102 protein-coding genes and 1 pseudogene are annotated in these 115,343 nt (G+C 51.2%); 52 read left to right on the plus strand and 51 right to left on the minus strand.

What is annotated here, in order from left to right:
* Positions 1 to 133 precede the first annotated feature (133 nt).
* The 5 genes from BD_RS14860 to BD_RS14880 all read left to right on the plus strand — a co-directional run bounded on the left by BD_RS14860 (position 134) and on the right by BD_RS14880 (position 7,098).
* Positions 134 to 1,066: a signal peptidase II gene (locus BD_RS14860; RefSeq protein ID WP_011165599.1), complete on the plus strand. Its 933-nt coding sequence runs from the start codon at positions 134 to 136 to the stop codon at positions 1,064 to 1,066.
* 67 nt (positions 1,067 to 1,133) lie between these two features.
* A complete protein-coding gene (locus tag BD_RS14865) occupies positions 1,134 to 2,402 on the plus strand; it encodes a C1 family peptidase (protein ID WP_011165600.1) in 1,269 nt (422 codons plus the stop codon).
* Entirely contained in the window at positions 2,392 to 2,790 is a 399-nt protein-coding gene (locus tag BD_RS14870; protein ID WP_038448398.1) for a hypothetical protein, read from the plus strand. Before BD_RS14865 ends, BD_RS14870 begins: the two co-directional genes overlap by 11 nt.
* Before the next feature lie 183 nt (positions 2,791 to 2,973).
* Positions 2,974 to 4,437, plus strand: a complete 1,464-nt coding sequence (hflX, locus tag BD_RS14875; protein WP_011165602.1) for a GTPase HflX — start codon at positions 2,974 to 2,976, stop codon at positions 4,435 to 4,437.
* A gap of 156 nt (positions 4,438 to 4,593) precedes the next feature.
* Positions 4,594 to 7,098, plus strand: coding sequence for a delta-60 repeat domain-containing protein (locus BD_RS14880; RefSeq protein WP_011165603.1), 2,505 nt, complete (start codon positions 4,594 to 4,596; stop codon positions 7,096 to 7,098).
* Positions 7,099 to 7,102: 4 nt separating this feature from the next.
* Here BD_RS14880 and BD_RS14885 read toward each other — a convergent pair whose 3' ends face one another.
* Positions 7,103 to 7,933 carry an exonuclease domain-containing protein gene (locus tag BD_RS14885; protein WP_011165604.1) on the minus strand — a complete coding sequence of 277 codons (831 nt, stop codon included), beginning with the start codon at positions 7,931 to 7,933 and terminating at the stop codon, positions 7,103 to 7,105.
* Between the two features lie 109 nt (positions 7,934 to 8,042).
* On the opposite strand from BD_RS14885, the gene BD_RS14890 reads away from it, so the two are divergent.
* Entirely contained in the window at positions 8,043 to 8,726 is a 684-nt protein-coding gene (locus BD_RS14890) for a TorF family putative porin (RefSeq protein WP_011165605.1), read from the plus strand.
* Here BD_RS14890 and BD_RS14895 read toward each other — a convergent pair.
* Both BD_RS14895 and motA read right to left on the minus strand, forming a co-directional pair.
* On the minus strand, positions 8,698 to 9,654 hold the full coding sequence (locus BD_RS14895) for a flagellar motor protein MotB (RefSeq protein WP_011165606.1): 957 nt from the start codon (positions 9,652 to 9,654) through the stop codon (positions 8,698 to 8,700). The genes BD_RS14890 and BD_RS14895 overlap by 29 nt on opposite strands.
* Before the next feature lie 2 nt (positions 9,655 to 9,656).
* Complete coding sequence (gene motA / locus BD_RS14900) at positions 9,657 to 10,523, minus strand: flagellar motor stator protein MotA (RefSeq protein ID WP_038451640.1); 867 nt, start codon at positions 10,521 to 10,523, stop codon at positions 9,657 to 9,659.
* 103 nt (positions 10,524 to 10,626) lie between these two features.
* Between motA and BD_RS14905 the strand changes: the two genes are divergently transcribed.
* Positions 10,627 to 12,429 carry a protein-disulfide reductase DsbD family protein gene (locus BD_RS14905; protein ID WP_041583622.1) on the plus strand — a complete coding sequence of 601 codons (1,803 nt, stop codon included), beginning with the start codon at positions 10,627 to 10,629 and terminating at the stop codon, positions 12,427 to 12,429.
* Positions 12,430 to 12,433: 4 nt separating this feature from the next.
* On the opposite strand, the gene BD_RS14910 is transcribed toward BD_RS14905, so the two are convergent.
* The 3 genes from BD_RS14910 to BD_RS14920 form a co-directional block, all read right to left on the minus strand.
* Entirely contained in the window at positions 12,434 to 13,891 is a 1,458-nt protein-coding gene (locus BD_RS14910) for a methyl-accepting chemotaxis protein (RefSeq protein ID WP_144313795.1), read from the minus strand.
* A gap of 12 nt (positions 13,892 to 13,903) precedes the next feature.
* Complete coding sequence (locus BD_RS14915) at positions 13,904 to 14,647, minus strand: DUF5020 family protein (protein WP_038448405.1); 744 nt, start codon at positions 14,645 to 14,647, stop codon at positions 13,904 to 13,906.
* A gap of 68 nt (positions 14,648 to 14,715) precedes the next feature.
* Complete coding sequence (locus BD_RS14920) at positions 14,716 to 15,798, minus strand: hemoblobin-interacting domain-containing protein (protein ID WP_038448406.1); 1,083 nt, start codon at positions 15,796 to 15,798, stop codon at positions 14,716 to 14,718.
* A 295-nt stretch (positions 15,799 to 16,093) separates the two neighbouring features.
* Here BD_RS14920 and BD_RS14925 point away from each other — a divergent pair, with 295 nt between their 5' ends.
* Positions 16,094 to 16,306, plus strand: coding sequence for a YgaP family membrane protein (locus tag BD_RS14925; RefSeq protein ID WP_011165612.1), 213 nt, complete (start codon positions 16,094 to 16,096; stop codon positions 16,304 to 16,306).
* Between the two features lie 50 nt (positions 16,307 to 16,356).
* Here BD_RS14925 and BD_RS14930 read toward each other — a convergent pair whose 3' ends face one another.
* The gene (locus BD_RS14930; protein ID WP_226988042.1) at positions 16,357 to 16,860 is read right to left on the minus strand and encodes a hypothetical protein; all 504 of its coding nucleotides are present in this window, start codon (positions 16,858 to 16,860) and stop codon (positions 16,357 to 16,359) included.
* 110 nt (positions 16,861 to 16,970) lie between these two features.
* On the opposite strand from BD_RS14930, the gene BD_RS14935 reads away from it, so the two are divergent.
* The 11 genes from BD_RS14935 to rfaE2 all read left to right on the plus strand — a co-directional run bounded on the left by BD_RS14935 (position 16,971) and on the right by rfaE2 (position 33,290).
* Entirely contained in the window at positions 16,971 to 18,020 is a 1,050-nt protein-coding gene (locus tag BD_RS14935) for a hypothetical protein (protein WP_011165614.1), read from the plus strand.
* Complete coding sequence (locus BD_RS14940) at positions 17,975 to 18,859, plus strand: pseudouridine synthase (RefSeq protein WP_038448409.1); 885 nt, start codon at positions 17,975 to 17,977, stop codon at positions 18,857 to 18,859. The genes BD_RS14935 and BD_RS14940 overlap by 46 nt, the downstream gene beginning before the upstream one ends.
* 21 nt (positions 18,860 to 18,880) lie before the next feature.
* Positions 18,881 to 19,768, plus strand: a complete 888-nt coding sequence (locus tag BD_RS14945; protein WP_231839201.1) for an EamA family transporter — start codon at positions 18,881 to 18,883, stop codon at positions 19,766 to 19,768.
* A gap of 166 nt (positions 19,769 to 19,934) precedes the next feature.
* A complete protein-coding gene (locus tag BD_RS14950) occupies positions 19,935 to 24,638 on the plus strand; it encodes a tail fiber domain-containing protein (protein ID WP_011165617.1) in 4,704 nt (1,567 codons plus the stop codon).
* 72 nt (positions 24,639 to 24,710) lie between these two features.
* Positions 24,711 to 29,234: a tail fiber domain-containing protein gene (locus BD_RS14955; RefSeq protein ID WP_011165618.1), complete on the plus strand. Its 4,524-nt coding sequence runs from the start codon at positions 24,711 to 24,713 to the stop codon at positions 29,232 to 29,234.
* Positions 29,235 to 29,307: 73 nt separating this feature from the next.
* Positions 29,308 to 29,547: a hypothetical protein gene (locus BD_RS14960; RefSeq protein WP_048349785.1), complete on the plus strand. Its 240-nt coding sequence runs from the start codon at positions 29,308 to 29,310 to the stop codon at positions 29,545 to 29,547.
* 178 nt (positions 29,548 to 29,725) lie between these two features.
* Positions 29,726 to 30,364: a hypothetical protein gene (locus tag BD_RS14965; protein ID WP_011165620.1), complete on the plus strand. Its 639-nt coding sequence runs from the start codon at positions 29,726 to 29,728 to the stop codon at positions 30,362 to 30,364.
* On the plus strand, positions 30,357 to 31,256 hold the full coding sequence (locus BD_RS14970; protein ID WP_011165621.1) for a 50S ribosomal protein L11 methyltransferase: 900 nt from the start codon (positions 30,357 to 30,359) through the stop codon (positions 31,254 to 31,256). The genes BD_RS14965 and BD_RS14970 overlap by 8 nt, the downstream gene beginning before the upstream one ends.
* Positions 31,253 to 32,014: an RsmE family RNA methyltransferase gene (locus BD_RS14975; protein WP_011165622.1), complete on the plus strand. Its 762-nt coding sequence runs from the start codon at positions 31,253 to 31,255 to the stop codon at positions 32,012 to 32,014. The genes BD_RS14970 and BD_RS14975 overlap by 4 nt, the downstream gene beginning before the upstream one ends.
* Positions 32,015 to 32,028: 14 nt before the next feature.
* Complete coding sequence (locus BD_RS14980; RefSeq protein ID WP_011165623.1) at positions 32,029 to 32,817, plus strand: RDD family protein; 789 nt, start codon at positions 32,029 to 32,031, stop codon at positions 32,815 to 32,817.
* A 5-nt stretch (positions 32,818 to 32,822) separates the two neighbouring features.
* Positions 32,823 to 33,290 (plus strand): D-glycero-beta-D-manno-heptose 1-phosphate adenylyltransferase, encoded by a 468-nt coding sequence (rfaE2, locus tag BD_RS14985; RefSeq protein WP_011165624.1) that lies wholly within the window; start codon positions 32,823 to 32,825, stop codon positions 33,288 to 33,290.
* Between the two features lie 11 nt (positions 33,291 to 33,301).
* Here rfaE2 and BD_RS14990 read toward each other — a convergent pair whose 3' ends face one another.
* The 8 genes from BD_RS14990 to BD_RS15025 all read right to left on the minus strand — a co-directional run bounded on the left by BD_RS14990 (position 33,302) and on the right by BD_RS15025 (position 41,460).
* Positions 33,302 to 34,045: a hypothetical protein gene (locus tag BD_RS14990; RefSeq protein WP_011165625.1), complete on the minus strand. Its 744-nt coding sequence runs from the start codon at positions 34,043 to 34,045 to the stop codon at positions 33,302 to 33,304.
* A 45-nt stretch (positions 34,046 to 34,090) separates the two neighbouring features.
* On the minus strand, positions 34,091 to 35,137 hold the full coding sequence (locus BD_RS14995) for a hypothetical protein (RefSeq protein ID WP_011165626.1): 1,047 nt from the start codon (positions 35,135 to 35,137) through the stop codon (positions 34,091 to 34,093).
* Positions 35,138 to 35,290: 153 nt separating this feature from the next.
* Positions 35,291 to 35,671 carry a YkgJ family cysteine cluster protein gene (locus tag BD_RS15000; protein WP_011165627.1) on the minus strand — a complete coding sequence of 127 codons (381 nt, stop codon included), beginning with the start codon at positions 35,669 to 35,671 and terminating at the stop codon, positions 35,291 to 35,293.
* 9 nt (positions 35,672 to 35,680) lie between these two features.
* Positions 35,681 to 36,826, minus strand: coding sequence for a polysaccharide deacetylase family protein (locus BD_RS15005; RefSeq protein ID WP_041583623.1), 1,146 nt, complete (start codon positions 36,824 to 36,826; stop codon positions 35,681 to 35,683).
* Between the two features lie 6 nt (positions 36,827 to 36,832).
* Entirely contained in the window at positions 36,833 to 38,254 is a 1,422-nt protein-coding gene (locus BD_RS15010; RefSeq protein ID WP_011165629.1) for a GumC domain-containing protein, read from the minus strand.
* A 103-nt stretch (positions 38,255 to 38,357) separates the two neighbouring features.
* Positions 38,358 to 39,626: an MFS transporter gene (locus BD_RS15015; RefSeq protein ID WP_011165630.1), complete on the minus strand. Its 1,269-nt coding sequence runs from the start codon at positions 39,624 to 39,626 to the stop codon at positions 38,358 to 38,360.
* Entirely contained in the window at positions 39,626 to 40,906 is a 1,281-nt protein-coding gene (locus BD_RS15020; RefSeq protein ID WP_011165631.1) for an O-antigen ligase family protein, read from the minus strand. Before BD_RS15020 ends, BD_RS15015 begins: the two co-directional genes overlap by 1 nt.
* Positions 40,906 to 41,460, minus strand: coding sequence for an SLBB domain-containing protein (locus BD_RS15025; RefSeq protein WP_011165632.1), 555 nt, complete (start codon positions 41,458 to 41,460; stop codon positions 40,906 to 40,908). The genes BD_RS15020 and BD_RS15025 overlap by 1 nt, the downstream gene beginning before the upstream one ends.
* 114 nt (positions 41,461 to 41,574) lie before the next feature.
* Between BD_RS15025 and BD_RS15030 the strand changes: the two genes are divergently transcribed.
* Positions 41,575 to 42,585, plus strand: coding sequence for a coiled-coil domain-containing protein (locus BD_RS15030; protein ID WP_231839202.1), 1,011 nt, complete (start codon positions 41,575 to 41,577; stop codon positions 42,583 to 42,585).
* A gap of 34 nt (positions 42,586 to 42,619) precedes the next feature.
* Here BD_RS15030 and BD_RS15035 read toward each other — a convergent pair whose 3' ends face one another.
* Complete coding sequence (locus tag BD_RS15035) at positions 42,620 to 43,753, minus strand: 3D domain-containing protein (protein WP_231839203.1); 1,134 nt, start codon at positions 43,751 to 43,753, stop codon at positions 42,620 to 42,622.
* A 143-nt stretch (positions 43,754 to 43,896) separates the two neighbouring features.
* On the opposite strand from BD_RS15035, the gene BD_RS15040 reads away from it, so the two are divergent.
* Positions 43,897 to 45,186 carry an Hsp70 family protein gene (locus BD_RS15040; protein WP_011165635.1) on the plus strand — a complete coding sequence of 430 codons (1,290 nt, stop codon included), beginning with the start codon at positions 43,897 to 43,899 and terminating at the stop codon, positions 45,184 to 45,186.
* Between the two features lie 7 nt (positions 45,187 to 45,193).
* On the opposite strand, the gene BD_RS15045 is transcribed toward BD_RS15040, so the two are convergent.
* Positions 45,194 to 45,988, minus strand: coding sequence for a hypothetical protein (locus BD_RS15045; protein ID WP_011165636.1), 795 nt, complete (start codon positions 45,986 to 45,988; stop codon positions 45,194 to 45,196).
* A 280-nt stretch (positions 45,989 to 46,268) separates the two neighbouring features.
* Between BD_RS15045 and ygiD the strand changes: the two genes are divergently transcribed.
* From ygiD to BD_RS15060, 3 genes are all read left to right on the plus strand, one after another.
* Positions 46,269 to 47,045 (plus strand): 4,5-DOPA-extradiol-dioxygenase, encoded by a 777-nt coding sequence (gene ygiD, locus BD_RS15050; RefSeq protein WP_173362291.1) that lies wholly within the window; start codon positions 46,269 to 46,271, stop codon positions 47,043 to 47,045.
* A gap of 3 nt (positions 47,046 to 47,048) precedes the next feature.
* Positions 47,049 to 47,711 carry an alpha/beta hydrolase gene (locus BD_RS15055; RefSeq protein WP_011165638.1) on the plus strand — a complete coding sequence of 221 codons (663 nt, stop codon included), beginning with the start codon at positions 47,049 to 47,051 and terminating at the stop codon, positions 47,709 to 47,711.
* Positions 47,712 to 47,789: 78 nt separating this feature from the next.
* Complete coding sequence (locus tag BD_RS15060) at positions 47,790 to 48,077, plus strand: DUF3817 domain-containing protein (RefSeq protein ID WP_011165639.1); 288 nt, start codon at positions 47,790 to 47,792, stop codon at positions 48,075 to 48,077.
* 57 nt (positions 48,078 to 48,134) lie between these two features.
* Here the strand turns inward: BD_RS15060 and BD_RS15065 are convergent, their stop codons facing one another.
* From BD_RS15065 to folD, 5 genes are all read right to left on the minus strand, one after another.
* Positions 48,135 to 49,067 (minus strand): hypothetical protein, encoded by a 933-nt coding sequence (locus BD_RS15065; protein WP_011165640.1) that lies wholly within the window; start codon positions 49,065 to 49,067, stop codon positions 48,135 to 48,137.
* Positions 49,068 to 49,334: 267 nt separating this feature from the next.
* Entirely contained in the window at positions 49,335 to 50,639 is a 1,305-nt protein-coding gene (locus BD_RS15070; protein WP_011165641.1) for a class I SAM-dependent rRNA methyltransferase, read from the minus strand.
* A 3-nt stretch (positions 50,640 to 50,642) separates the two neighbouring features.
* Complete coding sequence (locus tag BD_RS15075) at positions 50,643 to 51,746, minus strand: esterase-like activity of phytase family protein (protein ID WP_011165642.1); 1,104 nt, start codon at positions 51,744 to 51,746, stop codon at positions 50,643 to 50,645.
* Position 51,747: 1 nt separating this feature from the next.
* Positions 51,748 to 52,788 (minus strand): aromatic ring-hydroxylating oxygenase subunit alpha, encoded by a 1,041-nt coding sequence (locus BD_RS15080; protein WP_011165643.1) that lies wholly within the window; start codon positions 52,786 to 52,788, stop codon positions 51,748 to 51,750.
* 13 nt (positions 52,789 to 52,801) lie between these two features.
* Positions 52,802 to 53,668 carry a bifunctional methylenetetrahydrofolate dehydrogenase/methenyltetrahydrofolate cyclohydrolase FolD gene (folD, locus tag BD_RS15085; RefSeq protein ID WP_011165644.1) on the minus strand — a complete coding sequence of 289 codons (867 nt, stop codon included), beginning with the start codon at positions 53,666 to 53,668 and terminating at the stop codon, positions 52,802 to 52,804.
* 188 nt (positions 53,669 to 53,856) lie between these two features.
* Here folD and BD_RS15090 point away from each other — a divergent pair, with 188 nt between their 5' ends.
* From BD_RS15090 to BD_RS15115, 6 genes are all read left to right on the plus strand, one after another.
* Positions 53,857 to 54,144, plus strand: a complete 288-nt coding sequence (locus BD_RS15090) for a hypothetical protein (RefSeq protein WP_011165645.1) — start codon at positions 53,857 to 53,859, stop codon at positions 54,142 to 54,144.
* A gap of 97 nt (positions 54,145 to 54,241) precedes the next feature.
* Complete coding sequence (locus tag BD_RS15095; RefSeq protein WP_011165646.1) at positions 54,242 to 54,511, plus strand: Flp family type IVb pilin; 270 nt, start codon at positions 54,242 to 54,244, stop codon at positions 54,509 to 54,511.
* 2 nt (positions 54,512 to 54,513) lie between these two features.
* Positions 54,514 to 54,858: a hypothetical protein gene (locus BD_RS15100; protein ID WP_048349786.1), complete on the plus strand. Its 345-nt coding sequence runs from the start codon at positions 54,514 to 54,516 to the stop codon at positions 54,856 to 54,858.
* Positions 54,858 to 55,592, plus strand: coding sequence for a hypothetical protein (locus BD_RS15105; protein ID WP_011165648.1), 735 nt, complete (start codon positions 54,858 to 54,860; stop codon positions 55,590 to 55,592). The genes BD_RS15100 and BD_RS15105 overlap by 1 nt, the downstream gene beginning before the upstream one ends.
* Before the next feature lie 96 nt (positions 55,593 to 55,688).
* Positions 55,689 to 56,171 (plus strand): hypothetical protein, encoded by a 483-nt coding sequence (locus BD_RS15110; RefSeq protein WP_050792931.1) that lies wholly within the window; start codon positions 55,689 to 55,691, stop codon positions 56,169 to 56,171.
* A gap of 8 nt (positions 56,172 to 56,179) precedes the next feature.
* Positions 56,180 to 57,055 carry a hypothetical protein gene (locus tag BD_RS15115; RefSeq protein ID WP_011165650.1) on the plus strand — a complete coding sequence of 292 codons (876 nt, stop codon included), beginning with the start codon at positions 56,180 to 56,182 and terminating at the stop codon, positions 57,053 to 57,055.
* Here the strand turns inward: BD_RS15115 and BD_RS15120 are convergent.
* Positions 57,048 to 58,316, minus strand: coding sequence for an amidohydrolase (locus BD_RS15120; protein ID WP_011165651.1), 1,269 nt, complete (start codon positions 58,314 to 58,316; stop codon positions 57,048 to 57,050). The two genes, BD_RS15115 and BD_RS15120, sit on opposite strands and share 8 nt — an antisense overlap.
* 55 nt (positions 58,317 to 58,371) lie before the next feature.
* Positions 58,372 to 60,525 carry a hypothetical protein gene (locus BD_RS15125; protein ID WP_011165652.1) on the minus strand — a complete coding sequence of 718 codons (2,154 nt, stop codon included), beginning with the start codon at positions 60,523 to 60,525 and terminating at the stop codon, positions 58,372 to 58,374.
* Between the two features lie 220 nt (positions 60,526 to 60,745).
* Here BD_RS15125 and BD_RS15130 point away from each other — a divergent pair, with 220 nt between their 5' ends.
* The 3 genes from BD_RS15130 to BD_RS15140 all read left to right on the plus strand — a co-directional run bounded on the left by BD_RS15130 (position 60,746) and on the right by BD_RS15140 (position 64,335).
* Positions 60,746 to 61,852, plus strand: a complete 1,107-nt coding sequence (locus BD_RS15130; protein ID WP_041583624.1) for a hybrid sensor histidine kinase/response regulator — start codon at positions 60,746 to 60,748, stop codon at positions 61,850 to 61,852.
* Positions 61,853 to 61,927: 75 nt separating this feature from the next.
* On the plus strand, positions 61,928 to 63,229 hold the full coding sequence (locus BD_RS15135; RefSeq protein ID WP_011165654.1) for a type II and III secretion system protein family protein: 1,302 nt from the start codon (positions 61,928 to 61,930) through the stop codon (positions 63,227 to 63,229).
* On the plus strand, positions 63,226 to 64,335 hold the full coding sequence (locus BD_RS15140) for a CpaF family protein (RefSeq protein WP_011165655.1): 1,110 nt from the start codon (positions 63,226 to 63,228) through the stop codon (positions 64,333 to 64,335). Before BD_RS15135 ends, BD_RS15140 begins: the two co-directional genes overlap by 4 nt.
* A gap of 40 nt (positions 64,336 to 64,375) precedes the next feature.
* Here BD_RS15140 and BD_RS15145 read toward each other — a convergent pair whose 3' ends face one another.
* Positions 64,376 to 64,822, minus strand: a complete 447-nt coding sequence (locus tag BD_RS15145; protein WP_011165656.1) for a hypothetical protein — start codon at positions 64,820 to 64,822, stop codon at positions 64,376 to 64,378.
* 105 nt (positions 64,823 to 64,927) lie between these two features.
* Positions 64,928 to 65,698 (minus strand): DUF1266 domain-containing protein, encoded by a 771-nt coding sequence (locus BD_RS15150; RefSeq protein ID WP_011165657.1) that lies wholly within the window; start codon positions 65,696 to 65,698, stop codon positions 64,928 to 64,930.
* 74 nt (positions 65,699 to 65,772) lie between these two features.
* Between BD_RS15150 and BD_RS15155 the strand changes: the two genes are divergently transcribed.
* A complete protein-coding gene (locus BD_RS15155) occupies positions 65,773 to 66,435 on the plus strand; it encodes a DUF4097 family beta strand repeat-containing protein (RefSeq protein WP_011165658.1) in 663 nt (220 codons plus the stop codon).
* A gap of 82 nt (positions 66,436 to 66,517) precedes the next feature.
* On the opposite strand, the gene aspS is transcribed toward BD_RS15155, so the two are convergent.
* On the minus strand, positions 66,518 to 68,332 hold the full coding sequence (aspS, locus tag BD_RS15160; protein ID WP_038448450.1) for an aspartate--tRNA ligase: 1,815 nt from the start codon (positions 68,330 to 68,332) through the stop codon (positions 66,518 to 66,520).
* 185 nt (positions 68,333 to 68,517) lie between these two features.
* Here aspS and BD_RS15165 point away from each other — a divergent pair, with 185 nt between their 5' ends.
* On the plus strand, positions 68,518 to 68,823 hold the full coding sequence (locus BD_RS15165; RefSeq protein WP_011165660.1) for a polyhydroxyalkanoic acid system family protein: 306 nt from the start codon (positions 68,518 to 68,520) through the stop codon (positions 68,821 to 68,823).
* A gap of 8 nt (positions 68,824 to 68,831) precedes the next feature.
* Entirely contained in the window at positions 68,832 to 69,953 is a 1,122-nt protein-coding gene (locus tag BD_RS15170) for a sigma-70 family RNA polymerase sigma factor (protein ID WP_011165661.1), read from the plus strand.
* Positions 69,954 to 69,965: 12 nt separating this feature from the next.
* Here BD_RS15170 and BD_RS15175 read toward each other — a convergent pair whose 3' ends face one another.
* The 13 genes and pseudogenes from BD_RS15175 to BD_RS15240 form a co-directional block, all read right to left on the minus strand.
* Complete coding sequence (locus BD_RS15175) at positions 69,966 to 70,397, minus strand: hypothetical protein (RefSeq protein WP_144313796.1); 432 nt, start codon at positions 70,395 to 70,397, stop codon at positions 69,966 to 69,968.
* A 563-nt stretch (positions 70,398 to 70,960) separates the two neighbouring features.
* A complete protein-coding gene (locus tag BD_RS15185) occupies positions 70,961 to 71,746 on the minus strand; it encodes a FliA/WhiG family RNA polymerase sigma factor (RefSeq protein WP_011165664.1) in 786 nt (261 codons plus the stop codon).
* A gap of 79 nt (positions 71,747 to 71,825) precedes the next feature.
* Complete coding sequence (locus BD_RS15190; protein WP_011165665.1) at positions 71,826 to 72,656, minus strand: MinD/ParA family protein; 831 nt, start codon at positions 72,654 to 72,656, stop codon at positions 71,826 to 71,828.
* On the minus strand, positions 72,653 to 74,086 hold the full coding sequence (gene flhF / locus BD_RS15195) for a flagellar biosynthesis protein FlhF (protein WP_038448452.1): 1,434 nt from the start codon (positions 74,084 to 74,086) through the stop codon (positions 72,653 to 72,655). The genes BD_RS15190 and flhF overlap by 4 nt, the downstream gene beginning before the upstream one ends.
* A complete protein-coding gene (flhA, locus tag BD_RS15200; RefSeq protein ID WP_011165667.1) occupies positions 74,076 to 76,175 on the minus strand; it encodes a flagellar biosynthesis protein FlhA in 2,100 nt (699 codons plus the stop codon). The genes flhF and flhA overlap by 11 nt, the downstream gene beginning before the upstream one ends.
* On the minus strand, positions 76,175 to 77,236 hold the full coding sequence (flhB, locus tag BD_RS15205) for a flagellar biosynthesis protein FlhB (RefSeq protein ID WP_011165668.1): 1,062 nt from the start codon (positions 77,234 to 77,236) through the stop codon (positions 76,175 to 76,177). The genes flhA and flhB overlap by 1 nt, the downstream gene beginning before the upstream one ends.
* A 32-nt stretch (positions 77,237 to 77,268) precedes the next feature.
* Positions 77,269 to 78,048, minus strand: coding sequence for a flagellar biosynthetic protein FliR (gene fliR / locus BD_RS15210; RefSeq protein ID WP_011165669.1), 780 nt, complete (start codon positions 78,046 to 78,048; stop codon positions 77,269 to 77,271).
* A complete protein-coding gene (gene fliQ / locus BD_RS15215) occupies positions 78,048 to 78,320 on the minus strand; it encodes a flagellar biosynthesis protein FliQ (RefSeq protein ID WP_011165670.1) in 273 nt (90 codons plus the stop codon). The genes fliR and fliQ overlap by 1 nt, the downstream gene beginning before the upstream one ends.
* 8 nt (positions 78,321 to 78,328) lie before the next feature.
* Positions 78,329 to 79,087, minus strand: coding sequence for a flagellar type III secretion system pore protein FliP (fliP, locus tag BD_RS15220; RefSeq protein ID WP_011165671.1), 759 nt, complete (start codon positions 79,085 to 79,087; stop codon positions 78,329 to 78,331).
* On the minus strand, positions 79,084 to 79,752 hold the full coding sequence (locus BD_RS15225) for a FliO/MopB family protein (protein ID WP_226988045.1): 669 nt from the start codon (positions 79,750 to 79,752) through the stop codon (positions 79,084 to 79,086). Before BD_RS15225 ends, fliP begins: the two co-directional genes overlap by 4 nt.
* Positions 79,753 to 79,763: 11 nt before the next feature.
* Positions 79,764 to 80,015, minus strand: a pseudogene (gene fliN, locus BD_RS15230) (flagellar motor switch protein FliN); the annotation flags it as partial.
* Positions 80,016 to 80,140: 125 nt separating this feature from the next.
* Positions 80,141 to 81,142, minus strand: coding sequence for a flagellar motor switch protein FliM (fliM, locus tag BD_RS15235; RefSeq protein ID WP_011165674.1), 1,002 nt, complete (start codon positions 81,140 to 81,142; stop codon positions 80,141 to 80,143).
* A 9-nt stretch (positions 81,143 to 81,151) separates the two neighbouring features.
* On the minus strand, positions 81,152 to 81,715 hold the full coding sequence (locus BD_RS15240; RefSeq protein ID WP_226988046.1) for a flagellar basal body-associated FliL family protein: 564 nt from the start codon (positions 81,713 to 81,715) through the stop codon (positions 81,152 to 81,154).
* Between the two features lie 224 nt (positions 81,716 to 81,939).
* Between BD_RS15240 and BD_RS15245 the strand changes: the two genes are divergently transcribed.
* The 4 genes from BD_RS15245 (at position 81,940) to BD_RS15260 (ending at position 84,157) form a co-directional block, all read left to right on the plus strand.
* Positions 81,940 to 82,221, plus strand: a complete 282-nt coding sequence (locus tag BD_RS15245; protein ID WP_038448462.1) for a CsbD family protein — start codon at positions 81,940 to 81,942, stop codon at positions 82,219 to 82,221.
* Positions 82,222 to 82,254: 33 nt separating this feature from the next.
* Positions 82,255 to 82,551 (plus strand): hypothetical protein, encoded by a 297-nt coding sequence (locus BD_RS15250; protein ID WP_011165677.1) that lies wholly within the window; start codon positions 82,255 to 82,257, stop codon positions 82,549 to 82,551.
* Positions 82,552 to 82,725: 174 nt separating this feature from the next.
* Positions 82,726 to 83,265 carry a hypothetical protein gene (locus BD_RS15255; protein ID WP_011165678.1) on the plus strand — a complete coding sequence of 180 codons (540 nt, stop codon included), beginning with the start codon at positions 82,726 to 82,728 and terminating at the stop codon, positions 83,263 to 83,265.
* Between the two features lie 106 nt (positions 83,266 to 83,371).
* Entirely contained in the window at positions 83,372 to 84,157 is a 786-nt protein-coding gene (locus tag BD_RS15260) for a murein L,D-transpeptidase catalytic domain family protein (RefSeq protein ID WP_011165679.1), read from the plus strand.
* Here BD_RS15260 and BD_RS15265 read toward each other — a convergent pair.
* Positions 84,154 to 85,005 (minus strand): inositol monophosphatase family protein, encoded by an 852-nt coding sequence (locus tag BD_RS15265; protein ID WP_011165680.1) that lies wholly within the window; start codon positions 85,003 to 85,005, stop codon positions 84,154 to 84,156. The genes BD_RS15260 and BD_RS15265 overlap by 4 nt on opposite strands.
* A gap of 133 nt (positions 85,006 to 85,138) precedes the next feature.
* Between BD_RS15265 and BD_RS15270 the strand changes: the two genes are divergently transcribed.
* On the plus strand, positions 85,139 to 85,948 hold the full coding sequence (locus BD_RS15270) for an SPOR domain-containing protein (protein WP_226988047.1): 810 nt from the start codon (positions 85,139 to 85,141) through the stop codon (positions 85,946 to 85,948).
* 62 nt (positions 85,949 to 86,010) lie between these two features.
* Here BD_RS15270 and BD_RS15275 read toward each other — a convergent pair whose 3' ends face one another.
* Together BD_RS15275 and BD_RS15280 are read right to left on the minus strand one after the other, a co-directional pair.
* Entirely contained in the window at positions 86,011 to 86,610 is a 600-nt protein-coding gene (locus BD_RS15275) for a hypothetical protein (protein ID WP_011165682.1), read from the minus strand.
* A complete protein-coding gene (locus tag BD_RS15280; protein WP_231839206.1) occupies positions 86,611 to 87,948 on the minus strand; it encodes a hypothetical protein in 1,338 nt (445 codons plus the stop codon).
* 173 nt (positions 87,949 to 88,121) lie between these two features.
* Between BD_RS15280 and BD_RS15285 the strand changes: the two genes are divergently transcribed.
* The 3 genes from BD_RS15285 (at position 88,122) to BD_RS15295 (ending at position 92,657) form a co-directional block, all read left to right on the plus strand.
* The gene (locus BD_RS15285) at positions 88,122 to 90,410 is read left to right on the plus strand and encodes an ATP-dependent helicase (protein WP_011165684.1); all 2,289 of its coding nucleotides are present in this window, start codon (positions 88,122 to 88,124) and stop codon (positions 90,408 to 90,410) included.
* A 71-nt stretch (positions 90,411 to 90,481) separates the two neighbouring features.
* Complete coding sequence (locus BD_RS15290) at positions 90,482 to 90,976, plus strand: hypothetical protein (protein ID WP_011165685.1); 495 nt, start codon at positions 90,482 to 90,484, stop codon at positions 90,974 to 90,976.
* Positions 90,977 to 91,211: 235 nt separating this feature from the next.
* Positions 91,212 to 92,657: a methyl-accepting chemotaxis protein gene (locus tag BD_RS15295; protein ID WP_011165686.1), complete on the plus strand. Its 1,446-nt coding sequence runs from the start codon at positions 91,212 to 91,214 to the stop codon at positions 92,655 to 92,657.
* A gap of 48 nt (positions 92,658 to 92,705) precedes the next feature.
* Here the strand turns inward: BD_RS15295 and BD_RS15300 are convergent, their stop codons facing one another.
* Complete coding sequence (locus tag BD_RS15300; protein WP_011165687.1) at positions 92,706 to 93,539, minus strand: flagellin N-terminal helical domain-containing protein; 834 nt, start codon at positions 93,537 to 93,539, stop codon at positions 92,706 to 92,708.
* 270 nt (positions 93,540 to 93,809) lie between these two features.
* On the minus strand, positions 93,810 to 95,009 hold the full coding sequence (locus tag BD_RS15305) for a KamA family radical SAM protein (protein ID WP_038451663.1): 1,200 nt from the start codon (positions 95,007 to 95,009) through the stop codon (positions 93,810 to 93,812).
* Between the two features lie 332 nt (positions 95,010 to 95,341).
* On the opposite strand from BD_RS15305, the gene BD_RS15310 reads away from it, so the two are divergent.
* On the plus strand, positions 95,342 to 96,715 hold the full coding sequence (locus tag BD_RS15310; RefSeq protein ID WP_011165689.1) for a hypothetical protein: 1,374 nt from the start codon (positions 95,342 to 95,344) through the stop codon (positions 96,713 to 96,715).
* 61 nt (positions 96,716 to 96,776) lie between these two features.
* On the opposite strand, the gene BD_RS15315 is transcribed toward BD_RS15310, so the two are convergent.
* The 3 genes from BD_RS15315 to BD_RS18370 form a co-directional block, all read right to left on the minus strand.
* Positions 96,777 to 97,151: a hypothetical protein gene (locus BD_RS15315; protein WP_011165690.1), complete on the minus strand. Its 375-nt coding sequence runs from the start codon at positions 97,149 to 97,151 to the stop codon at positions 96,777 to 96,779.
* 173 nt (positions 97,152 to 97,324) lie between these two features.
* Positions 97,325 to 98,755 (minus strand): hypothetical protein, encoded by a 1,431-nt coding sequence (locus BD_RS15320; RefSeq protein WP_011165691.1) that lies wholly within the window; start codon positions 98,753 to 98,755, stop codon positions 97,325 to 97,327.
* A gap of 10 nt (positions 98,756 to 98,765) precedes the next feature.
* A complete protein-coding gene (locus BD_RS18370) occupies positions 98,766 to 99,119 on the minus strand; it encodes a co-chaperone GroES (protein ID WP_226988049.1) in 354 nt (117 codons plus the stop codon).
* Between BD_RS18370 and BD_RS18375 the strand changes: the two genes are divergently transcribed.
* Genes BD_RS18375 through BD_RS15340 form a run of 3 tightly spaced genes read left to right on the plus strand, consistent with a single transcriptional unit; the run spans position 99,118 to position 102,715 of the window.
* Positions 99,118 to 99,486 (plus strand): hypothetical protein, encoded by a 369-nt coding sequence (locus BD_RS18375; RefSeq protein ID WP_231839207.1) that lies wholly within the window; start codon positions 99,118 to 99,120, stop codon positions 99,484 to 99,486. The two genes, BD_RS18370 and BD_RS18375, sit on opposite strands and share 2 nt — an antisense overlap.
* Positions 99,487 to 99,538: 52 nt before the next feature.
* Positions 99,539 to 101,824, plus strand: coding sequence for a transglycosylase domain-containing protein (locus BD_RS15335; RefSeq protein WP_041583625.1), 2,286 nt, complete (start codon positions 99,539 to 99,541; stop codon positions 101,822 to 101,824).
* Positions 101,825 to 101,878: 54 nt separating this feature from the next.
* Positions 101,879 to 102,715 (plus strand): DUF6279 family lipoprotein, encoded by an 837-nt coding sequence (locus BD_RS15340; protein ID WP_011165694.1) that lies wholly within the window; start codon positions 101,879 to 101,881, stop codon positions 102,713 to 102,715.
* A 14-nt stretch (positions 102,716 to 102,729) separates the two neighbouring features.
* Here the strand turns inward: BD_RS15340 and BD_RS15345 are convergent, their stop codons facing one another.
* Positions 102,730 to 103,632 (minus strand): MBL fold metallo-hydrolase, encoded by a 903-nt coding sequence (locus BD_RS15345; protein ID WP_226988052.1) that lies wholly within the window; start codon positions 103,630 to 103,632, stop codon positions 102,730 to 102,732.
* A 124-nt stretch (positions 103,633 to 103,756) separates the two neighbouring features.
* Positions 103,757 to 104,017, minus strand: a complete 261-nt coding sequence (locus BD_RS15350) for a 2Fe-2S iron-sulfur cluster binding domain-containing protein (RefSeq protein WP_048349790.1) — start codon at positions 104,015 to 104,017, stop codon at positions 103,757 to 103,759.
* A 217-nt stretch (positions 104,018 to 104,234) separates the two neighbouring features.
* On the opposite strand from BD_RS15350, the gene BD_RS15355 reads away from it, so the two are divergent.
* Positions 104,235 to 106,208 (plus strand): hypothetical protein, encoded by a 1,974-nt coding sequence (locus tag BD_RS15355; protein WP_011165696.1) that lies wholly within the window; start codon positions 104,235 to 104,237, stop codon positions 106,206 to 106,208.
* Positions 106,209 to 106,265: 57 nt separating this feature from the next.
* On the opposite strand, the gene BD_RS15360 is transcribed toward BD_RS15355, so the two are convergent.
* A complete protein-coding gene (locus BD_RS15360; RefSeq protein WP_041583775.1) occupies positions 106,266 to 109,985 on the minus strand; it encodes a TolB protein in 3,720 nt (1,239 codons plus the stop codon).
* A gap of 360 nt (positions 109,986 to 110,345) precedes the next feature.
* On the opposite strand from BD_RS15360, the gene BD_RS15365 reads away from it, so the two are divergent.
* The 3 genes from BD_RS15365 to BD_RS15375 all read left to right on the plus strand — a co-directional run bounded on the left by BD_RS15365 (position 110,346) and on the right by BD_RS15375 (position 115,183).
* A complete protein-coding gene (locus BD_RS15365; protein WP_011165698.1) occupies positions 110,346 to 111,629 on the plus strand; it encodes a radical SAM/SPASM domain-containing protein in 1,284 nt (427 codons plus the stop codon).
* Positions 111,630 to 111,861: 232 nt separating this feature from the next.
* Positions 111,862 to 113,667 (plus strand): ATP-binding protein, encoded by a 1,806-nt coding sequence (locus BD_RS15370; protein ID WP_157865724.1) that lies wholly within the window; start codon positions 111,862 to 111,864, stop codon positions 113,665 to 113,667.
* Positions 113,660 to 115,183, plus strand: a complete 1,524-nt coding sequence (locus BD_RS15375; protein WP_038448487.1) for a sigma-54-dependent transcriptional regulator — start codon at positions 113,660 to 113,662, stop codon at positions 115,181 to 115,183. Before BD_RS15370 ends, BD_RS15375 begins: the two co-directional genes overlap by 8 nt.
* The last annotated feature ends 160 nt before the right edge of the window (positions 115,184 to 115,343 follow it).

Raw genomic sequence — 115,343 nt, forward strand, 5'->3', positions numbered from 1 at the left:
CCGTTCCAAATCACCTGCAGAAAACGCAAGTCCAACAACGCAGTCAGATGAGCCTTTTTCACGCGTTCTAGACGATGGTAATGTTGGTGTTTTTCTTTCGCAAGTCCTACGGTCACTTGTTAGACTGAAGTTCATGAAAAAACGTGAATGGCTAATTGTGATTCTGCCACTTCTGGCGACGTGGTCTTTGGACCGCATCACCAAGATCTGGGCCACGGGAATCACGCAGTTGAAATCCTATGGTCCCGTGCACTTCGTTCTTCATCATAACCATGGGGCTATGCTGGGGCTGTTCTCGGATCTGCCGTCTGTGCTGCGTATCGTGTCCCTTTCAACCGGCGGCGCGTTTTTGCTGGCGACTTATGCTTTGATTCAATATCTGCTTCCGATTAAATCCCTCACTTTGCGCTCGGGCCTTTCCATCCTGATTGGCGGAATCATCGGCAATGTCACGGACCGCATCATCTGGGGTTATGTGGTGGATTTCATCGTGGTCGGCACTCCGTCCCTGTCCAGTCCGGCATTCAATATCGCCGATGCCCTGCAGTGGGTGGGATATGGTCTGATCGTCTATGCGATCATCCGCGAGGGTGAATTGCTATGGCCCGAAAACAACGTGCGCAAACAGTACTGGGTGAACATGCCTTTCCAGCTGAAATACTGTTTTATTCTGATGGGTGTGGGTTTAAGTCTGACGCTGATCTGCTCGGTGTTTTCCTATACCTACATGCGTGTGACGATTCAGGAGCTGGTGGGCAACAACGCCTTTTTGCTGAACAAGTTTCTGGTGCCCTTTGTGATCACCTTTATGATCATCTCGGTTGCGTTCTGTGCGATCTTGTTTGCGGTGGGCCGTCTGATTTCCCACCGTATTGCCGGTCCACTTTATGCCTTTGAGCGCTTCCTGAACCAGGCCCTGGAAGGCAAAGCCGAAGCCCATCTCAAGCTCCGCACCGGAGACGAATTCAAACATCTGGAAGAACTGGCTGACGAAATCAACAAACGCCTGCACCAGATTAAAAAAGAGCGTACCGTCAATGTGATCGAATACAAAGAAGAGGGCTAGCCCCTCTTTTGGTCCTGATTTCCGCGTAAATCCACAGGTTTTCCCTCTGAATTCCGATAAACAAACCATGCGCAGTACATTGATCGCAATTCTATTTTTGACGGCCTTCCCTTTGGCAGAAGCTCTTGCCGAGAACTGCAGTATTTCCAGCATCCAAACACAGGCCAAGCAAATCGCTCTAGGCTATCAAAAATACGATATGTCGATGGAGATCGACTCACTGACCAGCCGCATGCAGCGATGCAAGATTCCCAGCCGCAGACTGGGGGTGCCTGACACTTTCTATCCCACCCTGCGCACTCAAACCCTTCGTGCTGAATTCAACCGCATCCAGGTCGATATGGAACAATATGCCAACACCGGTCGCATTAATGAATTTGTCGAAGCCTACACGGCTTATGGTAAAGCCCTGGGTTTTCCTCCGAATATTCTGAAGTCCTTCACGAACGGTCTTAAAGCCAAGGCTGAAAAATCCTATGCCCGCGAAAAGAAATCCTGCAAACCCATGGACGTCAGCAAAGAAATGGGTCCGGTGCGAAATCAGGATTCCATCGGCTGGTGTTATGCATTTGCGGCCGCGGATATACTGTCTTTCAAACTGAAAAAGAAAATCTCTGCGGCGGACATTGCCGTAAACTATAACGACAGCCTGTTCAACACCGGCGCCAAATACGTCGGAGTCAAAGCCGGCAGTCTTGAAGGCGGCTTCCCTTCCAGCGCCCTGGAAGGAGCCATCGAAAAGGGCCTGTGTCTGGAAAAAGATTTTCCAAGCGAAGACAACATCAACGGTGAATACCAGGAGCTGATCACCCAGATTGACAAACTGGGACGGGATGAAATCACGTCGTGGTCCGCCCCCAACTGTGAAAAGGTCTATCAAACCTCCCGCCGTCTGTTCCCGAATGTGAGCACCAAGGACCTGGAACACATCCTGAAAACTTCTTCGCGCGCGGACTTCATCGACCAGATGGCCAACCGCACGTGCAAACAGCGTATCAAGACAAACTTGAAAGTGTCTTCCCCGTGGACCTTCCGTGAAAAATCCTTGGGTGATGAAATTGACGAGCAATTGAGCGCCAAAAATCCGGTAGTCCTTAGCTATGATGCCACTGGCCTTACCGACCGCCGGGACTATTCCGAGCTGGGCATGCATGCCAGTGTGCTGGTCGGTCGCAGATTCAATGAAAAATCCGGACAGTGCGAATATCTTCTAAGAAATTCCTGGGGCCGTAGCTGCGGTTACTATGATCCCTCTTATCAGTGCAAAGAGGGCAATATCTGGATTCCGAAAGCGGACATCGTAAAACGAGGCAAGGGTGCAACTTATGTTAAGTAGTCTGATTCTGTTTCTGACAACGCCTGTGTTTGCCGCGGATCTGACCTGCCAAAAAGGCAGCTTCCGCATGCCGTACAATGCTGAAACCAAAGTCGTTGAAGCGCAGACTTACTGTTTCAATGAAGACCGTACCGAGCTTTACTCCAAAGACTGCCAAAACCGTAAATGCACGGCTTTCACAGTCGATATCGAAGTTAAGACAGCGGACATTCTGGATCAAAAAAGCAATCCGGGCTTCAATCTGTGCCGCAAGCTGGGGGGCAAGCCGGAGTTGTTGGAATTTGAAGCCTCCAAAGAGTGGTTTTCCCTGGATCGCTGTGTCTTCAAGGACGGCTCCTTTGTGAGCACCGGCGAACTGGTGCGCCACTATCTGCGCCCACGCAAATAGTTCGAACCCAAAAGCCCTCAGTTCGGTTTTATCCCTATTTCAGCCAACTGTCCTGAGGCTCACATTCCTTGGCATCGAATCCAGCAGGTATTTGCTACATCCTGAGGCAGCGATCCCCCTGGATTTATAAGGTTTTTTGAAGTCGCACTGGCTTTTGCAACAGCCTGTGCTATACCCTTCGCCATGAACGAAACCACGCCTCTTAAAGCCGTCCTTGTCGGTATCCAACTTCAACGCACTTCAGATCAGGAACTCAAAGGGTCTTTGACGGAACTTTCCCGTCTGGTCACCACTCTGGGGTATGAAGTTGTCGGCCAGATGTCCCAGCGTCGCAGCTCGACCAAAACCGCCACCGTCCTGGGTGATGGCAAACTGAAAGAACTGGCCGAGTGGACCGGCGGCACGGGCAAAATCAGTCCAAACTTCACCAAGAAAAAACACAAGGCCGCTTTGCGCTTTAAAAAAGACGAAGAAGAAGACGATCTTTTCGGTGATGACGTCGAAGAAGTTTTCGAGGTTGAAGAAGGCGCTGAAGACATGGATTCTTCCGGCGACACAACACCTCAGGAAAAAGCCCAGGTTGTGGTTATTGACTGCGATCTTTCCCCGTCCCAGTTGCGCAATCTTGAAAGCGCCACCGGTGCCCAGGTTCTCGACCGCACCGGGGTGATCATTGAAATCTTCAGCCGTCACGCCCGCACGCGTGCAGCCCGTCTGCAAGTTGAAATTGCGCGTTTGACGTATGTGGCTCCACGCATGCGTGAATCCACTGCTGGCGATGACCGTCAGGGTGGTGGCGGTAAAGGGGCCGGTGAAACCAGCATCGAGCTGGATCGTCGTAAGATCCGCGACCGCATCAAGGAACTGAAGCAGGAACTGGCTTCCATTTCCCAGGAGCTGGACACCCGTCGCGCGCGCCGTGAACAGGAACTGACCGTGGCCCTGGTGGGTTACACCAATGCCGGCAAGTCCTCGTTGATGCGGGCATTAACCGGCAGTGATGTGCTGATCGCCGACAAATTGTTTGCAACCCTGGACACCACCGTTCGTATTCTTTATCCGGAAACCAAACCCAAGATTCTGGTTTCAGACACTGTGGGGTTTATCAAAAAACTTCCGCATGATCTGGTGGCGTCTTTCAAATCCACACTGGATGAGGCGGCGAATGCGTCGTTGCTTCTGTACACCGTGGACTGCTCCGATCCGACATTCCGCTCACAACTGGAAGTCACCCGCACCGTCCTGGCAGAGGTCGGCGCGCAGGATATTCCAAGCAAGCTGATCTTCAACAAGCGCGACCGCCTGAGCCCTGAAGAAGAAGCCGAACTGGCAAAAGAATTCCCGGAAGCTCACTTCATGTCGGCGAAAAACGCGGATGATGTGGCGACCCTGCATTCCATGCTGGTAAAACACTTTGAAAACGAGATGGTCGAGGAAGATGTTCTGATCCCCTACACCACTCAGGGTGCCATCGGTGAAATCCGCGGCAAAATGCGTGTACTGAACGAGTCCTATGAAGCCAACGGCGTGGTTCTGAAAATCCGCGCGCACCGCGAAGACCTGCAATCCATGAAAGAGCGCTATGGTCTGATTCCGGGTAAAGGTAAAAAGAAAAACAACCTAAGCTGGAACATCGACGAAGATTAGTTCCTCGGGGTCGGCCCCACCACCGAGGGTGGGGCTCTCAAATTGAGACGAGCAACAGTTTCTTTCAAAACACGACAAGCGTTCTAAACTAGCAATCGCCTTTTACCGAATAGTTCCTGGGAACTGCCTCCTGGAACTCTCGTGTAAAGGCAATAAATGACTTCTTACTTCCGGATTCTATCACTCTGTCTTGTCATTACTGGCTGCTCCATCGATGCCAGCATCCTTTCGTCCGACAGTTCCTCTGTAAGCCCGCCTTCACTCACACCAGACACAGACACATCATTGGTATTTGGCGACAACGGGTTTGTTAGATTTAAGCTGAAAACCGGCGGAATTCCCGGCGAAAACGATTCCAACGCCCTCACGGTTCAGGCCGATGGCAAGATCCTGCTGGCGGGTTATGCCGATGTTATTGACGGAGAAGATTTTGGAATCCTCCGTCTGAACGCTGATGGCACCCTGGACACCAGCTTTGCCGGAGACGGCAGCTGGACTTATGCTCCCGGAATAAACAACTTTGACAACCTAATGGATATCACCACCCAACCCGACGGAAAAATCCTGGGTGTGGGCCTGAGCAATGAAGGCAGTACGTCGTCTATTGCCCTGGTGCGACTCAATTCCGACGGCACTCCGGACGTCGGCTTTGGCACGGTGGGCTTCTCGTATCTTAACCTGCCTTCGGCGACAGAGAGCGAAGGAAAGAAAATACAGCTTTTGGCCAACGGAAAAATTCTGGTCGCTGGAATAGCTTTTGTCTCTCCTTACAACCAGATCTTTGTGGCCCGTTACAATTCAGACGGAAGCCTCGACACCACTTTCAACTCTGGATCGGGTTTCAATATTTTGACAATCGCCGGACGTAACAATGACGTTTACGACCTTAAAACCGACAGTCTGGGAAGAATCATTGTCAGCGGTTATACTTGGCCTACCGGAGACCTGAGCGGTGTGATCGCCCGTTTGAGCAGCGACGGAAGCCTTGATACGGCGTTTGGTGGCACCGGGATTGTCATCACCAACCGCAGCAGTTCGGCGAACGACAGCATCTACAGCATCCATCCTCTAAGCGATGGCAGCATCCTCGTCGCGGGAGCCCTGACCACGGCTGGAAACTCCAATTGTTATCTTTCAAAATACACAGCTGCAGGAGCGGTAGACGCCACCTTCAACGGAACAGGAATTTCTGTTGTGGACTTTGGAGGAAGCGATGTTTGCCGAGGCATGGATGTCATGAGTGATGGCAGCATTATGATGAGCGGGAACAGCGCCAACAACTTTGTTGCAGCGAAACTGACTGCCGCCGGGGCTCTGGATGCCAGCTATGGTGCCAGCGGACTCGTCAGTGTCGACGTCACGGGCAACACAAAGTACGACTACATGGCAGACTCGCACCTGCTCAGCGACGATAAGCTTCTAATTGCAGGTTATACGTTTACCGACAATGAAGAGTACTCCGTGGCCCGACTCAACCCTGACGGCAGCCTGGATACCACACTGAACGGCACTGGAACCGGATACTATGACATTGAAGGGGACCCCTACGATGCCATTGCCTGCATCACACTGCAGCCTGATGGAAAAGTTCTGCTCGGAGGCGCATCACAGAGCAATGACTGGGGCAAAACAGCTGTGGCACGCCTGAATCTTGACGGCACTCTGGACTCTTCATTCGGCAGCAATGGCTCCACCCTGGCTTATCCCTTGCCCAACGAGTACGCTTCCTTCGGCAATGTGCACGTCCTGGCAAACGGAAAAATTCTTGCGTCCGGAGACGTGGATGGAAACTTCCTGCTGGCCCGTTACAACACAGACGGCACCCTCGACACCACATTCGCGAGTGGAGCAGGATTTGTCCTGACAAGCTTGACCGCCGGAACCACTGAGTCTGTTTCCAGCATGCTGGTGCAGCCTGACGGAAAAATTGTGCTTATCGGCAGTGAAGATAACAACATCGCTCTGGCCCGGTACAATCCGGATGGCTCACTGGACGGCAGCTTCGGCACCGGAGGAACTTTGCTTCTGGATCTGGGCGACGTCGACCGGGCCCATGATGGACGATACTTGAGTGACGGGAAGCTGCTGATTACAGGCACAACACAAAACATGTTCATGCTTCTAAGACTGAATTCAAACGGAACTCTGGACACGACCTGGGGCTCTGGCACGGGCTATCTGACAACAAATTTTGGCGGCACAAATCACGTCCACGTAAAAATGGCGATTCTGCCGGACGACCGAGTCATTCTGGCAGGACAAGTGGACTCCCATTTTGGCGTGGCTAGATACAACGCCGACGGCAGCCTGGACCCGAGCTTCGGCACCGCGGGGTCTACTCTTGTGACAGTCGCAGGCAGTACCGCTGAAGACTTCCATGACCTGGGCGTGCAAAGTGATGGGCGAATACTGCTTGTAGGCGGCGCAGTTCACGGAGCCCTTTACAAAGCAATAGTATTAAGACTGAATACAGATGGCAGCATAGACTCCAGCTTCGGCACAGCCGGAGTGGTTTTAGAACAACCTGCCGCCGAAAACTTTGAGTCTGACTTCAGAGCGATTGCGATCAACTCCGATGACAGCTTCTATGTCGCGGGTCTTCAGCACAAACACCGTAACTACAGCATCGTCTATAAGTACGGAAAAAACGGAGTGCGCTAAGTGCCTAGATCCAAATGACCTGGGCATCGCTGATACGATTCAGATAATAGCGTTTTGCCGCCTGATCCTTGTGACAGAACGCCTGGAGGTAATCCCCGTCCGGATTTCTGACAATCCCAATCGGGGTCACACGACGGGTGGAACCTCGGTCTGATCCGCCCTCGTAAACCATATCGACATCTTTTTTGGTCTGAATCGCTTCGATGATGGACTTGAACTGAGGTGCACTGAGTGACGCCAGAGAATAGTCCTTCCACCACAGATTTTTTCCCTGACTTTTGATGGCTCCAGCCAAAGTCATTTCCGGTGGCATCTTGGCAAAACAAGCCAACCCCACGTGCAGACAGGCTTTCGCATCGTCGTAGGCCCGGTGGGCCTGGCCCCCGTCAATGTTCAGATGTCTGACCAGAGTCTGCAACTTGTGGTTTTCCACGCCATGAATCCATTTGCGCGAAAGCAGGCTGGTGCACAATGCCGGTTCCGGCAACAACGGCAGCTGATTCTTTTCAAAATCAATGGCCATGAAACCCAGATCAAAAGGTGCGTGATGAGCCATCACAATCGCCCCTTTGAAGAATTCATGGATCTCGCGGATCTTTTCGGTGATCAACGGGGCGTCGGCGACCATTTCGTTGGTGATGCCGTGAATCCCGATGATGAAGTCAGTCATCGGCTCGCGCGGCTTGAAAAGAAACTGCAAGCGGCCGACTTCTTCGCCCTTGTACCACTTCACAGCGCCAAACTCGACCACGTCATGCCCCACCGGATAAGCTCCGCTGGTTTCAGTATCAAAGGCGACATAAGTGTATTCATTCAGTGGCAAATCAAGATTCATAGCGGGCTAATCTACCTTTCTTGGGGCTGTTGGTCCAGTTCCCCGTACGCAGTAAATGCGAAAACTTTGTTTTTCGCACCGGACTGGGTCACAATAAGACGAACTATCTATGCGAAGATACATTGCTTTTACCATTATTCTAATCAGCACTTTGGGGGCCGCGGCCGCCAAAGCCAGCACGTCTCCAACCTTTGCGCTGTCCGGTGATGTGAGCCTGCTTTCACACTATGTGGAACATGGGCTTTCCCAATCCGACAAGTCTCCGGCATTGCAGGGATCATTCTGGTTCAACTTTGGATCTCAATTCCGTCTGGGAGTCTGGGGTTCGAACACGAATTTTGAGCAAGGTGATGACCACTTCAACCTGCGCATGAATGCGGAAGTGAAAGTGGACTTCTCGCAAAACACAGCTCTGGAAATCGGTTACACCAAAAGTCAGTACTACAATGGCGGTGACCACAACGGCGATCTGCTCAGCCTGCACCTGAACCTGTGGAAGTCACGCATCATGTACGACACCAACTCCAACTGGGAAGCGACCCATGAAAAGTCCGAACGCTTTGCTTTTGGCAACATCATGGATGTTTTTGGCGGCTGGAAATGGAACAACGAAATCGGCTATAACACACCGGACGTTGAAACAATCAATCCGTACTTTGATGCACGGACCGGACTGGGAACAAAATGGGGCGTGATTTTCTTTGAAGGAGCCCTCACCGCGACCAGTGAAAGCTCCCAGTTTGATGGGGCCGGTGACTATTTCTTTATTCTGTCTGCATCGACGGATCTGTAATGCCCGTCTCTTCTTTCAGGTCCTGATCCACTTGCTGTTTCAGGTCCTTCTTTTCCGCCTCTTTGCGGTTGCTGATCTGATTCACGAAGCTGTCATACACCGACATGTCCACACGGGAAGGTCCGAACAAGGTTTCCAGCTTGCGCGGCTTTTGCCCATCGGAAGTGATTTCCTTCTGCGCGATTTTCACACGAATGAAACCCACCAGTTTCGCCGGATCAATTTCACCGCGTTTTTCCTTCACACTGATACCACCAGAAACATTCACGGTGTTGTTTTCAAGTGAAGCCAGGATCTTGGCGCGAACGATATCAAAACGCTCGGAAGCCACTTTGTTGGCAGACATCACACTGCCATCCGGAACCGCCTGAATAAACAGACCCGAAGTCAGCTTGATATCCGCATCTTTCAAACCAGTGGTGATGCCTTTGATCTTGTCCATGACTTTCACAAAGTTGGCATTCGGCGTGGAGGTGCCACGCTCAAACAACATGTAGTCAGGAATATCAAAGTCATATCCATCCGGAGTGACTGTCACGTTCTTTGCCACATCGGTCATCTGATCCGCCAGATAAGCCGCCACCACCTTCGTGGAGCCCATATCCAACAGGTTCGGAGTCTTGTCTGCCGGTTCCATGAAACTCTGGAAGGCCTTCAACGGCTCGTTCAGAATATCCAGGAAAAGTTTTTCCAGGGTGATTTCGGCACCGAAGTTCTGGAAATTGTATTCAATAACAGAAGGTGTGGAGAAGTAATCTGAAACCGCTTTTTTGGTTTCTTCAGATTGCCCCACCAGCCACATAACCAGGAAGAACGCCATCAAGGCCGTCATAAAGTCGGCCAAGGCCACCTTCCAGGAACCCCCGTGGTGACCGCCGCCGGAAACTATGATCTTTTTGATAACGATCGTCTGTTTCTTCTCTGCCATAATTAAGCTGCTTTCTTAATTTCTTTCGTTGCCTTGTCGACTTCCTCAAAGGATGGACGCTCTTCAGGCATGATCGAGCGACGTGCGTACTCGACACACACAATCGGAGGTGCACCTCTTTGCAAAGCCACCATCGCAGCTTTGATACAACCCAGGTAACGACCTTCAGCATCAATATCCGCACCCATTTTCGTCGCCGTCGGACCAATCAGACCGTACGCTCCGAAAACCCCCAGCATCGTTCCAACCAGGGCGCTTGCAACCAAGGCACCGATCTTTTCAACCCCGTCCGTCAAGTGGGCCATCGTTTTAACGATACCCAAAACCGCGGCAACGATCCCCAGACCCGGGAAACCGTCGGCCACTGTCTGCACGGCGTGAACCGCCATGTGCTCTTCGTGGTGAATGGCTTTGATGTCGGCATCCAGCAGATCATCAACATCGTACGGAGACATCTCTGCTGACAGCGTGATTTTCATCGTGTCACAAAGGAAGTGAACCGCATGATGGTTGTGCATGAAACTTGGATAAGCTTTGAAGATGTCACTCTTGTCCGGTTCCTCGATGTGTTTCTCGATACCTTGAGGACCTTCCTTACGGAAAGCCTGGAACAACTGGAACATCATCTGCAACAGTTCGACATAATCCTGCTTCTGAGGACCTTTCGCCGTCATTGCCTTGATACTCATTTTGAATCCGGCTTTGATGACCTTCATCGGATTTGCAATAATGTACGCTCCGAGGGCTGCGCCCCCGATAATCATCAGCTCCAGAGGGGCCGCCTTGATGATCACGGACATGTTACCGCCGGCTATGAGGAAGCCGCCGAACACCATCACGAATACAACTAATATACCTACAAAACCCATAAGATATGACCTCTCAGTTTCTCTATCGGACCGAACTGTGTTAATATTGAGTCAGTCGCAAATAAACTTGCCCATGGTCCGGAGAGATACTAAGAGGAAACTCATGAGAATCAGCCTGCTTTACGTTGTAGCCATCCTGCTTTCCCTGATCACAAGTCCAAGGTCTTGGGCTGCAGATCCCAACGACACCGACCCGTTACTGGCAGAAACCAAAGTCGTGCCTTACGAATGGAGCCCGGGCCAGGGCGGCAATATCGAAATAAAAATGACGCTCCCCGAAGGATATCACGCGTATGAAGACAAATTCAGCGTGGTGATCCTGGAACCAGACGGCTTCAAAGTGGCTCCGTTCAAGATTGAGCCGATCGTTGAGTGGCATGACAAGTTCTCCAAGAAGATGCGCAGCGGGGTTGAAAAAGCTGCGACACTCACGGCACATATTGAAGCGCCTCACCGCTTCCTGAAAAAACACACCAAAATGAAAATGGAGCTCACTTATCAGGCGTGTTCAGATCAGTTCTGTCTGTTCCCGACCACAAAACTGATTGAAGTTCCAATTGTCGTGACCATGGTGGAAGGTGAATCCCAAATTCTGGAAGCCGACGTGCAACCAATGGCTGCACCAACGGATTTCTTTGATACCGCCAACTTCCAGAAGTATCTGGGAAGCAGCATGATCGCCGGTTTGATCTTTGTGTTCTTCGCCGGGATCTTCACCAGCTTCACTCCGTGCATCTTCCCGATGATCCCGATCACCCTGGCAGTTCTGGGAAATCACTCGAATGAAAGAACCCGCCTGCAGAATTTCTTCACCAGCTGTATTTATGTGCTGGGCATTGCAACCACCTATTCCCTGCTGGGCCTGGCTGCGGCTTCCAGCGGAGGTTTGTTCGGCGCCAGTCTGGGGAATCCTTATGTTCTGACCGTGGTCTGTGCGATTTTCCTGGCGATGGCACTTTCGATGTACGGACTGTATGATTTGCAGGTGCCAGCCTTCCTGCGCAACAAACTGGGACGCGGAACCAAAAAGCAAGGTGTCATCGGTGTATATCTGACGGGATTGTTTGCCGGTATCGTGGCAAGCCCTTGTGTCGGACCGGTGCTGGTGGCGATTTTGACTTACGTGGCCTCGACACAGAACAAGATGATGGGCTTCCTGTATCTGTTCGTTTACGCCCTGGGCTTGGGATTGATTTTCATTGTGCTGGGGCTGTTCAATCAACTGGCCAATTCCCTGCCTCGTTCCGGTCCATGGATGAATGCGTTCAAGTTCATTCTGGGAACCCTGATGCTTTCGGCATTCTATTACTATCTGGAATTGCTGCTGCCGGCGCGCTGGTTTGACGGCGCCCTTGCCATCGGTCTGATTGTTCTGGCCAGCATCTATGGCGCCTTCTTGCCAGCCAAAGGCCAAAGCGCCCTTCGCCACATTCAAAAAGGTCTGATGCAGGCTTTGCTGGTTGTCGGCATTGGTTACGCAGTGATCGCCGTGCTGGATCTGCGCCCTTATATCCGCGGGCAGATGATGGGTGGCGCGAGCATCAATCAAATCCAAAAATTGAACTGGCGGCCCTACTCTGATGCCGCCCTGGCCCAAGCCACCAAAGAGCAGAAGCCGGTGATAATCGATTTCTGGGCGGACTGGTGTGCGGCCTGCCTTGAGCTGGAAGAACACACCTTCACCGATCCTCGTGTGCGGGCCATGTCTGAAAATTATGTGTTGTTGAAATTTGATGCGACCAAAGATTCACCGGAACTGCGTGAACTGAAAAAGAAATACCACATTCAGGGTTTACCGACGGTGGTGTTCATCAACCCACACGGAGTGTGGATTGATGCTTTGACTTTGACTCAGTTTGAAAAGGCCCCTGAATTCCTGAAACGAATGGAAAAGGGCCGTCAGTAATCGATCAGGCTCCGAGCACTTCGGAGCTGAGGATCTGAACCTGCTGCTGCAGTTCGTGGGCACGACGTTCGATTTCCCCCGCCGTTGCGGCGATCTCTTCTGAAGACGCCGCATTGCTTTGCGATGCCTGATCCAGCTGGTTCATGGCCTTGCTGATCTGGGAAATGCCTTGTGACTGTTCGCTGCTGGCCTGGGCGATCTCGCGATTTAACACCACAACCTGCTCAACCGAAGACACGATTCTGGACAGAACCTGGCCGGAATTATCCGCCACCACGCTGCCTTTTTCTGTTCGCTCCACACTTTCCTTGATCAGACCGTTGATTTCTTTGGCCGCTGTGGCGGACCGCTGAGCCAGCGCACGCACGGCTTCAGCCACGACGGCGAAGCCTTTCCCCTGTTCACCGGCACGGGCCGCTTCGACCGCGGCATTCAGTGCCAGCAGGTTCGTCTGAAAGGCGATGTCATCGATAACGTGGATGATCTCTTCAATTTTTTTGGAATCGCGGGAAATCTGCGACATGGATTCAATCAGACCGTTGATTTCACGCTCCCCTTCTTTGGCCACAGACGAAGAACCATCCGCCAAAGACGAAGCCTGTTTCGCACTGTCAGAATTTCGCGAAACCATCGAAGTCATTTCTTCCAAGGAAGCCACCGTTTCTTCCAGAGAGGCCGCCGCTTCGGTGGAAGACGTGGACAATGCCTGGCCCGCCACGGACAGCTGGGAAATCGCGCCAGAGACATTCTGACTGATTTCGGTCAGCGCCCCGACAACCCGGCCGACAGAACCGGAAACGCGGTTCGCAATCCACAACATGATCAGGAACAGCACCAAGGAAGACCCCAATGCCACACCCACAATCAAAGACGCCTTTTGGGCGCGTTCTTTTTTCTGCAGTTCATTGTTGGATTTGCTGATGGCCGTATACATCTCATAAATCTTGGTGATTGTGTGATCGATCTGGATTTGCAGCACCTGCCAAGGTCCGCCCTTATCCACAAGGCTGACCACAAATTCAAAGTCCGCCGGAGTTCCGCGCAGCAAAGCTTCGCGCACCTGTTTGGTGTATTCAAGATACTTTGGATAGTTGTCCTTCATCGCACGGAATGCCTCGGCCTCGCCCTGGATGAAATTCTGCTTTTCGTATTCGGCCATCGCCGCCTTGTAAGAATCCACCGAACGATCCAGCAGACCCACAAAGTTTTCGCGGTTTTTCATGTCCTCTTTGTTCGCCAAAGCTGCGAAAGTGAAATAGCCGATATTGGCGCGATTCAGATTCAGCTGGCCCAACAGGCGGATATTTGGCACATACACTTCGTAAGATTCATTCAGCATGGTCCCGATCTGACTGAAACCCTGAAAGCTGATCCACGCTGTCACCGACAGAGCGATCAGCGGCAAGACCGCCACACCCAGAAGTTTTCCACGAAGGCCCTTAAACTGTGCTTTAAAATTCATAGACATACCTTATTAAAAGATCCAAAGAAGCTTGGCTTGTGGCACATTTTCAACCACACCCTGGATGCCGTACTTGTTGTTCCAGTATTTGTATTCAACGCCGATCTTCAACGGCACTTTGTTTTGCGTGCGACGATTGAAGTCGTAAAGGAAACTGGCCTGGGTGTGAATGTTGTCCTTCAACGGACCTTCCTGCCCTGCCCAGTCCACAAAACCGGAAAACTCCAGCGGAAAGACCTCACCACCAAAACGTTTCAACCACACCACAGTCAGCTGACCGGTGTGCCCGTCGACCCCCAAAGCGTCGCGATACAGGAACTGGGTGCCCAGGTAATCAAACCACAGATCTTTCCATTCCAAGGTCACTCCGCCCAGATTCACCCGGCGAGCGGGCCCCTGCGGGATTTCAAAGTTCAATTGCAACAAAACGTCCTTCAACACCCCTTCTGGCGGCGTCAAGACGCCGGTCTTACCCAGACTTAGGGCTGGAGAGAATTCACCGTAGTAAGCAGTGCTGTTTTCGGTGTCGGGGCTGGTGATATCAAAGAAGAAAAAATTGGAGCCGTAGGCCCAGGAACTCAAGTGCTCAAAAGTCACGACGGTGGCTGAATAGCTGTCATCGTTGCCTTTTTTGTATTCGTTCCCATGCAGGAATTGGATGTTGGTTTGTGACCAGTCAGCAGCAGAAGAAGTCGCAGCTACAGTTGTCGTCAAAATGAATGCGAGCACATGAAATAGAATTTTGTTTTTAGTCATTCCACCTAGGTTAGACAACCTAAGTATCTATAAACAACTCGCATTCATATTTCCCTACGAAGTGCTGGCTACTCTGTGTAGGTGACGTCGATGATATAATTTCCCAGCGTTTTGACCAAAGTCGAGTTCAGGGTGACTTTGCCATCAGCAACAGAATAGTCCTGGCCCGGAATCAGTGTCTTACCATTCAGCTGAACCGACAGAACTTTTTTGACGTTTTCACTCTGCAAAGAAAACTCTGTCGTCGCATAATCAACGACTCGTTCAGAAAGCTTGGTAAAGCCGGCACTCCAGTCTGCGGCACACACTTCAAAGGCGGCTCCGGCACTGGCGGTGATCAGTGATCTGTAGACATCACTGGGGCGGGCCCGGCACTTGCTGGTGGCGCTTGCAATAAAGCCAAAGACTTTATAGGAACCGTTCCGGCCGAAAGCACGAATCATACGATCCTGGAATGTCTCGGCCGTGATATAGTCCTCGTCCACCGCAAGATTTTTAATAATACCGACGTAGCCATTCAGGTTTTCAGCATCAAACTGAACTGTGGTGTTGTCGCGTGCCGAAGAGTCATCATCCGTCACAAACACAAAAACCTTCTGCGATTGCGGGCGAAAGAATTCACTCAATGAAGAATAAGCTTTGTCATAGCGACTGTTCGCCTGAATCTTTTTGCAGAAAGCATCCGTTGCGGATTCAGGGCAAGTGGCCGCCGCCGCCACCAACAGCAGATTATAACTATGCACCATAAAATCCACCTGCTGTCCGTTTTTCATGGTCTCGGGCAAAGCCACATGGGTCTTCAGCGAAAAGGCGTCCTTTTTGGAAACCAGGGCCACTCGCAGATCCACTTGGTTTTCCACCAGGTGCGCGAACTTTTCAAAATTTTTGCGAATGATTTCAGCCCCGCTGGTCATGGACGCGGAGTTGTCGATCACCCACACCATATCAATGACTTTTGCTTTTGAAGCCGCGGTGAAGGTTTGTGACTTTAGAACCGGAGCTTCTTCTTCCGGCACCACTTCTTCCTGCATTTCTACCGAAGAAGCCAGTTCGACCGAGTCTTTAAAGGTCACGGCGGAAGGGGCACAGTTTTGAAAAAGAAGCGTGGAAGCCAGAAAGACAACGGTCAGCATGATATAACGTTTCTGCATATTCCCCCCCACCCGCCTTCACTGTCGGTGAAGGTTCTTAAGGCAAGAGTCATTCCAAGGCCGCAGGCCTCGGAATTCGATCTGGCGGGTCCGGCACTGTCTAGGGAAATACCTCCTTACCTGCGTCTCGTTCTGAATTTCCGTCGAGGTTACAAGGACTTCGCGCAACAACAATGTGGCCTTACAAGAATCCTGACACTGACCAAGTTCCATGCACCGAACCCAAGACCATGTCCCAGATCATATTCATCAGGAAAGCATTGGAGTTATAATGGATCTATATCAAGGAGGCTTTATGTCTGTCTTTTCAAAAAATGAGGGCTCTGTGGATCGAACTTTGCGTATCGTGGTGGGCCTGGGCCTGATAAGCCTGGCCTTTGTCGGCCCCGCCAACCCGTGGTTCTTGCTGGGCACAATCCCGTTGGTCACAGGCCTTGTGGGCTGGTGTCCTGCTTATCAGATTTTTGGTCTGTCCACCTGCCAACATAAAAAAGTAATGAAAATGTAAACGCTGGCAAACAAGAAAAAGGCCCTTTTCAGGGCCTTTTTTTTATTCATTTACAGACGCTTCAGTCGCGCGATCTCCATTTTGGCTTCATTCAATGCCGCCTGGCTGGAAATCATCTGCGCTTCTTTTTCGGCCAGAAGTTTTTGCAGGTGGTTCATGCGCACTTCAAAACTTTTTATCACGTTGTTGTGGCGATCGACCATTTCCTGAACTTTCAGATCAAAACTTTTGCGTTCGTTCACACGTTGGGAAAGCTGGGTGATCTTCTGACCAGCCTCAGTGGCAAGGCCATTGTGGCTTTGCTCCAGGCGGTTCAAAAGGTGGTGCTGCTTTTCAAACTTGATGTTGGAGGTCTTGATCAGTTCGTTGACGGTGGCGACGACCTTGTTCAACTGTTCAGCCAGGGCCTGGTTCTGGGCTTTGACTTCAAAAATCTGGCGATCTGTATTCAGGTAGTTGTTCGGGGATGTCCCCACGGCAGAAACGCTGTCCATAGCGGTGTTCTTGGCCACTTTCTTTTCCCCAAACAATTCCGGATTCAATTCTTTATGCATATCGGGCCCCTCCATAGGACTTAAAAAATTCTTCTTTTCCATTATATTTTCTCTGGACTAAAAATTCAAATGTTCATACTTTAGGGCCCGAGGGAAGGAGACAGAAAAAAATGCTTAAAGTCGGACAACTTTTGAAGTTTGTTTCTGATCTGAATCCTCAGAATACACCGACGCGTTTGTCTTTCTTCAATTTCCTGCGTGGTTTCCCTCATCCTGACGACGTTTTGACCCCTGAATTGATCGAAATGTTCTTCAATTACTGCATGGATTACCCGCACTGGGCGTCCAACAAACAGCAATTGGGTCACGAAGTTCAGTTTTTGCTGGAGAATTTCAATAGCTTCTATCAGCAGAAGTTTGACCTGAATCCGATTCGCTTCCCGCAGAACATGCAGCTGATCGAAATCGAGCACTTTGCTGACCTTATTGACGCGGTGAGCTCTTATCTTAAGACTCAGTGCGCCGAAGGCGAGAAGTTCCGCATCCTGCCGGATCAGAACAAAAGAGCCATTGCCATCATCCTGCGCGAAGACAAATCCCTGGAAGTTCGCACTTTCGACCGCAAATTCACCATCCGCGACGGTCTTTTGGAGCCTCTTCGCAAAGATCTGGTTCTTTACTACAACTCCGACCTGGAACTGAGCTCGCAGCACACCCACAAAATCGAGGTGGCTCCGTATATTACTGCCCAGTTCCGCGTGATGGGCGACAAGGTTACTGGATCCCTGTTGCGTGGTTATGTTTTCCAAAAGCTGCTTGAGATGAAAAACGAGCCGCTGCAGGAACAGACCCGCCTGCTTTTCCCGATCAAGCGCCTGGAGCAATTCTTTGTCGACCGTCGAACCGATCCTTACTATCAAGACCTGGTAAGCCAGCTTGAAAGAACCTGCGCCCTGATCCAACAAGGCGATTCTGAGGCCCTGAAATGGTCCTCCATCGTTCTGAGCAAGGCGGAAACCGCGGTGGACAACGTCTTTTTGGGAGACAAACTCATGACTCTGCTGGCTCGCGACCTCCGCCATGCCATCGCCGAGTACAACCGTAAGAATATCTCCTCTTCCGGCCTGAGTGGTGATATATTGATCACTCAACAATTACCCGAGGCCGATGAAGAATGTCTGAAAATAACTCCTCTGAAAGAGTTCGACTTAATAAACTAATTGCTGACAGTGGACTGGCATCCCGTCGTCATGCAGACCGCATGATCGAAGAGGGCCTGGTGACCGTGAACGGTAAACGCGTTTACGAGCTGGGTATCAAAGTTGATCCTCAAAGCGACCGTATTCTTGTTGATGGCAAGCCTCTGCGCAAGCCGCTGACCCAGAAGATCTACGCTATTCTGAATAAACCCACCGGCGTTCTGACCACCATGGATGACCCGCATGACCGCCCAACAGTGGCGGAATACCTGACCGAGCTTCCAGTGCGCGTGTTCCCGGTAGGTCGTCTGGACTGGGACTCTGAAGGCATGCTGCTTTTGACCAACGATGGTGATTTCGCCAACAAGGTCATGCACCCAAAAGCTGAAGTAACCAAAACTTACCTGGTGAAACTGAACGGCAAACCTGAACCATTCCAGTTGGAAAAGCTTAAAAAAGGCGTTTCCATCGTGGGCGGCAAAGTTTCTGCCCGTCACATTGAAAAGATCAAAAAGACCGGCGACAACAAATCTGAAAAGTACGAATGGTACAAAATCGTGATCACTGAGGGTAAAAACCGTCAGATCCGTCAGATGTTCGCAAAAATCGGTTTTGATGTGATGAGACTTCAGCGTGTGGCGATCGGTCGTCTGCGTATGGGGGCGGTAAAAACCGGCGAACTGGTTTATCTGAACGATGCCGCTGTTCAACGTGTCTTCCTGGCGGATGATCCGGAAGAGATCAAAACAAAACGCACTTACAAGGGCCGCGCCACTTCTGAAAAGAAAACGGCGAAACCGGCTTCCAAAGTGAAGACCACCAAGAAACCAAGCAAATACAAAAACGGTAAAAAAGTTTAAAGCCATTTCATTATGAAAAACATGAACCCACGTCTTCGCGGATCTTTGGAAATTTCTGTAGCGAGCGTGGGTTTTGGTTTTTTGGGGATCTTCGGTAAATGGGCTTTCCAGTCGGGACTGTCCGTCGGTGAGCTGCTGTCTTACCGCTTTGCTCTGGCGGCGGTGCTTTTGTGGATCTTCCTGCTTTTGTTCCGGCCTTCCTGGGTGCGACTGAGCGTGCGCCAGATCGTGATCGCGGCTTTGCTGGGGATCTTTGGTTATGCCTTCTTTTCCACCCTTTACTTCACAGCCGTCGATGGCCTGAGCATTACTCTGGCAGCGCTGCTGCTTTACACGTACCCTTTCTGGGTAAATGTCTTTTCCCACTTTTTTACCCAGGACAAAATCTCCGGGAAAGAAGCCCTGTGTTTGGTGGCGGCCTCCTCGGGTCTGGTGATGCTGCTGTGGGGGCATATCGAAGTTAAAAATATCTGGGCCGTGGCCGCGGGGCTGGGCGCCGCCATCAGCTACGCAATTTACGTTTTACTGTCCGGTCGCCTGCAAAAGAATGTGCGCCCTATCACTTCAGCCCTTTATGTGATCACCTTCGGTGCGCTGGCTCTTTCGCTTTTCCATCATCCCCACTATTCCGCGATCAGCAACCTGAGTGATATTCAAGCCACCAGCATCCTGGGGCTGGCCTTTGTCTGCACAATCATCCCACTGACGCTGGAACTGGCCGCTTTGCAAAAACTAAAAAGCACCGAAGTGGCTTTGTTGATGATGATTGAGCCGATCACCGCCGCCCTGATGGGTGCTTTGATCTTCCATGAACGGCTCACGCCCGTGCAACTGCTTGGCGCCCTGGTCATCGGTGCAGCCCTGGTCACGAACACTCTCTATTCACGACCGACCCCGTCTGCCGACTAGTTCCAAAGTCCAAAGTCTTGTGAAAATCTCAAAGACTCTTCAACAACTTCAGTTTCATTGTCTCAATCTGAAACACTTATCCGCGAACAAATCATAATTGTATTAGTTGGCGGCAACAAACTGGACTTGGACTCTCGCAATCTGTTAAGAAGCCGATAAGAATGACATGAGAAACGGAACGTATTCTGTCTTAATTCTCGTGTTCTTTTGGTCTGCGGTGGCCCTGGCTGCACCCAATTCTCTGACATATCAAGGACGTATCGTTAACTCCGACGGCAAGGGCCTGGAATACAACAACGTCAGCTTTCTTTTTGAAATCACAAATCCTTCCGGCACTTGCGTGCTTTATCGTGAACAGAAAAATGGTGTGAATCTTCAGAACTCGGGTGGTGTGTTTGACGTGCCGATTGGCTCGGGCACCAAGATGTTCCCGACGGATCCTCTGTACACTTTGATTGATTCCTTCAACAATGCCCGCTCTCACGACTGTTCCGGTGGCGCCACTTATAGTGCCGTGGCCGGTGATGCGCGTTTGTTGAAAGTGCAATTCCATGATGGTTCGGGCTGGAAGGTGATTTCACCGGCGAATGAAATTCGTTCTGTGCCTTATTCTGCATACTCTTACTCAGCAGAACGTCTGGGCACCAAAACTGAAAGTGACTTCCTTGCCAAAGCGGGACTTCCCACGTGTCCGGCCAACACCTATCTGACCTGGAATGGCACCGCCCTTTCCTGTGCGGGAATCAGTGGTGCCAATGGCGGCACGGTCACTGATGTTACTTCCACGAACTCTTACATCACCATCGCTAATGGAAATTCGACTCCGGCTTTGACCCTGAACGTGGGCACTGCGGCTGGCACCGTGGCTGCGGGTAACGATGCCCGTTTTACTGATGCGCGTGTTCCAACTGGAGCTGCCGCCGGAGACCTGGATGGAACGTATCCCAATCCGTCCGTGGCAAAACTTCAGGGCACGGCGGTTTCCAACGCGGCTCCCGCCAGTGGAAACTTCCTGAAATACAATGGCACGGCGTGGACTCCTTCGACCATCGCCCAAAGTGATGTGACAGGACTTTCTGCGACTTTGAGTTCTTATATGACAGACGCTGAGTTCAGCACCGCCGTTGCCAACGCCGGTTGTGCGGCTCATGAAACCATGTACTGGAATGCGGTGGCGGGTTTTTCCTGTCAGGCAATCAATGTGTCTTTGGCCGGCGATGTCGGCGGGACGATCGGAGCTTCGTCTGTAAATAAAATCAAAGGTGTGACTGTCGATACCACCGGACTGGTGGCGGGTCAGGTTTTAAAGTACGACGGAACCAAGTGGGCGCCAGCGGCGGACAATGACTCCAACTCGGGCGGTACAGTTACGAATATCGCGACGGGCACGGGTCTTTCCGGTGGACCGATCACTTCCACGGGCACTATTTCTTTGGCCAACACTGCGGTGACTGCCGCTTCTTATGGTTCCACGACTCAAGTGGGCACTTTCACTGTTGATGCTCAGGGGCGTTTGACGGCGGCGAGCAATGCTGCCATTGCCTTCCCGGTGACGACGGTTGCAGGCCGCACTGGGGCTGTGACTTTGGATGTGGGCGATGTGGGTAACGGCGCTGGCAAGTACTTTATCTATCGCCCGAACAACACGGCTTGTACTGACGGCCAGGTTCTAAAATGGATCAACGCCAATTCCCGTTGGGAGTGTGCGAACGACACCGACACTTCATCCGGTGGTACGATTACGAACATCGCGACGGGCACGGGTCTTTCCGGTGGACCGATCACTTCCACCGGGACAATTTCTTTGGCAAACACAGCGGTGACTGCCGCTTCTTATGGTTCCACAACTCAAGTGGGCACTTTCACTGTTGATGCTCAGGGGCGTTTGACGGCGGCGAGCAATGCTGCCATCGCCTTCCCGGTGACGACGGTTGCAGGCCGCACTGGGGCTGTGGTTTTGGATGCAGCTGATATCACAAGTGGTGCAGGCAAATATCTGACCTATCGTCCAAACAACACGGCTTGTACTGATGGCCAGGTGTTAAAATGGGTCAATGCCAATTCCCGCTGGGAGTGCGGCACTGACACGGACACTTCTTCTGGCGGTACGGTGACGAACATCGCGACAGGAACCGGCCTGACCGGTGGTCCGATCACTTCTACAGGCACGATTGCATTGGCAAATACAGCGGTGACACCTGGTTCTTACACGCGCGCTTCGATCACGGTGGATGCTCAAGGTCGTTTGACGGCGGCTTCCAGTGGGGCTGCCATCAATCTGACATCTGATGTGACTGGCACCCTGCCGATTGCCAACGGCGGTACTGGAGCAACAACCGCTTTGGCGGCCTTCAATGGTCTTTCTCCTTTAACAACCAAAGGGGATGTTCTGGCTAACGATGGCACGAACGACATCCGCCTGCCTGCGGGCACCAACGGTCAGGTTTTGACGGCGGATTCTGCTCAAGCTTCCGGTTTAAGATGGGCCACGCCAACTGTGGGCACTGTGACAAATGTCACTGGCACAGCTCCCGTTCAGGTTGCGACCGGCACAACCACTCCGGTGATTTCCGTGGACCCGGCAACAACCGGCGCTCGCGGTGTTGTGCAGGTGGGTTCAGGGATCGCAGTTACTTCAGGCACGATCAGTGCGGATCCGGCGAACTTCCCGTCAGCCGTTCCTGTATCTAAAGGTGGTACGGGTGCGACGTCTTTGACGGCCGACCGACTGCTGGTTTCTAACGGCACAGGTTCTGCGGTGATTCCATTTACTTGCGGCACGGCCCAAATGCTGACCTTCAATGCGTCTGGCGTGATGGGATGTACAAACTTTGCTTCGACCGCCTTCTTTGCCAACGGCGGGAACACACTGGCTGGCAATGCCACGCTGGGAACGAACGACGCCTATTCTTTGGCACTGGAAACCAACAACGTCACACGCATGACAATCTCGAATGCGGGTTATGTCGGTATCGGCCAGACACCTGACACCAATGCGGGTCTGGCGGTGATGGCTCCGGCGACAACCAAGTCCGCTTTGATCCTGAATTCCCCGGCTGCTGGTAAAGTTGAAATGGATTTCCTGCGCAATGGAACCTGGCTGGGTACTTTTGGTTACGCTAATGCCGCGACTTCTGATCTTTATGTTTCCAATGGCAGTAACGCACACATCATCTTTGATACGAACAATGTTGAAAAAATGAGAATCACCAACGATGGCAGGGTCGGCATTGATGCTGAAAGCCCTGGCGCCCGCTTCCAGGTGGGTGAATGGAACGCAACTGCCAACTACAACGCCGTGTTTGTGGGCTCTTATCACAACACTCTGGGACAGGCTCAATTCGTGGGTAACTGGAACAGTGCCGGCTATTGGGGTATCGGCCCTGTGGCCAATCCTGCCAACAGCACCGTGGGAATTGGAAATGCCAATGCTCAAGGCGACTGGCGCGCGACTCAGGATTTGAAGCTGTTTGTTCCAGGCGGTTTGGGCCTGGGCGAAGCTCTTTCTCCGGAAAGAATCATTCACGTCAAAGGCACTGGTGGCGGCAATGACGACGTCTACATCCAGAGTATTGGTAATACCGGCGAACCCGCATACATTCTAACCAAAGCGCGTGGCAGCTCGGGCGCTGAAACGGCAGTGCTGGCGGGGGATTCCCTGGGCTTCCTGTCCATGCGTGGTTATGATGGTGCGGCCTACTATAGCGGTGCCAGCATTGCGAGTGTCGCGGAAGCCGATTTTGCCACGACAAAATCCGCCTACATGTCTTTCGCAACTCTGAACAACGGTTCATCTGGTGAAAAAATGCGTATCACTGGTGGTGGATATGTCGGTATTGGCACCAGCCTCCCGTCAGTAAAACTGCATGTTCAAGGTTCAACTTATTCTGCCTCGTCAGTAGCACTGGAAAGAAATGAAGATTCGATTTCAGGTCCGGGCATTCAGTTGATGAAGTCCCGCGGAACCTCCTCGGCCAAAACAGCGGTCGCCTCCGGAGATGTCCTGGGTAACGTTCTGTTCAACGGTTACGGAGACGCCACCACCGTGGGTCTTGGCGGCCAAATTCAAAGCATCGCCTCTGCCACCTGGACATCCACTTCAGTCCCGGCGGACCTGGCCTTCCTGACCCACTCAGGCACTGGAAACGTCAGCATACCAACTGAACGCATGCGTATTTACAGCAACGGTTGGGTCACAATGGGTGCCAGCTCCGGCGCAACGGGTGGGGCTCCGCTTTATCTGAAAAACGCCTCAGCTCCTTACATCGGCTTTGAAGAGGTTGATGCCGCTCAGAAGTTCTTCATGGGACTTGATGGTGGTAACTTCTGGATTCGTCCAGGCCCGACCACAGCCACCCCGGATGCAATCACCGTCACCAATGCCGGCAACGTTTATATTGGTGGCAATACAGGTTCACGCAAGCTGTTCGTCAACGGTACTTCCGGTGGTACGGCAGCCTGGGAAAACTTATCTGATGCCCGGCTGAAGTCAGACATAGAAGTCATCCCTGATTCTCTAAAGAAAATCCTGTCTCTGCGCGGAGTGACCTTCAACTGGCGCCACGATGTCCGACCGGATCTGGATCTTATTGAGAAAAAAGACATGGGTGTGATCGCCCAGGACGTCGAACGTGTGTTCCCTGAAGCCGTCGACAAAGATGAGAAAGGCTTCCGTGCAGTGGCCTACACCAAATTGATCGGCCCGATGATTGAAGCCTTTAAAGAGCTTTATAAGTCCGTATCCGGCGTTAAGGCCGAAGTCCTGGCTCAGAAGCGAGAAATCGCCTCTTTGAAGCAAGAGAACCAGGAGCTTCGTGAAGCGATCTGCGAGGTCAATCCCAAAGCTAAGGTCTGTATCAAAAAGAAATAACCTCCATTAAATCCCTGAAAAAGCTCTGGGATTTGCCTCACGAATTCCTGTTAAAAAGCCGATAAGAACCACATGAGAAACGGAACGTATTTGATCGCAATACTCTCATTGCTCACGGGCATTTTCGCGTTGGCTTCGCCCAACTCGCTGACCTATCAAGGCCGCATTTTGAAATCCGACGGCCACGCTCTCGAGTACAACAACGTCAGCTTTCTCTTTGAAATCACCAGTCCTAACGGCAGTTGTGTAATTTATCGGGAACAAAAAGACGGCGTGAACATGGTGAATTCAGCCGGTGTGTTTGACGTACCAATCGGGTCCGGCACCAAACTTTTCCCGGCCGATCCTCTTTTCACTTTGCTTGAATCTTTCAACAACTCCAAAGTTCACAATTGTTTTGGTGGTTCCACCTATTCCGCACAAGCCGGCGACACACGCCTGCTGAAGGTGCAATTCCACGACGGTTCGGGCTGGAAGATCATCTCCCCTTCCAATGAAATCCGCACAGTTCCTTATGCAGCCTATGCCCTGTCTTCAGAGAAACTCGGAACCAAAACCGAAGAGGACTTCCTGCAGAAAGCCGGCTTGCCGACTTGCGCAGCAGGCACCTTCCTAAGCTGGAATGGCACCGCTTTAAGTTGTTCCGGCGTTTCTGGTGCCAATGGCGGTACTGTGTCCGATGTCACTTCGGCCAATGCTTATATCACTATCACCAATGGCACAACGACCCCACAGCTGACTTTGAATGTAGGCCAAAATGCCAATCAAGTCGCAGCCGGAAATGATCCACGCTTCACTGATGCGCGCGTCCCGTCGGGTGCCGCCGCGGGCGACCTGGGTGGAACTTATCCAAATCCTTCAGTTGCTAAACTCCAGGGCGTAGCGGTTTCTGCCACAGCACCCACAAATGGGCACTTCTTAAAATTCAACGGCACACAGTGGTTGTCGGCACAGATCAGCACTTCAGATGTGAATGGCCTGAACACGACACTGGACAACTACATGACCGAAGCGGATTTTAACACAGCCGTCGCCAACGCCAACTGTGCGGCTCATCAGACAATGTATTGGAATGCTGTCACGGGCTTCAGCTGTCAGTCTATCAACGTCTCTGTTGCGGGTGATGTCAGTGGCACCATTGGTGCCGTGGCCGTGAATAAAATCAAAGGCATCACTGTCGACACAACAGGTTTGGTCGCCGGACAGGTGCTGAAATATGACGGCACCAAGTTCGCACCCGCCGCAGACAATGACGCCAATTCCGGCGGAACTGTGACCAACATCGCAACCGGCACGGGGCTTTCCGGAGGTCCAATCACTTCGACCGGCACGATCTCGCTGGCTAATACAGCGGTGACGGCCGCATCTTATGGTTCCAGCACTCAAGTCGGCACCTTCACCGTCGATGCCCAAGGGCGTCTGACGGCGGCAAACAATGCCGCCATTGCTTTCCCGGTGACGACGGTTGCAGGTCGCACGGGTGCGATTACTTTGGATGCTGCTGACATCGGCAGTGGTGCTGGTAAATATTTGACTTATCGTCCGAACAACACGGCTTGTACTGATGGCCAGGTTTTAAAATGGGTGTCTGCGAACAATCGGTGGGAGTGCGGTACTGATACTGACACTTCTTCCGGCGGTACTGTGACAAACATCGCAACCGGTACCGGTCTGTCTGGTGGTCCGATCACCTCCACCGGGACAATTTCTTTGGCCAACACGACAGTCACTCCGGCTGTTTATGGCTCCAACACACAAGTTGGAACTTTCACAGTTGATGCTCAAGGTCGCCTGACGGCGGCAAGCAACGCTGCCATCGCCTTCCCGGTCACAACCGTTGCTGGCCGCACTGGTTCTGTGACGTTGGATGTGGGTGATGTGGGTAATGGCGCTGGTAAATACTTTGTCTATCGTCCGAACAATACCGCTTGTACTGATGGCCAGGTTTTAAAATGGGTGTCTGCGAACAATCGATGGGAGTGCGGTACTGATACTGACACTTCTTCCGGCGGTACTGTGACCAACATCGCAACGGGCACTGGTTTGACAGGCGGCCCGATCACCTCCACCGGGACGATTGCATTAGCCAATACGACGGTAACGGCGGGATCTTACACTCGCGCTTCCATCACAGTGGATGCTCAAGGTCGTTTGACGGCGGCGTCCAGTGGCGCGGCAATCAATCTGGCTTCAGATATCACCGGCACTTTGCCGATTGCAAATGGCGGCACCGGGACGACAACGGCTTTGGGGGCATTCAATGCGTTGTCTCCTCTGACAACCAAAGGGGACGTTCTGGTTCGCGATGCCACCAACAATATCCGTCTGCCGGTGGGTACAAACGGTCAGGTGCTGACTGCCGACAGTGCTGTTGCCGCGGGTGTAAAATGGGCGACTCCCAACGCGGGAACTGTGACCAATGTCTCTGGTACAGCGCCGGTTCAGGTGGCTACGGGCACTTCAACACCAGTGATTTCCGTTGATGCTGCGACAACGGGAGCTCGCGGTGTGGTTCAGGTGGGCTCGGGTATCGCGGTTTCCTCAGGCACTATCAGTGCTGATCCGGCGAACTTCCCGTCTGCCGTACCGGTATCCAAAGGTGGTACGGGCGCGACGTCTTTGACGGCCGACCGTCTGCTTGTTTCCAACGGCACAGGTTCTGCGGTGATTCCATTTACCTGCGGCACCGCACAGATGCTGACCTTCAATGCGTCGGGTGTGATGGGTTGTACGAGTTATTCTTCTTCGGGGATTTTTGCCAATGGCGGCAATAGCTTTGGTACTGCGGCAGTCCTGGGCACCAACGACGCCCAGTCTTTGACCTTTGAAACAGACGCCAATCCCCGCATGACCATTCTTGCCACAGGCAAAGTCGGCGTGAACGAAACGGCTCCGACAGGGAACCTGCATCTTTCCAACACAGGGGCGGTGGACTTGCGCATTCAGGACAAGTCCGGCACTCCGGTCACCATGCGCATTCTTTCCCAAGGTGGCGCGAACTATATTGAATCCGGTACGGATTTCACCAACACCACTTCAGCGGACCTGCACTTCACCGACATGATGGGTGTGAACAAGTGGATGACCATCAAGGCGGACGGCAAGGTAGGTATCAACACCAATGCACCGGCGACCAACTTCCAGGTCAAAGGTGGCGCGGTGATTGGGGATCTTGCCCCTTTCCCAAGTGCCTTTAGCGCCATCACAACGGAAGCATTGAATGCGACCTTGCGCAATCACACTGAAACAACCGGCAATTATGTGGCGGCAGGTGCCTACCAGCGCTTCAGCCCTACTGCCAATTCCACTTTGTCGACACATTCCCTGGTCAGTATCGTTGTTCCCAACGTACCTTCCGGCGTGACTGTAACAAGTCAGAATGAAGCCTTCCACGCCAATGCCACACGCAACCGCTATGCGGGGAACGTGGATGCGGGAACAGTCTCATACCTGGCTTCCGGACAATTCGTCTATGGACATGAAAACTACGTCGTCGGCAATGCCCCGGCAACCACGGACGCATTTGGTATTCGAATCGTCCCGCATCTGCAGTCCGGCACCGTGACGAACATGTATGACTTGTTCCTGCAGAACCCGTCAACAGGCGGGACCGTCACAAATCGCTACGGAATCTATCAGCAAAGCACGACCGCGAAAAACTATTTCGCCGGAGCCACGGGCTTTAATACAGCCACAAGTCCGCTGGCGAATATACACATCGGAAGCTCGGGCGCTGGCAACACGGCCTACTCGTCTTTCCAGATGGGTAATGACGCCACATCAAGCAACAACTTCCACATCGTCAATGAGTTCGCCACCAACCGCCGCCTGAACTTCTACAAAGGAAACCTGGGTTCCGGCGGTCTGCTAATGTCTTTAAGCGACACCGGCTATTTTACAGTGGGTGAAACCGCTGCCACGGGCGGTGGGGTCCTATCTCTTAAACCTGGTGGAATCGATCACACTTACATCCAGTTCTATGCCCGCACAGCCTCCCCAACTACACGCACGGGATACTTCGGAACTCCGGCATCTGGCAGCACCAACATGAACGTTGCCAACGAGATGGAAGGTGGACAGATCGATTTCCTCACCAAGAGTGGCGGCGCTGTCAGCGCCAAGATGACCTTGTCGGCGGTCGGAAACCTGACCACGGCAGGAACTGTGAACGGCGCTTCTGATATTCGCCTGAAAAAAGAAATCCACGTTCTGGATGGAAGCCTGGATAAAATCCTGCAACTGAAGCCGTCTTCCTATCACTGGAAAGATCCGAATGCAGATCCACGACTGCAGATGGGTTTCATCGCTCAGGAGCTTGAAAAAGTTTATCCAAATGTGGTGGAAGAAAACAAAAAAGGTATCAAAGCTGTTTCCTACATCAACATGATCGCTCCGATCACAAGTGCAGTGCAGGAGCTTTACCATAAATTCAAAGCGATCCTCACCAATCATGACGAGCGTATTTCCAATCTGGAGACGCAGATGACCGCCTTACAAAAGCAAAATGAGCTTCTGCTCAAACAGAATGAAGATCTAATGAAATATATCAAGTCTCAAAATGAGAACACTCAACGTCTGCCGGCTTCCAGCCGATAAGACAGTAACACTGAGGTATTGCGTGAAAAGGTTCGTTATAGCTTCACTACTAATACTCGCCACGGGATGTTCTATGGAAGCATCTCTGGAGCAGCTTGCCGAAATTGCTCCTCCGCCAATCAAATTCCAGGATCCGGCAAAGACCACAGGTTTGGTGTCCGGCTCTACTCAGACCGGTACGGCCACAGGTGGTGGTGTGACCTATCACGTGCAAAGCACGGTGGGGAACTACATGTCCGGTATCGAACAGAAAACTGCTGATGACACCTACAAGGTGTACAGCTCGGTTCAGGGCGCCATCGTTTCCAACTAACCTCGGCCCCCACATTCGATTTAACTTTGAAGCCCCTTGCGACCCAAGGGGCTTTTTGCTGCCTTGTAGCCAGAAAAAACAACCAGGCACCTTTTCCCCGTTCTTTGGTCCAGTGGATTTAAGTTTCAAAATAAGACAGCCGATAAAGGAATCAGACAAACCATGGAAGGGTTTTCTTATGATGTTCTTACTGGCGATACTTTTCGGATTTACGACTCCATCCCACGCGGCTGACATGTCCGTGGTGGATGTCCGCCGCAATATCACGCTGTCGGAAACCGACACCGTCTATAAAGACTTCTACATCAACGCCGGCCCCGGCTCTGGATTGAAAAAGAATCTCGTGGTCACGGCCGTTCGCAAGATCAACATCCGTGACGCCAGTGGCGCCAATGCCGTTGGTGAAATCCTGGTTCCCGTGGGGCAGCTGAAGATCATCGCCATTTACGACCGTGTGGCCGTGGCCCGTGAATTCACCCTGCTTTCCCGTGATGAGCTGCCAATGCTGGAGCAAATCGGCATCATGACCGGCGACCGCATCGACCTGGGTGGGTCCTTTATCGACAACTCCAAACCCAAAGCCAAAAGAAAGGTCGCTGAGGCTGAAACTCCGGCCGCCACCCCGGAAGCTTTGGTCACCGTGACCACGGTTACGACCCCGGCCCAAGCCGCCCAAAACCCTGTAGTTTCTGCAAACCCCTCCCCGGTGGTTCCTGCGGCAAATACAGCTCCGGCGGCCCTGGCTTTGACCCCGGCCCCAACAGCGGAAAGACTTGATAATTCGGTGGTTTCTGATAACACCACTCGGAATGAGTGACACAAATTCCTACTTCCGAATCCGCCTAAGCCAGGTTCCTGCTGAACTTGAAGATATCATCACCACCCACTGCTTTGAATGTGGCGCTTCCGGCGTCACCGAGGCTTTGCCGTTTTCGCAGCCAGATCTGACTTACGATCCCAAAATTCTTCATGTGCGCGCCCACGAAATGGACGTGTTCTTCAACGAACGCCCGGAATGCAATTTCTTCGACGGCTTGCTTGAGCTGAATGAAGGCATCAAATGGCACATCCACGAGGAAGAAACCAAAGACTGGCTGGAAGAATGGAAAAAAGGCTTCAAACCTTTCAAACTGGTCGGCGACTTCTGGGTTGTTCCATCCTGGTTGACCCCTCCAGAAGAATGCAAACACCCGATCTATATTGATCCGGGCATGGCCTTCGGCACCGGCACTCACGCCACCACTCAGATGATGGCGTTCTTCATCCACAAGCTTTCTGAAAAATACAAAGGCGATCTGGCGAACTGGGCAATGCTGGATGTGGGCACGGGCACCGCGATCCTTGCGATGCTGGCACAGATGTCCGGTATGGGATTGGTTGCGGGTATCGAGATTGATCCTGAAGCCCGCCGTGTGGCCCGTGAAAACGTGAAGCTGAACAAGCTGCCACAAATTGAAATTCCAGAAACACAAATCGAAGACATCCGCGATCAGTATGACGTGGTTGTGGCCAACATCATCGATGGTGTTCTGATCAACATCAAAAAAGATCTGCTGCGTGTTCTGAAGCCGGGCGGCCACATGCTGCTGACCGGGATTCTGGAAGAGCGTGACAATCACTTCTTTGAAAAGTTCATGGAAAACTCTGGCCTGACCGTGGTTCGTCGAATTGAAAAAGACGAATGGGTTGGATACTGGGTTCAGTCATGAGACGCTACTGGATCGAAAAAAAGGATCTGTTCCAGGATCAGGTGAATTTCACCGGCGACGTCTTTCATCACATCTTCGATGTCTGCCGTCAGGAGATTGGTTCCAAATTCGAAGTGCTGACTGAAGACAGCAAGGCGTACTTTGTTGAAGTCACTCACGTGTCCAAAAAGAACGCCACGGCCCGCGTGCTGGAAGAACGAATCATCCCCGCGTTGAAAGAGCCGCACCTGCACCTGGTGCTTTCCCTGTCGCGCTTTCCCGTGATGGACGCCATCATGGAAAAAGCGGTTGAAATGGGCGTGACCAGCATTCAACCGTTCTTTTCTGAATTCAGCTTCTTAAGAAAAGGCGAAAAGCTATCTGACAATAAAACCGACCGCTGGGACAAGATCGTCAAATCCGCCACCCAGCAAAGTGGCCGCGGCGACCTGATGAAGGTTCACCCTGCCATCCCATTTGAAAAGATCTCGGATTTGATTAACCGAAATGGGTCCGGCGTGGGTCTATTTGCTTATGAGGGTCCGTCGACTCTAAGCATCAAGGAATACGTCAGCAAGGTCAAAGCCGACCACCCCGCCGGGATCAAAGATGTCTGGATTATCGTGGGCAGCGAAGGGGGATTCTCACACCGTGAGGTCGAAGAATTCCAGAAACTAGGCCTTCATCCAGTCACACTGGGACCCCAAGTTCTACGAGTTGAAACGGCTTGCATGACCTTGGTCTCCGTCCTAAAGTATGACTTTGATCTGATGTGTTGATTTAAGGAGAAGGCATGGATCCTTTTGAGGAATTTGAGTTTAAGCCCCTCACGGATGGTTTGGGTTTTCACAAGAAAAAACAGGCAAATCCAGCGTCCCAAGCTCCGGAAGAAAGCTTCGTAGCCACCCCACGCATCAAGGACCAAGGTCTGGAGCTGATTGAAGAATCCTCCACCGATCCTCTTCGCCCCCCATTGCCACGCAAAAAAGCTGCCACTTCTTTGCCACCGACTCCAGGTGGTTTGACAGAAGTGGGCGGTGACGGCACGTCTTCGGCGGCAGTGGATGAGATCCTGAAAACTCTGCAGAAAAACCGTCGCCTGGATTTCGAAAAATCCACGGCAAAACAAAAGATCACGGGTACAGCTGCCAAAGAAGAATTCAAAAAAACCACCTTCAGCTTCTCGGCCGCTTTGTTGGACGGAATGCTGGTCGTGGCAGCAAGTCTTCTTTGCATGATCATCCTGTTGGTTGTGACGAAAGTGGACCTGATCGGCAATCTGACCAATCCGGACTCTCAAGGCATGATCTATCTGGCGACCTTCAGCCTGTTTGCGGGTGTGTCGTTCATTTATCTGACTGTGAACCGCATCTTTATCGGTTGCACTCCGGGTGAGTGGGCGTTTGATCAACGCATCGGAAAACCTGAAGAGCTGAACAAAGCCGCTTACTCTTTGAAAGTGGTTGCTCGCTCTTTGGTGGTGATCGCAACGGGTTTTGTGATCCTTCCGATTCTGTCAGTTCTGTTTAATAAAGATATCACGGGCTCTATCACTGGGGCTCAGCTGTTCAAAAAGGCATAAGTTCTATGGGTCAGGTCTGTAATCTCGATAACATTGAAACGACTCTGGCCCCTCTTCGTGCTGCCGGCAAAAAAATCGTATTCACCAATGGCTGCTTTGACCTTCTTCACGTGGGTCATGTGCGCTATCTTCAAGAAGCCCAAAAGCTGGGCGATCTGCTGGTGGTGGGCGTGAACTCGGATGCCAGCGTGAAACGCCTGAAAGGCCCTACCCGTCCGGTGCAGATCGAAGCCGATCGGGCCGAGATTCTGGCGGCGCTGAATGCCGTGGACTTCACCGTCATCTTCACTGAAGACACTCCGGAAAATCTGATTCACAAAGTTCGCCCCGACATTCTGGTCAAAGGCGGCGACTGGAAAATTGATTCCATCGTGGGCGCTCCGTTTGTGATGTCCTATGGTGGCCAAGTCATGTCCCTGCAGTTTGTTGATGGCAAGTCCACAACCAAACTGATCGAAAAAGCGCAAAAGTAATTTTCAGCGATCTAGAAACGGAAGCCGATTTTTCCTGAGTATACAGAATCGGCATAGCGGTCGATCTGCATGGCGATGAACATCTTGGAGATGTCGACGTTGATACCGAAGACCGCGTGGTCTTCGACAATATCCTGAGTCACGGTGTTTTGATCTGCGGTGATCCCGTCCGGACCGCCGATGAAGGTGCCAATAGCACGCAGACGCCCACCACCCACATAGATCGCCAGACGATTCATGGTGACAGTCGCAATCAAATCATAACCCATGCTGGACACATTGATCAGATTTGAAAAGTTCGCACCCCCGCCATAAACCATTGCCGTCAAGGTCAGAGGAAAGAAACTGGCTTCATAAAAGCCCCAGCGCAGTTGCGCGCCGAAGTTCTGCATCTTTTCTTCCTGTACGGTCGGAGTAAAGTACACGTGCGCATCGATATTGTAGTATAGACCTTTGCCGATAGTCAGAGTGTAAAAACTGAATTCACCCTTGTCCTGAGTCTTACTGCCCAAGGCGGAAAGATCTTCGGCTGGAATAAACTCCGTGGAAAGCCCCACCTCAATCCCGGTGTAACCACCCAGTGGGTACGGATTATCAAGAATTTTGGAGGCCGATCCAAATCCCAAAATCTGCAAAGTGCGGATCTGATCACCCTGGGTCAGATTGCGGGGCAAATCAGTGGCGGCGTGGGAATAAGAAGTTCCCACCAATGTGATCATTAAAATGAAGCTGCGCCAGAAATTAGAAAAGCCCATAAATATGGGCTTATTCTCATCGAAAAAGACGGGGGCTGTCCAGTTTTAAAGAGACGCAACCGCCGCAGTTTGAATTTGACTCAAGGCTGCAGAAGCCAAGCCTGCAATTTCGCTGTCCTGGCTCTGTGCCAGTTGCTGGAAGATTGGAACAAACTTGCTGTAGCTTTCCACAGAATTTGCCACCACGTCACCGCGGGAACCGCGTGGATCCGACAAGTTCGTGCCTGTTTTAGCTGCTGCATAACCCTGCATCACGACTTGTGTCGCTGCATTCACCACTTCTGCGTTGTTGGTTTGCAAAGCAGACATCAAGTAAGGCAAGCGACCGGAAACCGCGTAAGTCATCATATAGCTTTGTACTTGCGGCTGAACTTCTGGAGCCAGGGAATCATGATACTGAGCTGCCACCGCGAAACTTTTTGCGCTGTAAGCACCCTTCAAGGCCATCAGACCCAGCAGCTGAGTTTCCGATTTATTACCACGAAGAAGATCCGTCACGATTGTATAGAAAGTCTGATCGTCCACTTCTTTGGCTTCATAAGCAGCAACCAGCTTTGCCACGTTTTCTTTTGTAGGCTGAGCCTGCAAAAGAGCGCGCCACTGATCACCGGACAAGTTGGACTTGTTCGGCTCTGCCTGTTTGTTATTTCCGGAAGTGTCTTCAGCGATCTGATTGTTGCCGTTGCCATCCCCTACAGTGATGTCTTCACCCAGATTGGCGCGGGTTTCATCCGCACCCACCACGTTAACCTCAACAGATGGCTTCTTGATTTCAGTTGGAGCTTTGGAGTTTTCTTTCTTTTTAGCTGCAGTTTTAGTCGCCGCTGGCTTTTGACCTGCTGCTTGAGCTTCTGCTTTCTTCGCATCAGCTTTTTTCTTTTCAAACGGGTTCTTGTAATCACGGGAGATTTCGCGGTCACCCAGGTCAAACAACGCCGCCAGAATGGATTTAGGGCGAGGCATTTCGTAAACGACCTCAATCTCTTTGATGGCATTTTGAACAGGCGATTTCAACAGATAGCTCATCCCGCCCACCATCACGATGGCAAAGCCGACGATTGCGATTTCGAGTTTTTTATCTGTGAAGCTCATAGGGGCCTCCTGTTCTTATCTGTATGTAAGAGCAGTGCCTGTGCCACCTATTGGCGAATATAGAGCATTTAGCGCAATTCACTCTGAGACAGAGCCGTACTTGCGCAACCCCCTGTCAGGTTTTTGATCATTTCTCAGACTGAGACAGCGGTATTAGACGTGGCTGGAGCCGGGGCAGAAGCCTGGGCGGGGGCCAATAGAAGGGAACTCGCGGCAGGTGTCCGGGCGTTTTTCATAGACCGTGCACAGGCGGGTTTTCGTGTCCAGGAAGAGGCAATCGCGGTTCGCTTTTTGAGACAGCATGAAGAACTCGGTGCCCGAGCGGTAGGACACGATAATGCCCTCTTTCATCAGACGCTTGGCTAATTTTTTGATGGAGCCCTGGGCCTCGTCTTCGGTGGCGACACCCAGGCGGATCAGGTCGGAGATTTTGATTTCGACCGGCATCGTGCAACAGCCGCCATGGCAGCCATTGCACATTCCAGATTTATAGGGTTTCCACGTCGAAGGACGGTCGATATCAGGCTTTTTCATGAACTTTAACTATGGAAGCTGCTGCTTTCTTTTAACCAGTTTACTGTTGTACTTCGCAGACGGATCTGCGGCAGTCAGCAATACAACACTGTAACCACGGTTGTAAAGCTCGCGCAAAAACTGAGGCATGATTTCAGCGGTTCTTCTTTGAATGTCGTGGAAAAGCACGATACCACGTCCCTGACTCTCGACGTTCGCAAGAACGCGGGCCAGCAACTGTTCATTGCTTTGAGTTCTCCAGTCATCACTTTCGATATTCCAAGCAAACTCGCCTGTGGATTTGGTTTTCAGGAAAGCTTTCAAATCCTTGGAAGTCTCACCATAAGGGAAGCGGAACACAGGGTCCACCCAGCCCAAAACATCAAAGACCGCCTGGTGACCACCGCGAACTTCCGCAGCCGCTTCATCGAACGTCAGGTTGCGATTGCCCATTTGTTTATAGCAGGCAACGCTGGTTCCCAAGCACGCGTGTGTGATCGAGTGACTGCCGATAACATGTCCATCAGCGGCAACACGCTTCAAAGCCTCCGGATTGGTTCGTACAGATTTACCAGTAGCGAAGAACATTGCTTTCGCATTCACTTCCTTCAAAGCACGCAAGATCGCGTCTGTGTACAGGCCGTGAGGACCGTCGTCAAAAGTCAGAACGACTTCCTTGCGAGCCACGTCACCTCTTACCGCCATATATCCATTGGACATATCCCGCTTTTGGGTGTTGTCAGGGAAACGGAAAGAATTCCGTGACTGCACAGCTTTCAGAGCATGCCCTGGTACGGACATAGACTCACGCTGTTCATCGAAGTGCTCATCCACCTGAGCCAGAAGCTCTTCTTTACAACCGCTCACCAAAGCGCGGTTGTTTTCATCGCGGATTTCATTTTCAAACAAAGTCAGATCCTGAGCCGGAAGAGCCTGAAGCTCTTTGCACAGTTCAGTCTTCATGGATTCACGCTTGCTGGAATCAACCATGAATTCATGGCGCCAGTTAGCAAACAATGCTTCCGGGTTGGCTTCAGAGTTTTCCCACTCAACCAGCGTTTGCGCTGATTGGTTGTCAGACACTGCCTGACGAACACTGCTGCCGATCTGGCTTCCACATCCCACCAAGGAAGCCGCAGACACGATTAACATTCCCCCGAAAACAAGCTTCTTCATATACACCTACTGAGAAACGTCAGTTCCCTGACCTACATTAAGAACGTTCCAAGCAATCTTCTGCTGATCGTCCTCGATTTCGTCTTCCTTCTTGGCTTCCGGTTTCTTTAAACTGAATTTGATCTTGGAGTTTTCAATAATCACACGTGGATCCACGGAGTGATTGTCGAAGATAACCAAGTTGCGGGAGGCCTGCGCCGTCACCACATGCGGGTTCCACAGGTATCTGAAATAGATCACCAAAGAACCAATAAACTGACTTAGCAACAATGACAAAAGACCCAGGCTCAACAGACCGATCTGCGGCAGGGTTGTTTCCCAACGGGCTCTTTCCAGAACCTCAAAACGTGTGTCGATGGAAATCTTCATCGCATCCAGCTTTGTCAACGCCGTGCTGAGTTCCTTGTAACGGTTGAACTCCAGCTCGGATTTCTTTTTCAGGTCGTCGACCATCTGGGCGGCGAACGGCAGGTCCTTCACTTCTTTCTTCAGACGTGCGATGGAAGCCTGCACCTGACCCAGCTTGCTGGACAGGATGTTGTTTTCGATTTTCAAAGCCTCAATACGGCCACCCACGCCGTACAGCGCGCTTTCTCTCTGCTTGCCACGACCGGCTTGCAGATAGTCGATCATCTTTTTGTTTTCAGCCATTTTCAGTTTGATCTCGTTGGACCGAACCAAGAGGTCTGAAACGTATTCACCCATTTTGTCTTTGGAAGCCAACGGCAGCAGATTTTCATCTTTGTTCTGCATCTCGGCCAGTTGTTTACCCAAAGACACCAGCTTCTCATCGGCATCGGCCTTTTGTTTCACCATGAAGTCTTCCACGCGGTTGATTTCACTCAGCTCCCGGGTTTTTAACTTCTCTGCCGCCAGTTCAGACACTGTGTTGGAAAGGAACAAGGACATGGACTTGATCGGTGTCACCGCAGAAACGCGGATCTCGAAATCAGAATCCAGATTGATTTTTGTCCAGGTATTCAGAACCTGCAAAAGCTGAACTTTGTTTTCCGGATTGGCTTCCAGGCCGTTCAGGTACTTGTCTTTGAAGATCTCAAAACCTTTGCGCTCTTCCAGAGTGATTTCTTTGCTGTTACCACGGGCCTGAATGCGGTTCAGCAGATCCTCATAGAATTCGCGGGTTTTCAGATACTCGATATGTTTGGAAAGAACACTGCTGCCCTTTTTGGATTCCTGAACCGATTTGGACATACCAAAGAACTGGTTCGAGAACGCCTGCAAAGAGGAGTTCTGAGAATCGTGAATCACAATCGTGGAGTTGGCCACGAACGGAACCTTAACGGCATAAACCAAAGCGCTGATTGCAAAGAGAACTGCGGTAAACAGGGCAAACATCCGCCAGTGCGACAGATATAGTTTGATAATTTCGCCAACTGTTAATTCCGGTTCAATATGTTGATCACTCATATTTCCCCACCTTCTAGTGTCACGAACCTGTAAGCATTGGTTGTGCCACCGAAAAATGGCTTTGGCCTGTGTTATATAAGCAATGAGGATTAAGAGTTTGAAATTACTTCACGGCAGAGCGCCCATTTGACAACTTCCACAGCAGGAGGACCGCCAGAATGAATAGGCTCCCAACCAGCGGACCGAAGGCAAGCCCCAGTCGGAAATGGGTTACTTCGGGCTGCTTAGTCAAGGCCCACGTCAGGATCTGTCCGGTAACAGCCAATGCCACCCCCCGGGAGACTTTTCCGACCATCTTCCAGACTCCGAAGTAAAGCCCCAGCTCATCTTGTCCTGTGCGATCCTCTTCCGCCTTCACTATATCAGTCAGCAGAGACTCTAAAAGCACCGCAGAGCCCACCAGGACACCCCCGACCCCCGAAGCCCATAACAAAGCCCACCCCACCTGCTCTGGCGGCAGCATCGGGTAAATAAAGGAACTGACCATCCCCAAGATAAACACCCCCCACATCAGGGCCTGGCGCTTGGGCACGTACCTGACCAATAAAAGCCAGCCCGGGATGGAGATGGTAAAGGACAGCAAAAACAGCAGCAAAACTGCCGTGATCTCTTTTTCCGAAAACTCAAGAGCTTCCCGATAGAAATACAGAGCCACCGAGGAGTTAAAGGTCAGCCCGATATTCGCCACGAAATAAGCCGCCAACAGCGGCATAAAGCTGTGGTTTTTCAAAGGTTGAAAGAGCGAAAATTTCGCCAGGGCCTGGCCTTGCCGGGCCGGGCGATTGTAGCGAAGGGCCGTGTACCACGATACCAGCGTGCCCACACACAAAAGCAGTACAATCATCCAAGCCGTCAGTGCATAGGGTTTCGATTCGCGTGCAATCAGAAAGTATCCCGGCACCGCAATTCCGAAGATCGCCCCCAGATTGCCGAAAGCCAGACGCCAGCCAATCAACTTGGAGCGCTCGTGGGAATCCACAGCCAGATCCCCCACCAAGGCTGAATATGGCACACTCAAGCAGGTATAGGCCGTATTCACCAGCAGCGAAAACCCCAGCAGATAAAGAAATTTGGCCGTCATGGATTCCATCGGCGGAGGATTCAGCAGCCCCATGATGCTCACACACAAAAACACCAACCCCCAAGGCAGAAAAGAATAACGTTCGCCCCGCTTAAAGCGCACGCGATCGGAATAGTAGCCAATCACCGGATCAATCAGCGCATCCCAAAAGATCGCCAAGCCCAGAGCCAGTCCGGCCATGGAAGAATTTAAACCCACTTCCTGAGTGTAAAAGACGAGCAAATGCAGACGCAGGAAAATCTCAACACAGTTGATTCCCAACTCTGCAAAGCCGTAGCCGAAGCCTTTCATTATTTTCCTGTTCGAGAGACCGACGCAGCAATGAAACCAAAGACCATCCAGTAAAGACGGTCTGCCATGCCTCCTAGAGACAAGTGTATGTGATAAATGACCAGAATTGGAATATGGGACAATAAATAGATCGCCACCTGTCGCTTGGAGATGTCAAAGCTCACAAGGGCTTTGAAAGAACCCACAACCATCAGGATCAACGAAATGCCAGCAAGCACAATCAGCGGCCAACCGCCGATCACCCCGGCCGAGACAAAGATATTATGCGGGTCTTTCATGGCGTTATAGTTGGAAACATCGACCTCATTGCCAGAGGCAAATTTGGAAAGAAGCCCGTGCCCCAACCAGGGCTGCTGCAGGAAGATCTGACTGCCGCGCTCAACCTCTTCCCAGCGGGAGGCAATCCCGTCTTGCGCCTCACGGGTGCCCAAGGCGTTTTGACCTGTGGCCACACCCCGGGCAAAATCATAAACCTGCGAACCGAAGAACAGCGCGAACGTCAGAAGGACCGACAGCGAAGCAAATTTGAAAATGCGCCCCTGATTGGTTTCGGTTTTATGTAAAACCATCGTAACAATAAAAGCCACCACTGCCGCTGCGGCAGAAGACCGCGTGCCGGTCAGAATGATGGCAAAGAAACTTCCAGCCAGCACCAGCGCGCTGAAAACCTTATGTTTCATTTTCTGGTCTTCCAACAAAGTTCCCAGTGAAAATACAAAGGCCACCGTCGCACAGGTCACCATGTGCGGAATGTGCTTAAAGACGCCCACAAAACGACCGCCTTTAAATACCGCGCCACCAGCAACCACCCACAGCACGAGAGAAATCAGCACCAGCACTCCCGACCAGCGCTGAACGAAGTACATGAAATCCTTCACGTCCCACAGGCTGGGAATGATCATGCCGTAAATCACCACCATAAACAGCGACACGGCCAGGGCCCCGACTTGCATGACCGGAGATTCCTCGGTGTTCACAAAGCTGATTTGCAAAAGTGTCTGAACGGTCATGGTCAGGATCAAAGCAAAGACAAAGAGCTTATAGAAGCCACTTAAATGATGCCGGTCGCGCACCTTCAACCACATCAGGCCCAGTGGCAGCCCCAACAGGAAGCACAAAAACACATTCACGAAGGGATGCATGCCCTGCTGAAAAATCAAAAAAGAAAAGCTGTAAGGAACGGGAAGCAAAAAGCTTCCCAAAGAGATCTTGGAAAGGAATAACAGGGCCACCAGGGCTTTGATCAGAAATAGAATTCGACCATCGCGGGCCCGGATCATTATTTATCCCCAGTATTTTTATCGATCAGAACCGCTGTCAGCACGATACCCAAAACGATGGACACGATGGTGATACCGCGGGAAGCCTCGCTGCTGATCCAAGGTGTGCGTGGAGGAACATACACAAAGTCGTCCTGTCCCAACTTGAGGTTTTTGCCGCCGCCGTACTTGATGATCTTTTCGGCATCCACCTCATAGGCGCCTTGATATTCACTCAGCGCTTTCATATTAAGATCTGACCATGATTTCGGCTCGGTTTTACGAACCAAAACTTCAGACAGGTCCCCCCCGTTCGTGGTTCCACCCGCCAAAGTTAAAAGCTTCAGAAGTTCGGTGTTTGCAGGAACGTAATAGATGCCCGGTTTATAAACCGCCCCCAACAATTGAACACTGATCAGGGATTCTTTAGGGGAAGAACGGAAGATATATTCAGAGGCTTGTGCCGGCGGCTTGATGTCGCTTAACAAACCCAACTCTTGGGCATGAACAGCCGGGGTGCAAGCCAACCCGAAAACGAAAGCCACAAAAAGGCGCAGGGACTTTTGGATATTCATTACTCGCTCCTTCTACACTCGTGCATATTCAACACTGGACCTAAATCGAGAGCCTCGACTCTTGTCAATAAATTTCGATGACTTGACTTCCGTCTGTGCTTCACAATGAAGTCTATGACGAACTCTGTTCCTGATCACGAAAAACTTTTTGATGAGATCTGCGGCAAACTCAATGAGCTAAGCACACAACCGGAAGACGGTCCAGTGCCAGCCCCACCAAAGTATGAGCAGATGCAAGTTCAGATGAAAAAATTCCATTCAGAGCTGGTAGGCAGCCAGGAAGAACTTCGCGAGAAGATCAAGTCCCTGGAGAACGTGTCTTACGGTGCTGAAACGTTGGACGCACAACTGCAGGGCCTTGCCAATCAACTGATTGCGGAGCGCTCGAACAACACCAAGCTGAGCGGCGATCTGGCGAAGTCTTTGGAACTGAGCCTGCAACTGCAGCTGGAAATCCAGGGCCTGAAAGCGCGCGCCTTGCAAATGCAAAGTGAAGAAAAGAAATACAGCCAGGCACTGTTTGAAAAGAACAAACAACTGCAAAGAGACCTGGATCTGAATCAGGCGTTGAAAGACGAAACCGCCATGGAACTGATGAAAGCGAAAAGCGCTTTCGCCAAAGAACAGTCTCTATGGGAAGAACAGCGTGACCATTTCGAAAAAGAAATCCACAACCTGAAAGGTGAACGCCAGAACCTTCAGAACAATGTGGAAGAGCTGCAAACCATCATCACTCAGCGTGATGAGACCATCACTTCTCTGAATGAAGAGATCGAAAAGATCTCAACGTCCTTCAGCGAAGTGGAGGCTTCAGCGGCTCAGCAAAATGACGTTTTGAAGAATCTGATGTCCGTTGCAGAAACCAAGATTGTTGAAATGAAGCTGGCTTTGGATAAAAAAGCCCTGGAAGCGCAGGACTACTACAGTCACCTGCAGCAGGCTTTGACTCAGCTGGGTGTTTTGAAACAAGAAAATGGTGCGTTGAAAGAATACGTAGCGAAGCTGAACTACTACCACCAGCAAGCGCAACACGCGCAGATGGCGGTGGCGCAGATGGCTCAGGTTGCTGCCGCTCAGGTTCAGGGAACTCCGGTTCCTCAGCAGCAACAACAGATTTCAACTTAGTTCTTTCCTTTTCTCAGGCCTCGATCACGCGGGACTATTTGGTGACCGCGTGACGAGGAAGATCCGGATACGATCTGTAGTCCAACACTTGCTTGGCCGCATCACCCTTGATTCTAAAATACGGAATGTTGGTTTTCACATCGCCCAAGCCCAGCTTCTTAAACGGATTCTTGGCGTTGTTCCAGCTGTAGTGCCCGGTAAAGAAGTCAAATCGGCCCAGCCCCTTGATGCCATGACCACGGTCACGGATCACAAAGTAGCCACTGTGCTTGGAACCATCTGGCAATTCCAAACCCACCACCGCAGGAATGAAAATCACCTCACCCGGCTTATAGATCGTCAGATCCGCTGCCAAAGTATAGAACGGATCAAGACAGGAGCTGCGCACACCATAACCGAAACGACAGCCGTCTTCCGGGATTTCAAAGAAACGATCCTGACCCTGGAAGTTACCGATGATGTTAAATGTGTGAGTCACACCTTTTTGCACAACTCCGCAGGTGCCCTGCAGTGAGCACGCGGCTGCGGTTTTTGGACAAACCTTCAACAACGTCTTACCACCCTCACCATAAAGAGGTCTTTTGGTGTTTGCCGGGCACAGGGTTGATTTGTCTTCATCAATAATCACAAAGTAATAAACAGTCGGCTTCAATACACCCGGGCCCACCATCTGACTGCGGGGTATGGATGGAACTTCAGGTTCCTCTTCGCTGTTTTCCGGGGCTTCTTCAGCAATTTTTTCCGGCACCACAGGTTTGGCTGGTTTGGGTTCTGATTTCGGTTCCGGTTTGGTTTCTGGTTTGGTCTCCGGCTTCGGAGTTACAACCTTTGGAGCTTCCTCTTTTGGCTGCTGTGGTTTTGGAGCTGGCGTCTTCGGCGTCTCCGCAGGCGGCGCTTCTTCCTTCACCGTTTCAGTCTTGGTGGCATTCGCATTTTTTGGGGCCTGAGTTTTTTTGGGAGCGATGACTTCGATCACTTCCTCTTCATCAGTGCCCATGGCTTCTTCATAGCCATAATAGCCGTAGCTGTCCTTATTCACTTCGGACGGCAGCTGATTGGTACCTTGAGTGGCGTGGAATGTATGAACTCCAGCCTTCATCTGCCCGCAGGCCGACAACGCCAGCAAAGCAGCTAACAGACTAGGTATTGCAATATGTTTCTTACTCATATTCAAACTCCTGACCTTGAGACGGGCGCAGAATACCAAGGTCCCCATGAAACCCGGGATTTTTGTGTTCCCCTTGAAAAGATGAAAAACGAGGTGACGAAAATAGGTACCGATAAAAACCGGTGCCATGTTATTCTACTGTAATGAGCACAGACACTTTTCTATCCATCGACTTCGGCACAAGTAATTCCCTGGTAGGCGCTTACCATCAAGGCAAGCGTTATGAGGCCCTGACTTTGGATGAAAAAGCCTCGGATCCGACCATGATGCGGACCCTGCTCTATTTCCCGAACCCGGATCTTTGCTACTATGGCGCTGAGGCGATTGAGCAGTATATTCAGCAGGATATGGAAGGCCGTCTGTTCCGCTCTTTCAAGTCCCACCTGCCCAATCAGAACTATCTGGGAACGGTTCTGGACAACCGCATCCTGACCCTGGAAACCCTGATCGGGGTTTTTCTGCTGGAGTTGAAAAAACGAGCTGAAAAAAGTTTAGACACTGAGGTCACCAAGGCCGTGATCGGAAGACCGGCTAGATATTCCATGGATTCGGTGGCGGACGGCTTTGCCCTGCACCGGATGCAAAAAGCCGCGGCCTTCGCTGGCTTTAAAGAAGTGCAATTTGTTCCGGAACCTTTGGCGGCCGCCTTTGACTACCGCCGCCAGCTGACCTCAGAAAAGATTGTTCTGATCGGGGACTTTGGCGGAGGAACCTCGGATTTCACCCTGATCAAGCTGCGCCCTTCCGGGTTCTCGAAAGACGACGTGCTGGCCATCGATGGCTGCCCGCTGGCGGGGGATGCCCTGGACAGCGTATTTATGAGTCACAAGCTGAATGAATATTTTGGTGCCAAGTCCCGCTATCGCCTGCCGATGGGAAGCAACGTGATGACCATGCCCAAAGGTGTGACCCTGCGCCTGAATCATCCCGCGCACATCGTGCACTTGAAAGAAAAAGACACTTACGAATTCATCCGTGAAGTTAAAAAGTGCTCTTTGACCGCCAAGGATGCCGAAGCCGTGGAAAGATTGTTCGTCCTGATCGAAGACCAGCAGATCTTCCCGTTCTTTGAAAACATTGAAAGAACCAAACGTGCTCTTTCCAACAGCAATGAGACGGATTTTGAATTCGATTATCCGGGTCTGGAAATCAGCGAACACTTCACCAGTCCGCAGTTTGTCGAATGGGCCAAAGACACCCGCGAAAACATCTTTGCGTCCCTAGATCAGTGCCTGAAGGACGGAAACGTCACAGCCGATCAGGTGGATCTGGTGTGCCTGACCGGCGGAACTGCCAAAGTGCCGTTCATTCAGAAGGAATTTGAAAAGCGTTTCGGTCTGGAGCGACTGCAAACCCAGTCTCACTTCCACTCGGTGCTTTCCGGCCTGACAGAAGCGGCGGGCTTTGTGGCACAAGGAACTCAGATTCTTTAAGCAGGAGCTATTTCTGCCCCTGCTTTTTTTGCGTAAGAATAAAGCGGACCGACATATCCTTGGCAAAACCAGACACCTTCAAGCTTGCGAAAGACCCCTCCTGCAGGCGCTGCACGGGGGTTTGGCCTTCGGCGACCTTGGAGCCGCCCATTGGGATTGCAGTGAAGCTTAACATGGTCGAAAAAGACTCAAGGCGATCCGGACGATTTTCAAGGCGGTAAGAGGTCGAATCCACGAACATACGTATTCCGTGACGCTCTTCCAATTCGCCAGGCGCTTCGTAGCGGTATGAAATTCCATAAAAATCAGATCTGCGATTGAACAACTGCTCGGCCTGATAGTCACTGTACTCGATCATCGCACAATCGCCATTCACACACCATTCAGCCGACAAACTGACTGTCGGCAACGGAGCTTGAGGAAAATAAAAATCAGGCAGCGCCGCGACGCGAGTGTGCACAGCGCAGTCCCGATCATCCAGACAGATCTGCAAATCCAGATTCTGCTCGGTGATGGTGAGGGTTTCAACAAGACCTGTCTCGAGGTTCACAAGTTGCCACTGACGGCCATCGTTGTTTTGAATTTGATATTTAACTTTATAGTAGTGCGCACCCAACGAGATCACACGATCCACGTGATCTTTGGCAAAGACATACCAAGAACGAAACAGACCCGGATATCCTTGGCCGCCAGAAATATAGTTTTCCGCCACCCACGCGCCTTCAACGGCTCCGGCCCGGGCAGGCCCGCCAACGATACAAACCACCAGACACAAAAGAGATGCGGTAAAAAAGTTTCTCATAGAAATAAGCCTAACTTCGCTTCCTCACCGAGTCACAATGCAATGTGATAGAAGCGCACTGTTCCACCCGTGCAACAGTGATTTGCATTTCCGCGGCCTAGCGAAACAGTCAAAACTAGCCGATAATCAAAGCATGAAACTTCCTTCCCGGCCTTTCAGTCGCAGATCTTTGCTTTTCGGTGCCGGCAGCCTTGCTGCTGTCGCCGGGCTTAGTCAGCTGACCTCGGCCAAGGAGCTGCTTATGATTTTCGACCCCTCCCGCAAAAATGACTCTGCAAAAATGCCCGCTCTGTTTATCGGTCACGGCAGCCCTATGAACGCCATCGAAGACAATCAATACGGTCAGCGCTGGCTGGAGCTGGGTCAAGAGATCGGAAAACCCAAAGCGATTCTTTGTGTGTCGGCCCACTGGCTGAGCGCCGGGACTTGGGTCACCCAAATGGAACGACCGCGCACGATTCATGACTTCTATGGTTTCCCCCAAGCCCTGCACGATATGCAATACCCGGCTCCGGGAAATCCGGAACTGGCAGCAGAGCTTCGCCGCCTTTCCAAGAATCCAAAAATTCAAGCCGATGAAAAATCCTGGGGCCTGGATCACGGCACATGGTCCGTGCTGGCCAAGATGTATCCCGAGGCCGACGTGCCGGTGGTGCAACTATCCATCGATATGTCAGAGCCCGCAAGTTTCCATCTGGAGCTGGGTAAAACCCTGGGCCAGTTGCGTGAACAGGGTGTCTTGATTCTGGGAAGCGGAAATATCGTTCATAACCTGCGTCGCATGGACTGGAATCAGCCGCGCAAGGGTTTTGACTGGGCTGAAGAATTTGATGAATGGGTGAAGGCTCGTCTGATCGATCGCGATTTTAAAGCCATCGGTGATGACTATGCCAAAACCCTGGCGGGACAACTGAGCGTGCCGACGCCGGATCACTATCTGCCTTTGCTGTATGTGCTGGGTGCCGCCGATGAAAAAGACAACCTGAAGTTTGAGCTGGAAGGCTTTGACATGGGAAGCATCTCGATGCGCGCGCTGAGCTTTGGCAGAAAGGTCTAAGTCATGAGCCTGCAATACATCTATCGTCCGGCAAAAGTTAAATCCTCTGAAAAATCCCCCGTGCTGTTGTTGCTTCACGGGGTTGGCTCCAACGAGCAGTCACTGCTTTCACTGACTGAGGGACTCGATCCCCGCTTTGCGGTTTACAGTTTGCGCGCTCCTCTGGTTTTGGGGGCCGGAAGCTTTGCGTGGTTTCATGTGAATTTCACTGCCCAAGGTCCTTTGCACAACCAGCAAGAGGCCGAACAATCGCGAAAGATCCTGATTGATTTCATTCGTACCTTGCCAAAAGAAAATCCGGACATCGACGCTGAGAATATTTTCGTTCTGGGATTCAGCCAGGGTACGATCATGGGACTTTCTTTGGCTTTGACCGAACCCGATCTGTTCAAGGGCCTTGTCGCCATTTCCGGGCGCACACTGCAGGAAACTTCCGCGCAAGCCAAAGAGCGCACCTATTCGCGTTCACCGAAAGTGCTGCTGATGCATGGACGTCAGGACAGCAAACTTCCCTATACTCACGGCTTGAACACCGAGGCCGTATTGAAGGCCGCCTCATTTGATTTTCAATTTGAAAGTTATGAAGCAGACCATCACATCACGCCGCAGATGCTTCAGGACCTGCACCAGTGGCTAATAAAACGCATTTCAGCCGGACCGCAATGATTTGCTGCGGCCTCTCAGTTACATTTTTGCTGCACAATGCGCTAACATTGGGTATCTGAACGACTAAGAGGTGAACTTATGATTCAAGCATTCCGTATTTTGGGTTGGCTCGAAGGGGCTTCCTTCCTGATTCTTCTTTTGATCGCTATGCCTATGAAATACATGGCCGGCAATCCCGCTTTGGTTAAATCCATGGGTCCAATCCACGGTTTCCTGTTCATCGGTTACATCCTGATGGCAAACTTCATTGCCAGCGAACTGAACTGGTCTATGAAACAAAGAATTCTTTCCTTCGCAGCCGCCGTGCTTCCCGCCGGCACTTTCTGGTTTGAACGTAAATATCTCGATAAGAAAGAGACTGTTTAGGAAAAACAAAAAAGGCCCGGAAACGGGCCTTTTTTATTTTCCAGAAGATCTCTTTCTTTACCTAACTCCGCCAAGAGTGCTCATTGCATAATCCATTCTTACTTTGAACTCATCAGACCTGAGATAGTCGTATGCTCTTTTGCCAAAAATGACTGCATCAAAATCTTTGCCCATCTTTTTATTCAGATAGATGGCCACTACGATGGCTGGAATTAATCCGACGACCACAGGACCCGGCACTAACGCCGAAACAGTAAAGGTGGCGCCAGCAATGATTCCTCCGCGCGAAATGGCTTTGCCACATACCAAAGAATTGTATCCCATGGCCATGGCAACAACTGCAATTGCCAGAGTTAAAGGATTTATAGACACTGCACCGCCGACCAATAGCGCACCAATCGTTTTTGAAAAGTTCTCTTTGTCTTCCTTCTTCCATGCAAAGAACAAACCCACCGCACTCAGCGTACCGGCAAGAATAGCTTCAACAGCCTCCTGGCCATTAACTGTAACCAAGTCCCGGGCCGTCTCTTCATCAAAGACTTTTCTTAGGATTAGATAAAGGTTCTCTGTTAAATCGCCGAAAACCGGCATTCCCGCCGGAGAGGACAGATCCGTAAAATATGCTTTTGACCATTCTTGAAATATTTCAGAATTCGACCAGTCGTTCTCTTTCCCAATCTGTCTGGCGCGCTCGATCGATTCAAAGAATGTGTGTCCGCCATCAAGTATCCTATGGTTAGAGGGTGAAAACTTAAGCAATGTATCAGCATCAATCGCTCCGACGCCTGATTTCAGAAAATCGGAATCCATAGCTTTTGATACTTCAGACTTATAGGTATTCAAGGATTGAAACCAATCCATTGAAGACACTTGCTGAGATATAACTGAAGCAGATGAAACACCTACCGCGAAGAGGGACTTCGATTCGTTTTTAATTTTTTCAATTGTTTCATCAGCGATACCGATAGCTTCAAAGAGAGTCTTCTTCATTCACAACCCCACTCTTGCTACATCGGCATAAACAAAATTTAACTTAAAGGCTGCATCACTTCGAGACAGAGGCTTTTCGGCAAAAAACTAAACGCATCGCTTCGGAAAAAGTAAGTAGGTACCTTTTAAACCAATATCAAAGGTTGCTCAAAACGGTTCAGCCGCAAGGCGGAGGGGGTCGGCTGCCACGGAGGCGTGCTCCTAGCACGTCGGAGAGCAAGACGGCCCCCGACAACGCAGTCGGATGGGCCGTTTTCAGCGACCGCCTTAATGCACGTAGTGGACGTACATTTTTAGGTAGAACCCTTCCGGGAACTGCATCAGTGTCGGATGGTCAGCCGCATGGCCCCCGCGCAGAACGCTGCGAAGTTCGGCGTAGTTTCTCAAAGACGCCTTACGAATGGCATCGCGGAATTCTTCTTCTTCCAGCAAACCGGAACAAGAGCATGACGCCACAAATCCGTTCTTTTTGACCAGACGGAATGCGTGCGTGTTCATCTTAAGGTAAGCGTGCTTCCCGATTGGGATGTCTTTTTTGGATTTGATAAACGCCGGTGGGTCCGCGATCACGATGTCATAGTGAGTGCTTGGCAAAGCCGCCAAACCTTCAGACACGTCCATTTCGTGAACGATGACTTCCGCCCCTTCACGTTCGGCATTCTTCTTCGCGAAAGCCAATGCGGTCTTGGAGATATCTGCCAAAGACACTTCCACTTCAAAGCCCAAAGACTTCAAAGCACGTGTGATCTGCGTGGACCAGTGACCGACATAGCAGCACAGATCCAAAACACGGATCTTGCGCGGCTGTTGGGTTTTGGCCCAGTTCTTAAATAACCCCACTGCCAGGAAGATGTTGTGAGTCTGATCCAGGAAGAAACCCGTTTTTTGGCCTTCAACCAGATCACAGCTCATGGTGATGGTGCCGTCGTCACCTGCGGCGTTTAGCACGATCTCAACATCGCGCAGGTTCATGTCCGGCAGATCCTTGATCAGGCGCGGTTCTTCAACCTGCAAGCCTTCAAGCTTGCGCACACCCACGTCGTTACGAATCACCACAGCCGTTTGATCCCAGCCAAACTCGGACAGACCTTGCGCATGAGCTTTTTCAGCCAAACCTTTGAAGAAGCCTTCGGCATCCTTCAGGGCTTCGTTCATTCCCGCCGTCACCAACTGGGCAGCAAAAAGCTGAGCACGTTTGCCGTTTTGTACGATCACATAGTAATCCAGAACCAAACCTGGGATGAAATCAGATTCGCCAAACGCCAGACGGAAGCTGCCACGGAAGCCCGCAGCCTTTCTTACGCGCCAAGAGTTGAAGATCTTTTCATGAAGGAAGTCAAAACTGGTAGGATCCTTGTCCTGGCTGTTGAAGCTCAACGCACGGAAAGAAATCAGGGAATGAGGATTGCCGTAACCGCGGGCCAAAAACTGCCCCTTGGAATCCTGAAGCTCTACCGCCGCACCTGCGGGATGACCCTTAGGGCTTACCAGCAGCTCGTTTGAGAACACCCATGGGTGTCCACTGCGAATTCTTTTATCGGCTCCCTGACGAAGACGCCACACTGTCATCATAAACTATTCACCCTCAACTGCGAAAACAACCAACTCGGTGATTTCTTTTTTTGAAAAATTATTGTCACTCATTATCAGCAAACTGCGCCGGCCATCCGGAAGTTTCGGCCCCCAGGCCAAAGCTTCAAAGTTCTGCACACGTTTGTCGCCACGTTTTTTACCAAGATCAGATTCAAAATCCACCAGCTTTGTTTTTTCAACACCCGTGAACTTCGCACCTTCCAACTTACTCACACCCGAAACGTCCGTGCCCTTGGCAAGGTCCACCAGATACAGCGTGATCGTATTGGCCCAGATCTTTTTCGGCAGCAGGCGCACTCCGCGTTCCAGCACAATCAGCTTTGTTTCACTGACAGCCAGGATTTCCGAAGCCCCGCGGAAGACTTCTTTTCCCCCATGCCCGTCTTTCAACGGATCCAGGCGATAGGCGTACTCGGCCACCGGCTGATAGCCTTTTTCAGGCTTGTCTTCGTACTTGAGAATTCGCAGCCAGTCGCCTTTTTCCTCTTCCCCGGCGACATAATCCTGAAAAAGGGAAGTTTCTACACTCGCAAACAGCACCTTTCCGTCATTGGAACTTGAGAGTCCCTCAAACGAAAGGTTGTTCTGCACGCCCTGCTTTTGCTGGCCGATGGATTCAGGTAAAAACTTGGCCGGAATGGGCAGGTCAGCTTTCCACGCCCCTTGCGGATCTATACGAAAGATCCGGGGCATTTCGCGGGGTTTGGAGTTGTTGTCGCCCTCAGAAGAAACCAGCAAATCCCCTGACGGCAACAGCGCCAGCCCCTCGGGATCCAAAATCGCGGCCCGCTCCCCGGTTTTGGGAAGGCCCGAAATAAAGCTGACGGATTTAGGATTTAAAGAAACAGACTTCCCCGAGATCTTCAGGTCAAAGCCGTAAAAGCGAGGCTCCCCGAACTTTCCACGATCATCAGAAAGCGCCCACAAGGTGTCGCCATTGAAGACCATGCCGGAAAGACCACCGATGGTGGTCTTTTTGAACTCGGTACCGGTTTTGATGGAGGTTTCACCGAAATGTTCCAAACTCAAAGCCTGCGCTTTGAGTGAGAACAGCAAAACCAGGCAAATTCCGGTTCCTCGAAGCATCTTAACTTCTCCAGCGAAGCTCAGTTTCTTTCACAGGGTGATTGAATTCACGTTTACCCTCAAGATGGTCATGGTACTCAGTTTTCAAAGCATAGTACCACTTGGCTTGAGTGTCGGCGTCCTTGATCAGCATCAGACTTGGATCATAACGTAGACCGTCTTGCTGTTTGGTCACCGCATCCATGTCCTGACCCAGGAACTTTTTAGAGAATTGATGAATCGCCGGCTTCAAAAGTGTCAGCCAAGGGATGTCCCAGTACGCCAATTGAGTCACACGCGTGTTGTTTTCATCCACCGGAGTCAGCGCCGTATAAGAATAGAAATTACGAGGACCGACTTCGATATGCTCGACACGCACGCAAGGAAGCGTGAAGGTGATCTCGGTCGTCGGAGTGCCGCCAAGGATCTTATAAGCCTTGGAATTTTTCGAAGGCTGGTGACGAACCATCTGGAAACCGTAATTTACCGGAGCAAATTTCTTTTTCTTTTCCAGCATGGTTTTTTCAGAACGCCAGAACCAGCTTTTGTGCACGTAAGGACCGTGCGCCGGGTCCATCAGGCCGATCACCGCGTGATCGACGTGACATGGGAAGTTCACCACGTAAGTCAGATTCGGTTTCACATCCGCCGGGAACGCTTTCATCACCGGAATCGCCGGTGCTTTGGAAACATCATAGTCCTTGTCACCCACAAAGACCCAGATCAGGCCTTGAGCTTCGTGAACAGGATAAGAGCGCACTTTGATTTTATTCGGATTCAGTTCCTGATCCGGGCACAGGGAAGGAATCTCGGTGCACATGCCGGTGCCGTCAAACTTCCAGCCGTGATAAGGGCATTCGATCTGATCATTCACCACGCGGCCATAGCTCAGCGGAATGCCACGGTGGGGACAGATATCACGCATCGCCGACACTTTGCCTTTAGAATCACGATAGAACACGATGGGCTCACCCAAGATCTTGCGGGCCGTGGCTTTATTCACCGCCAGCTCTGCACTTGGAATTCCCACATACCAAACATTTTTCAAAAATCCGCTGTACATAAATTCCTCTGAACTAGAATTGAGGGTCGCGGGCGCGTTGCTCCGCCAACTGGCAGGTGTTCTTCAGAAGCATGGCAATGGTCATCGGACCTACACCACCTGGAACCGGAGTCGCTGCCTTCGCCCAGCCATCAAGCTCTTCAAAGCGAACATCTCCACAGAGTTTTCCGCCCTGGCCTGAGCCGTGCATACCCACATCAATCACGATCGCATCTTTTTTAAAATCTTCTTTACCCAAGAGTCGGGCCTTACCAGCCGCGACGACAACCAAATCCGCCTGCTTAGTGAGCTCTGACATATTGGAAGTTTTGGAGTGGCACAATGTGACTGTCGCGTTGGCTTCAGTCAAGAGCAGAGCCATGGGTTTTCCCACAATATTGCTGCGACCAACGACCACGGCCTTTTTCCCCTCCACCGGGATTCGATAATGTTTCAGAATCTCCATCACTCCCGCCGGAGTGCACGGGCTGACCAGGGGTTTTCCGGCAAAGAAATAACCCAAGGATTCGTAAGTCAGACCATCGGCATCTTTTTCAGCGGAAACAAGCTTCAAAACCTCGTCGGAACTCAAGTGCTTCGGCAACGGGAACTGAACCAGAATGCCGTCCACGCCATTGTCGTTGTTCAGTTTGCTTAGAATCTGATTCAGTTCGCTTTGGGTGGTTTCGGCCGGCAGAGTATGGATCGTGGAGGTCATCCCGATTTTTTCGCAGGCGATTTTTTTGTTCTTAACGTAAACGTGGCTCGCCTTATCGTCGCCGACAATGACGACCGACAGCTGAGGAGCCCGGCCATAAGTTTCTTTAAACTTTGCCACTCGGGGAACAAGGGACGCACGCACCTCTTTCGCGACTTCTTTTCCGTCAAGAATCAGCACCATGACCTCCCCTGTTTTTTGAGCCTTAAATTTGCGTCATTTCTGAACAAAATTCAATACTTATTACCACTTTGGCGTTTCTCCACGACATCTTTACCCTCGTCGTCTTTAAGCTGCCAAGACCCGGTTTTTACTTGCGTCAGCCGGGGCTATCGGGTTACAAACCCTCTATAACTAAGGGGATTTTCTAAATGGCTGAAAAAGTTAAGCTTTCTAAAGACGGTAGTTCCATTGACTTCGTTCAATCTGACAGCCTTCCTACGTCCCTGAAGAAGTTCCGTCAAAGCCCGGAAATCGAAGGTTTCTACCGCTTTATCTTCGAAAACGACCTTCAAAAAGAAGCTTACGATATCTTGGATCGTATTATTATCCAGCGTAAGGCTAAAAAAGCCGGCGCAAAAAAAGAAGCTGCTGCTGCTGCCAAAGAAGAAAAAGCCGCTGCCAAGAAAGCTGAAGCTACAAAAGCTAAAAAGAAGTAGTTCTCCAAAAAGTCCGGACCTCCGGACTTTTTTTTTGCTTTAATCGCACCCCGCCCCTGTCCGATCTTTGCTTTCACCTCCTGCCACAGGAGAAATCATGAAAGCTCAAACCATCATCAAAAATAAAAAAGGCCAGGGACTTGTTGAGTACCTGATCATTGTCGCCATCGTTGCCGTCGGCAGTATTTCCGTCATCAAAGTTGTCGGTGCGAACATCGACGTTCAGTTCGCCAATGTGGCCCAAGCCCTGGGCGGAACCGACAGCCGCAAGAAAGAAGCTCACAAAGTCACGGACACCATGTACAAGAAGCGCGACTTCAGCGATTTCTTTGAAGGCTCCGTCAACTCGAAATCAGACAGCAAATAGATATGAAATCCCTGAATCAAAAAGGACAAGCTCTGCTGGAGGCGGCCTTGGTGCTGCCGCTGCTGTTAGCCACAGGCACGGCACTGGCTTTTCTATTCTATCGCACGATGATTTTCTATTATGCTGACCACCAACTGCATGAAGCCCTGATCTGTGCTGAATCCGTGCAAGTATCCACCTGTAAAAACCATCTGGAAAAGAGTCTGCAAAAGCTGGTGTTTAAAGACACCCGGTTCAATGTTCGCCTGAACAGGTCCATCACTGGCAGCTCCGGGCGCATCGAAATCGCACTTCAACCGGAAATCAATATTTCGAAAGAACTGCGACTGACCAGCCGGGGCTGGTAATGAAGGATCAAAACGGTTTTGCCGCCATCCTGATATTGGCCCTGCTGCCAATACTGTTGTCCGGGCTGTTTTTGGTCGCGGCATTGATGGGTTTCCTGCAACTGGATCTGGCGATGAAACACACCTGCCGCAGTGAGGGAATGCAGGGGCAGGAAAAAGTCCGTCCCCATCTGGAAAAGCTGCTGTCGCTGAATCCCAAATCCATCAAACTTAAAACCCAGTGGCTGGCAGCTCAAGCAAAGCTGGCAGCCGCCGTCGCCTCGGGAAATCCCGCCGCTATCGCAGCCGCCGAACAGCGCCTGCTGCAGGTTCAAAGCTGGCGCCAAGCTCTGGAAGCCCGGCAAAAACAACTGATCCAACAAAGCAACCTGCAGCTTCAGCGCAGTCATAACTCAACCCGTGCGCAGCTTTATCGCACCAGCAGGGAAAACCAGACACGGCTGAATTTCCTGACGATCAAAACCCAGATTGAAAATGAATCCCTCCCACGCTTGGCGGTCCGTCCGGACTTTCCGGACACGGCGCCGACTTACAGCCCCGAACAGTCTTTTGAACTTCGTCAGGCTTTGGCGCAACGCTGGCAGTACCGAATCGCGCTGCGCCCGCCCTTGTCCAGTTTCCTGAAGGCGGATTTCGGCTTTGAAAAAGCCTGCGCCGTCACTTTGACCAAAGGACCCGTACAATGGAAAACACAAATAACAAAGGGCAGATACTCATTGAAGTCTGTCTGGTGATGGCCTTGGTGCTGCTGATTTTCTTCGCGGCCTTTTCCCATCTTTCAAAACTAAAATCTGCGCAACAACGCCACCAATTCACAAAAGAGAAGTCTTATGTTTCAAAAGACCGTTTCAAATCTAAAAAGTAACTGGCCACTTGTGGGTTTTCTGGTGATCGGCCTGATCGCCTTTATCAGCAGCCCTTCCAATTCTGAACAAGATCCGCTGGAAACCGTGGCGCCCCCCGCATCGGTGGACACTTATATCCCTGCAGGCCACGTGCTGGTGCCGATTGAAATTGCCAATGCCGAATCACTGGCATCGCTCGTGGGTGACATGGGTGGAGTCGTGGATCTTTATCTGGCCAGCAACGATACGCAAAAAGGCGGATTGAAAGTGGGAAGCAAGTTGAAGCTGCTGCGCGCTCCCCTGAACCCCCAGCAATATGCCGTGCTGGTCAAAGACAGCGAAAGCCCAAGATTGCTGAGCTTTAGCGGTCCCTTCATTGCCGTTGTTCAAAACCCTGAAGCCCGCGGCAACAGCGTCACTCCAGCGTCAGCGCCGCGCAAAGCCGTGCGCATCGAATATCAAAACTAGGAACCAACATGAAAACGCTGTTTGCAATTCTATTCCTTCTTCTGGCGCCGACTGCCCAGGCCCAGGTTCTGATTCAGGCGCCCTCGGCCTCCCCGACGGACTTTAAAAAATATTTGCAGGAAAACCCCACCACACGGTCCTACGGTGATGTGCAAATTGAAAAGCTGCAACAAGCCCCCGATCAGGAGCAGCAGTTGTTTCATCTGGCAGATCTTTCCCCAAATGAAGTACCGCAGGGGCTTGATACTTTGACTCGTCTGAATCAGCAGTCAGCACTTTCAACTTTAAGTCTGCAGTTTCTGCGGGACCTGACCTCAAAGTGGCAAAGCGGAAAACCCTCCCCGCAAATACAAAGCTCGGTGCGGAATCTGCACTGCAAATTCAGTTTGTTGCAGCAGGAATCCGGCCCCACACCATGCGCTGTCGAAACGGTGTCTTTGGAAAACCTAAGAAAGCTCAATCCGTGGATGAAAGCTTTGGCGGTGGAAAGTCAGCTGATCCCGCTGGAAGAAAGCAGTCGACTAAGAATCGTGACCGAGGCTCCATATCACTTCACGCTGATTTCTGACTCCCACGCCAGTGTTAAATTTTATGGAACATTTGCGCAGCTTTTGCAGCAAACCAACACCCCACAAGCCCTGATTGAAGGCGGCTGCGGCGGCTTTCAATCCCAAATTGACGATATAAGTCTGTCCCTGCAGGCCCGGGTGTTTTTTACTCCCAGCTGCGTACAAGCCACCAATCAGGCCGATGAAGAAACAGAAAAAAGTTGGGTGCAAAGAAATAAAAAGTGGCTGATCCCCACGGCGGCCATCCTTGTGGGTGGCGGAATCTATGCAATGAAAGACAAAAAGATAACTATCGACAAACCGTCGTTTAAATAATCCTTTTGCCGTTAAAGACAACCTCTTTAACCACGCCATCCTCGATCACCGAATGGCAATCCGGCGCAAAGGTTTTATCCGGGTGTGCGTGCACCACCGTGATGTCGCCGTTGAATTTGCGAATGCGGGCCTGAGGGCTTTCCTCCAAGGCCAGATAGTTGCGCCAGAAAGACGATGGCTCCACCGGACTGTCGCAACCAAAAGAAATCGGGATCTGCGCCAGGCGCAAAGCCTCCCACGGGAAAACATACGGGTAAAGCTCTCTCAGTTTTTCCATCAACCACACACGGTCACTCAACCAATGACAAGGCTGCATATGACAGCGCACATGCAAAGGTTTCATCATCTGAATGGTTTCCGGGCGCAGAATCTGCGCGTGTTCCAGATTCAAACGACCCACAGCCCCTTGTGCCGAGATCTTGCGTGCGGTCTGCACAATGTGATGAGCCGCCTCGTCACCAATGGTGTGAACGGAAAACTCAAGCCCCGCAGCCCAAGTGCGTTTCATGATCATTTCAATATCGGCCAGGTCCCAAAGAATGCGACCCTGATTGCCAGAACGCTCCCCGTTGTATGGTCGACTGAGCAAAGCTGTCTCGGATCCCAAAGAACCATCATAGAAAACCTTGATGCCTTTGGAACGAAGCAACGGACGTTCCTGCTTTTTTGTCTCGACCGCCAGAGTCAGCATGCGCTCAAAATCATTCATGTCATGAGAGGTGAAGTTTTCCTCGATCGCCAATGTCAGGTCGCCGGCATCCGCCACTTCACACAGCATATTCCACAGGGACTCGGTGCAGCTCAGGTCGCGCACGTGAGTGAAGCCTGCGGCGTTGAACGTGCGGCAGGCTTGCAGGATGTTGGCTCGTTGCTGGGATTTAGAGAACGAAGGCAGATGATCCCAGGCACGCAGATGGTCTTTTTCAGTCAGAATGCCGGTCGCGGACTCCAGGCCCATTTCTTTGAGGGCTGTGGTATTCAACCAGCTGCTGTGACCGTCCATGCGGGCAAAATAAACCGGAATATCGGGGAAGACTTTATCAAGAAGATCTTTGTGCGGCTGTTCGTGTGCAGGCCACTGACGCTCATCCCAACCAAACCCCACCAGCCAGTGCTGACGATAATATCCCGGCTTGGTGCGATCCAGATTCTGCAGATCCTGCAGGGATGTGATCGACTCCAGACGAAGCCCCGAAGCGAATTCGCCCGTGGCGATAAAGTGGACATGACTGTCGTAAAGACGCGGGATTTTAAAAAGCATAAGGCCCTCTGTTTTAGCAGAAGGCCTTAGTTTATTTAACTGTTTAATTTGTTATTTAGCGAGCAGAAGGGATTGGAGCCGGACCTGTTGTCCCGCCTGTACCCGGAACCGGAATCGGCTGAGGACCGCCGATACCACCACCAATTGGAGTTGGACCGATACCTGTGCCACCACCGATACCAATACCGATAGAGCCACCCACGCCGCCTACGCCGTATTGAACTTGCTGGATTCTATACAACAATCCATAAAGTTCCTGCTGCAAGCTTGCCACAACCTGCTGTCTTTGAACCTGCTGTTGCATGTAAGACTGCTGCTGTTGGATGTACTGTTGATACTGTTGCATTTGCATTTGCATCATCTGCTGCTGCATCTGAAGCATACCAAGGCTTCCCGCCATGCCACCAGCCATGCCGCCCATGCCTGCCATACCGCCGGCCATTGCGCCCATGCCCATCATGCCACCTGGATATGCGCCCATCATTCCGGCCATACCACCCATGCCGCCCATCATAGCGCCAGGGTAAGCACCCATCATGCCGCCAGCCAAACCGCCGACCATCGCACCAGGCATACCGCCCATCATTCCGGCCATACCACCCATGCCACCCATCATCGCGCCTGGGTAAGCACCCATCATACCGGCCATGCCGCCCATACCGCCCATCATAGCACCTGGGTAAGCACCCATCATGCCACCAGCGAGACCGCCGACCATTGCGCCAGGATATGCGCCCATCATGCCGGCCATGCCACCCATACCGCCCATCATAGCGCCTGGGTAAGCACCCATCATACCGCCACCCATCATAGCACCTGGGTAAGCTCCGATAATTCCACTAGCCAATGCGCCCATGCCCATCATGCCACCTGGATACGCGCCCATCATGCCGGCCATGCCACCCATGCCGCCCATCATAGAGCCTGGGTAACCACCCATCATCGCACCAGGGTAAGCGCCCATCATGCCACCGGCCATACCGCCGATTATACCACCCATGCCGCCGTAAGGTCCGCCCATGCCCCATGGACCGGCCATACCCCAAGGACCCATCCCTGGCATATAGATACCGCCGCCCAAGCCACCCATGCCCGGCATACCATATGGGTTCCCCCACATACCATTGCCGTTCATGCCGCCGTAAGGACCCATCATACCGTAGGCACCACCGTTATTGCCGGCACAACCGAATGCACCCGCACCGATACCACCGCCGATAGAACCATAGATACCACTGCCGCCACCGACCATCTGGCCGATACCGGTACCAATCGCGCCCAAACCGTAACCGTAGCCCATGGATGCCCAAGGGTCTGTCGGCCAACCAATGTTGGAGTTCGCGTCAGCAATCATTTGATTTGTTTTGTAACCAGCAAGGATGGACAAACCACCCAAAGCGACGTTCCCGATCACAGAACCCCAGTTTGTTTCTGGTTTCTGATACTGATAACCGGAGCCGGACGCGATACAGTCAACGCACACGCCACCCTCAGAGATCTCACGACGACGTTCACGCTGTTCATCAGCGTAATCCTCTTTCGCGATCTTGATGTCTTCTTTTCTGTTGTCGATCAGGTTCTTCAAAGCATCAATTTCACGAGTGACTTTGTTTCTTTGAGAATAACCCTTTTTGTAATCAGAAAGACCTTTTTTACAATCTTCAGTCGTTGCACGACCTTTTTCACTTTGACGGAATTTTGGAGTGGAACAAACCGTACCGGACACAGAACCGTTTTTATTCGGATCACAAACGCGCGCCCATTCCTGGATGCTAAAGCCGTGAACTTCACGAGTGCCGCCAGCCTGAACGGAAGCATCACCTTCCTGACCTTGAGCGATGAACTCATCACTCGCGCCCATGCCTTTGTACTCTTTACAGCTGACGTTGTTCTCGATGTGCTCAAACATCAATTCTGTATAGTCTTCAGATACCACGTCTTCGACATCTTTACGGGAACGAGTCAGGGATCTGTCGATCTTCTTCAATTCAGATTGTTTTGCACGAAGCTGCTTTTGTGCTTCGCTGATTTCAGCCTGAGCTTCTTTGATTTCATCTAGATAGCTGGAAGAACCGGCACCAGCAGAGTAATCATACGGGCAGGCTTGCATGCCACCGTACATCCCTGTGCCCCATGATTGGGCTTGAGCACCAACTGCATAGCTCATCACCAAAGTGAAAAGAGCTGCAATGCGCATCCAAAACTTCATACACGATCTCCTGAAAAGGAATAAAAAAACTTCTATCGTTCCACTCTTCGTCAGAATAGCGCTTCAACTTGATGCATTCCCGGTCTAAATGTTGAAAGATTATGAATCTGGACTGTCGACCAGCATATTTCTCACATTTAGCAGGACTCGACCCGGACGGTACGATGGACCAGCTGGAAATCCTTTGCACTGGCTATTTCCAGATCCTACACTACCTCATATGATTAAAAGCACAATTTTGTGTGTCGACGACGAAGTGGATAATGTTGACGCCCTGGAACGCCTGTTCCGAAAGAAATACAACGTCTTAAAAGCCACCTCTGGGAAAGAGGCTTTGGCAGTGCTGGACGAACATCCGGGCCCCGTGGCTCTTATCATCACCGATCAGCGCATGCCAGAAATGACCGGCGTGGAATTCCTGGAAAAAACTCTGACGTCTCATCCTGAGACTGTGCGTATTTTGCTGACCGGTTACACCGATCTGGAATCCGTGATCAGTGCTGTGAATAAAGGTCAGATATTCCGTTACCTGACCAAACCCTGGGACCCGGTGGATCTTTCAAACACCGTGGAGCACGCCATCGACCGCTATGTCCTGGGTCAGGAACTGAAAGCGAAAAACACAGAACTGGCGCGCGCCTTGGAAGAACTTAAAAGCCTGGATGTTGCCAAATCCAATTTCATGATTCTGATCAACCATGAACTGAAAACTCCGCTGACTTCGATCTTGAGTTTTTCTTCGCTGCTGGCGGAATCAAAACTGAACGACGAAGACAAACTGATGGTGAACCGTATCACCCGCAGTGCCGAGCGCCTGAAAACCCTGGTCGAAGATGTTCTGCTGGTGGTGCGTGCGGAAACCAATCAACTGAAAATCGACATGCAGCAGGTAGCCTTCACCCAGTTTGACGAAGCCGTCAGCAAAGAAGTGCAGGATTTGCTGAACAAAAAACAGCAAAAGCTTGTCAGCAAGCTCGAACCGCTGGCCGTCACCGCCGATGTTCGCCTGATCAAACAAGTCATGCTGCGATTAATTCATAATGCCGCAAAATTCGGAACTGATGGCAGCGAGATTCATCTGGAAAGCATGAAAAGCGGCAACAACCTGCGCTTTGTGGTTTCCAATATCGGCCCTCACCTGCCCTCCTCGGTCGTGGATAAAATCATGAAGCCCTTCTTTATTGATGAGGACGTCATGCACCACTCCACCGGAACGGGCTTGGGCCTGACGATCTGCCAGTCTATTTTAAAGTCGCATCAGTCCCACCTGCAGTTTAAAAACACGGCTCAGGGTGTGATGGTCTTCTTTGAACTGCCACTGGCCTAGGGTGTCCGGCCCGCGGCTCTGACCCCGCACTATCCCGCCAACAACTCTGCACGGGCTTTGCTTTAAAGCCCGCACATGAAAACTTTGCTGTTTTTCCTGATGCTTATTTCTTTCCCTGCTTACTCTCAGACCGCGCTGGTGCTGGGGCTGGGCGAACAAAAGACCGTGCCTTTGCAAGGGCAGGATCGTGTGTGGATTCAAGACCGCGAAATCCTGACCGCCGAAGGTCAGGGTGGAAGGCTTCTATTGGTGGGTCGTCGCGAAGGCTTCACCACGGTTAAAGTGGGCGCCGTCCTTTACAGCGTGCAGGTTCTGCATCCCTCCAAGAAAGACTCCTTTCAGGATCTGACAACATATTTGAAAACGCGCGTGGGTTTGCACGCGTCCCTAAAAGAAGGTGATCTTTTGATTGAGGGCCAGCTGTATCGCCTGCAGGACTGGATTCATCTGGCGGATCATATGCGCACAAAAAACCTGAACTATCAAATGCGGGCACGGATGACCGCTTCCTTGCAGCAACTGGCCCAAGAGCATTTCAGCAATTTGTTTTACAAGGCGCATTTGCCGCCGCAAACACTGATCTTTGAACCTGCCTTGGAAGTCCGAGTCAGCGGCACCGATCAGACCTTCCGAAAATACAGCAGGCTTCTGATGCCCTTTGGAGTCAGCCTGCTAAAGGACGAAACCAGTCTGGATATTGCCCCGACCATCAAGGTGCAAATCACTGTCGCCGAAATCAAAAAAGACTTTTCCCTGAAGTACGGCTTGCGCCCGCCGGCGGGTTATTCCGCCAAGCTTATGCCTGACGGAGTTTGGGAAAGGGATGAACTTCCTTTCAACCTGACCGCCTTGGAGGCTCAGGGCCAGGGGAAAATTCTGGCAAGCCCGAACATTCTTTGTCGCAGCGGAAAAGAGGCCGAGTTTCTGGCGGGGGGCGAATTCCCGATCAAGATCATGAACTATAAAATGCAGGACATCGTGTGGAAGCGCTATGGGATCTTACTGCGGGTCAAACCCAAAGCGGACGCCGCCGGACGCATGAGCATCTCGATTGAAACCGAAGTTTCCACCGTGGATGACTCTCGCAAAGTCGATGATGTTCCCGGAATTTTGACCAACCGGGTTTCCAGCCACTTTGATCTGACCAGACCGCAGACCATTGCGCTGTCAGGTCTGCTAAAAAGCGAAGACGGAAAAAGTTCCGAAGGGCTTCCCCTGCTTTCACGCCTGCCGGTGGTGGGGGCGCTGTTTGCCAGCAAGGACTTTAAGGAAAACCGCTCTGAGCTTGTCATCTTTGTACGACCTTCTATTTTGCGCGAGGGCGAGGAAAATCCGATGCCCCAGCATCTGAACACTTTGCAGGGTCGGCGCCTATGATGACAGAGGCCAAACACCTCTATGACAGAATTCATGAAGATATTCTGAAGCTTCCGCTGAATGAGTTTCTGCTCAGCTCCGAAGAGCAGCACAAACTGCGCTCTCAGCGTATTGAGCAGATTCTGGAACTGCACACGGCTTCCGCCGCCCCCGAGACACGAACGCGGGTGCAAAATGAAATGCACGCCTGGGGCCCGATTGAAAGCCTGCTGACGGATGAAGGTATCACAGAGATTCTGATCAATGGCCCTTCGGCCATCTGGCTTGAAAGAAACGGTCACCTGCAGAAGCATCCGGACTGTTTTTTCTCCGACACCAGCTATCGCAATTTCCTGGATCGCCTCAGCCATGCCGCCCAAGCCCACATCACCACCGAGTTTCCCTGCGCTGATGGCCGTTTTGGGGATTTCCGTCTAAGCCTGATTGGGGCTGAACTGACGCAGACTCATCCCCATGTGACCTTGCGTCGCCATCCTAAAAATCCCTGGAGCTTTGCCCGACTGGCGGAACATCAATGGTGCCCGGCCGACTGCCTGCCATTTTTTGAAGAGCTTGTAAAACGCCGTAAGAACTTTCTGGTGGTGGGGCCCACGGGATCTGGAAAAACCTCGGTGCTGAATTCATTTTTAAATCTGATGCCGGAAAACGAACGCATGGTGGTGATCGAAGACACCTCTGAGATTTCCCTTCCCAACAAAGCCAGCTTGAAACTTTTAACCCGCGAAGATCCCCAAGGGGTTTTACCTTCCGTGGATCAGGCGCAATTGGTGCGACGCTCTTTGCGCTTGCGGCCCGATCGCATGGTCATGGGTGAAGTGCGTGGCGCGGAAGCCAAGGACTTTTTAATGGCACTTGCCACCGGCCACAGTGGCAGTTTTGGCACCTTGCACGCGCAGGATGCGGGCCAGGCGCTGATACGTCTGGAAATGCTGATTCAGATGGGGGCTCCGCAATGGAGTCTTTCTGCGATCCGCAGGCTGATTCAAATGTCTTTGGATTATGTGATTGTGGCGGAAAGAAAAACCGATGGTTCACGCCGCATGAAAGGCGTCTATCGCATCACTTCATTGGAAGAAACGGGATTTCTGCTGGAGCAGGAAAAGTAAAAACCCGGAAAGCGAGGGGCGCCGTCCGGGTTTTTGAGATTTAAGCTACAACTTTTGTGGTGTCGGTCTGCGGTTTCAGTGGAGCTTGCTCCGGAGCGCGCAGATCTTTTTCAACAAAGAACAGTCCTTCGTTCTCGGTTGCTTTGGTGAAGGTTTCTTCCGACTTCGTCTGGTCGCCTTCGCGGGCCACAGATTTCGGATTATTGAAGAACTTCTGATTCAGGTCTTCAATCACCTTCAGCTTGTTCGTTTCGCCAGCCGGTCTTTTATAAACGGGAGAGGCCTCCGGCTGCATTTGTTGTTCAGGAAGATTTCCGGTTGCCCGCATTTCTTCCATCTGTTTGCTCAACGTGATGCGATCACCCAGGGAGTTCTTCCCCATCGGTCGGCCCAGGGCCAAAGCTCCGGGACGGGCTGGCTGGGAAGCCGAAGTGTCTACCGCTCGAGTCCTTGCCGTTGCTGGAAGGATTCCGCTGATTTTTTCCATCTCACACCTCCGTGCGTATCCATGAAGTCCATCCTGGTCTTCACTTGATAGAAAACGTATCGGAATCGAACGTATAAACTTGAGACGAAATTGGGAAATCTGGACCTAGGACCAGCTGATAAACTGCCAAGGACTTGCCGGATGCCCCAGCAGCTTTTCACAGATGGCTTTGACTCGAGGATCATCAGCCCCCGACCAGAACGTGCGCCCGATCAGGAAGCTTTGGGAAAAATCCATCCAATTATCAAAGCGGCCTTCAACAATCGGAGCCAGCTTCAGAATCTCGGACCACGCCTGAATATCGGAAAGGTGCCCGGCAACGAAGCTCAGACGCACCAGATGAATATAGCGGGAAGCATCCCAGGCCAGGATTCCGGGTTCCTTTAAATACTTATTCGTGCGCTGAACCCACAAGGCCAGCTTGCTGTAGTCCGCATCACTCATCTGCAGCTCCTGGTCCTCCTCCAGATCAAAGCGGAAGATCTGACGGAACTTTTCCATGGAAACAGCATCAATGCTGCCGTCCGAAGGCAAAGCCGATCTTAAAACATTGAATTTTGTACGGTGACCCTGGGTCCGGATGTTTTCCAGAGTCTTCTGACAGGACTCCCGGTCCGAGACGCCCCAGAACTCTTCCAGAATTCCCAGGCAATCCAATTTTATCTCGGGGCCATAGTTCATATCCAGACGGAAGAAGTACTCACCAATCTCGTCCAGAATTTGTTCGCGGGTTTCCGGAGCCAGCTCCGCCCCGTCCACAAGATCAGACCCGACAACTTGAAACAGCTCATCAAGAACTTGATTTTCCTCGATAAACGGCGCACCCAAAGACATCAATTTTTTTTCAAGATCTGTTTCTGGCAAAATGCGCTGCATGGGAACCCCTTTTCACCGGCCTTGTTCAATTCAAATACGTTTCAATTGCTTTTTCAATGTGTTAGTTTCTTCGCATGTTAAAGAAGCTCCTGCTTGCCGGTGCGGCATTATTTTTTATTCTTGCTGGCTCTTTGATGTTGTTGATGGGTTACGTCTTCAATAACCCCGGAACTGTTTTTAACGCCTTCAATTCCGTCGCAGACCGATTTTTGCAAGGTCAGACTCATGAAGAAAACGAGGAATTTTTTCTGCAAGGTATGGACGAGATTTTGATCTCTTCCCGCCGTGTGGATGTTGAACTGCGCACTTACAACGGCAGCACCCTGAAAGTGCGCCTGTCCGGCAAAGTGCCGCGTTTTGAAGAAGGCCAGTACATACTGCAAACAGCAGAAAAAACCCGTCTGCATCTGGAGTTTCAAGAACCCCTGGCCAGTCACTGGATTCAGATGAATGTGAATGGCCAGGAGCTGAGCCAGTCCACCGACTCGCATCTGAAAGCCGAAGTTTACGTGCCTGAGACTTTCAAAAAACAGATCCGCATTGAAACCCGCGAAGGACATGTAACCCTGCGCCTGCCACCAGCAGCGTTGTACGAACTGGATCTGCAGTCCATCTCGGGGCCTATCGACAACTCCCTGAAGCAAGAGCCTGGGACCGGTGTCGAACCAACAGAGGTGGGCCGCATTCAAGTCCAGACTGTTGAAGGACCCATCACCGTGCAGTCCGCCCTTGAGTAACTCCCGGCAGATTCAAAAAGCCTGATATCTGAAAACAAAAAAGCCCGGAATGTTTCCATCCCGGGCTTTTTGTTTTTATCTTTTAACTCTTCTTCAGATCTTCCAGATGCTTTTCAGCCAGAGTGCTCAGACGAACACCGACTTCCGCCAGCTGATCACGGTTCACCTCGCTTGGGCAGTCAGACATCAAGTCTGTTGCTTTCGCGGTTTTCGGGAACGCAATCACTTCACGGATCGCATCTGTTTCACAAAGCAGCATCACCAGACGGTCCATACCCCACGCGATACCACCGTGCGGAGGAGTTCCGTATTTCAAAGCCTCCAGGAAGAAGCCGAACTTGTGCTGAGTTTCTTCCTCGCTCATGCCCAACAGACGGAACATCGCCTGCTGAATTTCATTGCGATAGATACGGATACTTCCGCCACCCATTTCGTAACCGTTGCACACAAGGTCGTAGGCTTTCGCCAGCATCTTGCCGTAAGCAGCTTCGTTGTTGTTCACCAGATCCTGCGCGAACTCATCCTTCGGGGATGTGAACGGATGGTGACGAGCCACCCAGCGCTTTTCGTCCGGAGAGTACTCAAGCAACGGGAAGTCCACCACCCACAGGAATTTGTATTTGCTGTTGTCGATCAGATTCAACTCACGGCCCAGGTGCAAGCGCAACGTGGACAGTGCCGCACAAGCGGTGTCGTAATCATCCGCAACAACCAAAGCACAGTCACCGGCTTCACCGCCGCAGGCTTTGAACATTTCAGCCAGTTTTTCAGGACTGAAGAATTTGGAAACAGAAGAAGACAGCGTGCCGTCAGCTTCTGATTTGATCCACACAAGACCTTTAGCGCCCGCGCGTTTCGCCATGTCCGTCAGTTTATCCAACTGACCACGGGAATAGCTGCCACCTTTCGGAGCCGCGATACCACGAACGATCCCGCCACGAGCCAGAACATCGTCAAAGACCTTGAAGCCTGAACCCGTCACGATGGATTTAAGATCCTTGATCTCAACCCCGAAACGCGTGTCCGGCTTGTCGATGCCGTATCTGTCCATGGCTTCCTGATAAGTCATGCGCGGGATGGCTCCCACGTCGATGCCTTTGATCTCTTTCCAGATCGTGCGCAGAAGTTTTTCGTTCATCTCCATGATGTCTTCCTGATCGATGTAGGACATTTCCATATCGATCTGGGAGAATTCCGGCTGACGGTCCGCACGCAAGTCTTCGTCACGGAAGCAGCGGGCGATCTGGAAGTATCTGTCGTAACCGGAGATCATCAAAAGCTGCTTCAACGTCTGCGGAGACTGAGGAAGCGCATAGAAATGGCCCGGGTTCACGCGGGAAGGAACAAGATAGTCACGAGCGCCTTCCGGAGTGGATTTGTAAAGGATCGGAGTTTCAACTTCCAGGAAACCGTTGTCAGAAAGGAAACGACGCACCAGCTGAGCCACCTTGTGACGGGTGATCAGATGACTGGACAGGCGCGCGCTGCGCAGATCCAGGTAACGGTATTTCAAGCGCAGCATTTCGTTCACGTTCGTGTCGCTGACCTGGAATGGCGGCACCGCGGATTCATTCAGAATCTCGCAGCGGATCGCTTCCACTTCAACTTCACCGGTTTTGATTTTCGCATTCTTCATGCCGTCTGGACGGGCACGAACCACACCCTCCACGGCCAGAACAAATTCACCGCGCAGATTTTTTGAGGAAGCGGTCTCGGCTTTATTTGGATCCAGAACAACCTGAACGATGCCTTCACGGTCGCGCAAATCGATGAATACCAAACTGCCGTGGTCACGTCGAACATCGACCCAACCCATCAGTACAACTTTTTGACCTGCCTGGGAAACGCCCAGACTTCCGCAATAATGTGTTCTTTTTAGCTCTTTAACAAACTTCATATGTCTACCTTGTTCGTGGGCCCCAGATTTACATATTGTGCCATTGCAGTCAAAAACCATATTCTTATACTCTCCATAACAAAACCTATAGAGAGGCCCCTCGACCAGAGGCATTCTGCTTCATTTACCAATAATTCCCCCCTATAATTTCATCTCAGTAACCCATCACGCTTCGAGGTTTGAAGATGCCTAAGTTTACAATTGATCATTCCAGCAACCATTCTGCTGAAGAGGCCTACAAAAAGATTAAAGAATTCCTCTCGAATGATCAGGATATTCGACGCTTTGACCCAAAAATCCAGTGCTCTTTCGATGACAGCGCCAAGTGCGCCAACCTCAAGGGATCCCAGTTTAAAGCGGATATGGCCGTGGCGGCCGCTGGCGCAGGGAGCAAAGTCTCTGTCACTGTGGATCTGCCGTTGATGCTGACTCCCTTCAAAGGTAAAGTCACCGAGACTCTGCAAAGGAAACTGGCTAAATATCTTGGTTAGTTGAACTTATGGCGAAAACGAAAGCAAAAAGCCCCTCCACCCCCAAGACCAAATCCCCGTCCAAGACGGCTTCAGCCAAGAAGCCCTCGGGCAAGGCCGCGTCTGGGAAAAACACAAAGCCCGCCCCCACTGAATCAAAGTCAGTCGTGGCCGAGCTGGTGGACGATGCTCACAGCGACGAACTTCGCTCGCATGAAGAGGCCGAAAAAGCCTACGCCGTCCCCAGTGTCGAGGACGACCTTCCCGATGTGGAGGAGGACACCAAGACTCTTGCTGTCGCCGACACCTCCAAAGCGCTGACTTCGGCGGATCCTTTGGTGATGTATCTGAACGAGATCCGTCGCTACAAAGTTTTGACCCGCGAAGAAGAAATGGCCCTGGCCAAAAAATACTTTGAAAGCAAAGACCCTGAAGCTGCCCAGGCCCTGGTGAAAGCCAACCTGCGTTTTGTGGTGAAGGTCGCCGCCGAGTATTCCAAGTTCGGATCCAAGATGATTGATCTGATCCAAGAGGGCAATGTCGGCCTGATGCACGCTGTGCGTGAATTCAACCCTTACAAAGGGGCTCGCCTGATCACCTATGCGGTGTGGTGGATTCGCGGCTATATTCAAGAGTTCCTGATGCGTCAGTATTCCATGGTGCGCATCGGAACCACTCAAAATCAGCGCAAACTGTTTTATCAGCTGCAAAAAGAAAAAGAAGCTCTGGATGCCATGGGCATTGAACCCAATATTGGTTTAATCAGCAGCCGTCTGGGCATCCCGGAGGACGAAGTGCGTGACATGACCATGCGCATGTCCGGACGTGATGTCAGTCTGGATCGTCCCGTGGACGACGAATCCGGCACCACTCTGGGCGACCTGCAGCGCGGCCCTTCAGACCAACCTCTGGATGAGGCCCTGGCCCACAACGAACAGCTGGAGATCTTAAAGCAAAAGATTGAGGAAATCCGTCCCGAGCTTTCCGAACGTGAAAAGATCATTCTGGATGAACGCATCCTGAATGACGACCCCCTGACCCTGCAGGAGATCGGTGAAAAGCACGGCATCACCCGCGAGGCCGTCCGTCAGATGGAGGCCCGCCTGATGAAAAAAATCAAAGCCAAGATGGAAGAAGACGCCTCGGAATAGGCGTCTTTTCATTTAGTAGCGCAATACACCCCGACCGCGAAGGTTCAGCACTATATCCTCTTGAGGAGTCAACTCGATTTCAAGCTCCGCCCGTTTCAGCCCCACTGTGCGCGGCTGAAAGAACACACGAATACGGCACTGCTGACCCCGAAACAAAATCTGCGGGCAGTTTTCGGCATAATCAAATGCGGGCGGTCCACTCAGATCAAAATCATTGATATACATGGGAAGACCGCTGTTGTTGCGCAGGAAGAACGTCGCACGTCTTTCTTCAAACAGCCCCACCCGCCCGAAATTATAATAATAATCCCGATCCAGCGTGGTCGCTTCATCCGTCACATTGATCACATACACTTCGTTCAAATCGGTCTCGATGTCATCCTCATAACCAAAAACGGGAGAAGCGAGGAGAAGACCCAGAAAAACACTTGCTAAGATTTTCATAAGCACCTCCATTAAAAATCATTCTCGGCGCGCACGACTTACTTCGCAAAACGAATTTCTTCGATGGAGGGAATTTCATAAAAAGGACCGTCTGATGTCAGACCTCAGGGGACATCCCGCCCCGGACCAGAGGGCACTATGCCCCCGCAATGAGGCCAAAGATCAAAAACAAAAAAGGGCCCCCCATTTTCAGGAAGGCCCCTTTTCGCTCGAAGACAAAAGGAGAACAGCTATCTGCTGGTTCTTCTGTCGTTTCTATCTTGTTGAGGTCTTTGGGAAGTCTGAGAACCTCTTTCAGAAGAGCGCTCTCTTTCCCCCCCACGGCTGCTTTCTTCTCTTTGAGATCTGTCTTTATTCAGATCACCCTGTTGTGGCCTGTTTGTTCTTTCTGTTCCCACGGTTTCCTCCTTGTGGTTGTGATAAGCATTCATGCTTATACAGAACCCCTAAGCAAAGACCCTGCCACTTTTTATGTGCCCCATAACAAAAAACTCCCGGGATTTCTCTCCGGGAGTTTTCAACTTTTTTCCGATTTCAAATCTCTAATTTCAACCTGCTGGTTATCAGGCGATTTCAAGCTCGCCGGCGCCGATGGTCGCTGCCAGCTTCGCACGCAGACGGGCTACGGCCTGAGCATGCAACTGAGAAACACGGGACTCGGTCACACGCAGTACCTGACCGATCTCTTTCAGATTCAGGTCTTCGTAATAATACAAAGAAAGAACCAGACGTTGTCTTTCTGGCAGCTCCTCAATCGCCTGAGCCACCACTTCTTTGATGTTTTTGACATTCAACTGATTGAAAGGGCTGTTGGTGCGGGAACCTTCAAGGATGTCCATGATGGACTTCTTGTCGGTGTTGCTGAAACTTGTCGCCTGGTCAATTGGCAACAGGCTGACCGGGCGAACCTGATTCACCAGATCATGGAATTCATCAATCGACACATTCAGGGCTTTAGCCACTTCTTCGTCAGAGGGAGTACGACCAAGATCGGCTTCCAGTTGCACCATGGTTTTATCCAGGAGCTTGGCTTTGTCACGGATCGAGCGGGGAACCCAGTCCTGTGCACGAAGTTCATCCAGAATGGCACCACGAATGCGGAATTCTGCGTAGGTTTTGAATTTATTGTCACGAGTGGAATCGTACTTTTCAATCGCATCCATCAGACCGATGACACCTGCAGAAATAAGGTCATCCAGTTCGATATTGGAGGGAAGTCTTACCGCAATCTTCTGAGCGATGAACTTAATTAGCGGAGCATATTCTCTGATAAGGTCATCTTTTTGCGTCGGAGCGAGCTTGCGTGGCTCTTCCTTGTACTTCTTCAACAATGCCGCGTTTTTCCCCATATTTTCCCTCTTGAAGTCTATGTTATCAAACAGGTCCGTGCCCTAAAAGTCCAATTCTCACATAACTGTGGAGTTGGACCTAAGCGCTCCCCACGACCTGATCCCAGAACATCTGCATGCCACCGGTGATCTCAATTTGTTTGGAGGACTTCTCCACCTGATTACAAATTTGACGAATCGCTTTAGAAGATTCAGCACCGATATCTTGTCTCACAATGAGACGCTGCATCTGGTTTGCTTTTCGCAAAACCACATCATTGGGAACCGAGCCCCAATAATCCAGACCAATGTAGAGGAACTTGTTCACCACATCGTTGAAGCGCTGGTAAAGTCCCAGCCCTTCCTGTTCATCACGCACTTGATTGCAAATAATAGAGAAGTGATTGACCTTGTACTGCTTGTGCAGAACCTTGATCAGCGCATACGCATCCGCAAAACTGGCCGGATCCGGAGTGATCACGACTGAAACAGTTTGCGCCGCTGAATTCAGGAACAACACGTTTTCGGCAATCCCCGGAGCGGTATCAATCAGCAGATAGTCAAAACCCAGTGGCAAAGCACTGACAGCCTCGACCATGGCTCTTCGTTCGAAGTGATTCAAATGATTGAACTCAACCACACCACTGCCACCCGGAATCAGGAAGACGTCCTTGGACACTTCCATCAGGATGTCGCGCATCTCTTTGCGGCCGGCGATAATGTCATGCATGTTTCCGGTAGGACGAACCCCAAAAAGGATGTCCACGTTGGCCATCCCCAGATCCCCGTCCAAGATCAGCACTTTTTTGCCTTTTTGCGCCAGAGACAGGGCAAGGTTCGCCACCAGCGTGGTCTTCCCGACCCCGCCTTTGCCGGAGGTGATGCTGATGGTGCGCGTGCGCTGCATATCAAAAGAGTTCATGTTTCTCATACAGCTTCAGAGTCCTGTTGTTTAAATTTAGTGATTCTGAAAATCAGATCCAAAAGACGCTCTTTGGTTGCGAATTCAAAGTCCTCGGGAACACGCGGTCCGATGCCGAAGGAGTGCAAAGGCACGTCAAAGCGTTTCATAAAGTTGTAAATCGTTCCATGCTGGGTGGATTCATCCAAAGACGTGAAGATCACATCTTTATAGCCCAGAACCGAGTATCTGCGCCCCAGTTCCGTCGCATCACCGTCTTTGGCGTTGGTTGACAACGTCAAATGGATGTTGGGATTCAAGGCCGCCGGTGGCAGCAGACTTTTCAGCATCTGAATTTCTTCGTTGCTCTTCAGGCTCAGGCCCGTGTAATCCACAAGCACACAATCCACATTCGCCAGATAGCGCATCAGATTTGTCCAGTCATTCTGGGTGCGAATCACTGAGAATGGCACGTTCAGAATCTGCGCGTAAATCTTCATCTGATCAGCCGCGCCCACTTTGAAAGTGTCCGTTGTGAACAGGGCAATCTTCTTGCCTTCCCGCACCACCATCTGGCTGGCCATCTTGATCAATGCCGAGGTCTTACCGCTGCCAGCAGGACCGACAAAGCAGTGGATTTTCCCTTGCGTTGGGTTCTGGGCAATCTTGGTGTTGTCCAAAACATGGCGGGCCACATAAGCTTCAACCAGGGATTTATTTTTCAATTTCAATGCTGGAAGGGTTTCCTGTGCCGTGGTCAGGATCTCTGCCGCGATTTCCGGAGCCATGCCTGCTTTGGTCAGCTTTTCAAAGACGAAGCTCAGGTCGTAGTTGATGCCATAGTCAGCGCCCGGGTGCGAACCCGTGAACGTCTGAGGCATCTGCTGGAACTGCGTGATCACTTGCTTCAGGCTGGCGATTTCATTTTTCAATGCAATCACTTCCGGACTTTCCGCCGCCACCACAGGTCTTGGCGCCGGAGCCGCTTTTACTGGTGCCGGTGCCGGAGCCGCGGGTTTACGTGGTGCTGTGTTGTTTCCGCGGGAGAAGATTTCATCCTGCTCCTGGAAAGCATTCAATGCTCTTTGAGCAGCGTTGCGAACGCGTGTTTCAGATTCATCTTCAATGTCGATATAACGACGCTGAGTGATCGGAGCCGGAGCCGTGTTCTTTTGCACATGCTTTTCCACCATTTTGTGGATCAGCTCTTTTTGCTGGCGGGCCGTGCTGTTGTTGAATCTGACACGATCCTGCTCACGCAGACGGGATTCAGCAAATTTCTTCTTTTGCAGGGTTTCCTCGGATACGGCGGCCGTGATTTCCACACTGCCCTCGCCGACAAGACCGAAGCTCTTGTTGTTGTCGCGAGCCGACAGGATGATGGCGTCCGGACCCAACTGGGTCTTCACCATCTCAAGGGCTTCTTTCATGGTACGTGCTTCAAATTTCTTAACCTGCATGGCTCATCTCCACGAGTGCAACCGATTTTACATCCGCATCCGACGACAACTCATTGTGTGAAAGCACCACAAGCTGCGGGATAAAGCGGGACGTTAACTTATACAAATGACGACGCGATGTCGGGCTGGTCAGCAGGATCGGCTGACCGGCCACTTCCGGATGGTGTTCCACCGTCCGCGCGATTTCGTTGATCAGACGATGGGCCGTCGTCGGGTCCATCACCAGCTGAACGCCCTGCTCTGTCTGCAGCAGGGAATTGGCGATCAGCTCTTCAATGTGCGGGTGCAAAGTCATCACCGGGATATTGCCCATATCCGTGGTGTATTTCGCGGTGATACCGCGGGCCAGACTGCGACGAACCTGCTCTGTCAGGACCTCGACATCTTTCGTGCGAGGAGCATCGTCGGCCAAGGTTTCAAAGATCGTCAGAAGATCACGGATCGAAACCTGTTCTTTCAACAGGTTCTGAAGCACGCGAACCACAGATCCCAGTGGCAGCAGATCCGGGATAAGTTCTTCAACCACTTTTGGATGAGACTTTTTGAAGTTCTCAATAAGAGTGGAGGCTTCCTGACGACCCAGAAGTTCATGCGCATGGGTACGGATAATTTCTGTAAGATGAGTTGCCATAACAGTCGGCAAATCCACCACCGTGTAACCGGCAATTTCAGCGTCTTCTTTACGCACAGGCGAAATCCACAAAGCATCCAGGCCAAACGCCGGTTCTTTGGTTGGAATCCCCTCGATACGCTCGGCGACGTTGCCCGGATCCATCGCCAGAAGTGCTTCCGGACGAAGGGTGCCACCACCCACGCGGTTGCCCTTGATCATCAGGCGGTATTCGCCCGGGGCCAACTGCAGGTTGTCGCGGATGTGGATGCTTGGAACCACGATCCCCAGATCCAGTGCAAACTGCTTGCGGATACTGACGATACGCTCCAGCAGATCCCCGCTGTGATCGGATTCAACAATATTGATAAGACCATAACCAACTTCCAGCTCGACCATGTCCAGCGGAAGCATCGTTTCGATATTCTCTTTTTTCGGAGCAGACAAAGCCGCTTCCGATTGCTTCTTGGAAGCTTCCGCCTGTTCAGCACGGGCTTTTTTGATAACCCAGGAAGTCGCACACAACAATCCGCCCATCAGCAGGAACGGAATCGTTGGAAGACCCGGCACCAGCCCCATCAAGATCAGCACAGCACCCGAGATCATCACGGCCCGAGGCTTCACGAACAACTGACCCGTGACCTCTTCACCCACATCTTTGTCAGAATTCGAGGTACGAGTGACGATGATACCGGCCGCCGTGGAAATAACCAGAGCCGGGATCTGAGAAAGCAGACCGTCACCGATCGTCAGCATGGTGTAGTATTTTGCCGCGGTCCCGACATCCAGACCTTTTTGAATAACACCGATAGCGAGACCACCGATAATGTTGATCAGAGTGATGATGATACCGGCAATGGCATCACCGCGAACGAACTTGGAGGCACCGTCCATCGCGCCGTAAAAGTCCGCTTCACCTTCCACCTGCTTACGGCGCTTGCGCGCTTCGGCTTCAGTGATGTGACCGGAATTCAGCTCTGCATCGATGGACATCTGTTTACCAGGCATCGCATCCAAGGTGAAACGAGCTGCAACTTCCGCCACGCGCCCGGAACCCTTGGTGATAACCATGAAGTTGATGACCATCAAAATCAGGAACATCACGAAACCGATGACATAGTTTCCGCCGACCACGAAATTCGCAAAGGATGCGATCACGTGACCCGCGGCCTGTTCACCGGTGTGCCCTTCGGTCAAAATCAAACGGGTCGTCGCCACGTTCAGGGACAGACGGAACAAAGTCGTCATTAGCAGCAGGGACGGGAAAGACGTGAAATCCAAAGCCCGGTCGGTATAAATACTGACCAAAAGAATCAAAATGCTGATTGCCAAAGAGAATGTCAGAGTCAAATCCAGCATCATCGGAGGCAACGGTATGATCATTACCGCCAAAACAGCCAAAAGACCAAATGCAATGAAAAGATCCGTATTCTTCGTGATCTTATCGAATCGTTTTAGGAACTGAAACAACTGATCCATTATCTTTTCTTCCTACGCAAACGGTAAACGTATGAAAGCACTTCAGCCACAGCCACGAAGAGCTCCCGGGGAATAACCTGTCCAATTTTCAATGTCTTGAAGATCGTGCGCGCCAGTGGTTTGTTTTCCACGATAGGCACATTGTTTTCGCGCGCGATTTCCTTGATCTTTTCCGCCACGTGATCCGCACCCATCGCCACGATTTGCGGCGCCGGCAGATTGTCCGTGTACTTCAGAACCACCGCAATGTGGGTCGGATTCGTGATGACAACGTCCGCCTTCGGAATCTCGGACATCATGCGCTTGCTCGCCATTTCACGCTGAATACGGCGAATGCGCGATTTGATCATCGGATCACCCTCGCGCTGCTTGTGTTCTTCCTTGACCTCTTGTTTGGTCATCATCATTTTCTTTTCAAGATCAAAACGCTGATAGAAATAGTCAGCACCGGCAATCACCAGCATCACCGCGCCAACACCACCCAGCAGCTTCACCACGATCACCCCAATGTAGGCGATGATCTGGTCGATGGAGTACGTCAGCATGTATGGGACTTGCGTCACTTCACTGCGCAGCAGGAAATAAAGAACCATCGCCACCGCACCCATTTTCAGGATGGATTTCAACGCTTCCACAACGGCACGCATACTGAAGACACGTTTGAAGCCTTCAACCGGATTTACTTTTTCAAAATTAGGGGAAACGGCGTCTTCGACTTGCAGGAAGCCGATTTGAACAATCGAGGAAGCTGCGCCGATGATACCGGCAAACAGCAGAACCGGAGCAATCAGGATCATGGCTTTCATGCCGCAGTACTGAGCGGCTTCAGTGAAGTTTCCTTCACGCACCATTTTGACCATGTCGTCGCCGAAAGAGTGCTGGAAAACTTCGTACATTTCCTTGAAGAAGAAACGGCCCAAAGCATACACGCCACCAGCCGCCGCAAGTAACATTACTGCGGACGCCAGCTCCTTTGTATGTGCAACATTTCCGCGCTTCCGGAATTCTTCCCGTCTCGCGTCCGTTGCTTCTTCGGACTTTTCGCCGTTATCTTCAGCCATCTCGTTCCTTCCTAGAACTTAAAAGCCTTACCCTATAAGTGTTTCATCACATCAAACAGTTTGCTAGCTGTGATTTCAACAACCCCATTCATTTCCATAATCAAAAGCGGAAGGCAGATAAACACCACTGCCATACCCAGCATGATCGTCACTGGCATACTTGTTACCAGGACGTTGATCTGGGGCACCGCTCTTCCCAGAATACCCATCGCCAGATTGACAATCAGGATCGCCACCAGAACCGGGGCACACATCTTGATCGCCATCACAAATGCCACTTGCCCGAATACGGCGATTTCGGCAAACGGCCCAAAATTCAAAGCCAAAGAACTGACCGGCACAAGCTCATAGCTTTGCGCGATCGCACTGATCAGCATGTGATGGCCGTTGATGGCCAAAAACACCAAAGTCGCCATGGCAGAATAGAACTGCTCGATCACCCCACCCTGGGAACCCATCATCGGGTTATAAAGCTGAGCCGCGCTCAGACCCACGCTCATGGAAACCAAGTCCCCTGTCATACTGACCACAAAGAAGAACAACCGGGTTAAAAAACCCAGCGCCAATCCGACAATCAATTCCCGGACGGCCAAGCCAATGATTTCATTGGAAATTACGAGGTAGTCCACGTTGCCGACTTTAACCACCGGGTAAAGCACCATGCTCAATACCAGGGAAAGCAGGATCTTAACCGGCGTATTCACCAACGGAGAGCCAAAAACCGCGGAAGAGATCACATACGCCAGCATGCGCAGCAGAACCAGCGCAAACAGCAGAATCTGAGCCTCGGTCATCGCACTCCAGTTCAGCACTATTCCCTCACCATCACGGCAATATTTTCAAAAAGATTCACAGTGTAAGAGCTCATCACGTCCATCATCCATGGCCCGGCCAGAACGAACACCGCCGCCACCACAATCATCTTTGGAATGAAGGTCAACGTCGCCTCATTGATCTGAGTCAGCGCCTGAAAGATACTGACTGCCAAACCCACAACCAGTGTGCTGATCAAAAGTGGCGCCGCCAGCATGGCTGTCGTGCGAAGAGCGTCCTGTCCCAGTCTGATTACCAATTCATCTGTCATTTTTCACCTCACCCGAAACTCTTGACCATGGAACCGATGAGCAAACCCCATCCATCCACCAGGACAAAAAGCATGATCTTAAAGGGCAACGAAATCACAACTGGAGGAAGCATCATCATACCCATCGCCATCAGAACGCTGGCTGCGACGATGTCGATCACCAGGAATGGCAGGAAGATGATAAAGCCGATCTGGAAGGCCGTTTTCAGTTCGGACACCACAAAGGCCGGAACCAAAACCATTGTCGGAACATCGGCACGGGTTTTTGGTTTTTCAACTTTGGAAAGTTTGATGAACAAAGCCAGATCCGAATCACGGGTCTGATTGAACATAAACTTGCGCAGAGGTGCGAAAGTTCTTTCAATCGCCTGATCCTGGGAAATCGTGCCAGCCATATAAGGCTGGATGCCGTTGGTGTTCATTTCATTGAACGCCGGCTGCATCACAAAGAAAGTCAAAAACAAAGCCAGGCCAACCAAAAGCTGGTTCGGCGGCATCTGCTGCACACCCATCGCCTGACGCAGGAAGGACAGCACAATAATAATACGGGTGAAGCCGGTCATCATGATCAGGATCGCCGGCGCCAAAGTCAGCACCGTCATGACCATGATCAACTTCACCGCGTTCACAACCTCATTCGGGTTGTCGGTTGTTTTGAAACCCAGATTCATTGTTGGCAATGTCACTTGGGCAAACGCACTGGAACCGAAGAAGAATACCAGAGGCAAAAGAAGCAGACTCCAAAGAGCCCATTTATTTCTGATCACTGAAAAGACCTCATGCCTTTAAGACGTTTGGAAACGATATCCTTGATTCCACTGATCGCAAATTCGTCGTCCAGATCCAGGTCCTTGGCACTGCGCTTGCGAGGGGCCGGAGCTTCCTCGTCCGCAGTCGTGTCGTCAAAGTCCACATTTTTGGAGGTGGACTGACCCAGAACTTTGCCAAAACTTTGTGGCGCTTCTTCAGGCACTTCGTCATCCAGAAGGGACAGGGACTTGATCATGGAGATGTTATGATCCGTCACACCGATCAGAATGGATTCGCCCGCCACACGCACGATTGCCAGACTTTTCTTCGGACCCAGGTAATGCTGCTGCAAAACCTTGATCTGAGTCTGATGCTTCATCGCTTTGGGAACTTTATACTTGCGCAGGAAGAAGAACGCGCCCGTACCCACAACACCCAGCATGGACAGGGTGAACAGAATACGGAAAACGCCGCCGCCCTCAGAGGCTGCTTTCTTGTTGGATTCCAGATTCAGAAGAATCTCGGACTCTTTGCGGTTGTCATTTTTAGTGACATCCTTGGGCTCTGCTGTCGCGGCCGCGGAAAGCTCCTGGGATTCAGACGCCACTGCCGTCGCCGGGGACGTTTCTTCCGCCTGAGCCGAAACTGAAACTACAAAGATCAAAGAAAGCAACCAACGCATCTTCATACCTCTTATCTGAGCTGCTCTACGCGCTCAGCAGGTGAAATAATATCCGTCAAACGCACGCCGAACTTTTCGTTCACCACCACGGCTTCACCGCGGGCGATCAACTTGTCGTTCACATAAACTTCCATCGGCTCGCCCGCCAGTTTGCTCAGTTCGATCACGGAACCTTGAGTCAGGTTCAGCAGCTCGCTGACCGGCATTTTGGTGCGGCCCAGCTCCACAGACACTTTCAAAGGGATGTCGAGGATCAGGCTCAGGTTTCTGTCTTTATGTGTTGGCATCTCGCTGGAAGCTTTTCTTCCGCTGGATTCAGCCATACCAGCAGCTTCCGCCACCAGCTGATCCGCCAGATTATCCAATGTATCGTCGCTCATTCATCCCCCTACTTTTCCACCGGTCTGGTCACTTGCACAGCCACGGTTCCATGATGTATTCCGTAATAACCTTTAAACTTTCTGACACCTTCGACCGCCACGTCGAATTCTCCTGAGGCATCCTGATCCAGCGGAATCACATCGCCGACTTTCAGGTTCATAAGATCCTTCAGCTTGATCTCGGTTTCGCCCAGGTTCACTTTGATCTCCATGTCTGTTTCCAGAAGCTGTTCCTGGATGATCGCAGTCCATAGCTTTTTGTCTGTCTGATCGGTCTCAACCTGGAAACCGGTCTGCAGTTTCTGTTTGATTGGCTCGATGGTCGCGTAAGGAATCACGATGGAGATCGTGCCAGTCGCGTTTTCAAGCTCCACGTCGAATGTGGAGGCAATAACCACGTCCGTCGGAGGCACGATACCCACGAACTGCGGGTTCACCTCGGTACGAACAAAAGAACAGCCGATCTTTTCAATGGAGGCCCAGGCCATTTCCATATCGTTGATCGCCAGTCCCACCACCTTTTGGACAATGGAAAGCTCAATCGGGGTGAAATCCTTGCCGTCGATTTTTGTATAAGGGCGGTCAGCCCCGCCAAAGAAGCTGTCCACCAACGCATAAGCCAGCTTGCTTTCGATCACGAACAATGCGGAACCACGCAGGTTTCCGAAACGCAGCACCGACATGCACGTCGGCATTGGCAGTGTATTGATGAATTCCCCGAATTTCAGGAATTCAGTGGAGGTCAGCGTGATGGAGGCGATTTTACGCAGAGCTGATGACAAAGAAACGCGGAAGGCACGCATGAATTTCTCGTAGATGACTTCCAACTGCGGAAGTCGGCCACGAATAATACGGTCCTGGCTGGTCAGATCATAAGATACGATCTTGCGCTCGTCGACCTTGCCGACGTTCTGCGTTTCGGGCTTGGATGCTTCCGGCGAGCCCACGTCCCCGTCAGAGACCGCGGCTAACAGAGCATCCACTTCACTTTGTGAAAGAACCTGATTCATAGTCCTGCCTTAGTTATAGATAAACTCGGTGAAGAACACGTTGGAAATCTTCCCCTGGACCAGGAAAGAATTGATGGTGTCCTTGATTTCACTGCGAAGACTGTCTTTGCCGTCCCTGGAGGAAACATCCTCGTAGGTCTTGCTGGATAGAATAATAATAATGATGTCGCGGATCTGGGCTTTGCGCTTTTCCAGCTCCTCCATGACATGGCTGCCGGTCACTTCCAGCTCCATGTTCACCTTTGCGACTTTACGGCCTTTGGAGCCCGCCAGATTCACAATAAAGGTTTCCAGAGGAACGACTTTACCGATGACCTCTTTTTCTTCAGTGGCCTCTTTGTGCTGAGCCTCGGCTTCGCCTTTGATCACTTGTTCAATTTTGGGTTCTGCCGCCTCTTTTTTACGATTGGAATAGAGCATGAATCCCACACCTGCAACGACGAGCATATTAACGACCGCCAAGGCAATAAGTAGAATAGGCTTTTGTCCAGATCCCCCGCTCGGAGCTGACGATACATCCGATGCTGCCGCTTTTTCTTCAGCCACTTCATCCTCCATGATGAATGACCACATAGTGGTCCTATCAAGATTGAAAGCAACACGGATGCCAACAGGACCTTCGCCGAGGGCCAATGACTGCGGTCCAACATATTTGAATTGGGGCAATTTTTGCCCCTGTGGTGAATGTTTGCCGGGTAGTAATTCTATGACAGGCGCCAAAGTTTTGGCGCGAAAATTTGACTATTTCGCCAAACAGGCGCCCCATTAAGGTAGCAACTATGGCTAAGGAGGTTCTTATGAACAAAGATATCTTCCAAGGTAAAATCAAGGAAATATCCGGCGAGCTTCGCAAAAAATGGGGTGCCCTCACCGACGATGACATCCAGAAAACCAAAGGCAACATGGAGGCCCTCAGCGGTTTGGTTCAGCAAAAAATCGGACTTTCCAAAGAAGAAGCGTCAAAACAGCTTTCCGAATTCATGACAGACATTGATAAGAAATTCACCAGCACCGGCGAGTCCGCCAGTGACAAAGTGAATTCAAAAATCGATGCCATCAAAAACAAGCTGTCTCACTAGTCCCCCCGACTGTGGTCGAGGGAAGGAGATGTTATGGACAAACAAATCTTTGATGAAAAGTTCGGAGCGTTCTCAACGGCTCTGAAACAGAAATTCGCCGGGCTGAACTTGACCGACGAAGAAATTAAAAAGGCGATGAAAAATCCCGATGATCTGGTCACTCTGGTTTCTGCAAAAACTGGTATCTCCAGAGAAGAGGCCGACAAACGGGTGCATCAGGCCATGAGCACCGTGGGTATTGATGACACCCAAGTCAAAGGCTTCATGGAAAAATGGGGCGACAAAGTCGGCGATAAAATCGCGGACATCAAAAATAAATTCAGCCATTGAGGCTTCAGGGAGGAGCCACGGCTCCTCCCTATCCGCCCCGGCTCCACCCCTGTCGGGTAAAAAACACAAATTTATTTGTGCTCCCTAATATAATTCTTCCTAGAAACCTATCCCCTTGTTGAAAAGCAGATGCACCTAGTGGTATCTAGTGGATCACTTTTTAAGGAGATTCCCATGGCTCGTCTGATTTTTTCTGTCCTTTCCATGATCCTGGCTGCTGGCGCAGCAAACGCTGACATCACCCTGAATAAAGTTATTGATGGCTCTGTCGCTTACTGTGACTCCACCCGCGGCATTCCAGCACCCACCGCAAAAGTTGTGCAATTGTCCCTGATCAGCTCTTCTTCCAGCGAAGAAGAACAAGAGACCACTTTGCGTGTTTCCTTGGTAAAGTGCCAGGATTCCCAGTGGGTACTTGATTCCGCCCCAACCCGCGAGTCCTACGTAGCACCGAATGGTGTCAAAGTAGAAATCACCTACAGCAACTATGAGATGCTTCTGGTGAACAAGAACTCGGACGTGCTGTTGCAAACGGACCTGGAGCACTTGAACCAGGGCGCCGTGCAGGAGCGATCTGTATTCTTCTATAAAACCAGAGAAGTGCCTCAGGACGTTGACGTGATCATCCGCACCCGTAAAAACGTGAAGGCCGATAACGGTGTTGAGTACTCCGAAAGTGTGACCTTCGGATCTTTCCGTATCCGTTTGAATTAAACCGCTCTGAAGCGCCCTTTTTGTGTTTTATACCTGTCAAAATTCCTGACAGTTTATTTCCTGGAAAGGGCGTACTATAAGGTCTCTTATTTACAAGGGGACCTTGATGAAATACGCCTTGCCATACATCCTCGGGACAGCGCTTTTCTGCACTGCCCTTTCCGTGTCCGCAGCCCAGCAGGACGGCATCAGCCGTAAAATCATTTCCCAGGGCGTGCCTGCCGACGCAGTCCATCGCCTGAGCAAGTTCATGTACGAAAATCGCGGTCGCAGCTTCCAGCAGGACACCTACACCTGTGAAGGCAAGGACCCGGCCAGTGTGCGCCCCTGCGAGGAAGAAAAACGCAGCCGCAGCAGCAAGTACGTCACTCTGAACAGCCCTCAGTATGTGGTCATCGTCGACTATTCCGCCCCGTCCACGCAAAGACGCTTTTACTTCATCAATCTGCGCAATGGCGTGGTCGAGAAATACTACACCTCTCACGGTATCGGCAGCGGCGACGGCAACTATGCCTATCGCTTCAGTAACACCAAGGATTCACGCCAGACTTCTTTGGGAATCTATCTGACGGGTGAAGTGTACACAGGCTCTTACGGAAAAACCCTGCGCATGTACGGTCTGCAAAAATCCAACGATCAGGCCTATAACCGTGACATTGTCGTGCATGGAGCCTGGTATGTGGGTGAAGAGTTCATCAACTCCATCAACAAAAAAACCGGACAGCCCTATGGCCGCCTGGGTTTAAGCTGGGGTTGCCCGGCACTGTCATTGTCGATGGCGGAAAAGCTGATTCCGCTTTTGAAAGGTGGCAGCGTGATTTATCACTACCACCCGGCTTTGATTGACGAGGCCCAGTCGGGCCGTCTGGTTTCGACCAAGAAAAAGAACTAGTCCGTGCCTACGCTCAGGCGAGGCACGAGGACCTTTTGAATCTCTGTGACCATATCAGCATTCCCGGCCACGATGGAGTTCTTGTACGGTGTGTAGGCTTCTCCACGATATGTCTGCACAACGCCGCCTGCTTCCTCGACAAGAAGAATACCTGCAGCAGCATCCCACGGCTGGATGTTGCGTTCCCAATAACCGTCAAACACCCCGCGCGCCACTTGCGCCAGATCATAAGCGGCGGCACCAGGACGGCGCACACCCCGGCACTTGCGAACCATCTCATCAAAGATTCTTAGCTGTTCGGAAATCACATGTTCATGCTCGGACACAAAACCCGTGGCCAGCAGACCTTTCTTCAGTTCTGTGTTCTTGCTGACTCGCAAAGGCTTGCCATTAACGAATGCGCCCTGACCGCGAATCGCGGTGTATGTTTCATTCAACATCGGCACATCAATCACTGCGAGCTGAATCTGACCGTCAATTTCCAAACCCAAGCTGATGCAGAAAATCGGGAAACGATGTACATAGTTCGTGGTCCCATCCAGTGGATCCAAGATCCAGCGCCCGTTTGCGCCGGCCTTGCTCCACGCGACCTTTGTCCCGGTTCCGTGGGAAGCGGCGAAAGTTTCTTCGCCCAAAAATTCAATTTCCGGAAAATTTTTCCTAAGATGCTCTGCAATGACTCTTTCTGATTCTTTGTCGGCTTCGCTGACAAGGCCCGCTTGGAACTTTTCCTCGACGTGCTCTAAGTTACCGAAATAATTGAGAAGCACTTGGCGCCCGAGGTTGACAGCTTCAATAGCTTGACCTAAGACCTGCTTCCAATCCCTTGATTTTACGCTGTTTTCCACGCTTTCCCCTTCGGGCAGGACCCTTGGATGATTGACCAGTTCAGAGGATTAACGCTAACATGTTTGCAGGGCCAAAGGAAGGGCCCGAAACTTAAGCATTCAAGCGGGTTTAAAAATTATGAGGATTGAAAAAATGAGTTCTAAAACGGATGTGATGGTGAAACTAGCTTTAGTTTTCTTTATTTCTTTGCTGTCTTTCTCTATCGGCACATTTGTAGGCAAGAAGTACAGTGACAATCAACATCAGCTGGCGGCTTTGGAACCACAAAAATCCTCTCACACCCAAGAGCGTGAAGTCGCTTCTGTTCCTGAACACGGGACTTCCGAAGGCAAAGTAGGCGCGATGACAGATGAAGAAATCGCGAAACTGGCTGAAGAATTCGTGGCTGATGAAGCAACTCCGGCGACAACTGAAAATGAAGCCACACCTGCTCACGGTGAACACGCGGCTCCTGCCGGTCACCACGGTGAAATCGCTGAAACCAAAGTTGAATCCAAAGAACCTAAAGTTGAAACTCACAAACCGAATTCAACCAAAGGTGACAAAACCCCAGTAACCCAGCACAACGAACCTTCTGAAGCTGCGAAAAACGTAGCGGCAGGCAAAGCACCAACAACGTTGGAAGCTGCTGAGAAGAAAGTATCGTCCAAAGAGGACCGTCTGCCTTCTTCCCTTCCAAAAGATGTGGCGCAGTTCGCGGTGGGCAAATTCACTGTGCAAGTGGCGTCTTATGCTGATGAAGCCGAAGCTCAGAAAATGGCTTCGGACCTGAAGAACAAAGGTTACAGCGCGTTCTATATCCCGGCAAACATCAAAGGCAAACAGTGGTTCCGCGTCAGTGTTGGCCAGTTTGCGACTCAGAAGGAAGCGCAAGCTTACCGCAATGATCTGCTGAGCAAAGCCAAAGTCAGCTCTGCGATCGTGCAAAAGATCACTGAGTAATTGTTCACCCGCTTTTAATTAAATTCCTAAGGAAGCCTCGTTCGAAAGAACGGGGCTTTTTTTTATAGAGGAACCACAAGGCCCGCGCGCAGCACAGCCCCCAGGGTGGGGTTGGGATCAAAGTCAGAACCCATCAGGGCACGGCCTTCCATTCCCACAGTCACACCAAACTGGCTGGTGCTTAAGATAAACAGCTCTAAGCCCGCCGACAGACCACCCATCACTTTCATACCGGTTTTATCAGAACGGCTGTCGGTCATGAATCGTGTGATGACTTCTTCTTCATAGCCACCGACTCCGGCACCGAAATAGATCACGCCACGCATGCCGCCTTCTTTGCCACTCAGGGCATTGTAACGGCCCCACACTGTCATGTCCTGATGACGGCGCTCGATACTGGAAGTGCTGTTGCCTGTGGTATCGGTAAAGTCAGCGTACTCCACCAGAACACTGTAGTGTTTGCGGTGATAGCCGATGGAAAAATTCCGAGGCTGACGGCTTTCCAGATCACCGGAATTGCCGCGTTCATAGCGCATTTCATAGTTGATCGGATACGCGGCCAACAAGGACACCGGCGCTTCGGCCGGCAGCTTCAGGCGCGACTCCTGCGCAAAGGCACCCAGGGACATCAATAGAGTCAATAAACCTGCTGCGAATTTCATTTACTTCACTTCCTGAGATTCAGGATTTGCCGCCGTTTCCGCCTTGATCACCCAGCCGGCTTCTTCCACACAGGAATAAACCATCGGGGTTTCCGCCGAAGTTTCCAGAACCCCCGCCAGAAATTCGCACTCTTTCTTTTTCATTGCGCCCAGTTCTTTCACCAAGCTCTGAACGAACTGATCGTGCGTATAGTAGGTGTCTTTCTTTTCAGCCAGGTCGGATTTCAAGGAAGGCAGCATTTTCAGGATGATCTTCGCCACTTCTTTGCGGGCGGCAAGATCTTCAAGACCGCGCTCTTTGGAATAGATGTCCGTGAACTTTTTCAGCATGCGGGAAAACTGGGTTCCCACGGTGTAGGCATAACCCGTGACATAGTCGCGGAACTTCGCGCGTTCACCCGAGGCATGGAACAGCTCCAGGTTGTTGCGCACAACCGTTTTATTCGGAAGCTCCTGGACACCGAAAAGATCATTCACTTCAAGAGAGCGCACACGTTTCTGGCTTGGCAGGGACTGAGCGATGAAATCAGGATTTCCCGTGTACATCCAGCCCCAGAAATCAGCCAGGCCTTCATTCAGACCGCGCATCATTGTAAGGCGGTGGAACTTCAAAAGGGTGGCTTCATCCAGTTCATCCCCGATCAGCACCGGTTTTTCACGACGACCACGACCCGACAGATCCTCTTGCACGATGGCCGCGTCCTCCATAAAGGATTCACGACTGTGAACACCCGTGTCTTCATCGACAACATCTTTCAGAACCAGTTTGAAGAACAAAGAATGGAAGTGTTCGTGCGCCAGAATTCCGGCGTTGATCGCAATCGCCAGGCCACTTTGAGTGTAAGGGACCACCAGCATGGAATCCGTGGTTCCGTCATAGAAAGCATTGTTGGCGCCGGAAGAACCCTTCACTCTGACGCCCACGCCGACATCGCGAGGCCACTGGTTCACACCACCCGCTCCCAGTTCTTCATCAAGCAGCGCCAGTTTTTGGGTGTGCGCATAGATGGTGACCAGTTGCTGGGTCATTTCATTGGCCGGGATAAAGTCGCCTTGTTTATTTTTAATAAAACGAGCCACCGCAGGGCGGCCATGCAGATTGTTGTTTGTAATGCGCGGGCTGAGGAAGAAACGAACGAATTTACCGGTGACTGTCTGCAGGTCTTCGATCCCCAGCAGCTCCACCGTCTGCAGAGAATAACCGGCTTTTGAGTTGGACTGCGGTGCCAGCACACGGACATTGCCGGACTGATCAGCGCTCTCAGACTGCGGGGCACAGGCACTCAAGGTGCTGGCCACTAAAATTGCTGCTGTGATCCGGCTAAAAACGCGCTTCACAAAGTCCTCTCTAAGTTCTATAAACGGAGGGGTTTCCTCGCTCACTTGACTTATTGCGTTATAGTTATAGTGGAGAATGGCGAAAACCTCAATGAAAACTTAGGGATAGACAAACTTTGTCAGTCTCACCAGAAGTTCGACAGCCCCTGCAAACGCACATTAAGGAAGCCGCCATGGATGTACTTGATTTTGTTACGAAAAATCTGAACCCCGCGCAGAAGGATGCCGTCGAAACCCTGGAAGGGCCTTTGCTTATCCTTGCCGGCGCCGGTTCGGGCAAAACTCGCGTGCTCACCCACCGCATGGCCAACATGATCGGCCAGGGGGTCGCGGCTTCCGACGAAATCCTGTGTGTGACCTTTACCAATAAGGCCGCCAAAGAGATGGAACATCGTATTTACAAGATTCTGTCGGACATGGGCGCCGTGGTCCAAACCCAGCTTTGGATCAGCACATTCCACAGCTTCTGCGTTCGTGTTCTGCGCCAGCACATCACACTTCTGGATTACAAGCCCTTCTTCGGTATCTATGATTCCTCCGATCAGCTCAGCCAGATCAAGAAAGTCATGACCGCGCTGGATATTAACGACAAGATGTATCCCGCGAAAAACTTCCAGAGCCGTATCAGCAGCGCCAAGATGATGGGTCTTTCCCCGGAAGGTTTGGAAAAATCCTCGAAGCGTTTGATGGATCAAAAGACCGTGGAAGTTTACAAAGCCTATGAGCGCGAAATGAAAAAGGCCAACAGCCTTGATTTCGATGATCTGCTTTTGAAAACCTATGATCTGTTCCGCATGTACCCAGATGTTCTGCAGATGTATCAGAAAAAATTCCGCTACATCATGGTGGACGAGTACCAGGACACCAATCACATTCAGTACCTTCTGGTGCAGATGCTGGCTTCCGCTCACCGCAACTTGTGCGTAGTGGGTGACGAGGATCAGTCGATCTACAGCTGGCGTGGGGCCGACATCAAAAACATCCTGGATTTTGAAAAAGACTTCCGTGATGCGAAGGTGATCAAGCTTGAGGAAAATTACCGATCCAGCGCCAACATCGTCAATGGCGCCACGGCCGTAATCAAAAACAACTCGCAACGCAAAGACAAAACTCTTTTCACATCGAACGATCCGGGTGATCTGATTCACGTGCGCGAGGAAAAGAACGAGTACGAAGAAGGCCGCTTTGTCGCCAAGACCATTCAGTCGATGATGAATGAGGGCGAAGGCTCTTACAACGACTATGCGATCTTCTATCGCACCAATGCCCAGTCGCGCGTTCTGGAAGAACAGCTGCGCACCATGGGCATTCCGTATCGCCTGGTGGGCGGCGTGCGCTTCTATGAACGCATGGAAATCAAAGACATGATTTCCTACCTGAAGCTGTCCATCAATCCGGCGGATGATATCGCCTTAAAGCGCATCATCAACGTTCCAGCCCGCGGTATCGGCAAAACCACGATTGAAAAAATCGAAGAATACGCGGCTCATAAAAACTTGAGCATGTTCGAAGCGGCCGAAAAAGCCTGCGAAGAGCGCCTGTTCAATGCCGGCACCACCGGCAAGATCCGTCGTTTTATCGACCTGATGAAAGACCTTCAGCAAAACGCCCAGCATCTGAAACTGCTGGAATTCTTTGCCGTGGTTCTGGATCGCACGGAATATCTGGCGGCTTTGAAAAAAGACGAATCTCCGGAATCCCAGGCGCGCATCGAAAACTTGGAGGAACTGGACAACGCCATTGCCCAGTTCGTGCAAGAGCGCGGTGAAGAATCCACACTGATCAGCTTCCTGGAAGAAATGGCTTTGGTTAACGATGTCGATTCTTTGGATCAGGAGCAGAATTCAGTGACCATGATGACCCTGCACATCTCCAAGGGTCTTGAGTATCCGTACGTGTTTGTGGTGGGGCTTGAAGAAAATCTGTTCCCAAGTGCGCGCAGCGCAGAAAGCGACAACGAGCAGGATGTCGAGGAAGAGCGCCGCCTGGCTTACGTGGGCATGACTCGCGCTCGTCAGAAGCTGTGGCTGACCTATGCGAAAATGAGACGCGTGTGGGGCCAGGAGCAGTTCAATCCTCCGTCGCGATTCATTAAGGAAATCCCGCAGAATCTGATCGACTTTAAAACGTCCGCCGAAGCGCCGCGCTTTATGGCCCGCTATGGTTCCAGCTCTTATGACTCTGACTTTGGCGGCACGCCGAAATGGGGCGCCACTAGCAGCGATCGCAACCGCGCACGCACACAAAGTTACGATGATGCACAAGACTTCCCGGATTACGAAAATGACGGGGCCGGCTCTGCACCCTTTTCCAAAGGTATGCGCGTCAGACACCCGACGTTTGGTGTCGGCACCGTGTATGCCACGGAAGGCACTGGCGAAAACTTCAAAGTCAGCGTGATGTTCACGGATAACACCGTGAAGAAATTCGTTGTGAAGTACGCCCGCCTGGAGCGCGTGTAGTCATATTTTTTTGTTGCACCAACGTGAGGATAACTGACAAACTTCTTCGGGTTACTAACAAGGAGTAATTAATGAAAAAGTTGATCGTTGTCCTTTGCCTATTGTCCTCTTCTGTTTCCTTCGCGGCTAGAAACGTCGCTTCTTATGGCGGGAAAACTGCCAGCATCAATCTGGGCATGAACAGCTCTGCATTGAACATCGGTGGCCGTATGGAATTCGACGATGCTCAAGGTGCACTGGGGGCTTACCTGTTCCTGCAAACTGAAAAGAAAGACGCAGGCATCCCACAAGTTCTGAGCTTCGGTGCTCACTCTTTGTTGAGACTTGTTGAAGCTTCCAACGTCACGGCATTCCTGGCTCCAGGTATTGGCATCTCCATGATCAAAATGGATGGCGCTGATGATAAAACCGTTGTGGGCGCAAGCTTCCGTTACGGCGCTCAGTTCAAACTTCCGAATGGCGCGGGTGCCTTGGGTATCGAGCGTTTTGAAGCTTGGAACTGGTTCGACGAAGACACTTCTTCTTCTGTCGCATTCACTTCGGCAGTTTATTCTTTCAATTTCTAATTAAAGAATTTATCGCGATTCACCTAAAAAGCCCGGCTCTGACCGGGCTTTTTTCGTTTGGCCCCCGAATGTTAAAGCGAATCCGTCTCGCGGAATCGTCCTTCTCTCACTCAAAAGTCGTAGTCATAACGTCAAAGAACCCTCTCATTGTTTTATTTCCCTTATGTTTGCGCCCTTCGCTCCGATCAATGAGGGTCGTTAAATTTTCTTTACATCTGTTCACCAAAGGGCGTTTATGAGAACCTGGAGTTTAAAAGCAAAACTGACTTTAATGGGATTGTCTGTTGCCCTGCTTGCTGCCACCAGCGGAGCTTTGGGCTTCTATTTCCTGCACAAGGTCAGCGCAGAGTACAACATAGTTGCACACGAAAACCTGCCCTCACTTAAAGAACTGGCCGATCTTCGCTCCACCATCCGCGAACTGCGCCTGCATGTTCGCAGCATCGGCCTTGCTGGAAACACACAGGAAGAAGTGAACATCTATATAGAAAAATCCAAAGAACAGATTGCCAACCTTGAAAGGCACATCGAAGCCTACGAAAAGATCGACCCTTCCGCAAAAGACCGTGCAAGCTATAAGGAATTCATCGCCGGGTGGCATGAGTTCAAATCCTTCGGTGGTGAGATTCTGTCCATGAGTGCGAACTATCAGGAAAACGAATCCAAGGTCGTATCTTTGATTCGCGATGTGTGTCCGGCCAAAGCCCAAAAAATCTATGCTCCCCTTCTGAACGAAACCACTTATCAGGTTCAGTATGCGGATCGCTCCGCCCACGAAGCCACAGCGGCGGAAAAGCAGGCCCGCTTCTGGGTGACAGTCTTTGCCGCCGTATCAATTGTCCTGGCGGGACTGGTTTCTTTCTTTGCATCGTCTTCCATCGCCAAAACGGTCAAACAGATCTGTGACGCCCTGGCGGACAACTCGCAGGAAGTACACAAAGCCGCCAGCTATCTTTCCGAAACCAGCGTGACTGTGCAAAACGGCGCCAGCAAAGCGTCTTCGATGCTGGAAGCCAGCACGGCCTCGATCAGCCAGATTGAAGCCATCGTGAAAATCAGCAGTGAGCGCGCCCTGCAGGCCAAGGTCGCTTCCGAAGAATCAAAAACTTCGGCAGAAGATGGCTCCGGTGCGATCAAACAACTGATGCACTCGATGGAAAAGATCAGCGACAGCTCGAAAAAAATGCAGGATATTATCAACATCATCGAGGACATCTCTTTCCAGACGAATCTGCTGGCGCTGAATGCCGCCGTAGAGGCAGCGCGCGCGGGAGAGGCCGGACGTGGCTTTGCCGTGGTGGCGGAAGCCGTGCGCTCTTTGGCACAAAGAAGTTCCGTGTCTGCGAAGGAGATTTCGGACTTGATCTCCCAAAGCGCCAGCTACATCGAAGAAGGGGTTTCCAAGGCCGGACAAAGCCAGGATGTCCTGTCCCGCATCCACAAAGACATTGAAAAGGTGTCTTCTTATAATCAGGATATTGCTTCGTCCAGCGAAGAGCAGCGTGTGGGCATCCAGCAGGTTTCCGGCGCCCTGGTCAGCCTGGACACGACCTCCCAAAGCAACACGAAAGCATCTGAGCAAGTTTCATCCATCGCCAAAGAGCTGAATGAAAAAACCGAAGCTGTGGATTCGCTGATTTCTGAGTTGCGTGGATTGATCGAAGGCCGTAAGGCGGCTTAAGACGAAAAAAAAGGGGCCCCGGGAAAGGGCCCCCTAACGGAGTACTTGCTAACCGATCAGCTTTAACGCCAACTGGTTTGCTTGATTTGCCTGAGACAGAATCGAAGTTCCTGCCTGCAGTAAAATATTATTTCTGACCATTTCACTGGATGCCGTTGCGACATCAGTATCACGAATACGGCTGTTGGCAGCAGACAGGTTTTCCTGAGTCACACCCAGGTTGTCCACTGTCGATGTCAGTCGATTCTGCAAAGCCCCCAGATAAGCCCGGGTGCCGCTGACATTCGTCTGCGCATCGTCCAGTCGTTTCAGTGCTGTCTGAGCCCCTTCTTTCGAAGAGAAATCCAGTCCTTCCAGACCCAGAGCATCCAGCGTCGCCGCGTGTTCGCCCGCATTAAAGCTGATGCGATCCGCGAAATCGTCGTTGCCGATACCCACCTGGAAGTCAAACTTCGGCGCCGAACCATCCAGCAATTTCGTCGTACCCCAGGTCGTGGACTTGGCAATACGCTGCATTTCGCTGGTCAGCTGAGTCACTTCTTTGTTGAGCATCCCGCGCTCGGTTTCCCCGACAGTGTCAGAGGCCGACTGGATCGCCAGTTCACGCAGACGCACAATGATGTTGCCGACTTCATTCAGACCACCCTCGGCCGTCTGGATCATCGAAATACCATCGTTGGCATTTCGCTGAGCCTGGGCAGCAGAGCGAATCTGTGCTTTCAATCCTTCCGAGATCGCCAAGCCCGCAGCATCATCTGCTGCTTTATTGATTCGACTGCCCGAAGCGAGTTTGGCCATAGAATCATTTACGATTCTTTGCGAACCCGCCAGATTTCTTTGGGCGTTCAGGGCTGCAATATTGGTTGTTACTCTCATTCCCATCTATTTCCTCGCTACTTCGTCATAACCATGGCTTAGCCTCCTTGAATAATTGACCGCCTACATCCGAGTTTGCGGTGTCTGTTCTGCTGAACTTTTCGGGACTTCGACGATGTACTTCACGGGACTATGGAATGAATTTTTCACCGGACGTTAACAACTTTTCCAACAGACCTGTACTGACGGATTGTATCTATTTTGGAACGTCTGTTCGAAGGGCCAAAAAACCCACGAGAACTTGTTTTCTTTGAGGTGAAAATAGAAGAGGCTGTCTCAGTGCGAGATGCACACCGACTTGCTGTTTTTCAGATGAGCCCACTCGGCCTCGTACATCGAGGCATCAGGCTTGCGGATCTTTTCAGGTGCAGGGCTGACGTATTCAGCCTTCACTCCGTCCCAACCGACATAGTGACGAGTGCGGCCTTCCTGGCCGACTTCAAAGTTCGGCACCAGATAAGTTTTCCCCCCGCCATTGGGAATATCCAAAGACAGATTCGGCATCGCAAGGCCGGACAGGTGACCCCACAGCTCTTTCTGAATTTCCAGGGAATCTTCCACAGAGGTGCGCAAATGATCAGTCCCCAAAGATGGGTCACACTGGAACATGTAGTAAGGCTTCACACGCAGGAACAACAGGCGGCGGTTCAAGGCCTGCACCAATGCCGGATGATTATTGATGCCGTTTAATAGCACCATCTGATTCATCACAGGCACTCCATTGTCCACAAGACGCTCCAGCGCCTCGACAGCTTCGGCTGTCAGCTCGTCGGGATGATTAAAGTGCGACATCAAAAACACGGGCTTGTGCTTTTTTAGAATCTGCACAAGATCTTCCGTCACGCGCATCGGGCACACCACCGGCATGCGGGAACCAATGCGGATGATCTCGACGTGTTCGATCGCACGCAAGTCACCCAGCACGCGATCCAGTTGTTTGTCACTGACCGTCAGCGGATCGCCGCCGGACAGAATGACCTCACGAATCCCGGTGTGGGACCGGATGTAGGAAAGTGCTTGTTCGTATTCTTCGTTGCGGATAAAGGCCTGCTCTTGCCCGGTGAAATGCTTGCGGGTGCAGAAGCGGCAATAAACGCTGCAGATATCCGTGATCAGGAACAACACACGATCTGAATAGCGATGGATCAAACGAGGTGCTGCCTTGTTCTGGCGTTCGCCCAAAGGATCGAGCATCTGCTGATCCCCCTCTTCGATTTCAAATCGATGCGGCATCAGGATCTGACGGATCGATTGCCCGGCATCACCTTTGGCAAGACTGGCATAATAAGGCGTCGTGCGCACGTTGAAGAGTTCTTTCCCACCCACAAACGCCGCCTTTTCATCCGCACTTAATTCAAAATGCTGGGCGAAATCGTCCTGGGTTTTCAGGGAATGACGAAGCTGCCAGGTCCAATTATTCCAATCGGATTCGGCGATATGTTCAGGCCTAGGGCTTCGCGGGAAATGAAACTTCATGGCTGTTTTATGAAGGAAAGTGGCCCATTTAGCAAGCGGAAGGGCCCTTTTTCCCTCTAAAAGTGACCGAAAGGGGCGCTTTTTCACGCTTTGCCTTTCGCCCCCTTAAACAGCGCTAAGCCCATGAAATCCGGTCTTTTTTAAGGGTTCTCACGGCGAGACACCAGAAGTTCTACAACCTCCATGAGCCGTGCAATGAATCTCAACATGAGAACTCTTAGCTATTTCCTGTGTTTAGCGGTGCTGGCACGAACCTCGGGTTTTGGCCCGGCCTTCGCTTTACATAAGTGTAGATAAAAGGGACTGGATGTTCCTTTCATATAGGAGGACTTATGAAATTCACTTACCCGCAAAAGAAATGGGTTCTGACATCGGCTCTGCTGGCTGTCTTGGGATTCAATGTATCGTTCAACACTCATAATGACGGAATTGCTTCCGCAGACTTCGCTTCCACAAGCGGCGATCTGACTGAAAGCAAGGTTTACACCGCTGAAGGTGTGATGCCCGTTAAGTACATTGATAACGGTGATGAAGAAGTCCTGGCTTTGGTTCCAAAAAGAACAACTGAAGGTAAAGTCTGCGAAGGCAAGTGTGGTTACGACACCATCGTCCTGAGCGCTAAAAACAAATCTGATATCGATGCACTGAATGTTGAGCTGATGAAAAAGTTGGCTGAACAACCAGCTGCTGCGAAAAAGAAAGTAGCTAAAGAAGAAGTGGCGGAAGCAGATGCTGAGGCTACGGGTGAAGAAGAAGTGGTAGCCAAGAAGAAAGTCAGCCCGCTTGATCGCATCATGAAGCGTGACTGCTCAACTGAATATAATGAAGCGGCAACACTTTCTTGTGCAAAAAACAAGTTTGTAGAAGCACTGAAAGATTCAAAGAAATCAAAAGACATCTCCGCTGAGGATGCTCTGGAGTTCTATAAAAAAGAGATCCAGCCACGCTTGGTTGCGCAACTTTCTGAGGCTCGCAGAATCACTTCTGCCCAAAGACGAGCTGCTACCAACCCTAGCGCTTGGCAGTCTTATAGAGCTTCCGAAGACTTCGACCGTTCACCAACCGATATCCATGAAATGATCAATAGCTCTCTTGCGGTGGTAGAAGATCTGATTATCAAAGTACCTTCAAAATATGAAGCAGTTAGATCCAGAGTAATCCTGGCCGAAACTGAAATTCTTAAATTTGAAGCGCAGCAAATCAAAGCTCAAGAAAGTGCAAAAAACTATCCTGAAGCTGGCGCAAAACTACATGAAACCACGCTTTTGAAAGAAGCGATGTATGCATTGACTCAGCAGTCTCTAAGAACTGCTCTTAGCAATGATACCATCACAGATGTTCAAAGCAATGCTTACAACAGATTTATGGATGAGTTCTACAAGAACATCAATACTCTGCTTGGCCCGAATGGACAGCTACCAACTGGAACTTCAACAATTGATCCATCCATCAACTTATCACCACGCCTACAAAACCCTGGTCGCATTAGCGGAACAACGAGCACAATCGGCACACTGCCTACAACGCCGACCACTCCCGGAACAATCCCTTCCGGAGTGTCCTCCAGAACTGGGGCAACACTAAGCACTCAGTCGCAAAGCCAACTGAGTGTACACCCGAACAGCGGTGGTGTGACCTTCGGAACTCCACGCGACGCAACTGCCGAAGCTTTGCAACAGAGAGCATTGATCCGCGGTCGTCAGTAATTATTGACTGAAAAAATTGAAGCGATCCTCCGAAGGGCCCACGATGGGCCCTTTTTTGTTTTTAACGCATCATCACGCGCAGACGAACCGGCTCGCCCGGGCGAAGTGTCGTCAAATATGTACGGAAGATATTAACTTTGGCTTTCTGGAAGACATCCGTTCTTTGCATGCCGAAACGGTAGTCGCCTTCAAGTCTCCAGACCGGTTTGGACCAGCCTTGTTCGGTGATGATTTCGGCTCTTTGGATGCGGGCCCCGTTAGGGTTCATGATTTGAACCATGACTTCCTGATATTCGGCTTTGCTTTTACGCAAAAACACCTGCTGAAAAGTCGGTTGATCAGCAAAAATCATTTCGTTGGCCACTTCCGTCCAGGCCTGAGCGGCAGGAGCTGAGAACATCGCTAGAGCCAACAAAGACCCCAAAAGCACTTTCATAGAACCTCCGATTTGAATTGCTGACCTGATATTACAAAGACAGGGGACAAAGTCTAACTGATTTTGGGCAAAAAAAATCCCGGGGGACTTTCGCCCCCCGGGCCCTGCTCACCACCAAACAAGATGTTTCAAGTAGTCATCAAGCTGTCGTACAAGTTGCAATCGTGCTGTAATCAAAAGCTGATGGCGGCTTTAGATGCAAATCCAAATGTAAACCCGTTATCCAGGTTTCCGTCTGCTCCAGACCCGTTTTTCCAAGCTTCGCCTGGGAACAGAAGACCGACCTGATTCACCCACTGGATTTTATCACTGTGTTTGTAAACCACGTCGATATCCCATTCTAGGCCCAGATCTTTTGTAGAATCAACAGAAGAATTCTGGGTCTGCATCAATTGTGCATAAACCAGAGTGTTGCGTAGGTCGACTCTTTCGGACCAGGCATAGTTCACGGATGGAGCAAGGTAAATTGCGTTGCTCACGTATTCATCATCCGCAGAATTCCCAACAGTCAGATTCGGATTGGTGCGATAAGCGTTGGTATTCAGGAAGTCTTTCATGCCCAAACGATGGTTGAACAACAACATCGCCACATCATAGTTTTGATTGAAGGCATAACCTCCGAAGCCAGAAGAACCCGCGTCTTCACCCGTCGCCATACCAGCACGAACTCTGTAATCCCACTTGGATTCCTTGGCCGGAACTTCAACTTCCAAAGCCACACCGAAACCATTCAAGGACACAGAATCACCACCCGAGGTCAAAACACCCGTTTCACCGCTTTGGAAACCGGCTTCCAGTTTGAAACCAAAGGAGTCAAAACCGCGCCCAAATACCACGTTGGTGCGCTGAACGTTCATGCTTTCACCGACGGTCGCGCCTGCGCCACCGATCGCATCGGTCTGCTCCGGAGATTGATACCCCAGGGATCCTTTGCCACCTTTGGAAGTTTCCTGATAAACGCCCAAAATGGTTTTATTTTCTGCATTTTCATACTGAAGGTGCAGTCCCATAGTAGAAATAGACTCACCCTGGCCGAAACCCGTTGACTGCTTGCGGCCCAAAGAAGGCATGAAGAACCAGTCACCCACCACGATTTTATAGCCCACGATATCGCGGGTGTCATACCAGTGGTCGAAAAGACCCTTGCCGGCGTTGTAAGTCATTCCCAAACCGAATTCAAACGGAGCGCGGCCCACAACCAAAGCACCGTATTCCTGGTTCACAGTCAGATAAAGCTGGCTGACACGAACGTTGGTGGAACCCTGATTTGTCGAAGTTGCAGGAGAAGAATTGGAACCACCAGCCACTGTGTTGGTGTTCAAACCCCAGATTTCCCCCAGTTGGGAGTTCGGATAAGCCGAGCTGTTCAGAACATCAAAACGGGAAACAACGTTCACACCGTCAGCCGCAATCACAGTCGGGCTTAGATAAAGATAGTTGGTGCCGTAAGCTTTTCTTTCCGTCGGAGAACCCAAAGATGGACGATCAATCTCAGTCCATTCAAAACGGTAACCCCCACTCCAATCCAAAGACAGGGCGTGAGCCGCCGGCGTCGCCAATGCGACAGAAAGACCCAATGCTTTCAAAAAGTTCTTTTTCAACATCTTTATTCCTTTACTTGGAAACCACGCCCATCACATCCGCTTCACGCAGAATAATGAGGTCTTCATTTTGAATTTTGATTTTAGAACCGGCGTATTCAGAGAACACCACTTTGTCCCCGACCTGCACATCCATCGGACGCACATGACCTTTTTTGTTCATGTGCCCGCGTCCAACAGCCACCACGAAACCTTGCAGGTTCCCGGAAGTATCAGCCACAGAATCAGGAATATACAAACCACCCGCGGTCATTTTCTCGGCACCAGAAACCTGAACCATCAGACGGTCATCCAATGGAGTGACAAAGCCACTCAAATCCAGTTTTTTAACAGGGGCAGATTCACGCACCAAGTGAGCCGTAGGCATGGCGATCTTAGGCGCCGCCGCTTTAGCAGGTTTCGCTGCCGTTTTTTTTGCCGCAGGTTTGGCCGCTTTCACTGCCTTTTTAGCGACCGGCTTCTTTGCTACGGCCTTTTTCACCCCAGGCTTTTTAGCAGCAACTTTTTTAGCTGGTGCTTTAGCCGCCGTTTTCTTGGCGGGAGCTTTCTTTTTTGCGGGAGCTGGTTTTTTAGCGGCTTTTGCAGGAGATTTTTTTACACCGCTTTTTTTGACGGTCTTTTTAACGACCTTTTTTACACTGGCTTTTTTAGCAGAAGATTTCTTCTTAGCCACAAACAATCCTTTCACAAAGGCAACTTATGAAAAACATTTTCAAAGGTTGTTCACCGAGTGAGTTTTGTACTACTCTGTCATCTATGATGCGACCACGATTAAAGACTATTTTATTGGCTTTTACAATCCTTCTGACGCTTGTAATCATCTGCGGGCTTGGCATTGGAGCTTACTCCTACTTTGCACTAGAGAAAGAGCTGACTGCCAAACTGGAGTCGAAAAAGTTCATCGTTCCGACTGAGTTTTACGCAGCTCCACCAACATTCCAGACGCACAGTCAGATTCAGATTTCAGATATCGAAAAACAGCTTCTGCGTCAGAACTATCGCCGTCGCGAGTTCGATCAACGACTGCTCTCGGGAGATTACTTTATTGCCACACGTGAACAGTGCGCGGCCCGTCTGCAGGTTGGTTTGGACGAAAACCAGGACGCCTGCATCGGGTGGGTCACTCAAGACACCCGCACCCAGGACGTGGACAGCTCGATTCAAGTTCTGGTGGTGCAGAAAGACCGTTTGATTTCCCGCATCTTCAAAGGGGCACCTTTTGAGGAGGTGCAGGAAGCCGTCAGCGAAGCTCCCCTTCTTGCTCAATATATCGGCAACGAACCCCTCATGCAGAAAACCGTCACCCTGGGTGAGGTCCCACCGATGTGTTCCAACGCCGTGATGTCCATCGAAGACGCCCAGTTCCTGGAACATGGCGGAGTCAGCTTCAAAGGCATCTTCCGTGCTCTGGTAAAAAACGTCACTTCCGGTCGCCGAGCCCAAGGGGGCAGCACCATCACTCAGCAGCTGGTGAAAAACTACTTCCTGACCAGTGAAAGAACCCTGAAACGAAAGTACCAGGAGTTCATCATGTCCGTGCTACTGGAGTCCCGCTTCAGCAAAGACCAGATTCTGGAAACTTATCTGAACGTCATCTATCTGGGACAAAACGGAGCCTTCCAGGTGCGTGGTTACGGCGCTGCTGCCCGTTACTACTTTGGCAAAGAGCTGACCGATCTGAACATCAGCGAATGCGCGCTGATGGCGGCGATTGTGAACAGCCCGGGCCTTTACAATCCATTTAAGAAACCTGAAAATGCCGAGCGCCGACGCAACTTGGTACTCACCAAAATGAAGGGCCTGAACTATATTTCTCAAGCCCAATTCGACGAAGCCGACCGCCAGCCCCTTCCTGGAGCCCCACGCACCATCGCCTCAGAAACCGCGCCCTACTATCTGGATGCCGTTCGTAAACAGCTGACAGCTCAAGGACTCAGCCCTGATGGATTAAAGATCTATACCGGCCTTGATCTGGAAGCTCAGGAAACCGCACAGGATGCCTTGCGCGGCCATTTGGAAAATCTGGAAAAAAACAACAAACACATTTCAAACCTCAAAGCCAAAGGTCATTCTTTGGAGGGCACCGTTCTTGTCGGCAACAATCAGACGGGGCTTGTCAGCGTGGTGGTTGGGGGTCGTAACTTCCGGATGACACAGTTCAATCGCGCTATTGACGGACACCGCCAGATCGGCTCGATCATGAAGCCCTTCGTGTTCCTGACTGCCCTGCTGAACAAAACTGAATCGGGTGAACCCTACACTCCGGTGACTTTGTTGAATGATGAAAAGTTCACTTATAAATACGAGGGCCAAGCCTGGTCCCCGGACAACTATGGCAAAAAATACTTTGGCACCGTGCCGATGTTTTATGCGCTGAAAAATTCACTGAATGCCGCCACCGCCTCTTTGGGGCTTGCGGTGGGCCTGGGGAACATCATTGATGTGACCCACGAAATGGGTGTGACCTCGCATCTTAAATCCTTCCCGGCAATGACTTTGGGCGCATTTGAAATGTATCCAAAAGAAGTTTTGCAAAGCTATATGACTCTGGCAGCGATGGGACAAAGACCATCTCTGTCGTTTATCAGACGCGCACTGAATTCAGACAATGTCGAAGTCTTCGTGCACGATCCCCGTCCAGTACCGACTGTGGATCCTGCGGCGGTGGCAAGTCTGGTCAGCATGATGAAACAAACCATTTTATCAGGAACTGCCCGCTCGATCACTATGAATGGCTTCTTCAACCCGGCAGCAGGAAAAACCGGCACCACCAGCGACAACAAAGACGCATGGTTCGCGGGTTTCACGCCGTATCTGACCACGGTTGTGTGGGTGGGTTACGACAACAATCTGCCGCACAAACTGACGGGTTCCAATGGTGCTGTACCGGTATGGACTCAAGTAATGAAAAAGATTGGCACCCGATTCCCCGCCGACGATTTCCCTTGGCCGGAGAACACCGAAAAAGTGATGCTGGATCAGAAGACTCTCGAGGCCTTGAACGCTTACAAAGAGGGTGATCCAACTCAAGTGGAACTCGTATTTGACAAGGAAAAATCCCCCGACCTTTGATCTGAAAACCGCTCCCAGAGCGGAGAACACGCCTTCGTCTGATAGAATTGACGAATGAATAGATTTCTTTGTGTTGTTCTGTGTGCCGGAGCTTTTATTCTGACAGGTTGCAATCACTTTGGATTTGCATTCAAGTGGGCCGACACCTATATCGCCTCAAAGGTGGATGACTATTTTGATATCTCAAGCTCGCAAAGCCGGCACCTGAAAGACGGCGTGCAAAAGGATCTGGGGGAAATCAAAAGCGCTGTTCTGCCTCAGTGGATCGCGCGCTTGAAAGGGCTGCAACAAGAGGTGCAAAAAGGCGCCCTCAACGCCTCCCGCACCAGTTTCTATTTCGATCTGTTCCTGAAAGACGTTGAGCAAATCAACGCGCGCTTCGCTGATACGGCCGGAAGGTTTATTGCCTCAACCCAGCCCCGGCAGCTCACCGCCTTCGCCCGGGAATTTGCAAAGAAAACCCAGGACGATCTGAACAAGTTTCATCAGACCTCCAAGTACCGCAAGGAAATGCGCAACAAGTACACCGACCACTTTGAAATGTTTCTGGGCTCGCTGACGGCACAGCAGAAAAAGATGATCGAAGCCCACCTGGATTCATCACCCTTTCCCGGCGAACTGAAGGCGCGTAACAAAGCCCACATCCTGTCCCTCTACCTGCAGCAAATGACCACCCCCGAAGCAAAGAGAGAGTTTTTAAAAACCTATTACGACAACCCCGCCGCCATGGATCTGCCCGAATATCAAACGGCCTTCAACGAATACAAACAACAACTGCAGAAGCTTATTATCGAGGTCTTGGGCTGTATGGATTTAAAGCAGAAAAAGAATCTGATTGAAAATCTGAATGAAAAAACAGCACAGCTGGAAAAAATAGCAAAGGCGGGTTAACCCCGCCTTTTTCTTTACAGTACGATTTCCAGGCCTTCGTGGGCAAAGTCCCATTCGACCGGCGGCAAAGAGTTCTGGTTTGCCGAGGCAAAACGCTGACGGGATTCAAAGTATTCCTTCGTCTGGCGTTTTAGCTCTTGCACGTGTTCGATGCGCGCGCCCGGATCATGGTGGGCAAACAAAACTTTTTGAATGCCCTCACGAATGGCGATATCCAGCCCGACTTGCGCGGCACTGTGGCCCCAATTGGCTTTTTCCGCCAGCTCCGGCAGCGTGTATTGCGCATCGAAGTACATCAGGTTCACGTTTTGATACAGCGGCAGGTCTTCACCCAGCTCTTCGCGGGTGATACGAGTGCCCTCAGTATCCACACAGTGAGCGTAAGCCTTACCGCCACACTCCACTTTCAGGCCCCAGCACGGATCCGGATGATCCAGCTTGTAGGGGGTGATGGTCATGTCCTCCAGCTGATAAGGCTTGCGGGGTTCCATAACATGGAAGTGAATTTTGGCTTTCAAAGCTTCAAACGGAACCGGGAAATACGGACGCTGGAAGATCCCACGGATCAGCTTTTCCAGTTCAGGCTGCACAGCATAGTAATGGACTTCGCAGCCCGGGATAAAATTCGGAGTAAAGAAGGGCAGACCAATCACATGATCCCAATGGAAATGGGTCATAAAGATATGGAAAGGACCTTTGCCACGGCCCGTGGTGCCGGTCATGATACGCTCACTTAAATTGCGAATGCCGCTGCCGCCATCAAGGATCAACTGACCTTTGGGGCTTTGAATTTCCACGCAAGTTGTCGCAGCTCCATAGCCACCCACCTGGGGTACTTCCAAACTTTGAATATAGCGGGAAATCTGGGACGGATCGCGATAACCGGCCGAGAAGAAGTTTCTAAGAACTCCTTCCACATGATAAGTCCAATCCGTGGGTGGAGGTGCGGACGGCAGAGAGCCCCTAACCCCCCAAAATTTTATCGTAAGCGACATATATGGAACAGAATGTACTGTTTAGAAACACGAATCAATCTACATATTATTGGGTCGGGCTTTTGTCGTAATTCACAATCACAAATTCAGACGATGGTACAGCCTGACAGGTACGAACAACTCGACTTACCTCTTTATTTTCCGAAGTAAGGCCCTCTTCGATCAAAGCTTCGCAGGTTCCGCAATTCCCCTCCATACACGAGTAAGGCGGGTTCAATCGGGCAATCAAAGCCACATCCAAAAGCGTGCGTCCAGACTCGGCTTCGACTTCATATTCCTGACCCTTGAGGATGTATTTGATCTTCATTCTGTCATCACATCATCGCCGGGGCTGTACCGCCAAATACTTTCTACTGCTAAGCGGTATTTACCGGTAATTTGGCCCAATAGAGTTTTTGCTTTGTGTTTTGAAAGATTCTTTACTACCACTCTTGCCGGGTTGTAACGTCCCCCGAAGTTACGGAACTCCCGGGGCGGCGCAAATGACCGCAAATTAATTCATGGATGTATGAAGAGGAGAGCTTATGATGCTCAAAAAACGTGTTCTGACTGCCGCTTTGGCCGCAGCCCTTTCACTGATGATCACTTCCCCGGCCCAAGCAGGGTGGGAAGTTCTTAAACCTGCCAATGCCTGGGAAAAAATCAAAAAACAAGTGGCGAAACAGGAAATCAGCGGCAGCCTGACCCTGGTGAATGCAGATATTATCGACGGCATCTCCACTTCCCTGCGCTACAAAATTGAATCCGAACCGTCCTATGTTGACGGATACTACACTCGCATCGACAAATACATCATGGATTTCGGCGTGGATATCGGTGACCTGATCAACGATATGGACAGCCCGGTCAGCTTCGGCATCAACAAAGGCACTGAAATTATCTTTGCCCGTCAGTTCAAAAGCCAAAAAGACTCTTTGCTGACTTTACCCTACACAATGAGAAACCTGCCTTTGACGGCAGAAAAAGCCATCACCCGTCTGGTGCCTGGCGACTTCGTGGCGTTCGAAGGCAAAATCAGCCTGATTTTGTCATTGGGCTACGACACCCTGAAGGGCTCCTTCGAAGCCGGTGCTTCCACACACGCTTACCTGTCCGGCAACTTCATGGTTCACCTGTTCCGTATGGCTGACAATAAAATGCGCGTGAAACTGATCGCCGTTCGCGGCGAAGGCGTGGGCGCCAATGCCGGTGTAGAGGTGGAAGACCTGGAAGTACTGGGTGTGAACCTGATCGACAACCGCATCGAAAAATGGCTGAACTTCGTGCCATTGAAAGCCAGCGCCGGTTTGGGCAAAAAAGACGTGATCATGCTTGATTACGTGTTTGACCTGGACAACGCGCAGGCAGCTCAGGCCTACGACGGTTTGATGCAGAATAAAGTGATGTTCAAGGATGTTAAAATCCTGAATCCACTGGCGTCCCGCAATGACCTGCAAAACCAGCTATTGGCAGACCTGACCGATGTTGAAGCGATCACTTTGGAAGACGCCCAGGTGCCGGCACAACAGCGCCGTATCGACCGCGTGTTCAAAGGCTCCTCTGAAGGTATTTACCGTGATGCAAAGACCAAGTTCTCTTTGAGCCTGCTGAAATTTGAAGCCGGTCGCGCTTATGGTGAAAACAAAGTTCTTTCCTTCGACAAAAAAGACCAGGAAAGACACTTCCTGCTGGATACTTTCTCCAAATACAAAAAGTCCAAAATCCTGTTTGGTCTGTTTGGTGAAGAAACTCTGGCGACATCCAACTTGCTGTTCACTTCAAACAACAAGTGGGCGCCTCAGCGTTTCGTGACCCTGACTTCCAGCAACGAAATGAAAATGCGTGACGTTTCTTCACGCGACTTCCGCGAAATCCAGAAGATCGTCCAGGAAACCATTGGTCCGAAGGAATACAGCAAAATCCCTTGGCACCTGTGGTCCTTTGAAAATGGCAAGATCGTGAATGGCTACTTCAAACAGGAAGTCTTCTTCAATCCGGATGCACTGGCTTACCTGCCATATATGACGAATGAAGCTTTTGTTGCAAAGTTCAAAGCCTACATCGCGACAAAAAGCCGCCCTCGCTCCACTCCAATTATTGGCGTCCTGATTCCACCTAAAGGTGCGATCGGCAACTGGATGGCGGCATTCACAGGCGACATCAAACGCATTGCGGACCGCCTGCAGATCATCATCAATCCAGCGACAACCGTTGAAAAACGCTTCGAGGCGTTTGAAGACTTGCAGGAGATCGGCATCTGGAGAGAACGCGGCGTGGGCTTCCTGATGTCCCTGGTTCCAGAGACTTCCCAGCACCAGCTGATGCGCTATGAGATGGTGTTGTCTGCAAAAGGCACTACACCGATCCAGTACAGCTTCGGCACTTTTGCTGAAGAAAGCCTGTACCGCTCCCTGATGTACATCCAGAACATCATCCACAACCGCAGCTTCGACCTGCGCCTGTTCTCGGATGATGCCGGTGAGTACCGCACTCACACCAAACCAGCTCCGCTGATGTAATTATTTAATCGAGATGAAATTTAAGATCCCGGGTTGCCCAGCAATCCGGGATTTTTTTTAGAATGAATCCACAAAGACTTCCAGCACTTGGGAGTTGTAGGCATCACTGGAGAACAGAACCCGGTTGGAGGTCGCCATCACACTGTTCCAGACCCCGGTATTCCCCTGCAGACCCGGCATGTGATTCTTCAGACCCGTGCCATCACCTTTGACTGAATAAAGGCTTAAGACACCGTCCTTGTCATTATCCGCCCGGAAGAACACACGATCCGCCAACTCTGACACAAAGGTGTCATAGATATCCGCAAAGGAGTTCAGTGTGACAAGCTTGCGACTTTCCGTCCCGTCCCACTTCACCGCAAAGAGATCCCATTTGCCCACGGTTTCGATCAAACCGGTGTACACAATGGTTTTGTTGGCATCATTCAGGAACTTCACGGATGTCCCGTTGTTGGCATTCACCTGACCACCGGCAATCGGATTCTGACTGATTTTTCGAATATCCGAGCCATCCAGGTTCATACTGTACAGCTCATAGATGTCCGGCGAGGACTCACTCAGTGTGATCAGGCGTTTGTTCGCCCCTTCCGTCAGCGTCTGATACAAAGACGTGTGCGAAGTCGCCGGAAGACCTGGGTTGATATCGAACTGAACCTGATCAGAAAGGCGGAAAGTTTTAAGTGATGTGCGTCCGTTGGTCACAAAGTCCCCCGGGATGACAGCGTACTCGGAATCCTCAGAGAATCTGCAACCAGAACCCATGCGAGTGGGGTCCACCCCTTGTGCAGCCATATAGTTCACCCCGGCGGGATTGGCAGCTGATGCGACTTTCACATCGTAAACACCACTAACAGAAGTGATACCCCAGTAACACACCCACTGCGAATCCGGGGAAATCACAAAACTTGCCAGATCGTAACCAGCAGCAATCACGCTGTTAATGCGAGTCACGGTGCCGCTTCCATCCACGGCCACTTTGCCGATTTCCCACTTTGCATCAATGTCATAGTCCCAGCGAACCACGATGTAACTGCCATCAGGCGCCACATCCCAGTCCGTATAAATCACTGGATGAGCAAAGTCCGGCGTGATTTTCACCGCACCTGTTCCATCCAGATTCACCCGGTGTATTTCAGGAATCGTGTCCACGGTGATGTCACCAATATAATAAAGCTTCTGAGTCGCTTCATTGAACTTAAAGGCCGTAATCGCACCGTTCGGATTGGTGATCGGAACGCTCACTTTAACAGGTGCCGCTCCATTGCTGTTACCCACATATAGTTCCTGCAAACCAGAAGTGTCCTGATCTGCCAAATAGATAATCTTGGTTCCATCATCTGTAAATGCAAAGGTCGTCAGTTTACCGCCCCCTGCAGGATAGGCCTTAGTCACACGCACCAAGTTGCTGCCATTCGGGTCTGAGGCATAAAGGTGCATTTCTGCATCCACCTCAGGATTTCCCCGGAAAGCAACTTTGGTTCCGCTAGCAGGTGGAGGCACAAAGAAATAATCCCCGGAGCGAATCAGCGGCATATTGATTTTCACGGAGGAACTGACCGCAAGATTCAAGCTCGCCCGGTACAGACCGTTAACGGCTTCAATATTGTCGTCAGCGAGCATCATCACTGTGCTGCGATCCCAATCGAAGAAGTACTGCAGGTTGCCCGTCAGCACATCACCATCAAGATTGCTGATCACCGGGCTCAACCTGCGATTGGAACTGCCGTCCACGGCTGAAATATACATTTCGTATTTTCCATCAACTTCCAGATCAGCGATATAGGCGACACGGTCCCCAGAAGGACTGACTTCCAGCACCGGATAGTTTCGCACCACTGAGGCTTGCGCCTGTGGGGTCAATAAAACCGGCGTTCCGCTGCCATCGGCATTTATGGCAAGCAAATCATATTTCATCTCTCCCACCGCCGGCGGCGAGATCCCACTTACGTCGGCCTGCCAGATAATTTTTTGCCCGTTGCCGGTGAAGTTGATCGTATTTTTCTCAATCCCCTGGTGTCCCCCATTTCGCACGACCGTTGTCGTTGATAGGCGTAGCAATCCAGTTCCATCCGGGTTGGCAATATGCAGATCAAAGCGATAAGAACTGATGGCTTGGGTGAAAGCGATTTTGGAGGAATCCGGCGACCAGACAAAGGATCCGACATCCATTGTGGTAGCGGTACAAGGCACAGTCACCCGGTTGTCTGTTCGAGCCTGCAGGTCATAGACCCACATCTCCAGGCATGTCGCCATCCCACGATCAATTCGGTAGGCCACATAGCGGGAGTTCGGACTGATTTCAGCCATCGCCGACACTCCATTAAATGACGTCGCCGAAACGTCAATCACTTCACCAGTCACCAACGATACCGCACCAAGAGCCATACCAACATTATTGAAAGTTTTGTTTTCGCGATAGACGACCCATTTGCTGTCCGCGCTGATGATATAGTCTGACTGCACCGCCTCGTTGGTTGCCATTGCAGGCCCCAGACGACGCAGGTTCGTGCCATTCACATTCACAGCATACAAGTTGATCGCTTCATCAATGTCCTTGTCCATGCGGAACACAACTGTCGATCCATCCGGCGATATTCTAAATTCGCGCACGTCTCCGCCAGCCACCATCGCGCCATTCAGTTTCGTCTGCGCCCCAGTTAAAACATTGATTGCATACAAATTAAATTCATTGTCTGTCGGCCCCACGTCTCCGATGGCAATGACCGTGTTCTGATCCGGCGTCAGAGCATAAGTAGTAACACCCCCGGTGGGATTGACCGAAGTTGGACCCATCAACACACGATCACCGCTGCCGTCGATTTTCACAGAATGCAGCTCTTTCAATTGCACACGTCCAATTGTGAATCGCACATAAAGAGCACGGCTGTGCTTGGGAACAGGCGTGATCGCGGAGGTCTGATCCAAGCCCCACTGCCCGGACATCGGATTGATTCGTGTCAAACCTGTGCCATCAAAGTTCACAAGACCCAAATCCACCATGTCATCGTTGCGCAAAGGTGACGACAACAGCACCCGACCGGAATCCCCGTATTGCGCGATCTGACGAACCGCCGGATAACCGGTAGAAGTCACATCCGGACTGATCTTCTGCCACTGCGGATAACGAATCGTCACAGATTTGGTTTCAGAGATATTTCCTGCCGTATCGAAATGCTGAATGTAGAAATCAATGGAACTTGCCGTCTGGGCGGAAAGATCCATGCGCAGCTCCCACTGATGCAAAGCCGAGCACACCAGGAAATGTTCCGATGGCAGGGACGTCACAACCTTCACCAGATTCAGAGCATCCGAACAGGCCCCGGTGATCGGATAGTTCGCACGCAGTGAAGACGCCGGATAGTTGTCAGCATTGTCCGGTGCGTTTACTGTCACTGTCGGCGGAGTCAGATCCACAAGAACTGTTTTTGTATCAAGAGAGGTTCTTTTCAATTCAGTTTCATTTTGTGAAACCGTCATTTGGATCTCGCCCTCGCTCAGTCCGTCCAGATCCAGCACAACCTCAAAAGTTTTAGAGGCATCACAAATGCCTTCATAAGTGCCACGCCCTTCCAGCGTGATCTGCACAGGTTCACCCACATGCTGACACGAACCCTTGATAGCGTAAGAACGAATATTGGAGGAATTAATGGCCTTGTTGCTTTCATCCAAAACGATGAACAACTGATTACGGCTGGTCAGATCCTCAAGATTAGCATCAAGGGAACAACCCGTGAAAATGAATATCGCCGCAAGGACGTACAGGATATGCAATACCATACAGAGTTTATCGGAACCCTTAGAGTCCCGCTGGAGGATTTTTCCTCTGAAAATCCCCTTTTTTCCGTATTCTGGTTCCATACCGAGCAGATCTGAGAATATGAAACTTTCCACTCGGAAAAGCATGAGTTTCCTTCGACAAACAGAGCTCAGCTTATGAGTTTCCTCGTCTTTGCCGCCAGCCAAGAAACCCAGGGACCTTTTAGACACCCCCTGAAATAGTTTCCTTTTGCCCCCAGCTCCTTCGAAAGAGGACAAAAATACACCACCCTATGCATTCCTAAGTATATGAAATTACTTAATTAATTTAATGCCTTGTTGTGTCTCATTGTGGAACGCTTATTGCATCATCCAAGGACGATGGAACAAAGACGATTTAAAGACATTGTGGCATTCAAATGGAACCAGGGAGCTCCCTTGGCTTTCCACGCCCGCAATCTGGAAATCGCCGAGATCTCTGAAGACACCTGGAACCAGATGAGCCAGGAATCCTTGGGTGCTGACGATGCCGCCGTGGCGCTGAAAAACTGGGAGCTGGAAAACAGCCCTGACGTCAAATCCGGTCGCCTCTCTGTCGGCATTCGCAGCCTGACCATCAACGTGACCCAGATCTGCAACTTGAAATGCACGTACTGCGCCGCTGGTGGTGACGGCACTTATGGCTCCGCACAAACCAAAATCAACGTTGAAAAAACTTTGCCGCAATTGAAGTTCTTCCTGGAGCGTGTTCCTACCGGTGGCAGATTCAACATCACCTTCCTGGGTGGCGAACCATTATTGTATCCGGATGGCATTCAAGAGATCGGCAACTATGTTCGCCTGATGACCGCGGGTCAGAATGTTCAGGCTTCCTTTTCGATTGTGACCAACGGCACCTTGATCAATGAAAAGACCCTGAAGGTGCTGACTTCGCTAAAAACCAACATCACTGTCAGCCTGGACGGCCCGGCAGAAACCAACGACAAGGCCCGCCCTTCCAAAGACGGTCGCGGCAGCACTTCTTTGGTCGTTGAAGGCCTGAAGCAGCTTTCTGCCGTTCGTGAATCCCTGGGGCGTTTGACTTTGCACGGTGTTTTCAACCGCGAAAACCTGGAACTGGTGAAAGCGTATGAGTTCTACAAAACTCTGAATGCCGATCGCTATGAATTCACCTATTCCGTGGAAGAAAACGACGACGCAAGCAACAAGCTGTTCGTCGATCAGATGAATCAGATCGCTGACATGGCTTACAAAGCCGGCGGCGAGGAAGAGCTTCGCAAAGTGGGCATCTTCGACCAGTACTTCAATGCTCTGGACAATCAGCAGCAGACGGAAAACTTCTGCGGCTCTGGCAAATCCTTCCTGGTGATGGACGCCAAAAACAACCTGTTCACCTGCCCATGGGAAGTGGGGAACAAGGAAGAACAAGTCGGACAAGGCACAGACGTTGACTTTGCCCGCATGGAGGCCGAACAGGCGCCATTGATTGAAAAAAACAACTGCCAAAGCTGCTGGGCGCGATTCCTGTGCGGTGGCGGCTGCATGTTCATCCACAAGAAAGGCACGGGCAGCAAGCACCAAAAGGACGGTCAGTTCTGCTTCCGCACGCGCAGCTTGATTGGAACCACTTTTATGTACTATAAATTAAGCAGGGCCACCTGCTAGAGGAAACTATGACACAGCAAACACATATCAAAAAAATCAAACCTCTGAAGCCCAAACCTTCATCCACTACCAAGCTGGCCGGTCCTGGCGGCGGTACTGGCGAAGGCTGCATCCCGGTTCGCTAATCAGAATTGATTAAACTTTAAAGACAGGTTGTATGACTCTTCCTCCCTCCCTTGAAGAGAATTCCGGAGCCTCCAAAAGACGCTCCTACCAGGCGCTTGCGCTGCGAATGTTGTTCGCAGTGGGGATTTCTTTTTTCATCGGCCAGACCAACCTGGATTATCTTGAGTCCTATCTTTACGATCTGCGCGTTCGCACGAAAGTCATCAACTCCACCTCCGGCAATGTCGAGCTGATCTATATCACTCCACAGACTGTTCAGTTCTATAAAGGTTATCCTTCCGCCACGGAACAGATCGCCCTTTTGAAGGCCCTGAACAACAGCGGCGCCAAAGCCATCGCCTATGACTTTGCCTTTGACGAGGTTCCTGGAACGACTGACGAAAAGAACGCGTGGGAATCCGCCATTGTTTCTTCCCCGCACGTCTTTGTCGCCGGTCGCACAACTCCCATGAAGGGTGAAGAAAACCAGATGTTCCTGCAGGAGCCTTTGGAGCAGATCTCCATTTCTCCGGCACCCAAAACCACCGACCTTGTGAACTTTGCCAAAGACGGCGTCACCCGCCGTATGATCCTGACCTATCAGGACCGCCCGATGCTGCCTGTACGTCTGGCAAGTCTGGTGAATCCGCAGACCATGCAGGTGGAAAACATCCGCGGTCAGTTTGATTTCTATGGCACCGATCAAGCCTACATTGATTTCCATCCGGCGCGCTCTTATCCAGCGACTTCATTTGAATCTATTCTTAAAGGCGAGGCTGATTTGTCCCGCTTCAAGGACAAGATCATTCTGATCGGGACGGATCTGGGCTTGAACGAAGCTGAATACATCATGACTCCTTTCAGCCGTGAAGTGACGGCCATGACCCGCATTGAAATGCAGGCCAACGTCATCGACACATTGATCAAGAACTCCGGCCCGGTGAAAGTCTCTGGCTATTTAAGCTGGTTGTTCATTTTGGCGGCGTCTATTCTGACCACTCAGGTCGTGCTGACGATGAAACCAACACGCGGTCTGATCGTTCTGGGCGCAACCCTGTTGGGGTTTGTTGTTCTGTGTGCGGGCGCTTACTGGGGCTTCGGACTGTGGCTGCCAATGGCCGCCCCACTATTGACGATCTTCCTGTGTTATTATTTCTTCATCCCTTACCGCCTGATCGTCGAAAACCGCCGCAGCTGGGAATACTATCAGAAGAACAAGCTGCTCAGTCAGGTGGAAGAACTTAAAACCAACTTCATTTCCATGATGTCCCATGACCTGAAAACACCGATTGCACGCATCCAGGGCATGACAGACGTGATTTTGACCGACTCGGTGGCCCTCAGCAACCAGCAGCGCGAGGCCGTGGACACTATCAAACATTCCTCAGATGATTTATTGAAGTTCATCAACGCCATCTTAAGCTACGGTAAAATCGAAAGCCAGGGCGTGCAGCTGAACATGCAAAGCAAGGACATCAATAACCTTCTGCAAGAGGTTATTCGCAAGCACGAGTTTCTGGCCAGGGTGAAACGCATTCAGATCGTGTCGGAACTGGAGCCCATGTTCCCGGTTCAGGTCGACCCTGAACTGATGAAACAGGTGTTCTCGAACCTGGTGGAAAACGCCATCAAATACAGCCCGGAAGACACGAAAATCATGGTCAGCAGCGAGGAAACACCCTCCAAGGTGATCGTTCAGGTGGCCGACCAGGGGCCGGGCATCCCGCAGGATGAATTGCAGAATATCTTTATGAAGTTCTTCAGATCGAAAAACGTCAAATCCTCCCCTATCAAGGGTTCGGGGTTGGGCCTGTATCTGGCGAAATACTTCACGGAATTACATCACGGAAACATTTTTGTAGAATCTTCCCATGGTAATGGTTCCACATTTACGGTAGAACTACCCATCGAACAAGGGGGCACTCATGCTTAAGGTTTTGGTTGTAGACGATGATCAGGGCTTAAGACTTTCGGTAAAGTCCGCACTTGCGGTTACTCAGCGCTTCGAAGTTGATGAAGCTTTCGATGGCGTGAATGCCATGGAGAAAGTGAAAAACGGCGACAAGAAGTACGACCTTGTTCTGCTTGATGTCGACATGCCTCGCATGAACGGCCTTGAAGCCCTTCGCCAGATCAAAGAATTCGATCCAGGCATCATCGTGATCATCATGACCGCCCACGCGACCTTTGAGTCTGCCATTCAGGCAGTCAAAGACGGCGCTTACAACTATCTGCAGAAACCAGTGGCGGGTGATGATCTGCTGGCTTTGATCGACAAAGCCGTGAACGCCCACAATCTTATTTCCAATATCGCAGCCTCTGCCCCCGTGATGGTGGAAGAAGGCCGCAAGATCATCGGCCACACATCCCAGATGCAGAAGGTGTTCAACATCATCCACCGTCTGGCGAAAGTGGAAACCCCGGTTCTAATCCGTGGTGCTTCCGGTACGGGTAAAGAACTGGTGGCGAAAGCCATCCACTTCAACTCGGCCCGCAAAGACGAAAAGTTCGTGGCGATCAACTGCTCTGCCATCCCGGAAAATCTGTTTGAATCAGAATTGTTCGGTCACGAAAAAGGCTCTTTCACCGGCGCTGACCAGCGCAAGATTGGTAAATTCCAATTCGCTGAAGGCGGCACTTTGTTCCTGGATGAAGTGGGCGACATGCCTCAGCTGATGCAGGTGAAAATCCTGCGTGTCCTTCAGGAAAAACTGTTCACGCCAGTGGGTTCCAACCGTGAATTCCCAACGAACGTGCGTATCATCGCTGCGACCAACCGTCCTTTGGAGGACATGATCAAGGCCGGCACCTTTCGTGAGGATCTATTCTATCGCCTGAATGTCGTACCTATATTCCTGCCGGCTTTGGCTGAACGCAAAGACGACATGGAACATATGGTGAACATCTTTATCCGCAAGTTCAACCAGGCCCATGGCAAACGCATCAACGGCATTGCACCGGACGCCATGGCGGTTTTGAAAAAACACAGCTGGCCAGGAAACATCCGTGAACTGGAAAACGTGATCGAACACGCTTTCGTTCTGGAAATGTCCAACATCATCACGATTGCTTCTTTGCCGGAAGCTTTGTTGATCGCGACTGGCACAAACCTGATCGACGTTCCTCCGGTTCAGGAAACCGCTCAGAACGTGGCGTCTGCGGGCATCAGCTCTGCAGCTCAGGCACACGCTTCTTTGGGTGATGACGAGGACAGCGATGTTGGCGGCATGGACCTGGACGAAGAAGACGGTGAAATGATCGCTTACTCTGGTGAAAATCTGGATTTCAACGCCCAGAAAGAAGCTTTCGAGAAAGAATTTATTATCAAGGCTCTGAAAACCTTCCGCGGACGCATCAATCAGACAGCATTGCATGCGAACATTCCAAAGAAGACTCTTCTCAGAAAAATCGAAAAGTACGGCATCATCGCCAAAGACTATTCAAACTAGTTCCGAAGCTGATTTTCTATTTGTGCTGTGACGAACTGCCGGGACCTCCCGGCAGTTCTTTTTTGTGCCACTCGTTTTCTCAGTTTATTTTCATCGGACACCGCTCTTAGCACTCCGTAATTTCAAATCGCAAACTCGATGATAAAGTGAGTGAGTACAA

It is taken from the genome of Bdellovibrio bacteriovorus HD100, from assembly GCF_000196175.1.
Taxonomy (GTDB): Bacteria; Bdellovibrionota; Bdellovibrionia; order Bdellovibrionales; family Bdellovibrionaceae; genus Bdellovibrio; species Bdellovibrio bacteriovorus.

Coding starts and splice junctions, on each gene's coding strand:
- BD_RS15300 (WP_011165687.1), bottom strand. CDS start 93,539: ATGGGAATGAGAGTAACAACCAATATTGCAGCCCTGAACGCCCAAAGA.
- BD_RS15155 (WP_011165658.1), top strand. CDS start 65,773: ATGTTAAAGAAGCTCCTGCTTGCCGGTGCGGCATTATTTTTTATTCTT.
- BD_RS14965 (WP_011165620.1), top strand. CDS start 29,726: ATGATGTTCTTACTGGCGATACTTTTCGGATTTACGACTCCATCCCAC.
- BD_RS14920 (WP_038448406.1), bottom strand. CDS start 15,798: ATGCAGAAACGTTATATCATGCTGACCGTTGTCTTTCTGGCTTCCACG.
- BD_RS15145 (WP_011165656.1), bottom strand. CDS start 64,822: ATGGAAAAAATCAGCGGAATCCTTCCAGCAACGGCAAGGACTCGAGCG.
- BD_RS15355 (WP_011165696.1), top strand. CDS start 104,235: ATGATGCTCAAAAAACGTGTTCTGACTGCCGCTTTGGCCGCAGCCCTT.
- BD_RS15080 (WP_011165643.1), bottom strand. CDS start 52,788: ATGTACAGCGGATTTTTGAAAAATGTTTGGTATGTGGGAATTCCAAGT.
- BD_RS15175 (WP_144313796.1), bottom strand. CDS start 70,397: ATGAAAATCTTAGCAAGTGTTTTTCTGGGTCTTCTCCTCGCTTCTCCC.
- BD_RS14870 (WP_038448398.1), top strand. CDS start 2,392: ATGTTAAGTAGTCTGATTCTGTTTCTGACAACGCCTGTGTTTGCCGCG.
- BD_RS14970 (WP_011165621.1), top strand. CDS start 30,357: ATGAGTGACACAAATTCCTACTTCCGAATCCGCCTAAGCCAGGTTCCT.
- BD_RS14905 (WP_041583622.1), top strand. CDS start 10,627: ATGAGAATCAGCCTGCTTTACGTTGTAGCCATCCTGCTTTCCCTGATC.
- BD_RS15365 (WP_011165698.1), top strand. CDS start 110,346: ATGGAACAAAGACGATTTAAAGACATTGTGGCATTCAAATGGAACCAG.
- BD_RS14860 (WP_011165599.1), top strand. CDS start 134: ATGAAAAAACGTGAATGGCTAATTGTGATTCTGCCACTTCTGGCGACG.
- BD_RS15125 (WP_011165652.1), bottom strand. CDS start 60,525: ATGAAGTTTTGGATGCGCATTGCAGCTCTTTTCACTTTGGTGATGAGC.
- BD_RS14960 (WP_048349785.1), top strand. CDS start 29,308: ATGGAAGCATCTCTGGAGCAGCTTGCCGAAATTGCTCCTCCGCCAATC.
- flhA (WP_011165667.1), bottom strand. CDS start 76,175: ATGGATCAGTTGTTTCAGTTCCTAAAACGATTCGATAAGATCACGAAG.
- BD_RS14935 (WP_011165614.1), top strand. CDS start 16,971: ATGCTTAAAGTCGGACAACTTTTGAAGTTTGTTTCTGATCTGAATCCT.
- BD_RS15320 (WP_011165691.1), bottom strand. CDS start 98,755: ATGTTGAAAAAGAACTTTTTGAAAGCATTGGGTCTTTCTGTCGCATTG.
- BD_RS14945 (WP_231839201.1), top strand. CDS start 18,881: ATGAACCCACGTCTTCGCGGATCTTTGGAAATTTCTGTAGCGAGCGTG.
- BD_RS14940 (WP_038448409.1), top strand. CDS start 17,975: ATGTCTGAAAATAACTCCTCTGAAAGAGTTCGACTTAATAAACTAATT.
- BD_RS15040 (WP_011165635.1), top strand. CDS start 43,897: ATGAGCACAGACACTTTTCTATCCATCGACTTCGGCACAAGTAATTCC.
- BD_RS15065 (WP_011165640.1), bottom strand. CDS start 49,067: ATGAAGAAGACTCTCTTTGAAGCTATCGGTATCGCTGATGAAACAATT.
- BD_RS15350 (WP_048349790.1), bottom strand. CDS start 104,017: ATGAAGATCAAATACATCCTCAAGGGTCAGGAATATGAAGTCGAAGCC.
- BD_RS15310 (WP_011165689.1), top strand. CDS start 95,342: ATGAAATTCACTTACCCGCAAAAGAAATGGGTTCTGACATCGGCTCTG.
- BD_RS15015 (WP_011165630.1), bottom strand. CDS start 39,626: ATGAAAGGCTTCGGCTACGGCTTTGCAGAGTTGGGAATCAACTGTGTT.
- aspS (WP_038448450.1), bottom strand. CDS start 68,332: ATGAAGTTTGTTAAAGAGCTAAAAAGAACACATTATTGCGGAAGTCTG.
- BD_RS15130 (WP_041583624.1), top strand. CDS start 60,746: ATGATTAAAAGCACAATTTTGTGTGTCGACGACGAAGTGGATAATGTT.
- BD_RS14950 (WP_011165617.1), top strand. CDS start 19,935: ATGAGAAACGGAACGTATTCTGTCTTAATTCTCGTGTTCTTTTGGTCT.
- BD_RS15305 (WP_038451663.1), bottom strand. CDS start 95,009: ATGAAGTTTCATTTCCCGCGAAGCCCTAGGCCTGAACATATCGCCGAA.
- fliQ (WP_011165670.1), bottom strand. CDS start 78,320: ATGACAGATGAATTGGTAATCAGACTGGGACAGGACGCTCTTCGCACG.
- BD_RS15095 (WP_011165646.1), top strand. CDS start 54,242: ATGAAAGCTCAAACCATCATCAAAAATAAAAAAGGCCAGGGACTTGTT.
- BD_RS15115 (WP_011165650.1), top strand. CDS start 56,180: ATGAAAACGCTGTTTGCAATTCTATTCCTTCTTCTGGCGCCGACTGCC.
- BD_RS14915 (WP_038448405.1), bottom strand. CDS start 14,647: ATGACTAAAAACAAAATTCTATTTCATGTGCTCGCATTCATTTTGACG.
- BD_RS15270 (WP_226988047.1), top strand. CDS start 85,139: ATGAGTTCTAAAACGGATGTGATGGTGAAACTAGCTTTAGTTTTCTTT.
- flhF (WP_038448452.1), bottom strand. CDS start 74,086: ATGCAGGTTAAGAAATTTGAAGCACGTACCATGAAAGAAGCCCTTGAG.
- BD_RS15170 (WP_011165661.1), top strand. CDS start 68,832: ATGGCGAAAACGAAAGCAAAAAGCCCCTCCACCCCCAAGACCAAATCC.
- flhB (WP_011165668.1), bottom strand. CDS start 77,236: ATGGCTGAAGATAACGGCGAAAAGTCCGAAGAAGCAACGGACGCGAGA.
- BD_RS15190 (WP_011165665.1), bottom strand. CDS start 72,656: ATGAGAAACATGAACTCTTTTGATATGCAGCGCACGCGCACCATCAGC.
- BD_RS15100 (WP_048349786.1), top strand. CDS start 54,514: ATGAAATCCCTGAATCAAAAAGGACAAGCTCTGCTGGAGGCGGCCTTG.
- BD_RS15070 (WP_011165641.1), bottom strand. CDS start 50,639: ATGATGACAGTGTGGCGTCTTCGTCAGGGAGCCGATAAAAGAATTCGC.
- BD_RS14895 (WP_011165606.1), bottom strand. CDS start 9,654: ATGGCAGAGAAGAAACAGACGATCGTTATCAAAAAGATCATAGTTTCC.
- rfaE2 (WP_011165624.1), top strand. CDS start 32,823: ATGGGTCAGGTCTGTAATCTCGATAACATTGAAACGACTCTGGCCCCT.
- BD_RS14880 (WP_011165603.1), top strand. CDS start 4,594: ATGACTTCTTACTTCCGGATTCTATCACTCTGTCTTGTCATTACTGGC.
- BD_RS15045 (WP_011165636.1), bottom strand. CDS start 45,988: ATGAGAAACTTTTTTACCGCATCTCTTTTGTGTCTGGTGGTTTGTATC.
- BD_RS15185 (WP_011165664.1), bottom strand. CDS start 71,746: ATGGGGAAAAACGCGGCATTGTTGAAGAAGTACAAGGAAGAGCCACGC.
- BD_RS15340 (WP_011165694.1), top strand. CDS start 101,879: ATGAATAGATTTCTTTGTGTTGTTCTGTGTGCCGGAGCTTTTATTCTG.
- BD_RS14975 (WP_011165622.1), top strand. CDS start 31,253: ATGAGACGCTACTGGATCGAAAAAAAGGATCTGTTCCAGGATCAGGTG.
- BD_RS15005 (WP_041583623.1), bottom strand. CDS start 36,826: ATGAAGAAGCTTGTTTTCGGGGGAATGTTAATCGTGTCTGCGGCTTCC.
- BD_RS15020 (WP_011165631.1), bottom strand. CDS start 40,906: ATGATCCGGGCCCGCGATGGTCGAATTCTATTTCTGATCAAAGCCCTG.
- motA (WP_038451640.1), bottom strand. CDS start 10,523: ATGGGTTTTGTAGGTATATTAGTTGTATTCGTGATGGTGTTCGGCGGC.
- BD_RS15075 (WP_011165642.1), bottom strand. CDS start 51,746: ATGCTTCGAGGAACCGGAATTTGCCTGGTTTTGCTGTTCTCACTCAAA.
- hflX (WP_011165602.1), top strand. CDS start 2,974: ATGAACGAAACCACGCCTCTTAAAGCCGTCCTTGTCGGTATCCAACTT.
- BD_RS15000 (WP_011165627.1), bottom strand. CDS start 35,671: ATGAAAAAGCCTGATATCGACCGTCCTTCGACGTGGAAACCCTATAAA.
- BD_RS15360 (WP_041583775.1), bottom strand. CDS start 109,985: ATGGTATTGCATATCCTGTACGTCCTTGCGGCGATATTCATTTTCACG.
- BD_RS18370 (WP_226988049.1), bottom strand. CDS start 99,119: ATGCCTACGGCTCACTTGGTGCGTGAATCTGCCCCTGTTAAAAAACTG.
- BD_RS15375 (WP_038448487.1), top strand. CDS start 113,660: ATGCTTAAGGTTTTGGTTGTAGACGATGATCAGGGCTTAAGACTTTCG.
- BD_RS15165 (WP_011165660.1), top strand. CDS start 68,518: ATGCCTAAGTTTACAATTGATCATTCCAGCAACCATTCTGCTGAAGAG.
- BD_RS15240 (WP_226988046.1), bottom strand. CDS start 81,715: ATGTGGTCATTCATCATGGAGGATGAAGTGGCTGAAGAAAAAGCGGCA.
- BD_RS15105 (WP_011165648.1), top strand. CDS start 54,858: ATGAAGGATCAAAACGGTTTTGCCGCCATCCTGATATTGGCCCTGCTG.
- BD_RS14925 (WP_011165612.1), top strand. CDS start 16,094: ATGTCTGTCTTTTCAAAAAATGAGGGCTCTGTGGATCGAACTTTGCGT.
- BD_RS15055 (WP_011165638.1), top strand. CDS start 47,049: ATGAGCCTGCAATACATCTATCGTCCGGCAAAAGTTAAATCCTCTGAA.
- BD_RS14890 (WP_011165605.1), top strand. CDS start 8,043: ATGCGAAGATACATTGCTTTTACCATTATTCTAATCAGCACTTTGGGG.
- folD (WP_011165644.1), bottom strand. CDS start 53,668: ATGGTGCTGATTCTTGACGGAAAAGAAGTCGCGAAAGAGGTGCGTGCG.
- BD_RS15140 (WP_011165655.1), top strand. CDS start 63,226: ATGATGACAGAGGCCAAACACCTCTATGACAGAATTCATGAAGATATT.
- BD_RS14995 (WP_011165626.1), bottom strand. CDS start 35,137: ATGAGCTTCACAGATAAAAAACTCGAAATCGCAATCGTCGGCTTTGCC.
- fliM (WP_011165674.1), bottom strand. CDS start 81,142: ATGAATCAGGTTCTTTCACAAAGTGAAGTGGATGCTCTGTTAGCCGCG.
- BD_RS15035 (WP_231839203.1), bottom strand. CDS start 43,753: ATGAGTAAGAAACATATTGCAATACCTAGTCTGTTAGCTGCTTTGCTG.
- BD_RS15090 (WP_011165645.1), top strand. CDS start 53,857: ATGGCTGAAAAAGTTAAGCTTTCTAAAGACGGTAGTTCCATTGACTTC.
- BD_RS14865 (WP_011165600.1), top strand. CDS start 1,134: ATGCGCAGTACATTGATCGCAATTCTATTTTTGACGGCCTTCCCTTTG.
- ygiD (WP_173362291.1), top strand. CDS start 46,269: ATGCCCGCTCTGTTTATCGGTCACGGCAGCCCTATGAACGCCATCGAA.
- BD_RS15010 (WP_011165629.1), bottom strand. CDS start 38,254: ATGAGTGATCAACATATTGAACCGGAATTAACAGTTGGCGAAATTATC.
- BD_RS14990 (WP_011165625.1), bottom strand. CDS start 34,045: ATGGGCTTTTCTAATTTCTGGCGCAGCTTCATTTTAATGATCACATTG.
- BD_RS14930 (WP_226988042.1), bottom strand. CDS start 16,860: ATGCATAAAGAATTGAATCCGGAATTGTTTGGGGAAAAGAAAGTGGCC.
- BD_RS14885 (WP_011165604.1), bottom strand. CDS start 7,933: ATGAATCTTGATTTGCCACTGAATGAATACACTTATGTCGCCTTTGAT.
- BD_RS15255 (WP_011165678.1), top strand. CDS start 82,726: ATGGCTCGTCTGATTTTTTCTGTCCTTTCCATGATCCTGGCTGCTGGC.
- BD_RS18375 (WP_231839207.1), top strand. CDS start 99,118: ATGGCGATCTTAGGCGCCGCCGCTTTAGCAGGTTTCGCTGCCGTTTTT.
- BD_RS15025 (WP_011165632.1), bottom strand. CDS start 41,460: ATGAATATCCAAAAGTCCCTGCGCCTTTTTGTGGCTTTCGTTTTCGGG.
- BD_RS15225 (WP_226988045.1), bottom strand. CDS start 79,752: ATGCGTTGGTTGCTTTCTTTGATCTTTGTAGTTTCAGTTTCGGCTCAG.
- BD_RS15120 (WP_011165651.1), bottom strand. CDS start 58,316: ATGCTTTTTAAAATCCCGCGTCTTTACGACAGTCATGTCCACTTTATC.
- BD_RS15150 (WP_011165657.1), bottom strand. CDS start 65,698: ATGCAGCGCATTTTGCCAGAAACAGATCTTGAAAAAAAATTGATGTCT.
- BD_RS14955 (WP_011165618.1), top strand. CDS start 24,711: ATGAGAAACGGAACGTATTTGATCGCAATACTCTCATTGCTCACGGGC.
- BD_RS15315 (WP_011165690.1), bottom strand. CDS start 97,151: ATGAAAGTGCTTTTGGGGTCTTTGTTGGCTCTAGCGATGTTCTCAGCT.
- BD_RS15285 (WP_011165684.1), top strand. CDS start 88,122: ATGGATGTACTTGATTTTGTTACGAAAAATCTGAACCCCGCGCAGAAG.
- BD_RS15110 (WP_050792931.1), top strand. CDS start 55,689: ATGTTTCAAAAGACCGTTTCAAATCTAAAAAGTAACTGGCCACTTGTG.
- BD_RS15275 (WP_011165682.1), bottom strand. CDS start 86,610: ATGAAATTCGCAGCAGGTTTATTGACTCTATTGATGTCCCTGGGTGCC.
- BD_RS15250 (WP_011165677.1), top strand. CDS start 82,255: ATGGACAAACAAATCTTTGATGAAAAGTTCGGAGCGTTCTCAACGGCT.
- BD_RS15370 (WP_157865724.1), top strand. CDS start 111,862: ATGTTGTTCGCAGTGGGGATTTCTTTTTTCATCGGCCAGACCAACCTG.
- BD_RS15245 (WP_038448462.1), top strand. CDS start 81,940: ATGAACAAAGATATCTTCCAAGGTAAAATCAAGGAAATATCCGGCGAG.
- BD_RS15260 (WP_011165679.1), top strand. CDS start 83,372: ATGAAATACGCCTTGCCATACATCCTCGGGACAGCGCTTTTCTGCACT.
- BD_RS15060 (WP_011165639.1), top strand. CDS start 47,790: ATGATTCAAGCATTCCGTATTTTGGGTTGGCTCGAAGGGGCTTCCTTC.
- BD_RS14980 (WP_011165623.1), top strand. CDS start 32,029: ATGGATCCTTTTGAGGAATTTGAGTTTAAGCCCCTCACGGATGGTTTG.
- BD_RS15290 (WP_011165685.1), top strand. CDS start 90,482: ATGAAAAAGTTGATCGTTGTCCTTTGCCTATTGTCCTCTTCTGTTTCC.
- BD_RS15295 (WP_011165686.1), top strand. CDS start 91,212: ATGAGAACCTGGAGTTTAAAAGCAAAACTGACTTTAATGGGATTGTCT.
- BD_RS15030 (WP_231839202.1), top strand. CDS start 41,575: ATGACGAACTCTGTTCCTGATCACGAAAAACTTTTTGATGAGATCTGC.
- BD_RS14910 (WP_144313795.1), bottom strand. CDS start 13,891: ATGAATTTTAAAGCACAGTTTAAGGGCCTTCGTGGAAAACTTCTGGGT.
- BD_RS15135 (WP_011165654.1), top strand. CDS start 61,928: ATGAAAACTTTGCTGTTTTTCCTGATGCTTATTTCTTTCCCTGCTTAC.